The sequence below is a fragment of the Actinopolymorpha alba DSM 45243 genome, assembly GCF_000373925.1.
Taxonomy (GTDB): Bacteria; Actinomycetota; Actinomycetes; order Propionibacteriales; family Actinopolymorphaceae; genus Actinopolymorpha; species Actinopolymorpha alba.
On the sequence record NZ_KB892812.1, the window covers coordinates 56,766 to 161,543 of the forward strand.

General features: G+C 66.2%; 72 protein-coding genes and 3 pseudogenes (1 of these 75 cut by a window edge). 43 read left to right on the top strand and 32 right to left on the bottom strand.

All coding sequences use genetic code 11. The features are described 5' to 3' along the window. The 4 genes from B141_RS0135150 to B141_RS44510 form a co-directional block, all read right to left on the bottom strand. On the bottom strand, positions 1–118 hold the beginning of the coding sequence (locus B141_RS0135150) for an SMI1/KNR4 family protein (RefSeq protein WP_020579867.1). 527 nt of this gene lie to the left of the window's left edge; 118 of the gene's 645 nt are visible here — the first part of the coding sequence; its start codon is at positions 116–118; its stop codon lies off the left edge, out of view. A 570-nt stretch (positions 119–688) separates the two neighbouring features. Beyond that, positions 689–1,162: a hypothetical protein gene (locus B141_RS0135155; protein WP_020579868.1), complete on the bottom strand. Its 474-nt coding sequence runs from the start codon at positions 1,160–1,162 to the stop codon at positions 689–691. An 866-nt stretch (positions 1,163–2,028) separates the two neighbouring features. Beyond that, a complete protein-coding gene (locus B141_RS44505) occupies positions 2,029–2,538 on the bottom strand; it encodes a GNAT family N-acetyltransferase (protein WP_020579870.1) in 510 nt (169 codons plus the stop codon). Positions 2,539–2,583: 45 nt separating this feature from the next. Continuing rightward, complete coding sequence (locus tag B141_RS44510; RefSeq protein ID WP_051114277.1) at positions 2,584–3,093, bottom strand: GntR family transcriptional regulator; 510 nt, start codon at positions 3,091–3,093, stop codon at positions 2,584–2,586. On the opposite strand from B141_RS44510, the gene B141_RS53135 reads away from it, so the two are divergent. Beyond that, complete coding sequence (locus B141_RS53135) at positions 3,020–3,235, top strand: HAD hydrolase-like protein (RefSeq protein WP_202806031.1); 216 nt, start codon at positions 3,020–3,022, stop codon at positions 3,233–3,235. The two genes, B141_RS44510 and B141_RS53135, sit on opposite strands and share 74 nt — an antisense overlap. A 198-nt stretch (positions 3,236–3,433) precedes the next feature. On the opposite strand, the gene B141_RS0135175 is transcribed toward B141_RS53135, so the two are convergent. The 3 genes from B141_RS0135175 to B141_RS0135185 form a co-directional block, all read right to left on the bottom strand. Next, entirely contained in the window at positions 3,434–4,168 is a 735-nt protein-coding gene (locus B141_RS0135175; RefSeq protein ID WP_020579872.1) for a Stf0 family sulfotransferase, read from the bottom strand. A 156-nt stretch (positions 4,169–4,324) separates the two neighbouring features. After that, entirely contained in the window at positions 4,325–4,882 is a 558-nt protein-coding gene (locus tag B141_RS0135180) for a dihydrofolate reductase family protein (protein ID WP_020579873.1), read from the bottom strand. Positions 4,883–5,014: 132 nt separating this feature from the next. Further along, on the bottom strand, positions 5,015–5,845 hold the full coding sequence (locus tag B141_RS0135185; RefSeq protein WP_026257868.1) for an LLM class flavin-dependent oxidoreductase: 831 nt from the start codon (positions 5,843–5,845) through the stop codon (positions 5,015–5,017). Positions 5,846–6,232: 387 nt separating this feature from the next. On the opposite strand from B141_RS0135185, the gene B141_RS0135190 reads away from it, so the two are divergent. The 4 genes from B141_RS0135190 to B141_RS0135205 all read left to right on the top strand — a co-directional run bounded on the left by B141_RS0135190 (position 6,233) and on the right by B141_RS0135205 (position 9,416). Then, positions 6,233–6,475 carry a DUF6199 family natural product biosynthesis protein gene (locus tag B141_RS0135190; RefSeq protein ID WP_020579875.1) on the top strand — a complete coding sequence of 81 codons (243 nt, stop codon included), beginning with the start codon at positions 6,233–6,235 and terminating at the stop codon, positions 6,473–6,475. 163 nt (positions 6,476–6,638) lie between these two features. Beyond that, positions 6,639–7,385, top strand: coding sequence for an AAC(3) family N-acetyltransferase (locus B141_RS0135195; protein WP_157181544.1), 747 nt, complete (start codon positions 6,639–6,641; stop codon positions 7,383–7,385). 264 nt (positions 7,386–7,649) lie between these two features. Continuing rightward, positions 7,650–8,309 carry a Type 1 glutamine amidotransferase-like domain-containing protein gene (locus B141_RS0135200; RefSeq protein ID WP_020579877.1) on the top strand — a complete coding sequence of 220 codons (660 nt, stop codon included), beginning with the start codon at positions 7,650–7,652 and terminating at the stop codon, positions 8,307–8,309. 282 nt (positions 8,310–8,591) lie between these two features. Then, positions 8,592–9,416, top strand: a complete 825-nt coding sequence (locus B141_RS0135205) for a phosphotransferase enzyme family protein (RefSeq protein ID WP_157181528.1) — start codon at positions 8,592–8,594, stop codon at positions 9,414–9,416. A 111-nt stretch (positions 9,417–9,527) separates the two neighbouring features. Here B141_RS0135205 and B141_RS0135210 read toward each other — a convergent pair whose 3' ends face one another. The 5 genes from B141_RS0135210 to B141_RS0135230 form a co-directional block, all read right to left on the bottom strand. Next, positions 9,528–9,869, bottom strand: a complete 342-nt coding sequence (locus B141_RS0135210; RefSeq protein ID WP_157181529.1) for an NsdA family TPR-like regulatory protein — start codon at positions 9,867–9,869, stop codon at positions 9,528–9,530. A gap of 526 nt (positions 9,870–10,395) precedes the next feature. Continuing rightward, a complete protein-coding gene (locus B141_RS0135215; RefSeq protein ID WP_020579880.1) occupies positions 10,396–10,893 on the bottom strand; it encodes a pyridoxamine 5'-phosphate oxidase family protein in 498 nt (165 codons plus the stop codon). Positions 10,894–10,951: 58 nt separating this feature from the next. Further along, entirely contained in the window at positions 10,952–11,563 is a 612-nt protein-coding gene (locus B141_RS0135220; protein ID WP_026257870.1) for a dihydrofolate reductase family protein, read from the bottom strand. 73 nt (positions 11,564–11,636) lie between these two features. Beyond that, positions 11,637–12,479: a helix-turn-helix domain-containing protein gene (locus tag B141_RS0135225; protein WP_020579882.1), complete on the bottom strand. Its 843-nt coding sequence runs from the start codon at positions 12,477–12,479 to the stop codon at positions 11,637–11,639. 238 nt (positions 12,480–12,717) lie between these two features. Beyond that, positions 12,718–13,653 carry an HNH endonuclease gene (locus B141_RS0135230; protein WP_026257871.1) on the bottom strand — a complete coding sequence of 312 codons (936 nt, stop codon included), beginning with the start codon at positions 13,651–13,653 and terminating at the stop codon, positions 12,718–12,720. Positions 13,654–13,829: 176 nt separating this feature from the next. On the opposite strand from B141_RS0135230, the gene B141_RS0135235 reads away from it, so the two are divergent. Then, positions 13,830–14,090, top strand: a complete 261-nt coding sequence (locus B141_RS0135235; protein WP_337587618.1) for an aminoglycoside phosphotransferase/kinase family protein — start codon at positions 13,830–13,832, stop codon at positions 14,088–14,090. A gap of 110 nt (positions 14,091–14,200) precedes the next feature. On the opposite strand, the gene B141_RS50055 is transcribed toward B141_RS0135235, so the two are convergent. Next, positions 14,201–14,446 (bottom strand): hypothetical protein, encoded by a 246-nt coding sequence (locus B141_RS50055; protein ID WP_157181531.1) that lies wholly within the window; start codon positions 14,444–14,446, stop codon positions 14,201–14,203. A gap of 472 nt (positions 14,447–14,918) precedes the next feature. Here B141_RS50055 and B141_RS46580 point away from each other — a divergent pair, with 472 nt between their 5' ends. Both B141_RS46580 and B141_RS0135250 read left to right on the top strand, forming a co-directional pair. Next, the gene (locus tag B141_RS46580) at positions 14,919–15,632 is read left to right on the top strand and encodes a DUF4328 domain-containing protein (RefSeq protein ID WP_157181532.1); all 714 of its coding nucleotides are present in this window, start codon (positions 14,919–14,921) and stop codon (positions 15,630–15,632) included. Between the two features lie 8 nt (positions 15,633–15,640). Then, complete coding sequence (locus tag B141_RS0135250) at positions 15,641–16,213, top strand: hypothetical protein (RefSeq protein WP_020579886.1); 573 nt, start codon at positions 15,641–15,643, stop codon at positions 16,211–16,213. A 53-nt stretch (positions 16,214–16,266) separates the two neighbouring features. On the opposite strand, the gene B141_RS46585 is transcribed toward B141_RS0135250, so the two are convergent. The 4 genes and pseudogenes from B141_RS46585 to B141_RS44530 all read right to left on the bottom strand — a co-directional run. Further along, the gene (locus B141_RS46585) at positions 16,267–16,899 is read right to left on the bottom strand and encodes a hypothetical protein (RefSeq protein ID WP_020579887.1); all 633 of its coding nucleotides are present in this window, start codon (positions 16,897–16,899) and stop codon (positions 16,267–16,269) included. A gap of 98 nt (positions 16,900–16,997) precedes the next feature. Next, positions 16,998–17,528 carry an RNA-guided endonuclease TnpB family protein gene (locus tag B141_RS51065; RefSeq protein ID WP_202806038.1) on the bottom strand — a complete coding sequence of 177 codons (531 nt, stop codon included), beginning with the start codon at positions 17,526–17,528 and terminating at the stop codon, positions 16,998–17,000. Then, on the bottom strand, positions 17,525–18,460 hold the full coding sequence (locus B141_RS51070) for a helix-turn-helix domain-containing protein (protein ID WP_202806032.1): 936 nt from the start codon (positions 18,458–18,460) through the stop codon (positions 17,525–17,527). The genes B141_RS51065 and B141_RS51070 overlap by 4 nt, the downstream gene beginning before the upstream one ends. A 2-nt stretch (positions 18,461–18,462) precedes the next feature. Then, positions 18,463–18,794 (bottom strand): annotated as a pseudogene (locus B141_RS44530) (IS607 family transposase); the annotation flags it as partial. Between the two features lie 285 nt (positions 18,795–19,079). Here B141_RS44530 and B141_RS0135275 point away from each other — a divergent pair. Together B141_RS0135275 and B141_RS0135280 are read left to right on the top strand one after the other, a co-directional pair. Next, positions 19,080–19,991 carry a class I SAM-dependent methyltransferase gene (locus B141_RS0135275; protein ID WP_020579889.1) on the top strand — a complete coding sequence of 304 codons (912 nt, stop codon included), beginning with the start codon at positions 19,080–19,082 and terminating at the stop codon, positions 19,989–19,991. 117 nt (positions 19,992–20,108) lie between these two features. Next, positions 20,109–22,175, top strand: a complete 2,067-nt coding sequence (locus tag B141_RS0135280) for a PQQ-binding-like beta-propeller repeat protein (protein ID WP_157181533.1) — start codon at positions 20,109–20,111, stop codon at positions 22,173–22,175. Here the strand turns inward: B141_RS0135280 and B141_RS0135285 are convergent. Next, entirely contained in the window at positions 22,127–24,808 is a 2,682-nt protein-coding gene (locus B141_RS0135285) for an AMP-binding protein (RefSeq protein WP_020579891.1), read from the bottom strand. The two genes, B141_RS0135280 and B141_RS0135285, sit on opposite strands and share 49 nt — an antisense overlap. A 200-nt stretch (positions 24,809–25,008) precedes the next feature. Here B141_RS0135285 and B141_RS0135290 point away from each other — a divergent pair, with 200 nt between their 5' ends. The 3 genes from B141_RS0135290 to B141_RS44535 are packed head-to-tail and all read left to right on the top strand — an operon-like array spanning position 25,009 to position 28,750. Further along, positions 25,009–26,037 carry an extracellular solute-binding protein gene (locus B141_RS0135290; protein WP_020579892.1) on the top strand — a complete coding sequence of 343 codons (1,029 nt, stop codon included), beginning with the start codon at positions 25,009–25,011 and terminating at the stop codon, positions 26,035–26,037. A 17-nt stretch (positions 26,038–26,054) separates the two neighbouring features. After that, entirely contained in the window at positions 26,055–27,665 is a 1,611-nt protein-coding gene (locus B141_RS0135295) for an ABC transporter permease (RefSeq protein WP_020579893.1), read from the top strand. Next, on the top strand, positions 27,662–28,750 hold the full coding sequence (locus tag B141_RS44535) for an ABC transporter ATP-binding protein (RefSeq protein WP_020579894.1): 1,089 nt from the start codon (positions 27,662–27,664) through the stop codon (positions 28,748–28,750). The genes B141_RS0135295 and B141_RS44535 overlap by 4 nt, the downstream gene beginning before the upstream one ends. A gap of 56 nt (positions 28,751–28,806) precedes the next feature. Here B141_RS44535 and B141_RS0135305 read toward each other — a convergent pair whose 3' ends face one another. After that, complete coding sequence (locus tag B141_RS0135305; RefSeq protein ID WP_020579895.1) at positions 28,807–32,973, bottom strand: GH92 family glycosyl hydrolase; 4,167 nt, start codon at positions 32,971–32,973, stop codon at positions 28,807–28,809. Between the two features lie 399 nt (positions 32,974–33,372). Here B141_RS0135305 and B141_RS0135310 point away from each other — a divergent pair, with 399 nt between their 5' ends. Both B141_RS0135310 and B141_RS0135315 read left to right on the top strand, forming a co-directional pair. Further along, positions 33,373–34,365: a LacI family DNA-binding transcriptional regulator gene (locus B141_RS0135310; protein WP_020579896.1), complete on the top strand. Its 993-nt coding sequence runs from the start codon at positions 33,373–33,375 to the stop codon at positions 34,363–34,365. A 635-nt stretch (positions 34,366–35,000) separates the two neighbouring features. Further along, on the top strand, positions 35,001–35,819 hold the full coding sequence (locus B141_RS0135315) for a hypothetical protein (RefSeq protein ID WP_237742890.1): 819 nt from the start codon (positions 35,001–35,003) through the stop codon (positions 35,817–35,819). A 68-nt stretch (positions 35,820–35,887) separates the two neighbouring features. Here B141_RS0135315 and B141_RS48330 read toward each other — a convergent pair whose 3' ends face one another. Continuing rightward, positions 35,888–36,988: a DNA cytosine methyltransferase gene (locus B141_RS48330; protein WP_026257873.1), complete on the bottom strand. Its 1,101-nt coding sequence runs from the start codon at positions 36,986–36,988 to the stop codon at positions 35,888–35,890. A gap of 458 nt (positions 36,989–37,446) precedes the next feature. Between B141_RS48330 and B141_RS0135325 the strand changes: the two genes are divergently transcribed. The 3 genes from B141_RS0135325 (at position 37,447) to B141_RS0135335 (ending at position 43,673) form a co-directional block, all read left to right on the top strand. Beyond that, on the top strand, positions 37,447–38,853 hold the full coding sequence (locus B141_RS0135325) for a sigma-70 family RNA polymerase sigma factor (RefSeq protein WP_202806033.1): 1,407 nt from the start codon (positions 37,447–37,449) through the stop codon (positions 38,851–38,853). Further along, the gene (locus B141_RS0135330) at positions 38,850–41,915 is read left to right on the top strand and encodes a helicase-related protein (RefSeq protein ID WP_020579900.1); all 3,066 of its coding nucleotides are present in this window, start codon (positions 38,850–38,852) and stop codon (positions 41,913–41,915) included. The genes B141_RS0135325 and B141_RS0135330 overlap by 4 nt, the downstream gene beginning before the upstream one ends. 210 nt (positions 41,916–42,125) lie before the next feature. After that, on the top strand, positions 42,126–43,673 hold the full coding sequence (locus B141_RS0135335; protein WP_202806034.1) for a hypothetical protein: 1,548 nt from the start codon (positions 42,126–42,128) through the stop codon (positions 43,671–43,673). On the opposite strand, the gene B141_RS0135340 is transcribed toward B141_RS0135335, so the two are convergent. Further along, positions 43,660–44,094: a very short patch repair endonuclease gene (locus B141_RS0135340; RefSeq protein WP_020579902.1), complete on the bottom strand. Its 435-nt coding sequence runs from the start codon at positions 44,092–44,094 to the stop codon at positions 43,660–43,662. The two genes, B141_RS0135335 and B141_RS0135340, sit on opposite strands and share 14 nt — an antisense overlap. A gap of 119 nt (positions 44,095–44,213) precedes the next feature. Between B141_RS0135340 and B141_RS52620 the strand changes: the two genes are divergently transcribed. The 4 genes and pseudogenes from B141_RS52620 (at position 44,214) to B141_RS0135360 (ending at position 60,276) form a co-directional block, all read left to right on the top strand. Further along, positions 44,214–47,099, top strand: coding sequence for an SNF2-related protein (locus B141_RS52620; protein WP_020579903.1), 2,886 nt, complete (start codon positions 44,214–44,216; stop codon positions 47,097–47,099). Continuing rightward, a pseudogene (locus B141_RS44540) lies at positions 47,096–51,812 on the top strand (class I SAM-dependent DNA methyltransferase). Before B141_RS52620 ends, B141_RS44540 begins: the two are co-directional and overlap by 4 nt. Continuing rightward, the gene (locus B141_RS0135355; RefSeq protein ID WP_020579904.1) at positions 51,809–58,150 is read left to right on the top strand and encodes a DEAD/DEAH box helicase; all 6,342 of its coding nucleotides are present in this window, start codon (positions 51,809–51,811) and stop codon (positions 58,148–58,150) included. Before B141_RS44540 ends, B141_RS0135355 begins: the two are co-directional and overlap by 4 nt. Further along, complete coding sequence (locus tag B141_RS0135360; RefSeq protein ID WP_020579905.1) at positions 58,150–60,276, top strand: UvrD-helicase domain-containing protein; 2,127 nt, start codon at positions 58,150–58,152, stop codon at positions 60,274–60,276. Before B141_RS0135355 ends, B141_RS0135360 begins: the two co-directional genes overlap by 1 nt. Positions 60,277–60,446: 170 nt before the next feature. Here the strand turns inward: B141_RS0135360 and B141_RS0135365 are convergent, their stop codons facing one another. Continuing rightward, positions 60,447–60,800, bottom strand: a complete 354-nt coding sequence (locus B141_RS0135365) for a hypothetical protein (protein WP_020579906.1) — start codon at positions 60,798–60,800, stop codon at positions 60,447–60,449. A 147-nt stretch (positions 60,801–60,947) separates the two neighbouring features. Between B141_RS0135365 and B141_RS53270 the strand changes: the two genes are divergently transcribed. Then, positions 60,948–61,379 (top strand): ImmA/IrrE family metallo-endopeptidase, encoded by a 432-nt coding sequence (locus tag B141_RS53270; RefSeq protein WP_474775237.1) that lies wholly within the window; start codon positions 60,948–60,950, stop codon positions 61,377–61,379. 302 nt (positions 61,380–61,681) lie between these two features. On the opposite strand, the gene B141_RS0135370 is transcribed toward B141_RS53270, so the two are convergent. Genes B141_RS0135370 through B141_RS0135380 form a run of 3 tightly spaced genes read right to left on the bottom strand, consistent with a single transcriptional unit; the run spans position 61,682 to position 65,446 of the window. After that, positions 61,682–63,004: a restriction endonuclease gene (locus B141_RS0135370; protein WP_020579907.1), complete on the bottom strand. Its 1,323-nt coding sequence runs from the start codon at positions 63,002–63,004 to the stop codon at positions 61,682–61,684. Positions 63,005–63,053: 49 nt separating this feature from the next. Then, positions 63,054–64,013, bottom strand: coding sequence for an FAD-dependent oxidoreductase (locus B141_RS0135375; protein ID WP_020579908.1), 960 nt, complete (start codon positions 64,011–64,013; stop codon positions 63,054–63,056). Further along, positions 64,010–65,446: an NsdA family TPR-like regulatory protein gene (locus B141_RS0135380; protein WP_020579909.1), complete on the bottom strand. Its 1,437-nt coding sequence runs from the start codon at positions 65,444–65,446 to the stop codon at positions 64,010–64,012. The genes B141_RS0135375 and B141_RS0135380 overlap by 4 nt, the downstream gene beginning before the upstream one ends. A 208-nt stretch (positions 65,447–65,654) precedes the next feature. Here B141_RS0135380 and B141_RS0135390 point away from each other — a divergent pair, with 208 nt between their 5' ends. The 10 genes from B141_RS0135390 (at position 65,655) to B141_RS0135440 (ending at position 81,111) form a co-directional block, all read left to right on the top strand. Beyond that, positions 65,655–65,954, top strand: coding sequence for a zinc finger domain-containing protein (locus B141_RS0135390; RefSeq protein WP_237742892.1), 300 nt, complete (start codon positions 65,655–65,657; stop codon positions 65,952–65,954). 60 nt (positions 65,955–66,014) lie between these two features. After that, positions 66,015–66,269 (top strand): putative ATP-grasp-modified RiPP, encoded by a 255-nt coding sequence (gene tgmA, locus B141_RS48335; RefSeq protein WP_084678725.1) that lies wholly within the window; start codon positions 66,015–66,017, stop codon positions 66,267–66,269. Between the two features lie 11 nt (positions 66,270–66,280). Beyond that, the gene (gene tgmB / locus B141_RS0135400) at positions 66,281–67,234 is read left to right on the top strand and encodes an ATP-grasp ribosomal peptide maturase (RefSeq protein WP_020579912.1); all 954 of its coding nucleotides are present in this window, start codon (positions 66,281–66,283) and stop codon (positions 67,232–67,234) included. After that, on the top strand, positions 67,231–68,442 hold the full coding sequence (gene tgmC, locus B141_RS0135405) for an ATP-grasp peptide maturase system methyltransferase (protein ID WP_020579913.1): 1,212 nt from the start codon (positions 67,231–67,233) through the stop codon (positions 68,440–68,442). The genes tgmB and tgmC overlap by 4 nt, the downstream gene beginning before the upstream one ends. A 467-nt stretch (positions 68,443–68,909) precedes the next feature. Next, positions 68,910–70,496, top strand: a complete 1,587-nt coding sequence (locus B141_RS0135415) for a TIGR02677 family protein (protein WP_020579915.1) — start codon at positions 68,910–68,912, stop codon at positions 70,494–70,496. After that, a complete protein-coding gene (locus B141_RS0135420) occupies positions 70,493–71,875 on the top strand; it encodes a TIGR02678 family protein (RefSeq protein WP_020579916.1) in 1,383 nt (460 codons plus the stop codon). Before B141_RS0135415 ends, B141_RS0135420 begins: the two co-directional genes overlap by 4 nt. Further along, on the top strand, positions 71,862–75,974 hold the full coding sequence (locus B141_RS0135425; RefSeq protein WP_202806035.1) for a TIGR02680 family protein: 4,113 nt from the start codon (positions 71,862–71,864) through the stop codon (positions 75,972–75,974). Before B141_RS0135420 ends, B141_RS0135425 begins: the two co-directional genes overlap by 14 nt. After that, a complete protein-coding gene (locus B141_RS0135430; RefSeq protein WP_202806036.1) occupies positions 75,937–77,211 on the top strand; it encodes a TIGR02679 family protein in 1,275 nt (424 codons plus the stop codon). The genes B141_RS0135425 and B141_RS0135430 overlap by 38 nt, the downstream gene beginning before the upstream one ends. 317 nt (positions 77,212–77,528) lie before the next feature. After that, complete coding sequence (locus B141_RS44545) at positions 77,529–79,301, top strand: ABC transporter ATP-binding protein (RefSeq protein WP_020579919.1); 1,773 nt, start codon at positions 77,529–77,531, stop codon at positions 79,299–79,301. A gap of 13 nt (positions 79,302–79,314) precedes the next feature. Beyond that, positions 79,315–81,111 carry an ABC transporter ATP-binding protein gene (locus B141_RS0135440; RefSeq protein ID WP_051114279.1) on the top strand — a complete coding sequence of 599 codons (1,797 nt, stop codon included), beginning with the start codon at positions 79,315–79,317 and terminating at the stop codon, positions 81,109–81,111. Here the strand turns inward: B141_RS0135440 and B141_RS0135445 are convergent. Beyond that, the gene (locus tag B141_RS0135445) at positions 81,102–81,809 is read right to left on the bottom strand and encodes a hypothetical protein (protein WP_157181537.1); all 708 of its coding nucleotides are present in this window, start codon (positions 81,807–81,809) and stop codon (positions 81,102–81,104) included. The genes B141_RS0135440 and B141_RS0135445 overlap by 10 nt on opposite strands. A 174-nt stretch (positions 81,810–81,983) precedes the next feature. Between B141_RS0135445 and B141_RS0135450 the strand changes: the two genes are divergently transcribed. After that, complete coding sequence (locus B141_RS0135450; protein ID WP_157181538.1) at positions 81,984–82,286, top strand: hypothetical protein; 303 nt, start codon at positions 81,984–81,986, stop codon at positions 82,284–82,286. Further along, complete coding sequence (locus B141_RS0135455) at positions 82,283–83,197, top strand: hypothetical protein (RefSeq protein ID WP_157181539.1); 915 nt, start codon at positions 82,283–82,285, stop codon at positions 83,195–83,197. The genes B141_RS0135450 and B141_RS0135455 overlap by 4 nt, the downstream gene beginning before the upstream one ends. Before the next feature lie 13 nt (positions 83,198–83,210). Here the strand turns inward: B141_RS0135455 and B141_RS0135460 are convergent, their stop codons facing one another. Continuing rightward, the gene (locus B141_RS0135460) at positions 83,211–83,450 is read right to left on the bottom strand and encodes a DUF7683 domain-containing protein (RefSeq protein WP_020579924.1); all 240 of its coding nucleotides are present in this window, start codon (positions 83,448–83,450) and stop codon (positions 83,211–83,213) included. A gap of 364 nt (positions 83,451–83,814) precedes the next feature. Between B141_RS0135460 and B141_RS0135465 the strand changes: the two genes are divergently transcribed. The 3 genes and pseudogenes from B141_RS0135465 (at position 83,815) to B141_RS0135475 (ending at position 88,357) form a co-directional block, all read left to right on the top strand. Beyond that, positions 83,815–85,404, top strand: coding sequence for an ABC-F family ATP-binding cassette domain-containing protein (locus B141_RS0135465; protein WP_020579925.1), 1,590 nt, complete (start codon positions 83,815–83,817; stop codon positions 85,402–85,404). Between the two features lie 321 nt (positions 85,405–85,725). After that, positions 85,726–86,925, top strand: a pseudogene (gene rho, locus B141_RS44550) (transcription termination factor Rho); the annotation flags it as partial. Between the two features lie 181 nt (positions 86,926–87,106). Then, positions 87,107–88,357 (top strand): NHL repeat-containing protein, encoded by a 1,251-nt coding sequence (locus B141_RS0135475; protein WP_084678727.1) that lies wholly within the window; start codon positions 87,107–87,109, stop codon positions 88,355–88,357. A 56-nt stretch (positions 88,358–88,413) separates the two neighbouring features. Here the strand turns inward: B141_RS0135475 and B141_RS0135480 are convergent, their stop codons facing one another. Then, the gene (locus B141_RS0135480; RefSeq protein WP_020579928.1) at positions 88,414–89,040 is read right to left on the bottom strand and encodes a maleylpyruvate isomerase N-terminal domain-containing protein; all 627 of its coding nucleotides are present in this window, start codon (positions 89,038–89,040) and stop codon (positions 88,414–88,416) included. A gap of 352 nt (positions 89,041–89,392) precedes the next feature. Between B141_RS0135480 and B141_RS44555 the strand changes: the two genes are divergently transcribed. Continuing rightward, positions 89,393–90,688, top strand: a complete 1,296-nt coding sequence (locus B141_RS44555; protein ID WP_020579929.1) for an HNH endonuclease signature motif containing protein — start codon at positions 89,393–89,395, stop codon at positions 90,686–90,688. 599 nt (positions 90,689–91,287) lie between these two features. Here the strand turns inward: B141_RS44555 and B141_RS0135490 are convergent. Continuing rightward, positions 91,288–92,256, bottom strand: a complete 969-nt coding sequence (locus tag B141_RS0135490) for a phosphotransferase family protein (protein WP_020579930.1) — start codon at positions 92,254–92,256, stop codon at positions 91,288–91,290. A 311-nt stretch (positions 92,257–92,567) separates the two neighbouring features. On the opposite strand from B141_RS0135490, the gene B141_RS0135495 reads away from it, so the two are divergent. Further along, complete coding sequence (locus B141_RS0135495; protein WP_020579931.1) at positions 92,568–94,700, top strand: ABC transporter substrate-binding protein; 2,133 nt, start codon at positions 92,568–92,570, stop codon at positions 94,698–94,700. A gap of 53 nt (positions 94,701–94,753) precedes the next feature. Here B141_RS0135495 and B141_RS0135500 read toward each other — a convergent pair whose 3' ends face one another. The 3 genes from B141_RS0135500 to B141_RS0135510 are packed head-to-tail and all read right to left on the bottom strand — an operon-like array spanning position 94,754 to position 99,994. Next, a complete protein-coding gene (locus B141_RS0135500) occupies positions 94,754–95,659 on the bottom strand; it encodes a TIGR03619 family F420-dependent LLM class oxidoreductase (protein ID WP_020579932.1) in 906 nt (301 codons plus the stop codon). 5 nt (positions 95,660–95,664) lie between these two features. Next, positions 95,665–96,150, bottom strand: a complete 486-nt coding sequence (locus B141_RS44560) for a nucleoside deaminase (protein ID WP_020579933.1) — start codon at positions 96,148–96,150, stop codon at positions 95,665–95,667. 58 nt (positions 96,151–96,208) lie between these two features. Further along, the gene (locus tag B141_RS0135510) at positions 96,209–99,994 is read right to left on the bottom strand and encodes an ABC transporter ATP-binding protein (protein WP_157181540.1); all 3,786 of its coding nucleotides are present in this window, start codon (positions 99,992–99,994) and stop codon (positions 96,209–96,211) included. Between the two features lie 55 nt (positions 99,995–100,049). On the opposite strand from B141_RS0135510, the gene B141_RS0135515 reads away from it, so the two are divergent. The 3 genes from B141_RS0135515 (at position 100,050) to B141_RS0135525 (ending at position 104,517) form a co-directional block, all read left to right on the top strand. Beyond that, positions 100,050–100,727, top strand: coding sequence for a hypothetical protein (locus B141_RS0135515; RefSeq protein WP_157181541.1), 678 nt, complete (start codon positions 100,050–100,052; stop codon positions 100,725–100,727). Positions 100,728–100,904: 177 nt separating this feature from the next. Beyond that, the gene (locus B141_RS44565) at positions 100,905–102,746 is read left to right on the top strand and encodes an ABC transporter ATP-binding protein (RefSeq protein WP_020579936.1); all 1,842 of its coding nucleotides are present in this window, start codon (positions 100,905–100,907) and stop codon (positions 102,744–102,746) included. Further along, on the top strand, positions 102,739–104,517 hold the full coding sequence (locus B141_RS0135525) for an ABC transporter ATP-binding protein (RefSeq protein ID WP_020579937.1): 1,779 nt from the start codon (positions 102,739–102,741) through the stop codon (positions 104,515–104,517). Before B141_RS44565 ends, B141_RS0135525 begins: the two co-directional genes overlap by 8 nt. The last annotated feature ends 261 nt before the right edge of the window (positions 104,518–104,778 follow it).

A 104,778-nucleotide genomic window follows, 5' to 3' on the forward strand; every position in this document is an offset into this window, starting at 1 on the left:
CGCTAGGAAGCGGCTGGCCGATCTCGGCCTCCAGCGCCACGAGCTCGCCAGCCTCGACGGGAGCGAAGGGTCCGAAGATCGCTCGCCCCCTGTAGTGGCGTACCAAGTCGTCAGCCATACCGGGATGGTCTCATCCGCTGGCCCGATGCTGGCGGACAGATCAGTCCATGCAGGCCGCGCACTGACCGGGGGCAGGGTTGGAGCCCGTCGGACGCTCGGAGGGTCGGCGGGTTTGGTCGGTGGCCTGGCTTGGTCCGGGAGGCCGGGGGCCCGTAGCCTGTCCCGGCTCGGCGGGCAGCTTGCTGCCTGCCCGCAATCACCCGCCGTGGGCCCCCGGTCTTCGGGACCCGGACCAAGCGAGGTGGCTAAAGCCGCCGGCCCGCCCTAGCCGCGTGACCGCCTGGTGCTCGACGGTGCCGACGCTGTGAGGGTCGTCAGTCTTGTGGCGGCCCTCCTTTTCGCGCCCAGCCGCGCCGGCCGACCGGGCGCCGAAGGCGCGGAGGGAGGGGCGGCGCCATCGGGCGGGCGCGGCGGCCCGTTCGGGGCCGCCCTTGAAGACGTAGAGAAAGTTCTCACCGTCCGGTACTAGGCACCGGTACTAGGCAGAACCCGGCCCTGGTGGGGCCAAGGCCGGAAGATGAGGGACAGGACTCCAGACTGGAGAACGCGGGTTTGGACTGTTCGCCGTTTACGGTTCATCGATCTCGCGGAGGCTGGCCGAAAGTGAAGGGCTGATGTCTTCCAGATCGGCCAACTCCCGACCAGTTGGCTTCAGCACCATGTGGGCGCGTGCAACGTCGGCGAGTAGGAACAGCGACGAATCTGAGTGAAGGACGTGTGGCTGTGTAGGCATGGCCGGGTTCACCCAGCGCCATGGAGAGCTACGGACCGACAAGGCGTCCTGCGCCAGCCGGTCGGTGACGACATAATGGTGCAGGTAGTAACGCTTCCATTTAGGCGTCATCCCCGGGGCCTCACGAACCCAGGCGACCGACAGAAGCTCCGGCTCACACCGAATAAGAAACTCCATGCACTCCTTGCTCATCTGGGTCAGCGGATCGAATACAAAGCCGAGATGCAGTTTCTTTTCTGCCGCATACAACAACACTGCCCGCCACAGGCCGTCCGCGGACCAGCGATCAACAAGGGTGTACGCCGTCATGCGCCGTCCTCCTCGCCAGGCACTTGAACCAATCGCGAACGCAAACCCGGTGACATCTTCTCCAATTCTGCCAACTCGTCGATCCTCGCCTGTATCCACATTACCTCGTGGTAAGTCTCATAACCGAGGAACAGGGAGCCATCACTCCGGAGCAGAAACGGGTCGATAGGCATGCTGCCCCTGTCATCCCAATTCCACGGTAGTCCGAGGTCCTTCCGGACCTCCCCTGCCAACGTCTCAGTGAGGTGGTACATATGCAGGTAGTAACGACCCCCGCCAGATACCATCCCTGGCGTACTCGCCACCCATTGCACGGATATAGCTGCGGGCTCCCACCGGATCAACAGCCTCATGGCATCATGACTAATAGCCGATTCAGGATTCACAACCATGCCAAGCCGCATTTCGTGGGAACTGCCATACCTGAGACAGGATTCCCAGAGATCAGTAGCGGCCTGTCGGTCTGCCGGTTCGTATATCATCATCGTCAATCAACATAGGGGAATATGGCGTACACCGCCGATACAATAATGGGGGAGTGATTATTTGCGCCCGAGTTTTGTGTGCGGTCCATGGTTATACATAAGACTGTGCTACTCGACTGCGCGGAAGAGATATTCTTCGGTTGGATTCCTCCCGACCTTTTCTTTTGCGATAGGGGCGATCAGGCGCTGTATTTCGTTGTGCCGACAGTATGGAGGAGTACTGTGGCGTCGTCGACAAGGATGTGGAAGTTGTGCATGTCGGCGACAGCGGGATTGTAGGCCAGTGCGTGGCTGGCGCAAGAGGCGAACGTCACTTGTCCACAGCTACGCCTCGGTCAGAATCTGATCAGGGTTTGCGGTGAAGTGGATAAAGCCTCGCCGTCAGTCGGGCAGGCTTTGAGTCGGTTCGGCCAGTGGCGCGCTTCTCTTAGGCGCGGCGAGTTTCGTAGGTCGCTGGAACAGGGCGCCGGAGGGGTAGTCGGAGTGGAGGGTGCGGACGTGTTGGAAGCCGTTGCGTTGGTAGTAGTCGTGTAGGGGCGTGTTGTCGGTCCGCACGTCGATGCGGATCCAGTCGTTACCCTGCCTGGCTGCCTTGGCTGATGCCCAGTTGAGGATGCGGGTGCCGAGTCCTGCCCAGCCGCGGCGCACGATGAGCCGGTGGACGTACATCGCGGGTTCGGCACGTTCGCGTGTCGTCCAGAGTTGAGGGTCCGCGTAGGTGTCGAGAGTGACCGTGGCCGCGGTCGCTCCCTCGTCGTCTCGCACCATCCAGGTCTCGCCGGCGCGGATGCTCGCTGCGCAGCGTTCCGCCATCGCCTCGTGCGTCGGCCATGGCTGGCGCCACTGATCGATCCCGATCTCGGCGAGCCATTCGCTGGCCTCGGTCCGCATCGCGAGCCACCACAGGGAGATCGGTGATGCTCGCCGTTTCGGTGATCACGAGGCGCTGTCCCCTCGGCGGTAGGCCTCGAGGTCGCCCAGCTCGTACATGATGCGGTTGCGGTCGCCGGCAAAGATCGTGAGCGTGAGCCGCAGCGGACGCTCCTTGGTGTAGGTCGTTCGGATGTACACGAGGACCGGTGCACCGGTGCCAAGGGCGAGCTTGCGTGCCTCGTCGGGTGAGGGCATCCGTGTGGTGATCTCGTCGACGTAGCCGACCTCGACGTAGCCGTGGCTGGCCATCGCGCGGATGGTGCCCTGCGGAATGTCTCGCGGGTTCAGCAGCCCGCACTCCTCCGCCACGTCCATGGCGTAGTAGCTGTCCTGGAGGCTGGTGGGTTCACCGTCAACGGCCCGAAGGATTGACCGCACGACTAGTGGACTTTCCTCGTCCACCTCCAGGCGCTCAGCCAGGTCGGGGGTGGCCGGAACGATGCGCATCTCGAAGTTCCGGTACTCCGGTTCGCCGGAACCATACCTGACCGGCTTAAAGCGTCTTGGAGCCACCGAAGAAGAGACACTGGTTGTAGAGGATTCATCCAGAGGGCTGAACTCGGCCGTGGCGGCCGGTATTGACTGTGTCATTGTCTATAACGACTTACAAAAACACAGGACTTTTCACAGGCTAGCTATCGAATCAAAACTCTGATTGAATTGAAGGATATCATCCTTAATGTAACCTGAAGGACTACGCGATGTGGTACGCAGCCGTCGAGCAATCCCGGGATGCCTGAGGCTGAGATGATCTCAGGTGGCGGCTTGGACACTGTCCTTGAGGATCCGGATCCAGCTTGGAACAAGAATCGACGCCGTATCTTCAGTAAACGGGACGCTTGGGTGTGATGGTTCAGTGAGCCCTGAATCTTGCAGCCCAGTCGGCGTTGATTTGATCGGCCTGTCGATGGTGCCCGATCACCAGTTGCCGGTCCGGCGGAACTTGAAGGCCGAGATAGTCGAGCACTTTGTGTGCCGCGGGTAGCGGGTCTGCCGCCAACTCCTCATAGACAACCTGACAGGGCACGATGCTCTGGGCGGCGAACCAGAGGGTCCAGTCCGCCTCGAACTTATTGATTGCGGCGACAAGCCGGGCAATTAGTTCTTCGTCATAGATAGGAGGTTGACCTCCGGGTTCGACGGCCTCACCCGGGTGCCAATAGCGGGTTTGCAACGCCTTCGCCCACGACACTGCCTGGGCCACGACGTCACGTCGTCGCAGGTGAACGAACCTGAGCCGACCCAACTGGGCGCTCAACAGCTCCACATCGGTCACCGCTGATCCAGGATCGGCGGCGGCAAGGTCACCGATCAGTTCCGGCAGCGTCTCGGCCATGATCCTTCCGCCGAAGACACCATTCGATGTCTTGCCGGCAGCCAGCGCCGCTCGAACGTACACTTCGTCGATCCGTCCGTCACGAGGTCGAGCTATCCGCCAGTTGTCGGCGTAGTCATGCAGACCCCGACGGTTGAAGTAGGAGGCTGGGCGGCCAGCGACTCCGGACGACCCCAGCAGACCGCACAGCAGGGTACTTCCAGAGCGTGGCGTCGCGCAGATCAGGTACGAGTCGAAGCCGGGATGGGTCACAGCGGGCGACGGTACCAAGCGCCAAGCCGCGCCCCAACTGAATTTCCGCAGGACGATCCCGACCGGGCACATGACCGGTGGGCTTGGCCCGCTGTGTCGCCAACCCCGGGTGGGCGGCGGCCGGGGGGCCGTTGACGATCATTCTGACTGCGGCATTCAGGAGGCGGTTGTGTCTGGACGCGTGTAGGTCAGAGCGAGGTTGCCTCTCGGGAATGACTTGACATCGATCAGCTTCAACTTGGTGAACTCGGTGAACAGCGGGCTTCCGCCGCCGTGGGCGACGGGGTTGATCAACAGGTGGTACTCGTCGACGAGGTCGGCGCGCACGAGCGCCTGCGCAAAACGTACGCCGCCGTGCGCAAGGATCGGGTCGCCGTTTTGCGCTTTCAACCCGGCAACTTCGGTGGCGAGGTCTCCGGAGCAGACCGTCGTCGTCGCCCACGGTGTGTCGATCGGCTTACGGGAGAAGACGACCTTGGGGATCCTGTTCATCGCGTCGGCCTCGGGGCCCTCTTGGTAGGGCCAGTGCCCGGCCATGTCCCGGTACGTCCGGGCACCCATCGCGTGCACGCCCGCAGAGCCGAGAACGGCGGGTGTGTGAGCGACGAACTCCTCGTCCTCGTCGTACTCCAGGAAGAAGTCTTCGGGCACGCCCGCCGGGGGTGCAGCGTAACCGTCGAGGGACAGGCTGTGTCGGAGAATGAGAGAGCGCATGAAGACTCCATGAAGACTCCAAGGGTTAGAGAGGACGATTGCTGTACGGGCTGGAATGCCAGGTGTGTACGTGACGTCGCACCGAGGTCGACTCCTTCGCCCGTGGCGTCGGGTTTGCCGGTCAGTGTCCGGTCAACGTCCGGTCAGCTCGGCGACGACGGGAGCGAGCGCATCGGCGGCGTTCGCGCCTACGACGATGTATGAGAAGCCACCCTCCTCACGGCGTCGCAGGATTTCCTCGGTGGCTGCCGCCGGGTCACGCGGAAGCACCGCCAGCGAGTCCGCGGCGCGCAACGCGGCAGGGTCGGTGTCGGGAGGTGCCATGAACGGGGAGACGACGTCGCCGACCACCGCCACGTGGTGTGATAGTTCGACGTCTCGGAGCGCGCGAACCTCTGCCGCCGATCGCATGATCTCGGCACGAGAGTCGCCTGGCATCATCGCGATTGTGACCGTATCCGCGAGGTCGGCCGCCAGCGCTCGGGCCTTCGGGCCACGCACAGCCATCACCACCGGCGTACGGAGGTCGGGGCCGTCGAGTTCTCTGAGCGACGTGACAGTGTCGCGTACCTGAGACAACCGCTCGCCCGGTGTCACCACCGGAAGGCCCAACTCACGCAGTTCGTCCTCGATTCCGGGCCGGCCGGTGCCGATGCCCATCTCGAAGCGACCTTCGGTCAGCACCGACAGCGAGTGCGCTTCCCAGGCCATGCTCCAGGACGGGCGCAGCGGAGCGGCATACACCCAGGTACCGACCCGCAGGTCGGCCAGAGTCGCCGCGACCGCCAGCGTGGGACCGGGCGCCGGCTGCCACCGGGGGACGTCGGGCATCAGGAGTGTGGAGAATCCACTGTCGGCGATACGGCGCACTTGGTCTCGCCACGCCGGCAGATCCGTTCTGAGCGGGGCAACAGCACCGAATCGAAACCTTCTTGCCCCGCCGGTCGCCTCATTGTCGGTCATCGTCGTCGTCCTCTCGATCCATTTCGCCCTCGCCCTGTCCAGGTTTCTAACATCACAACGAACGGGCTCGGACAGATCCGACGACCACACGTCGGCAATCTTGCGGTTCCCGACCGAGCGGCTGGGCGAGTTGGTGAGAGCGCGCCGATACCGGTAGCTGATCCGGGCACCATCGCCTTCGGCTATCCGCCACGCCCTGACCGGGGCCACACGCCGGAACAGCGATTGCCCCTCCTCGGTCGGGGTCCCACATGAACCTGAGTTGCGGGGTGTCATCGGCTGACGCGTGCCCGGTCATCGATCCTGTCCGGTGACTGCGGCTCTCGGAACGCCCGTCTCTTCTTCGACCGTGATCTACACTCCGAGCACTTAAGTCCAGGAGGGCTCATGCTGGTTCTGCTGCGGGTGTTCCTCGTCATCTTCATCGGAATGGCCACTTGGGCCGTCGTGGCCCCACGCTCGCAGTGGCGGCTGCTCTCGAGTTGGCAGTATCGCGACCCTAAAGCCAACGAGCCGAGCGACGCCTCCTACCTGGTCGCGCGCGTCATGGGCGTGGGCGGGATCATCTTCGGCATCTTCATGTGGCACTTACTCGGGCAGATGACCGAAGCCGTCGACGTCTATCCGTAGGTAGCGGCACTATGGCCACGACTGCTCGCGTCCGGTTAGAAGGCTTACTCACCTCAGAATCGGGAGGGGTGCTGTCGTGGGTGAGGAGTCTGTGGGCCTAACGACTGCGACGACCCTTACGCGGGATCTGGCAGCGCTGGGCAGCCTGACCGGAGCTACCGTCATGGTGCACACGTCGTTATCGACTCTTGGCTGTGTCATAGGTGGCGAACAAGCAGTCCTCGAAGCCCTGCGGAACGCGGTAGGGCCATCGGGCACACTCGTGATGCCCACCCAGTCCTGGCAGCTTTGCGACCCCGCCTACCTCAACGACCCAGCCATCCCACCCGCTCGCTGGCCGCTCATCAGACAGCACCTACCTGCCTACGATCGCCACGCCACCCCGACCAGGACCATGGGGGCCGTGGCCGAGCTGTTCCGAACCCAGCCCGGGGTCCTCCGAAGCTCCCACCCCCACCGATCATTCGGGGCTGAGGGCCCACACGCACGGACGATCATCTCCGTCCACGACCTGGACTCACCGGTCGGCGAACGATCGCCCCTGCGTTCGCTCTACGAACTCGACGCTCTGGTGCTCTTACTCGGCGTCGGCCCAGACAAGATCACCGCTCTGCACCTAGCCGAGCACCGAGGCGATTACCCCGGCAAGCACCAGGTGCGCAACGGGGCACCGCTGATCGTTGATGGCCGTCGCCAGTGGGTTGAGTGGGACGAACTTTGGGTTGCAGACAACGACTTTCATGCCGTAACCCACGCATTCGCCGCCGCCACTGGCCTACAACGCATCCACACTGTCGGATACGCCACGGCCTACCTGCTACCCGTACGCCAGCTCGTCGATTACGCGGCCAGCTGGTTCCCGTTGCATCGCACCGCCGCGGAGTATGCAACTGACACCACGGGCTGGTGAGGTCCTAGCAGGTGGAGAGTTCGAACCCGCGTAGGCTGGGATGGCGGCTTCTGAGGGATCGCGCCCATGTCCACTCTGGCGCGGGTGATGAACTCGGACTCAGCCTTGCAGGCCTCAGCAGACTCTGGGTCCTCCCGCAGCACTTCAGCCTTGAGAGGTCGCAACGGCGATGAGTTTTGGTGTGGTGTCCAGTCTGTCTTCTCGTGCACCCGATCTCTCGACTCTCGAGGAGAGTGTCATGACCGCTACGTACAGGAGGCAAGGGTGAGGCTTCTTCTCACGTCCGCGGGCGTTAAGAATCCGAGCATCCGCGATGCGCTGGTCGACCTGCTGGGCAAGCCGATCGCCGACTCCAGTGCCCTCTGCATCCCTACGGCGCAGTACGCCCACCCCATGTGCGGGCCAGCCTCGGCCTGGCGCTTCATCACCGGCCAGATGCCGCTACCCATGTGCGATCTGGGCTGGAGGTCGCTGGGCGTCCTCGAGCTGACAGCGCTGCCCAGCATCGGCGAGGAGCGGTGGGTCCCCTGGGTCCGGGAGGCTGACGTCCTGCTGGTGGCCGGCGGCGACGCGACGTACCTGTGCCACTGGATGCGGCAGTCCGGGCTGGCGGACCTCCTGCCGTCGCTGCAGGACACCGTCTGGGTGGGGTTGAGTGCCGGGAGCATGGTGCTGACCCCCCGGATCGGCGCCGACTTCGTCGAGTGGCCGTCCGCGCCGGACGACCGCACGCTGGGGGTCGTCGACTTCTCGATCTTCCCGCACCTGGATGAGGTTCCGGAGAACAGCCTGGCTGAGGCGGAGAGATGGGCGGCCGAAGTCGGGGGTCCGGCGTACGCGATCGACGACCAGACGGCCATCAAGGTGATCGACGGCACCGTCGAGGTCGTCTCCGAGGGGCACTGGAAGCTGTTCCCCGCATAGCCGCGGCCGACAGCGATTGGCGTGGCGAAGCGCCCGCTCATGCCGCATTCCGCGCGGTTCGTGAGGTGCGGTCGCTCACGCTGCGAGCGCGCCCGCGAGCCCGTTCGCGTGACAGGTGGCGCAACGTAGTCGCGATGCGGGCGGGAGCAGCTCCAAAGAGCGATTGCGCCGCGCCGGGTACTGTGTCGGGCGGGAGGCTTGCTTGTGACTGTGCGGGGTTCGGTTTCGCTGGACGAGCACGTTGCTCGGCGTCTTCTAGTTTCGATCTGCCGCCTAGTTGGGTTGGACGCCGAGAAGGCGCAGCTGCTTGGTCCCGTTGCGGACAATGCCGTCTTCCGTGTGTCCAGTGGCGTGGTGGTTCGACTCGCGTCAGCGGGGGCAGTGGATCGGTTGGCTCGAGAAATTGCCGTTGCTCGTTGGCTGGCTGCCAACGACGTGCTGGCGGTGCGTCCCGTGGAATGGATCGAGCAGCCTTTGGCCGCCGAGGCTGTGGTAGCGACGTTCTGGCACGAGATCCGAGATGGCGTGATGGCCTCGCCCGTCGAGCTGGGCCAGGCCCTCCGTCGTCTGCATGCCTTGGACTCGCCAACTGATGTCAGATTGAGCTTGCTGGATCCGTTCGTGGGGATGGAGGATCATCTCGCAAAAATAGGCGACCTTCCTGACGAAGACGTACTGTTCCTGCGGCGGCATATCGCAGCTTTGCGGGCGGAGTTCGCGCAGTTGGAGTTCGTTCTACCGCGCGGCGTTGTGCACGGAGATGCCCACCGCAAGAACGCATTGCGTACTCCTAACGGACGGGTCGCACTCCTGGACCTGGAGCGGTTTGGCATCGGCCCTCGCGAGTGGGACCTGATCGTGTCGGCGGTCTACCGACGGCTGGGCTGGTATAGCGAATCCGAGTACGCCGGCTTCGTCACGGCCTACGGGTTCGATATCCGAGACTGGGCGGGTTTCGACACGCTGGCAGCTGTCCGCGAACTGCGGATGACGCTGTGGCTGGCCGGACGCACCGGCCGGGAGCCGCGCCTGATCCCCGAGGCCAGACGCCGCGTGGCGTCACTGCGTGACCCCCGAGCTCCGCGCTCGTGGACGCCGGGAACATAGCCGGCCATGCCCGTCACGACACGGCTGCGTCCAGCACCGCGCTGGCCTTCTCCCGGAATTCCAGGACCGCACTCACGTTCTCGAAGGAGTCCAGCTGCCGATTGAAGGTCTTCAGGTACGTGCGGACTTGAGCCGGTCAGCGACCTGCACCGCTTCGGCTGCGACCGTGCAGGCTTGTTCCACGTCCTTGCGCACCAGGTAGGCGGTGGCGAGTGAGAGCCGGCAGAACGTTCGGCTGCGCGGGTAGGCATCGCCGGAGTGGGTGAGCGCGATCCGGGTGTGGTGCTCGGCGTCAGCTACCTGCCGCAGAGCAGTGAAGCAGTGTCCGAACTCATCGTGGAGTTCAGCAGCATCGAAGTAGCCGATCCAGTCAGGGTCATCAGCTTCATCCCGACGCGAGAACGCGTTCTCGGCTTCGCGCATCGCACGTAGGCAGGCACGTTTATCACCCATGCTCGCCAGCGCACGCGCCTCCATCGCGCAGTACATTGCGTGCACGGTCGGCGTCGCACATCCAACCGCGCCCAGTTTGGCGGTTCTTTGTCTCGACGGATGTCCGCCGAAAACGTCATCGTTGAATTACTGTAAGGGCGCGGGATGAGTCTTCCGGAAGGCGCGTAGGCCGAACTGCAACGTGAGGCTCGATCAACGGAGCGCCCGGCGATGCTCAAGGCAAGACGGCTGGCCTCACTGCCACGGCTCACGGCACTGCAGTGACACGTGCCGAAAAGGTGCCCGGTGCCCACGTCGAGAGCCCGTTCGACAGTGATCGCAGCACCGGCGCAGCCGTTGACGCGGCGAGTTACGCCAGGCTAAGCGACCTCGTGTCACAGGTTCGGTCCATCGGCTGACGAGCTGCGGCCCAAACCCCAGATGTTGTCGCCCGGGGTCCATCGGTAGAGGCGGGCCACCCCGCGCGAGTCGAAGCAATGATGCATATAGCTGTCTTGGCCTTAGCGGAGAACACCGCCTGGCTCGGTCATGCCGCCGGCACACGGGTCCTGTGGTCCCTGGTGAGGCCGTGGAGCGAGCACGGCTGCCTGGGTTCCCCGGGACACAGGACCCACAGGTCCGACGCCGTCGCCTGGTAGAGCCGGTACGGGGCCGGCGCGGTCACCTCATCTGGTGCGAAAGGTGTGACACCTCCACCGTCGGGCCGGGGATAGGCCTCCAGCGCGCGGTCGACGTCGCTGCCCGATAGCTCGCGTGCCTCCCCGATCGCGTACACCGCGGTGCCGTGGTACGGCGCGACGGTGGAGTCGAAGATGATGACGATGCTCACCTGCGGGCGCTCGGCGATGTGGCGGGAGTGTTGGGCGTCGGTGGCGGAGAGCCAGTAGAACTCCCGGTCGCCTGCCGGGGCGAAGTAGACCGGGGAGGTCCACGGGCGGCCATCCGAGTCGGCCGTGCCCAGGATCAGGTAGAGATTGGCGTCGATGATGGCCCGCGCGTGGGCCGCGAGGTCGTCGTGTGTCATGGCAGGAAAATCCTTCGTTACTTGACGATCCGATACCTACCGACACCCCCATCGGGGTCTAGCGGCGTACCTTGAACCTCAGGTGCAGTACGCGGTTGCCGTGGATGACCACGTGGGGGTCCTCGAGCAGGTGCTGCCCATCGATGCTGCCGAAGTAGCGTTTGCCCGACCCGAACACCACCGGCACCACGTCCATCGCCACCTCGTCCACGAGGCCGGCCGCGAGGATCTGGCTGCCCACTTCGCCGGCGTTCACAGCGACGGTTCGCTCCCTGGCGAGCTTCTGGGCCCTGTCGATCGCAGCTGTCACGCTATCGACGAAATGGTATGACGCCTCGGGGTGCCAGCCCTCGGGCTTGGGGCGGTGGGACACCACGACCACGTGCTCGCCGGCGGGCGGGTGACCCTCCCAGCCGTTCACCAGGTCGAACAGGTTGCGGCCCATCACGGTCGCGCCGATCGCCTCCCACATCGGCCGGACGTACTCTGCCGACGCTTTTGAGACCTTGAAGGCGCTTCCAGTTCCGGAATGGTCGTACTGCTGGTCGCCGCCTTCGGTGATCGGGGTGTCCCCGCTGAAGTACCACTCGTGGAGTGGCCCGATGTCGTCGTTCTCGTCGGCGATGAAGCCGTCCACCGACACCACGTTGTGCATGATTACCGTGCCCACAGGTTCTCCTCGGGTCTCCTTGCGAATCCGCCCCGATCTTGGCCGTCCCCGGGGAGTCTGGGCTTGTAAAAAATCAATCGGCGGGCATCGGACCGCTGTCCGGCGGAAACCCCTGCTCGGCGGGGAATCGGCGCCGCAGGGCCAGGTATTCCGTCGGGGTGTGACCCGTGAAGTCCTTGAACTCCCTGATGAGGTGGGCCTGGTCGAAGTAGCCCGCCGTTTGAGCGAGCTCCGACCAGTCGACCGGACGCAGGGCGTCCACGGACAGGATCAGCCGCGCAAAGCGGTAGATCCGCGCCACCCGCTTCGGGGTGACCCCGACATGAGACTTGAACTGCGTGGCCAGATGGTTACCACTGACCCCGGCGGCATCGGTCAGCGCACCGACCGGGACCGCGCCCCAGGAGGCCTCCAGGCGCCCGGCCGTGTGCTGGACCAGGTCGAGACCGCGCGACGGCACCTCGGCAAGTCGCGATCGCAGCTCCTCCTCCAGCACCCGCAGTGTCTCGGTGGCCGATGCGATGTCGCCGACCTGGTTGCGAATCCGGTCCAAAGACCGTTGCCAGACGGCGTCGACCGGCACCCATCGGTCCCGCAGCTCGGTCGCCGGCATGTCGACGAACGGCGAAATCCCCCAAGGCTTGAAGTGCACCCCGACCAGCCGCACCCGGGTGGGGTACTCGTAGAGGAAACGCCTGGTCCACACACCCATGAACCACCCATCGGTGAACACTGCCGGCGGCACCGAAGGGTCGGAATCCCACAGGCGGGCGGGTCCGCCCAGGTTGATGAAAAGGTGTGCCGACGGCATCGGCGGGACGTTCATCCGTCGGTGGCGCGGCACCCCGGTCAGGCAGTAGACGTCGTCAATGAACCGGTCGAGCGGCGGGGCGGGCACCCGGCCGACGTATTCCATGGACTCAGTGTGGCCGACGAGGGGTCAGTTCGCGAGGGAGGTCGCCGGCCCTGCCATCGACCGTCTCCATCTCCGGACGTGGGGCTCGTACGCACAGCCTTGGCCAGTGACCAAGGGCCCCCTCTCGGTCACGGGCTCGAATCCCATGCCCTCGCGTATGCCTTAAGCGGTTCCAGCGCATCGACGAAGCGAAACGTCCGCGTCCGCGTCTAGCTTCGTGCGACCAGCGGATAGCAATTCATGACGCCTTGAAGACCGTGTCCAGGTGCCACTCCAGGAAGTCGCGGTTGGGGCGGCTTGCTCGCCCGTCTGGCACGGTGATCGGTGCGCCGATCCTTGCGTAGAACTCCTCGCCGTTGCCGAACTCTTCGCGGAGACGCGGGCTCACCAAGAGTCGATGCTTCAGGTCAACGCCGAGGTAGCCGCGGTCATACAGGGTATGAACGTCGGAACGTAACAGGAGACCGTTGTCGACCCGGTGCTCGCCACCCGCTGAGAGTGGACGGATGTGGGCAGCCTGCAGGACTGGTCGTATCCGGTCGCCGGTGACGGCACAACGCCTGTTGTAGGTGTCCAGGATGACAGCTTGAAAGGCCTGCTGACCCAGGCGCTGCGGTGCCAGTCGGGGATCACCATAGACGGCTCCAGGTCGGTGCCAGGGATTGCTGAGGTCAATCTCGACGCCTGTGCCGAGCATAAGGTTCATCAGATCGCGAAAGTAGCCACGAGCATGGTGAACGGCAAGGTCGTAGCCCTTGCCCTGGACGATGTTGGGCGCGAAGTCAGGCGGCGGGGCGAATGCATCTGTGTGCGGGAAGAAGATGACATCACGCAGGAGGATGCAGCCGATGAACGGATCTTCGCGGTCAGGTATGGGCGTTCGGCGGTATCGGCCGACGCGAACGCGCATCTGGGCCAGACTTGCCACACCGTTCGCTTCTCCGTAGAACTCCCACGCCTCTGAGAGACGCAGCGCCGCGAAGCCACTGTAGAAGCCGCCACCCACGACCCGGTTGTGCGGATGGTGAGTCTTGAAGAAGAAGGGCTCGCCAGGAGTGAGGGCGCGGAACGGGCGAGGACCACTGGGACGCCAAAAGTTGACCTCAGTGAGTTCAGGTCGGGCGGCAAGAAACCCGTACCAATTGCCGTCGGTTACCCCCATGTAGGCCTTCACGTACCTGATCATGCACGTCTGATCCCGTCGGCGCGATACAAACTGCCCTACTGAGGTCGGACAGCCTGCCTCGACCTGCGGTCAGCGTCGGCTCTCCCGTCTTAAGGCAGCGCGTTAGACAGACTTGCCTGCGATGAGGAGGTACTTGCCAGTAGCCGGGGACCGATCGGGTTGCGCTGCGCCAGTCCCCACCCTTCCGCCGCCTGCCCGAGGTCGCCTACGAGTGCGACCTCCTGGTGACCCTCGCCGGGGTGGGCGCGCCAGTGGCGGCCGTCATCGCGGGACCGACGCTGGTGAACGGCTCGGTCTGGGTGGCGTTCGCCTGGGTTGACGGCGCACACCCGGCGGTCCCGGTCGAGGACCCGACCAGCTACGGCCGTCTGCTCGCCGTGCGCGCTGGCCGCGTGGCTCGTCGAAACGGCGAGGGGAATCCGTAACACGGTGGACTGGAAATCTGGGGCGACCCCGGAACCAACCCGAAACCACGGGATACCCCGAAACGGTATCCCGTGCGGAAGGCGACTAAGACAAGGCGCTCTGCGGCGAATCATCCTGGCCTCAGGGCATGATTCAGTGCAGCGTCATGCAACAGCTGCAGCTCGACTTCGTCCAGCTCAAGCCATGCTTCCTCCTCCTGCGCGACTGACCCGAGAACTGTCGAGCCGTCGACCCGGAGAAAATGGAGATCCTCTGGAAGATCTGGATTAACCCACTTGAAGAGATCATCGGTGGCGGTCAAGAGTTCCTCAAGCGATTCAGGCGCGCCCGGAAGAGATGGCGTTGCGAGACCCATCCGCCGAATAGCTGCGTCCCGGGCCAGAGGTGACGTCGTCCACGCTTACTCGGTACGGCGCGAGCGAGTCTAGTAGTGCGCGGGACGTCCGGGACAACCGAACGTCGGGCGATCTCCAGATGACGTCGCAGGATCTTGGGGGAATTTACTCGAATCGTCACTATTCGGGCTAGCTCAGTTTGCGTAAAGTTTCTCGATGCCAACTTGCCGAAGGAATCCTCCGTCGTGTAGAAATGCTGGGTTTCCCGGGGGGAGTGAGCTGTTGACGAAGACCGGTCTTCCTGGGTCTTCTGGTTCATCGTGACGTTGGCTACGTGTTTCACGCGTCGCGCCGCCCGATATTTTGACCTGGCTGGCCGCCTGCATTGTCGAGACGGCCCCTGGACTTCGAGGAGTTCACGTGAGGTGCACCAACTGCTCCGCGCCGATACCTCCGGATACGGTTGTCTGCCCTGCCTGCGGGATATCGTCAGTGGTCGAGCCCGCAAAAGTAGTGGCGTTGAAGCCGGTGCGAAGCCTGGGTAATGCGCTGCGCGTACTGCTCGGTGTGTCCATCGCGGTCGGAGTCGTGGGAGGTGTCACATCGGGGCTGGTAGCGATGTCGTTGTCCGACTACGACTCAACTGCCCCGTACGGATCGATACCGCTCACGACCACGGAGTCGGTCCAGGCTGTCGCGGGCATCGCGTGGTACCTGCCGTTCCTGGGCTGCGCGATCACCTTCATCGTCTGGCTCTTCCGTACGCGGCACAACGCCGAGGTGCTGTGCGCCGCGCAGCATCGGCGGGCCCGTGGTTGGCTGATCGCCGGCTGGATCGTCCCGGTGGTCAACCTGTGGTTTCCCAAGCAGGTGGTTGATGACATCTGGAGCGCCAGTGACCCACGTACTCCTGCTGTCCGGAGGACGTTCGATGGCCTTGCTCGGTCCGGCCTGGTTACTGCGTGGTGGATGAGCTGGATTGTCTGGCTGTTCCTAAACAATATCGTCTCGCGGATGGCGTTGCGTGGCGAGACGGTGAGTGACCAACAACTCGCGTCGGTCGTCGCCTCCGCGTCAGTTGTACCGCTCCTGCTCGCCGGCGTTCTCGCGATGGTGGTGGTCGGGCGTATCACGCAGTTCCAGGAGTCGCGCGGCAGCGAAACCGGCGCGCCTAGCACCGTGGCAAGTCCGGCCGTCCAACAGTAGGGGTGCTCATGCGTCAGTTCGCCACCGTCACAGCCGCGGCACTTCTTGCCCTCGCGGGATGTGCACCCGCCACTGGCGATGCGGCCATGACAGAGCCCGCCGCCGAGTCGGCGACTCCGAGCGTCACCGCCAAACCGTCGACATCGACTCCGGCGGCCACGCCGTCCCCGACGGCAAAGCCCAGTGCTACCCCGCTGTCGAAGGAGCAGGCAAGAGAGCGGTACCTGCAGATCGTGGCCCCCTACAACCGTTCGCTGGAACGCTTGGAGCAGGCGTTCAATACAGGCAAGCCGGTGAGCAAGCTGCGGGTCCTCGCGGCGAGCGTGGAGGAGTCGAACGCCACGCAGATTCGCGCCCTGCGCTCAACGCGGTGGCCGGCGAACCTGCGGGCACCGATCGGGGACCTGATCGCTGAATCCAACGCGGCGCAGAAATACTGGCGGCGGGCAGCAGCAGCCCGTACGCGTCAGGAACTCGGGCAGGCGGCGGTTGCCGCCAGCCGGCACGACGGCTCCGTACCCGCTGGCAAGGTCCGCAAGCTCCTCGGACTCGATGACTATGACGAGAACGACTACAGCTGAGCCACGGCGCTGAGCCGGGGCGGCGAGGGTTCCACTAACGCGCTGCCAGGTGGCTAGCGCAGTTGCGCGTCATTGCCGCGGTAAGCGGGCAGCGCTCGGGTCTGATCAGCCGACACCCACGCGGCATCCCGGCCGGAGTCGGTGGGTCGCATGTACACCCATTCACCGTCCGCGCGACGCTGCCGCTGCTCGACCCGGCCGACGATCCAGCGTTCCCTGCCGCTGGAGTCGATGCCGGCGAAGTACTCCACGGTGTCGGCTCGGTAGGGGCGGTGGTGGGAAGCCGCTGCCTGGTAGGGGGCGGCCGCGGCACCTCGGGACGGGGCGAACTGCTCACGCCGCGGTCGCCTCGGGCGATTCATCGACCAGGTCACCAGCGTGGCGGTTACCGCGATCGCCCCGGCCAGCATCAGGATGGCACCCATGGCGGTGTCGGCGATGTAGGGCACGTCGATGTCGACCGCCCACGCGAGAATCGCGCCGGTGGCCATGAGCACGATGCCCGTCCCCAACCCGGCCTCTGGCCGGTTCGTCTTCATGATGACCGCGATGACCACGATCGCGATCCCGACGAGCACGAGGATCAACCCGAGCGCATCGTCGTCGATGTAGGGGAGGTCAATGTCCACCGCCCAGGACAGGATGGCCCCGGCCGCAATCAAGAAGATTCCCGTTCCGACGCCCATGAACCTTTCCTTCGGCCGACCGTGGCGGACCTTGGAGACCCTACCGAGGCTGTCAACTGTTGTCTTCTGGTGAGCAAACGTGAGCGTGCTCTGTTCCATCAGGCAGCCTCGCCTTGCGGTGAGGCGGTCCCCGTCTGATCGACACCGGCGGTGTCGTGCGGGGTTGACGCTTCGCGGCCTGCTGCGTCGCCCGCTGGCGCGGGTTCGGTCTCCTGCGTGGCTCCACGTCCTGCCACCGGGCCACTCCCGGCGGGACTCGATTCACCCAGATGGTGGGTTTCGCTGAGTCGGGCGAGGTTAGTCGCTGCGTTCAGGTCCCGGTCCAGGACCTGGCCGCAGTGTTCGCACACGTAGGTGCGCTCCGACAGGGCGAGCTTTGGTTTTCGGCTGCCACATCCCGAGCACGTTTTCGAGGACGGGTACCACCGGTCGGCCTCGACCAAGGTGGACCCGTACCAGGTCGTCTTGTAGGCCAGCATCCGCCGCACCTGCGCGAGTGCGGCGTCCGCCAACGCGCGGTTGAGGCCTTTCTTGCGGGCACCACCAGCGGCCCGCATTCCTGAGGCGTTCAGCCTCTCCACGGCGATGATCTGGTGCTGCTGGGCGAGTCGGGTGGTGGCCTTGTTCAGTACGTCCCGCCGGGCTTCGCGGCACGGGCGTGGGTTCTACCGATCCGGGTCTGGGTGCGTTGCCACCGGTTCGATGGCTGCTGCTTCCGCTTCGCCGTGGTGTCGTAGGGGCCTTGCTGGCGGGCGGCCTTGCGCTGCAACACCCGCAACCGGGCCTGCGCGGCGGTGAGACTCTTGGGTGCGGGCACTCGCTCGACTTCTGTGCCTTCGGGGGTGGCGACCACGAGCAGGCTGTCGGCCTTCACACCAACATCGACACCCACGACCGGATGCCGCACCGGCGCGTGTGCAGGTCGGACGACGCTGCGCTTCACCAGCGTCTGGAAGGCCACATGCCACCGCCCGCCGCTGTCGCGGGTGACGGTGGCGGACAGGATACGGGCGGTCCCGGCCTCGACACGTCGGGCGAGTTTCCGGGTGGACTCGTGGACCCGGACGGTGCCGAGCCTGGGCAGGGTCACGTGGTGCCGGTCGTTCTCGACCCGGATGGTGCCGGTGGTGAACCGCACCGAGGCCCGGTCACGGCGGGAGTGGAACCTGGGGAACCCGACCACCTGCCCGGCCCGCTGGCCGTTACGGGACTTCGACCACGCCTCCAAAGACCGGGCCAACGAGTCCAGGCCGGTGTTGTACGCCTCCTTGGAGTTCTCCGCCCACCACGGTGCCACCGTCGCCTTGCGGGCGTTCCACGCCCGACGCAGGGCTGGGAGCGACCATCCCAACGCCGGGGTCAGGTCCGCCTCGGTGATGCCGTAGGTGCGTTCGGCGGCCCGCTGGGCCAGGACCGCTTTCACCAGGCCGAGCATGTGGTTATGCGCGAACCGGGCCGCACCAGCATGCGACCACAAGGCGCGTTCCTGCGCCGGGGTCGGGTCCAGGGCGAAACGGTACGCCTGCGCTGTCCACCCGTCAGGGATCTCGAACCTCGCCATGTTCAGGCCACAACTTCCGGCTCGGCCTTGGTGGCGGTGACCGCATGCATGGCCCGGTCCCGCGCACCCCGGCGGCCCTGCGCGCCGAGACCGGCTTCGAGGTGTTCGACCCTGAACCGGGCCAGACGGTCACGATGCTCCACGACCACCACTGTCGCAGAAGGGTCCGACAAAACCCTCCCAACCTCGGCCGCTTCCGGTTCAGCCCGGACCCCACCTCGCGCACGACCTCGCCGACCTCGTACCCGTTCGTGGTGGCCCACGAGGTGAGCCGCGCGACCTGCCTGTCCAGGTCCGAGCGTTGATCATGCGACGACACCCGCGCGTACACCACACCCGGCCAACCTCACACACTCATAAAAAGGCACACGTTCGATCGCGCTTGCTCACGCAACGCCGAGCAGTTCAAACCCCTGCCGAGGGACTGACACAGAGTCACGATGGGCGCCGTGTTTCTCCTTCAGACGAGGGGAGTACGGACCAGTCAGTCGGCACATCCCAACCAGGGAAGCGCGCTTCGACTGGGCAGGAGCGGATGTTGGCGACCGAGAGATCCCGACCTGAGGCCCCCATCCGAAATACTTTGACGCTGGTATTCGGCCTTCCCTACCGTGCCGGGGTGATTTATCAGCACCCGCTTGCGTTCTTGTTGGGTCTTGAGGGCATAGCCCTGCTCCGCGCCTTCGCTGGAGATCACGGCCGGGAGTTCGTCGATGCCCGTCTGGCGGAGGTTCGGGCGCTGCTGGAGGCCGGGTCGGAACTCGGTGACGGAGCCACGGTGGGCCCGATCACCACGGTGGACGGATACCGGGAATGGGCGCAGCTCTACGACCAGCAAGCCAACCAGCTCATCGACCTGGAACAACCGGCCGTACGGGAGATCCTCGATGGCCTGACGCCTGGCACGGCCCTGGACGCGGCATGTGGGACCGGCCGGCATGCTTCGTACCTTGCCTCGCTGGGTCACGACGTGATCGGGGTCGACACTTCGGCGCAGATGCTGGCCAAGGCTGCGGCCAAGGTCCGTGAAGGTCGGTTCGTCCTGGCCGACCTTCACGACCTGCCACTTCCTGACGACCACGTGGACCTGGTGGTCTGTGCCTTGGCGCTCACCCACGTCCCCGACCTCGAGCCTGTGCTGGCGGAGTTCGTGCGCGTGCTGCGCCCCGGAGGCCATCTGGTGATCTCCGACTCCCGCGGCCTGCTCGCCGATCTTGGCCTGCCGTTGGTTCAGACTGTCGACGGCGACTTCGGTTACATGCCCACGTGGAGCCGCCACACCAGCGACTATCTCCAGGCCGCACTTCCGCTCGGCCTGGTGGTCCGTCGGTGCGAGGAGCCTCGGCGCCCGTATCCGCTGGTCGACGACAACGACGAACGCTCCGTCGACGCTGACCCGCCGCTCGCGCACGTACCAGGCTCACCACCGAACATCTGGGCCTTGCACCGCTGGTGTACCGACGCCGCCAATGCCGCCTACCGCGGCGTGCCGGCGGCCATCATCTGGCACTTCCAACTCGCCGCGTCCTGATCTGCCGCCACTTTAGGCCTTGACCGCAACTCTGGCGGGTTCGCATAATCACCGGAAGTCGCACGGCAGGAGCACTGCGGACCGCGCCCTGGTCGTGGGCGCCGAGAGGGGCAGAGCGTGAACGCCGAGCCAGCGGAAATCCGGGTAGAGACGACACCGACGAGACGTGCCTTCCTTCGCGGCGCTGGGATGGCTGGGGTGGCCGGCGCCGGGCTCCTCGGGACGGGCGTCCTGGCCGGCTCGGGCACAGCCCGCGCGGCCGGGCCGACTCCACCCGGCACCATCACCGACTTCGGCATCCTGTCCACCGCACTCACCCTTCATGAGGGGTGCTTCGGGACTGACGGCGACGGGACGCCGGTCGTCTACGGCCTCCAGATGGGGACCCCCGGTGTGGTCTCCGTCATCGATCCGATCAACCGCCAGCTCCGCCGCACGATCCGCCTCGAAGGGTCGTCGGGCGGGTGGGGCATCACCCAGGCCAGTGACGGGCTCGTCTACGCCGGCACCTACTACGACGGGCACCTCTATCAGTACGACCCGCGCGCCGATCAGGTCGTCGACCTCGGCCCGCCGGCGCCCGGCCAGACCTACGTCTACGGCCTCCGGCCCGGCACCGACGGCCGGATCTACGGTGGCACCTACCCGGGCGCGCGCGCCTTCTCGTACTCACCGACCGAGGGATTCCGCGACTACGGTCCGATGTACGACGGCCAGTTCTACGCCGTCGACACCGCGATCGACCCGGAGCGGAACGTGCTCTGGGCGGCGATCGGGTCGGCCGGCCACCTCATCCGGCTCGACCTCGCCACGGGGGAGAAGCGCGACATCCTACCGGCGGAGCTGCGGGGCCAGCCGAGCTACCCGTACGACATCAACCTCACCGGCGGGAAGCTCTTCGTCAAGCTCAGCCAGGGCGGCACGGCGTTCGTCCTCGACCCCGACACTGGTGCGGTGATCAGGGATGGCTTCACGATGACCTCGCGGGGCACCGCGCCGCTCGCCCCCGACGGCCGGTCGGTCTACTTCACGTCCTCCGGACAGCTGTGGAGGTACGACCTGAGCACGGATCAGCCGGCCGCGGTCCTCAGCGCGGCCGGGACGCCGATCTCCACCGGTGCCGGCGTCGGGTGGGGTTTCATCGACGGGACGTTGTACGCCGCGATCGGCAACTACGCCGGGCAGGCCCTGCGCTACGACCCGAGCGCGGGGACGTCCGAGGCCTTCACGCTGCCGTTCCCACCGCAGGCGATCGACCTCTCCAACCTCACGCCCGGGCCTGACGGCCGGGTCTACTCGAACCTCTTCATCAACGGCAACTTCGCGGTCTTCGACCCGGCCACAGAAGCCGTCACCACGCTGGGGCGGCTCGGCCAGGCGGACGGGTTCGGCTGGCATGACGGGCTGCTGTACGCCGGGGTCTATCCGTACGGCGGGGTCCTCGCGTACGACCCGAGCAGGCCGTACGTGCTCGGCACCAATCCGCGCGAGCTCTTCCGGCTGCAGACGAGCCACGGCCAGAACCGCCCGGTCGCGATCGTCGGGGCCGAGGGCACCCTCTATGTCGGAAGCACGCCCGACTATGGGCAGTGGGGCGGCGCGCTCACGGCGTACGACCTCACGACCGGCGACTACACCGTCCGGCGAAACATCGTGCCCGACCAGGCCGTCGTCTCCCTCGCCGTCCTCGGCGACACACTCTGGGGCGGTACGTCGATCGCGGGCGGCGGTGGAACGACACCGAAGGCGACCGAGGCGAAGCTCTTCGCGGTTGACCTGGCGACCGGCGAGAAGAGGGCGGAGTACACACCGGTCCCCGGAGCCGACTCGATCGACTCCCTGGTCAGAGGACCGGACGGGCGGCTCTGGGGGCTGGCCGCCGGCACCCTCTTCAGCTTCGACCCGGCACGGCGGGTCGTCACCCGGCGCAAGGACCTGCCCGGTGGCTCCTCCACCTGGCAGGACGAAATCCGGGTCAACCCCGACGGCTACGTCTACGTGTCGAGCGGTGGCCAGCTGCTGCGGATCGACCCGCGGTCGTGGAAGGTCGTGGTCATCCGGCAGACCGGTACCCGCCGGCTCGACCAGGACAGCGCCGGCAACCTGTGGTTCTGCGACGGCCCGCGGCTGCTGCGCTACGCGCCGCGGTCCGGCTCCACTACGGAGGTGGCGCGCCCTGGGTGAGCGACGGTAGCCGCGGCCACTTCCAATGCCCTGCTCGCGACTGAAGCGCGCGGTGAGCTGAGCCGGTGCCGTGAACCGCTCCGACGGATGCGCTGCGAGATGCCGCCCCAGGCCGCCGTGACTGGGCGCGTCCAGACCCACCAGTAGGCGAGCCCCAGTGCCAGGGACCCGACGAACGCCGCGACGGGTTGACCCCACAGCAGTTCGAGTGCCTGCCAGTGGATGACGTAGATGTACAGCGACGCCGCCGCGAGCACCTGGACGATCGGCACGAGAACGGCTGGCACGCGGGTCACCGGTCGCCAGAGCATGAGCAGGACGAACGCGATGGTGAGACCGTCGCGCGTCGGGTTGAACGAAAAGGTGCCGACCATCGCGACGACAAGCACCGTCATGAGGCGCTTCTGGGCGGGCGTCGCCACCCGCGCGAGGGTCCAGCCGAGGAGGAAGAGGTACAGCACGACCAGTGCCGACCCGTGCATGCGGGGGACCGGCAGCGGCAGGATCGGCAGCCGGAACAGCACGAACGTGCCGATGGTCAGCGCGAGGGGCAGGCCGAAGGGGTGGCGCCGGTCGAGGGCCGCGACCCAGCGCGAGGCGTTGAGGGCGGCGACGAGGACGAGCGCGACGACGATCGCCTCGATGAACCAGAACCGCCACGGCGGACCGAGGATCTCCTGCCCGAACACCCAGTTGGCGAGGAAGAGGTTGCGCGTCTCGTAGTAGCCACCGAGCACGTGCGCGCCGACGATGACGACGAGGCTGGGCACGGCGATCCGCACCGCGGCACCGAGGACGCGGCGGGCCCGGCGCCGACGCTCGGGGTCGGCCAGCTGGAAGCGCGCGAGCTGGTAGCCGGCGATGACGAGCAGGGCGTTGGCGGTGCCCTGGAGCGAGAAGAGGTCGGCGTGGGTGCCGACGATGAGGACGATGGCGAGCGCGCGCAGCCAGACGCTCGTCTCCATCGTGCGCCACGTCGTGCGCGCGGCGATGGCCGCGATGAGGCCGCGCCGCCGGCTCTTCCGCGACGCCGCCGTCGGACGCAGGAGCTCCAGGTCGCGCACCGGCGTCACGTGCCAGCTCGGCGGGAGCTGTCCGAGCAATTCCTCGAGCCGGATCGACACCTCGACGTACGACAGCGAGTCGCCGCCGAGGGAGACGAAGGTCGCCTCGTCATCGACGTCGCGCTGGAGCAGCCGGCCGTAGAGCGTGGCGACCGCACGCCCGTCCGTCCCTCCGGCGAGCGCGGAGGCCTCCCCGACGGGGCGGTCCGCGCCGGCCAGTGAGAGGAGGGCGGAGTAGTCGGGCTTGCCCGACGCGAGCAGCGGTTGGTCCGCAACGGAGACGACGCGCAGGGCCTCGCGCGGGACGCCGCACGCACGGATCGCCTTGCGCCGCAGCGTCTCCTGGGCGGGCGCGGAGGTGGCACCGCACGCGGCGACGACGACGAGGCCGTCGCGTCCGGCACACCGCACGTCGTGGCCCTCCGAGCGGAGGCGGCCCTCGAGGGCGTCGAGGTCGACGCGGTGCCCGAGCACCTTGACGAAGCGCGCGCGCCGGCCGACGACGCGTACGAGCCCCTCGCGCGTCACCTCGCCGAGGTCGCCGGTGCGCAGCGCGTCGATGGTGCGGCCGAGCGCGAGGTCGGCGGGCTCATGGGCGTAGCCGAGCATGACGTTGGGCCCGCGGAAGACGATCTCGCCGTCCTCCACGTCGATCATCGCGCCGGGTACGGGGACACCGACGGTGTCGGAATGCTCGGCGGCAAGGTCTGGCGGCAGGTAGGCCATCCGCGCCGTCGCCTCGGACTGGCCGTACATGACGACGAGGTCCCAGCCGCGCTCGCGCCCGAGTCCGGCGAAGCGCCGGACGCGCTCGGGCTCCATGCGGCCACCCGCCTGGGTGACGTACCTCAGCCGCGGCAGGTCCCGCTCGGCGAAGCCGCTGCGCTCGAGGAGCTCGAAGGTGTGCGGAACGCCGGGGAAGGTCGTGGCGCCGGCCGCACGGAAGAGCTGCCAGAAGCAGTCGTCGACGACGGACAGGTCGGTGAGCAGCAGGCTCGCACCCGCGGCCAGGTGCGTGTGCAGCACCGAGAGGCCGTAGCAATACGTGATCGGGAGGGTGAGCGCCGCGCAGTCGTCGGAGCGGACGCCGAGGGCGGCGGTGATCTGCGCGGCGTTGGCGGCGAGGTTGTCGGCAGATAGGCGCACGAGCTTGGCCGAACCCGTCGAGCCGCTCGTGCTGAGCAGGAGCGCGAGGTCGGGGTGTAGCTCGTGGGCGGACGCTTCCCGGACGACCTCGACTCCGCCAGAGGGGGCCAGCACGATGTCGGGGCGGTAGGCCGCGCGCAGCCGGGCGGCCGGCTCGCCGGGCGCGACGAGCAGGACGACGTGACCGGCGGTCTGGGCCGCGAGGTAGCCGACGACGGTGTCGACCGTGGAGCGTCCCTCGACCTGCACGAGGCGACGCGGGCCCGCGAGGCGCGCGGCGAGACCGTCAACGCGTCGGGCGAGGTCGGCGTACGTGACGGTGCCCTCGGCGGTCCACAGTGCGGGGCGGGTGCCGTGGGCCCCGAGTCGGGACACCCACGGCAGGGTGAGTGCCGGTGCGAGGGGTACGGCGGTCGCGGTCACGCGAGGTAGTTAAAAAGGTTAGGCATACCTAAGTCAAATGGTGGACCCGCTTTCGGCCAACCTCGATGGGCTCGGCTAACCTGCGTTCAGGTCAGGCTAGCCTTTCCTAGGTTTGAGATCGCAGTAGTCGAGCCCACCCGTGACCCGGCCGTCGCCGCCAGGCTGCGCCGCCCAACGTTCGAGCAACCAGGAGTTCCCTCGTGACGCGCCGCCAGATGATGATCCTCGCCGCCGCGGCGGTGACCACCCTCGGACTGTCGGCGTGCAGCAGCAGCCTCGAGGCCACCGGCGAGCTCGACGCGTCGAAGCTGACGATCTACAGCGCCCAGCACAAGAACCTCACTGAGGAGTGGGCGCGCGAGTTCCAGGACAAGTCCGGCGTCAAGGTCCAGATCCGCTACGGCAACGACTCGTCGATGGGCACTCAGATCGTTCAGGAGGGCGCCAGCTCGCCGGCCGACGTCTTCCTCACCGAGAACTCCCCGGCCATGACGACCGTCCAGAACGCCGGCCTGCTCGCGCCGGTCGACGCCGCCACCGTTGCCCAGGTCGGCGCGGAGTACGTCCCGTCCTCGAAGAACTGGGTCGGCATCGCGGCCCGCTCGACCGTGCTCGTCTACAACCCGAGCAAGATCTCCGAGGCGCAGCTGCCGAAGTCCCTCATGGACCTCGCCAAGCCGGAGTTCGCCGGCAAGTGGGGCGCGGCCGCCGGAGGTGCCGACTTCCAGGCGATCGCCTCGGCGGTGCTCGCCACCCAGGGCGAGGCCAAGACCTCCGAGTGGCTCGCCGCCCTCAAGTCGGGCGCGAAGATCTACCAGAACAACATCGCGACGATGAAGGCCGTGAACGCCGGCCAGTCGCCGATGGGCGTCATCTACCACTACTACTGGTACCGCGACCAGGCCCTCGACAAGGAAAGCAGCGGCAACACCAAGCTGCACTACTTCAAGAACGAGGACCCGGGCGCGTTCGTCAGCCTCTCCGGCGGCGCCGTCCTCAAGAGCAGCAAGCACGCGGCTGACGCGCAGAAGTTCCTCGCGTTCATCACGAGCAAGGACGGCCAGCAGGTCCTCGCCTCGACCGAGGCCAAGGAGTACGCCGTCGGCAAGGGCGTCGCGTCCGACCCGGCGCTCCCGCCGCTCGACTCGCTCCAGGCGCCGAAGATCGACCCGTTCACGCTTACCGGGCCCAGGGTCATCGAGCTCATGACGAAGGCGGGGATCCTCTAGTGGAATTGGTCATCTAGGTGACGACCGCGCCGACGAGCACGGCGCCGACCCCGAGCGGTCCGGCCCCGACTCCGGGCTCGACTCCGCCCCCGGTCCGATCCGGGCGTCGGGGCGTCGGCGCACCCCTGCCGCTGCGAGCGGCCGCGTTCCTCGTCGCGCTCGTGTGCGCGCTGCCCCTCGTTGTCGTCGCGCTCAAGGCGTTCGAGGCCGGCGCCGGCGACGCGTTCGCGCTCGTGTGGCGCCCCCGCGTCGGCGAGCTCCTCGGCAACACCGTGTCGCTCGTCGTACTGACGTGCGTCATCTCGACCGTGCTCGGCGTCGGCGCCGCGTGGCTGGTCGAGCGCACCTCGCTGCCGGGCGCGAGCTTCTGGCGGATCGCGCTCGTCGCGCCGCTCGCCGTGCCAGCCTTCGTCAACAGCTTCGCGTGGTCGGCGCTGGTGCCGGGGCTCGAGGGCCTCGCCGGCGCCGTCATCGTGACGTCCCTGTCGTACTTCCCGTTCGTGTTCCTGCCCGTCGCGGCGCTCCTCCGCTCGCTCGACCAGGGTCTCGAGGACGCCGCGCGGGCCCTCGGCCTCGGTCCATGGCGCACCTTCGCGCGCGTCGGGCTCGCGCAGGTCCGCCCCGCGCTGCTCGGCGGTGTCCTGCTCGTGGCGCTGCACCTGCTCGCGGAGTACGGCGCCCTCGAGATGCTCCGCTTCCCGACGTTCACGACGGCGATCCTCGACCAGTTCGAGGTGGCCTTCGACAGCCGCTCGGGCAGCGTCCTTGCGGTCGTCCTCATGGGGATCGCGGTCACCGTCCTCACCCTCGAGCTGCTCGCCCGAGGTCGTGCGCGGCACGCACGCGTCGGCTCGGGGACGGTCCGGCGGGCGACGCGGACCCGGCTCGGCCGCGCCACGTCGCTGGCCCTCCTCGGGCTGACGACGCTCACCGCGCTCGCCATCGGCGTACCGGCCTGGAGCATCGGCAAGTGGCTCTCGCGGGCCGACCAGGCGATGGAGCCGGCCAACCTCGGTCCGACGCTGTGGTCGACCCTGGCCCTCGGCCTCGTCGCCGCGGTCGTCACGACGGTGGCGACGTTCCCGGCCGCGTGGCTCATCGCCCGGAGCCGGTCGTGGTTCGCCGTGGCCGTCGAGCGGGTCACCTACCTCGCGGCGTCGCTTCCCGGCGTCGTCGTGGCGCTCGCGCTGATCACGCTGACGATCGGTCTCGTGCGCCCGCTGTACCAGACCGCCACGGTCCTTGTCGTCGCGTACGTCATCCTCTTCATCCCGCGCGCCATGGTCGCCACGCGCGCCGCCATCGCAGCGGTGCCGCCCGAGCTCGGCGACGCCGCCCGCACGCTCGGCGACCGCCCGGTCAGGGCGTTCCTGCGCGTCCAGTTGCCGCTCATGCTCCGCGGCACGATGGCGGGGTTCGCGCTCGTGTTCATCGCCGTCACCACCGAGCTGACGGCCACGCTCCTGCTCGCCCCCACCGGCACCCAGACGCTCGCCACGGCGTTCTGGGACGCGAGCGCCTCGCTCGACTACGCCGCCGCCGCGCCGTACGCCGCGGCGCTCGTCGTGCTCTCGGCCCCGCTGACCTACTTGTTGCTCCACGGCAAGAACGAGGAGCCCCTGACGTGAAGACCCTCCAGCTCTCGGGAATCACAGCGTCGCACTCGGGTACGCCCGTGCTGCACGGCATCGACCTCGTGGTCCCCGCCGGCAGCACCACGGCGGTGCTCGGTCCGTCCGGCTGCGGCAAGACGACCCTGCTGCGCGTCGTCGCCGGCTTCCTGCGCCCCGACGCCGGCCACGTCCGTGTCGGGGACGACGTCGTGGCCGGCCCCGGCACGTGGGTCGCGCCGGAGAAACGCGGCCTCGGCTACGTCGCGCAGGAGGGCAACCTCTTCCCGCACCTCGATGTCGCCGCCAACATCTCCTACGGGCTGCCGCGCCGGGAGCGCCGCGCCAGGGCCCGGGTCGATGAGCTACTCGAACTCGTCGGCCTGTCCGGCGACCTCGCGCGCCGGCGCCCTGACCAGCTCTCCGGGGGCCAGCAGCAGCGCGTCGCACTGGCCCGGGCCCTCGCGCGCCGGCCGCGGATCGTCCTGCTCGACGAGCCGTTCTCGGCCCTCGACCCCGAGCTGCGCGTGGCGACGCGTGAGGCCGTCGCCGCGGCGCTCGCGCACGAGCAGGCCACCGTCGTGCTCGTGACGCACGACCAGGCCGAGGCGCTGTCGTTCGCCGACCAGGTGGCGATCATGCACGAGGGTCGGCTGACCCAGGTCGGCGCGCCGGTCGACGTCTACCGTGCGCCGTCCGACCGGCGTTCGGCCGTGTCGCTCGGCGAGGCCTGCTTCCTGTCCGGCCAACTGCGCGACGGCGTCGTCACGTGCGCCCTCGGAGCGTTGCCAGCACCTCTCGCGTCGGGCTCGGGTGCCTGCGAGGTGATCATCCGGCCCGAGCAGCTACGCCTCGGCGACCCGGCCGCGTCTCCCTGCGTCGCCGAGGTGACGCGCACCGCGTTCTACGGCCACGACGCCCTCGTCGAACTGCGCCTCGACGATCACGCGGGGGACCGCGCCAACGTCTGCGCTCGCACCCTGGGTAGCGAGACCCCGCCGATCGGGTCGCGGGTCTCCGTGAGGGTCATCGGCGAGCCGCACGTCATCGCCATCCACGAGGCCCCCTCCTTGGCGACCGCGGAGACGGAGCCGCAGAACTAGCGCGCGGTCCGGCCCCACTGATGCGGGGGCCGGACCGCGCCGTCACCTCCGTTCCGTCAGATGCCGTCCATGGCGAGGCGGGTCCTGGCGAGCCAGGCGCCCCAGCCGTCGGCCGGATGGCTGTCGCCGACCCGCACATAGAGCGTGCCGCTGTCGCCGCGTAGTTCGTTGAGGTCGAGCGTTCGCTCGGCCCGGTTGGACAGATCGCGTACGTTCTCCTTCTCTTCGAGTACGGTCCGCCAGGTCTTACCGTCCGTTGAGACCTGGACGAGGAACTGCTGAGCGATGTCCAGGGTCAGGGAGCCGCCGGTGACACCCTGCGGAATGTCGAAGCGGTAGACGAAGTAGCGGTCGTTGTCGGCGAAGCGGGCGTGGCCGTCGTAGACCGGGCTCCAGGTGGCGATCTGGGACAGCCCATTCTCGTGGAGCCAGAACTGCTCGGCCGCGGTGTCGGGGGTGAACGCGATCACGTTGCCGAACACGTGGAGGCTGGTGGAGCCGGTCGCGTCGCCCCGGTTGGACGTCACCGACACCTCGACCGGGTGGGTCTTCGGCTCGGTGTCCTTCGGCACGCTGATATCCAGCTTCACCACCTTGGTCGCCCCGCCGGCGAGGTCGAACGTCGCGTTTTCCGGCTGCACACTCCACCCGGCTGGGACGTTTGCCTTGATGACCCCACTGGCCGTGGAGTTACCGGTGTTCTTGACGGTGACATCCAGCGTGGTCGACTTGCCGACCCAGCCGATCGCAGGCGTCAGGTCCACCGAGATCGGAGTCGCCGCCACCTTGTCGGAGGTCAGGAACTCCACCTCGGCGAGGCTGGTCGACGTACCACTACCAGTGAACGCGATGCGGAAGTGGGAGAAGTTCGCCGGCTTGGCCAGCTTGAACGGTCTGGTCTGCTGCCGCCAACGGAACGTCTCGTTGTCCCGCTTGTCGACCACGGTCCACGTCTTGCCGTCGTTCGACCCCTGCAAGGTCCAGTTGCGCGGGTCGGCGCCGCTGTCACCCTTGCCGGAGGTGAGGGTGTAGAAGCTGATCTGCTGCTTCGTACCGTTGCGGAACTCGTACTGCGCCCAGCGCTGGTTACCGGAGAGCGTCGCCTCGGTCCCAGAGTTGTTGTCGAACAACGCGGCCGGCGTGGCCGTGCCCCGGTTGGGCCCGGTCGCGTCCTGCAGCGGTTGGGGAACGTCGGCGTTGTCGGTGATCGTCGGAGGCATGGCGTCGTTGCTCGAGCCCCAACTCGACGGACGCGGGCCCATATCGAATTCCAACACCGCACCCTTGGCGAGCAGGTCGTGCGGGAGGTAGGACTTTTGGTACGTCTGGCCGTTGACCTTCAACCCCTGCACGTAGACGTTGCGCTGGCTGGTCTTCGGCGCCTTGATGACGAGGTCTTTCCCGTCACCGAGGTGGATCGTCGCTTTGGTGAACAGCGGCGAGCCGATCGCCCAGTTGGAGCTGCCGACCTGCAGCGGATAGAGGCCGAGAGCGCTCAGGATGTACCACGACGACGATGCGCCGTTGTCGTCATCACCCGGGTAGCCCTGCCCGATCTCCGAGCCGGTGAAGAGTCGGCGTACCGCTTCACGGGTGAGCTTCTGGGTCTTCCACGGCTCGCCAGCGTGGAGATACATCCACGGGATGTGGTACGACATCTGGTTGCTGATGCCCCACTGGCCCATCCGTACGTCGCGGGCCTCGATCATCTCGTGGATGACGCCGCCGTACGAACCCGGGAATTTCGCGGTCTCTGGGGTGCCGAAGAACGTGTCGAGCTTGGCGCCCAGCTCCTTCCTACCGCCGTACAGGTTGGCCAGTCCACGACCGTCGTGCGGGACGTGAAAGGCGAAACCCCACCCATTCGTCTCGGTGTAGTCGTGGTTGTTGCCCCACACCCTCGGGTCGTACTGCTCCGGCGTCGTCTTCCATTTGCCCGTCGAGTCACGGCCCTGGAAGAACTCGATCGCGGGGTCGAACATGTTGACGTAGTTGCGGGCGCGGTCCTGGAAATACTCCTGCTCCTCGCGCAACCGCTGCCGTTCCGCATCGGAGAGCGTGGGGTCCTTGGCCATCGTCGCCGCCATGTTGGCGATTCCGTAGTCGTTGATGTAACCCTCGAGCGCCCACGACGGACTCTCCGACACCCGCGTGGGTGTGTAGCCGAGGAAGATCGACTCGACGAGACCCTTGCGGCCAAGGCCATGGGTGTCGTTGTAGGGATCGGCGACGGGCGGGACCACGGTCGCGTTCTTGACGGCCGCGTCATAGGTGTCCCGCGCGTCGATGCCGGGGACGCCCTTGACGAAGAGGTCGGCGAACGCGACGTCGGAGCTCGTGCCCGTCATGCCGCCGCCATAGCCCGGAGCCGACCAGCGTGGAGTCCACCCGCCGTCACGGTAGTGCTGAACGAACCCGTCGACGAGTTCACCAGCGGTCTTGGGGGTGAGCAGCGCGTACGCCGGCCACGCGGTCCGGTAGGTGTCCCAGAAACCGTTGTTGACAAGGAGTTTGCCGTCGATGATTTTGGCGCCGGTCTCGGTCTCGGTGGTGCCCGCCGGGATCTCCCGCGACGAGGTCGACTGGAGGACGTGCTTGTAGACCGGCTTGCTCGTCGTACCAACGTTCTCGTGCCCCGAGTTGGGGTAGAGGAACAGCCTGTAGAGGTTGGAGTAGAGCGTTGTGAGCTGGTCTTCGGTCGCGCCCTCGACCTCGATCACACCGAGCTTGGCGTCCCAGAGCTTCTGCGCGCGCTCCTTCACCGCTTCGAACGTGTCGGCCGGGGCGATCTCGAGCTCGAGGTTCTTCTTCGCCTGTTCGAGGCTGATCAGCGACGTGGCGATCCGCATCGTCACGGTGCGGTCGTTGTCGGCCGCGAACTTCGCATAGCCGGTCTGCTTCGGGCCGGTCTCGCTCGCGACGATCGGCTTGTCGAAGGTCGCGTAGATGAACATCCGCCCCGCACCGACCTCGACCCGGAAGTCCGACCACCCAGTGAGGACACCGGTGTTGGAGTCAATCTTGATGGCGGCGCGATCATCGATGTGGTCGAAGACGAGGTTGGCGTTGTTGTCAGGGAAGACGAACCGGAACATCGCCGCGTGGTCGGTGGGGGCGATCTCGCTCACGATGCCGTTGTCGAACGCCACCCGATAGTGGTGCGGCTTCGTGATCTCGTTGTCGTGCTGGAAGGGCAGTGCACGCTTCTGCTTGTCGGTGATCGGCGTACCCGAAGCTCCCGACGGCATCACCTGGAGCGTCTGCCGGTCACCTACCCACGGGCTTGCTGAATGGCTGAGCGCGAGCGCCTCGAGCTTGGGCCGGTTGTCCGCGTTGTTGTCGCGGTGGTATTCGTACAACCAGCGCTCGGTGCGCGCATTGGTCACCGGGGTCCAGAAATTGAAGCCGTGCGGCACCGCGGTCGCCGGAATGTTGTTGCCACGCGAGAATTCACGGCTGGAACTGGTGCCACGGGCCGTCTCGACCCAGTCCGTCAGGCGCGCGTGATCCCGCGCGGTGCTGCCACCGATCCGGAGGTCATCGATGAAGCCACCGAAGTCGCCCGACCCCAGCGGGTTGTCGTACGCGATCAGCACCCGGTCGATCGTCTTGCCAGCGGCAACCTTGCCGATGACCGAGCGCTTGACGTTCCACTGGTCGGCGTACAGCGTCTTTGACTCGCCTTGGCCCTGCGGGCTCAGGGTCGCGCCGTGCTGGTCCTGCGCACCGAGGTCGCTGAGGTAGGTGCCGTCGGTGAACGCGAGGTCGACGGCGGCGAAGGTGCTCGGGTAGGTGAGGTCGTCGGTGATGAAACGTGGATAGATGAGGTACGACAACTCGGTGGTCGCCGTGACTGGCACGTTGACGTCGAAGACCTTGTTGTAGGAATAGCCGTGACCCTTGGCGGTGTGGGATCCGCCGTACTGGAACGACTTCAGTCCGGTGAAGCCGACGCCCGACTTCGCGTTGTAGGGCGCCGACGGGCCGCCGGCGAGCGCGCTGGTCATGGCCGGCGGTGTGGCGTTGCCGGCCAGCGGCTTGACACCTGAAGCCCGCTTGGCACCTGACAGGTCGAGCTCGACCGTGTCCGTCCACGTCGGTTGGGGGTCTCCTGGCTCGAAGGAGGAGAAGAACCGTTCTGTGTCAGCGGCTGCGTGGTTGAGGCCCATCGGTGCGCCGCTGAGCGCGCCCGCGGCGGGCAGGGCCAGGGCAAGGGCGAGCACTCGCGCCACCTGGCGTGTTCGCCTGCCTGGCCGTCTTCTGGTCGGGTGCATACAAGCCCCTTCCCCATCGAGAGGTTGACCTCCGTCGCGGTGGACTGCCGTGAGCCGTGACCGCAGGGAGGGTGCCGCTGGATGTTCTGGGAACGTAACCAGACGGATCTAGGCGGTCAAGATCCACCACCTGGCCGCCTTGGACACCGCTACGCACTCCGGCTGCGCCGCTCGGCGATGATTCGTTCCAGCCGACATAGGTAGCCTGTCTTCGTTGTGGATCTTGGCGGCCTGCTTGGTCTGCCGGCAACCCGAGCACACACGCGGACGCTAGATAGGCGGGGATTGGTGTCAGCAGGCGAACCAGACGGCGCAGGCCACCACGGTGCGCGCTCGCGAGAGGCGACCATGGGCGACGTCGCTCGGCTCGCCGGTGTCAGCCACAGCACGGTGTCGAGGGTCGTCAACAACGATCGGTACGTCGGCGAGCGCTCCCGGCAGCGCGTCGAGGACGCCATTGCTGCGCTGGGCTTTCGGCCCAACCCGATGGCGCAACGGCTTCGTCCGGGCCGCTCGACCGACACCATCGGCCTGGTGATCGAGGACGTCAGCAACCCGTTCTATTCACGCATCGCCGAGGGCGTCGACTCGGTGGCGCAGCACCACCGCAAGCTGGTCATCCTCGGCGCCACCCGGCGCAGCGCCGATCGGGAGCGAGACATCCTCGACGAGTTGCTGCGCCGGCGGGTCGACGGGCTGCTCGTCGTTCCGACCAAGGAGGAGCGCCCGGAGCTGTACGAACGGCTCAGGCGATGGGCTCCGACCGTGTTCATCGACCGTCGCCCACGGGGAACGACCGCCGACACGGTCGTACTCGACAACCAAGGTGGCGCCCTGCGGGCGGTCACCCAACTCATCGAAGCTGGTCACGACCGCATCGCCTACATTGGTGGCGCGTCGGCGGTCTACACCGGACGGCGCCGGCTCGCCGGCTACCGCAAGGCATTGCGGTCGGCCGGCATCGAACCCGATCCCGACCTCGTCCGGCTCAACAATCACGATACGCAGGCCGCCCGAACCACCGCGCTGGACCTGCTCACCGCCGCCTCGCCGCCTTCGGCGATCTTCGCCGACAACAACCGCATGACGGTCGGCGTGCTCGCCGCCGTCCACCAGGCGGGCCACCGCGCAGCCGTCGCCGGCTTCGACGATGTGGAACTCGCAGACCTTCTCGGAGTGCCGGTCACCCTCGTCAGCTATGACGCGGCCGACCTCGGGCGACACGCGGCAGAGCTGCTCTTCGCCCGCATCGCCGGCCATGCTGGGCGGGCCAGCCACATCACGGTGCCGACCGACCTGATCACCCACAAAGCGTGGACCCCACGCTGGGGTCACCGCTGACCCCCGACCGGCGGCGCCCACTTCATGCACGGCGCTGGTCAGCGGAAGCGGTTGCGGCACGGCGGCTACGCCGGCCTGGGGAGAAGTCAACCGATGGTGGTTCGACACGCGGCGAAGTCTGCCTCCCCTCGACGAACCTGAGGCGGTATGCGGGAGACTGCAGGCGGTCGTAGCCACTGGACGGTAGCGAACCCGGGGCGTGGTCAGCGTAACTCCATCGTCGGACCGCTCCACTGCGCGGGCAATTCCAACGAATGAGGCGGAGCCGAACGATGTGTCCGGTTGACGATCTGGGCAGTGTGCCGGGCTGTGAACGGCCCGGCAAACCAGCGCTTCCGAGAACCGTTCGGGGACCGGCGCCTCCGTGGGGTCAGCGTGTACTTGTCGAAGCAGCCGGCTAGCGCAGATGATCCGCTCGCGCCCAGAGGCTAGTCTCACTCAGAAAGGCTGTTCGGCGTGGCGATCGATCACAGGAACAGCCGATAGGTGGTCGGCACAGTGGGGGCTAAGTCGGATGGGGGGAACGAGTGTTTGATCGGGAGCAGTTCTCTGCCGTAGCTGGTGACTCACGGCCTTCCTGGACCACAGATCTCGTAATCCACCGAGGCGGGAGCGAGGCTGACGAGGTTGTGTTGTTGAAGGTCGCAGAACCGGATCACATCGGCTGGCTGGTACGGCTGGCGGCAGCTTGGGCATCAACGGGAGCGGACCAGGACAGGCCATGGATAGCCTTTGCCATGTCCGATGTAGCTCATGAGGGTGTCCTTCAGTACTTCACGTACTCGCCTGGTGAGAACGAGGAGCACGATGAGAGCTCAAGATGGGGTCTGGCCTTGTTGCCACTCGACCAGTGCTCACTGACTGTCATCGAACTCACGGACGAGGACCAAAGAACCCTCGTCGAACTCACGACACATCCGCCCGCGTATGGATCGTTGCTGACCGTGTGTGCGACACGGTTCCGAGACCATGGATTCAGTTGCAATGAGCCTGTCCTCGACGACAGTTGCCTCTACTCGCCCGTCGATTACGCGACAGGCGAAACGGGCTTCGAGCAGGTGCTCGGGTGGGACGACCTCTACTCAGACGAGCAATGGCGATTCCTGGGGGCGTCGGGCACGGTCTTCATCCGCCTGCGATCAGACCTGAGTCAGCTCGGGCCTGACCGACTCACAGTGCTGGCCAGCATCGTTCGCGCCACGCGGCGCGAGTTCGCGACGTACGGCCGGGAAGGTCACGACGCAGAATACGAGGACTCTGTAGACGAGGAGGCAGAGGGAAAGAGTCCACCTGGGTGCGGGTCCGCAGGGCGCCGATGCCCTTCGAGTAGCGAGAATGTCGGGCGCGTGATCGAGATCCCGGGCATGGATGAGTGGAAGATCGAATGCCCCACGTGCGGAGCCATGTGGGCGGGGGGTAGCACGGTGCTCATCGAACACGAACGTGTCCGCTAGATGTCTCAGGTTCATCTATTGCCCAGCATCCAGTGCGGCTGCTGACCAGTTCATTTGATGCCTGCATCTCACCGCAATGCAGGTGTGATCCTACGTCGCGGGACCTTACGCACGGATCCCTTTGCGGCTTTCACGTGTTCAACGATTGCCGCGCCCACTGCTGCTGCGAGCTTAGGCGGTACAGCGTTTCCGATTAGCCTGCCGAGCGGCGCGAACTGAACTGGCTCTTCCGGAGTTACGAACTCGTAGTCCGACGGGAAGCTCTGCAGCATCGCGGCTTCGCGGAGAGTGATTGCGCGATTCTGTTCGGGGTGCCCGAATCGGCCCGCGCCAAAGTTGTAGGCCAAGGTTGTAATCGTCGGGGACGGCTCGTCCCAGGTCATGCGGGCGTAAACGTTCCGGAATGTGGCGCCGGATGCCTTGCGGTGGCACGGCGCTCGAAGGTCCTCGGGCCACTCCTCCCAGGTACCTCCGGGAGTGGACCGTTTTATACGTTCGAGGTTGAGCATGGTCAGTGTTCGGCTCTTGTGGAGACGATCGCCCGGATGTGTCTCTCCATGGCGCACTGGGCCGAGCTCGCCGATGACTTGGCGAACCGTGAGATAGTCAGCGGGTGGCGTCGCGCCTTTCGGGACGGCGATTTCGCCAAGCAGTGAAGCGACCAGAACCATTCGTCGACGGTGCTGCGGGACCCCGTATGCCGGGCAGTAACACGACTCGTAATCCACGTGATAGCCCAGCTTCCGCAGGCGAGCAACGAAGTCTGTAAAGACCTTGGTTCTACCGATACGAGGAACGTTCTCCATCGTAACGATCTCGGGCAATGTTCCGTCGACTAGTCGGCGGACCTCGTTGATGAGTGGCCATTGGGCCTCGTGGGACGTGTCCACCCCGCGTCGATACGACGAGAACGGTTGGCACGGCGCACACCCTGCGAGAACACGGACGGCCCCGGCCGGCCACATGTCACCCAGCTCGTTGACAGTCAGCTCACGAACGTCACGCTTGTCGAAGGCCGCTCGTACGTTAGCGCGGTACGGATAGTGGCAAGCATCGTCGATGTCGACGCCCGCAGCGATGTGGATGCCTGCATCTTGCAATCCGTAGGAGAGCCCGCCGACGCCGCAGAAGAGGTCAACTGCCGATATCCTGACAGCTCGGGGTGCCATGTTGGCTGACTGTAGTAGATTGCTCGGCGCCGCCGATGTCCGACTCCTCGGACACAGCTACTCCGGACCGGCTGGAGGCTTCAGAGCCCTGGCAGCAGCTGACTCTTGTGGCTGCTCCACGTCCATGCTGGTCGCAATGCCCAAGCGCTTGGTCGGCCAGGAATGCCGGCGAGGTCGAAGCGGGGAAACGATCAAACGTCTGCACTCCGCCAGGCTAGTTCCCTACCATAGTCCTCACAGATATGGGGGGAGTCGTGGCGAACTCGATTCGATTGGCTGCACAGCGTCCCAAGGGTGGGACGAAGCGTGATACCCGCGCCCTGGTGGGCGAGCTGCGCACGATTCTTTCCCGCCATGGCGGAGGGGAAGCCCAGTCCCTTGTGGCGGACTTCACCATCCGGCACAGCCTGACCCACCGCGACATTGACGCGTTGCTGATCGCTCTGGTGCAGGACGGCGTGACTGACGTCGACACGGATTCGGTGAATGAGCCGACCGCTGTCGGGTCCGGTCCCGTCTCCACTGCCGTCGCTCCAGTCAACGCGGCGGGGGCGAACGTTGTGCCGTTCCGCGAGTCAATTGGCGCCGAGACCCACACGGTTGTCGATGACCTAGCGTGGATGTTCGGGGAAGAGCCGGAGTTTCCGATGTCACGGCCCGCCGATGACATCGTGGGCCAGGCGCTCGACGATCTCCTAGGGGACTGGTCCCGCACAGGCGGGCACCTAACCCGAGCCGAGGTAGCAGTGCTGGCCACTAAGCGGAGTCTCTCCTCCACCCAGTTTGGTGAGCTGCTGGTCCTTTTGGAAGGAGCCGGAGTCGACCTACCCGACTCCACCGACCCTCGACCGAGGCGATCCGCCCCGAAGGGCTACGAGCTCCAGGAGGACTCGGTCGGCCAGTATCTGCACACGATCGGCCGGTATCCGCTTATCGACGGGCCACGGGAGGTCGAACTGTGGTCTCTGATCTCGCAGGGCCACGCTGCCCAAGAGGAACTCGAAGCTGCAGGCGAGCGCGGGCTTACGCCGAGCATCCGGCGCAGTCTGCAGACTCGGGTCGAAGACGGGCGGCATGCCCACGCCGAACTCGTTTGCGCCAACCAACGACTAGTGGTCTCGATCGCTAAGTTGCGGCAGTACGAAGGGAACGGTGTCGAGTTCGCTGACCGGATCCAGGACGGCAACCTGGGCCTGATGCGTGCAGCCGACAAGTTTGACGGGTCGAAAGGCTTCAAGTTCTCTACGTATGCGACCTGGTGGATCAGGCAATCGATCGACCGTGGAATCGCCGATCGGGGAAGGTCGATCAGGATTCCCGTTCACTTCCACGTGCAGGTGCAGAAGGTTAGGAAGGCGGTTCGGAGACTCGCCGTTGGGCTAGACCGGGAGCCCTCCGTGCACGAGATTGCCGATGCGGCGGACATGGATCCGGGTGCGGTGCAGGCCGTGCTGGACCTTGATCGTATGTGTCTGAGCCTTGATCAGGGGTACGGCGATGATGGCGACCTGACACTGTCGGATGTCCTTGCTGCCGAGGAGGAGCGAGATGGGCGCACCGATCCCGTCGCGATCGTCGCTCACACGATGCTCCGATGTGATTTACAGCGGACGCTCATGATGCTCTTGCCGGAGCGAGCAGTCCGCGTCATCGAACGCAGGTTCGGCCTCGGTACGGGCGACGAAGAGACGTTGGAGGCCATCGCCGCCGACTACGGCGTCACCCGTGAGCGCATCCGGCAGATCCAGGTCAAGGCGATGAAGACCCTGCGGGAGAGCAGAGACGTAGCGGTGTTGCGGTCGTACTTGGCGGACGATTCGACGGCCGGCTGGACCACCGATTGGATGGGAGGAAGGGCGTCATGACCGGCACAGTGAACCAGTCGGAGGAGCAGGCGTGCGAAGCCTTCGTGTCCTGGCTCGACCGTCGGGTCGTGGCGGCTGGCCGCGGCGACGGACTGGACCGTCTGGAGGTAGCGCCATCGGGGACCTTCTGGCTGGGCCGGCTCGCCTGCGAAGAGGAGGTCCGCAAGGGCGCCGCCGATGAGCGGTCGGAGCGGTTGGATCCGTGTGCGATCGGTGTCCGGCTGCGGCCCGCGGCAACGCCGCCGTGGTCGCTGTCGGTGACGGTACGAGCGCGGGCGTGGGTGCGGGACCCGAAGGACGGGCTGAATCCGAAACGACGCTGGTGGCGCAGCGACCTCGTGGAGGAGGTCGTGCCGGTGGTGGTCGAAGCGAAGGGCGGGTCGTTCGGCCGCAAGCAGCTCGAGAACGCGTTCGCGGCGGTGGGTGCGCCGGGTCTGTCGGCTGAGGTCCGAGTCGAAGTCGAAGATTGGCACAGAGATACCGAGCTGGTCGTGCAGTTGGTCAACACCAGTCCCGAGAAGGCGCCTGGCCTGACCGACTCGCACCTGTACGAGACGCAGCTCGAGGTTTCGGGACTTCCGACAGCGCCGTTCCAACTGGAAGCGCTTCCAGATACCTTTCGCTATAACCGTGAAGTGCCAGCGTACGGAGTAAATGTCGGCGTCGAGGTGCTGCCATCCGGAGCGTTTCGCACGTCGGACACGGTAACAGTGCAGACCTACCGGCCGCAGTATTGGAACCCTGCATACGAGTCACCGGACTTGTCGTTCCTGACGCTCGCGGACAAGCCGCTCCCTCAGCTCGCTGCCCTGGTGGATGCCCTCGCCGCATATGACGACGCACACTGGTCATCGGCAGCGTTGGATGCGCGGCAAGCAGCCTACCTCTGGACAGCAGCGATGCGCCGCGAGGCCGACGAGTCGGCGGCGAAGGTGTTTGCGGAGCTGGAACGCCTACGTGCTGGACTCGAGCTGCTGCGTAGCCGCAGCGAGATACTGCGTGCCTTCCAGCTGATGAACAAGGCGATCGCCCGCAGCGCTGAGGGGCGCGGATATACAGAGTGGCGGCCGTTCCAGGTCGGCTTTCTTCTCTCGGCCATCCGGTTCCTGGCGGAGCCTGCCGACGAGGCGCGCTATGTCGACACCGTGTGGTTCGCCACCGGTGGCGGAAAGACTGAAACGTATCTGGGCCTGCTGCTGACAGCGGCGTTCTTTGACCGACTCACGGGCAAGACGATGGGCGTGACGGCGTGGTCGCGGTTCCCGCTGCGGCTTCTGAGCCTCCAGCAGACCCAGCGGTTCGCCGACGCCCTGGCCGGCGCCGAAGTGGTTCGCAATGAGGAGGAGGTCGGGGGAACCCCTTTCAGCCTGGGCTTCCTGGTGGGCAAGGCCGGTACGCCCAACAAGATCGTGCCCAAGCCAGGTGAGGACGATGACATCACCCCGGACAGTCCTGGAATGCCAGATAAGTACCGCGTGCTGCTGCATTGCCCATTCTGCCGTGACGAGAACGTCAAGATGCGGTTCGTTCGCGAGCGCTGGAAGCTCGAGCACTACTGCACCAACGCGGAGTGCTCCACGAAGGGGCGAGCGCTGCCGATGTACATCGTCGACCAAGAGGTGTTCAGATTCCTGCCGACGGTAGTAGTCGGCACGCTGGACAAAGCGGCCTCGATTGGCCTGCAGCAGGCAATGCGCGGTCTCGTCGGTCCACCACAGAAGCTCTGCCCGGTGCCCTGGCATGGCTTCACCTACGCCGAGCGGTCGAAATCGCCCAACGGCTGTCTCGTGCCGAACTGTCAAGGTGGGCAGGTCCTCAAGCCACTGCCGATGGATGAAGAGAGGTTTGCTCCGTCCCTGCGCCTTCAGGACGAGCTACACCTGTTGCGGGACAGCCTCGGCGCGGTCGACTCGCACTATGAAAGTCTGCTCGACCACCTGCAGAGCGAGCTGTGCGGCACGCGGGCGAAGATCGTGGCAAGCAGCGCAACGCTGGAGGGCTACGACCGTCAGATCGACGTGCTCTACCAAAGATATGGACGGGTCTTCCCGGAGCCAGGTCCACAGGCAGGTGAGTCGTTCTGGACGACGTCGACGGGGCACCCGTTGCGCCGATTCGTGGCTGTCGCGCCGCGCGGTGTGACATTGGAGCACGTCAGTGACCGCACTCTCGATTCCCTGCAGCGCTGCATCCGGGAACTGCTCGATGATCCAACGAAGGTCTGCGCAGAAGCAGACGTCGACCCCAAACACGCCGCCATGCTTGTCAGCCTCTACGGCACCAACGTCGTCTACGGCATGACGCTCTATGACGTTGAGGCAGCCGGGCGCAGCCTTGGCAGCAACAACACTGTGGGGGGGATCAACCTCGAGCAGCTCACCGGCCAGACCGAATTCGACGATGTGCGCGCAGTTCTCGAGCGGCTCGAGGATCCAGAGGACGACTTCGGCGAACGCGTACACGTGGTCGCTGCCAGCTCCATGCTCTCTCATGGCGTCGACGTCGACCGGCTCAACACGATGGTCATGTTGGGCATGCCTCTGACGACGGCAGAGTTCATCCAGACCACCGCCCGGGTGGGACGTAGGTTTCCCGGCCTGGTGTACGTGTTGCACAAGATCGGCCGCGAGCGGGACGCGCAGACGTTCCGGACCTTCGAGCAGTACGTACGTCAGGGTGACCGATTCGTCGATCCGATCCCGATCACACGGCGGAGCCGCAGAGTCCTGGACCTCACGATCCCTGGACTCGTCAACGCGCGGACGTTGATGCTTCGCGAGCCAGCGAGCCGACAGCGGTTGAGTACGCCGGCGAAGCTGCGCGACTACGTTCGCGCCTCCGGGATGACGCCGGCGGCGGAGTCAAAGGCTGTGGCGGAGGTCCTCGGGCTCGAAGGGTCCGAAGACTCGGTGCACTGCGAGCAGATCGCTGACTGGCTCCAGGACTGGTTCGCCGAGCTCGAGGATCCCACTAGCAAGGCCAAGTACGTCGGCGACATCGGTCCCCGGTCCCCTATGATCAGCCTCCGCGACGTCGAGGCAACCGCTCCCATCCACGACTGACTAGGCGGCGACATGACGGTCCTCGGACGACGCAGCGGCAGCCAGATCCTGCGCACGTTCCTGCCTGACCAGACGGTCGACCTGCGCGGCGACATCTACCGTGTCGCTGAATGGTCGGCGCCGATCCCCATCGAGGTCGACACCGACCTGGTGCGTCGGCACCTTCGACAGGAGGTTGCGGCATGGGCGGCCTATGACACCGACGGCGGCATGGGCGACGATCTGCTCCGCAACGCTCCCGTCGAAGTCGTCGAACTCGACGAGCGACGTGGGGTCATGGTCGAGCGGTATCCACAGGTATGGCTATGTCGGGACTGCAAGCGCATTGGGAAGTCCCTCGATCGGCCGTGCCGGTGTGGAAAGCGCAAGTGGGGGCAGCTGCACTTCGTCGGCATCCACGCGTGCGGCGCGATCACCGAACCGTGGATCCGGCGGTGCATTGAGCATGACGACGTGAAGGTGGTCATCCCCAAGAGCACCACGGCCGGGGACATCACGTTCGTCTGCCCCGTCTGCAACACGCAGACGATGCAGGGCCTCGGCTTCAACCGGAAGTGCGTGTGCGGCGACGGCCCCGTGCGGTGGAACGTGCACAAGGCTCGCACGGTATACACGCCGCGCGGCACTGTGCTGATCAACCCACCTCGGCCGGAGCATCGCGAGGGCCTCAAGCTCGCTGGCGGCGCCCGCAAAGCATTGGTTTGGGTCGTCGAGGGTCTCACCGCGGCGCGGCCGGCGGACGTGACGGCAAAGCAGACGAAGGAAGAGTTCCTCGCAAAGTTGATCGCCGACGGCATGGATCCGGCGTTTGCAGAGATGATGGCGGACATGGCCGAGAAGGGCGACCAGCTTGCCAATCCCGGCGACCACCCAATCGACCAGCTGTCCGTTGAACGGCGAGAAGGCGCCGAACGGGAAGCGGTCGACATCGCGATGGCGCTCGCAGAGAGTCGAAACCCTACGACGGCGCTGTGCGGGGCTACGCCAGGCGACGCTCTCGATATGCGCTACCGGGACACCTATCCAGCGGCGCTCAGGCGAGCGGGAATCGATGGCCTAGACCTCGTCGACCGATTCCCGGTGCTGAACGCCATGTATGGCTACACCCGCGGGGACGACGACCCTACGAAGTGCCGGTTGGTGCCGTTCCGACGAAAGCGAGGCGGCTACCGGTTGTACGGCAATCTGGCCGAGACCGAGGCGTTCCTGGTGCGCTTGGATCCGGTGCGAGTCGCGACGTGGATATCGACGCGGGGGCACCAGCTACAGGGCTGGAGGTCCGGCGACGGTGATCCGGTCGCGGCACGGGTCGCAATCCTGCAGGCGGCGGTGGTGCCCTCCAAGCGCGACAACCCATCGGTCACTTCGGCAGGCACCGACGTGTTGAAGCTGGTTCACACCTACGCGCACAGATTCATCCGTCAAACTGCCGTGTTCTCGGGTATCGAGCGGGATGCGCTGGGCGAATACTTGGTACCAGGACACCTTGGTTTCTTCGTTTACGCCGCTGCGCGTGGCGACTTCGTTCTCGGCGGTATGCAGGCGGTATTCGAGTCCAACCTTGACGACCTGCTCGGATCGTTCGTCGACGCGGAACACCGCTGTCCGCTGGACCCGGGATGCAGCCGGGGCAGCGGGGCGTGCAGCGCATGCGTGCATCTGGGCGAGCCATCGTGCCGGTTTTTCAATCGGTTCCTCGACCGTGGCGTGCTGTTCGGGACGGACGGCTACCTACGTACGCCCGTTACCGCGCTGTGATATGCACCCGATGGCGCACTTCCAATTCGACGTGGTCGGCCGCGGTCTCCGGCATCTCGTGTTCCCACACGTGCAGGACTGTCCAGCCCAGGTCGGCGAGCGCAGCGTCCTTGGCCCGGTCGCGGGCGACATTGCGGTCGAGCTTGGCCAGCCACCATTCACGGTTGTTGCGGGGAAGGGTGCCGTGCGTGGGGCAGCGGTGCCAGAAGCAGCCGTCGACGAAGACTGCAACCTTCACCCGAGTGAACGCCACGTCGGGGCGGCCGGGCAGCCCGGGATGGTTGACCCGGAAGCGGAGTCCTCGGCGATGGAGCTCACGGCGGAGTGCCACCTCAGGCTTCGTGGAGGCCCGTGGCTGCCGCTGGAGGCGAGCCGACGTCGCGGAGTCGAGTGGTACGGGCAGACCCGGCTTTCGGTCCATGTCGGCAAACCTATCCGGAAGTCGCCGGAGTTCCGTGACGGTTAGGCTCCGGCCGGGTAGTAGGACTGACTTGTAGTAAACGTCTGCTTCGCGACCTTTCGAAGATGGAGAACGCATCTGTGACGGCAACGAAGCCCGATCTCGGCGTGGCACTCGCGCCGGGATCGGTTGTGGTGGTCCGCGACGAGGAATGGCTCGTGGTGAAGACCGAGGAGACCGCTGATGGCACCCTGGTGCAGGTCCAGGGCCTCAGCGAGTTGGTCCGCGACACGAGCGCGTCCTTCTACACGGAGCTGGACGACGTGTCGCCGTTGGAACCGGCGAGGGCCCAGGTGGTCGCCGACGGCAGCCCGCGCTACCGGACCGCGCGCCTGTGGCTGGAGTCGACGGTCCGCAAGACCGCAGTGCCGCTTGGGGAGCGTTCGTTGTCGGTGGCGAGTCGAGGGCTGGCCGACACGCTCAGCTATCAAGAAACAGCTGTTCGTAAGGCGCTTGATCCCGAACACCTTCGACCGCGGATTCTGCTCGCTGATTCGGTCGGGCTCGGCAAGACGATCGAGATCGGCATGATCCTCTCTGAGCTGGTACGCCGGGGGCGTGGCGAACGGATCCTCGTGGTGACGCCGCGGCACGTACTCGAACAGATGCAGCACGAGTTGTGGACTCGGTTTGCCCTACCGTTCGTACGACTCGACTCCGCGGGCATCCAACGGGTGCGTCAGAAGCTGCCTGCGACTCGCAACCCGTTCACGTACTACAAGCGGGCGATCATCTCGATCGACACGCTCAAGTCCGACCGGTACGTCGCCAGCCTCCGCAAGCAGCGCTGGGACGCTGTCGTCATCGACGAGTCACACAACCTCGCCAACGTCACTACGCTGAACAACCGGTTGGCGCGGCTGTTGGCGCGCAACACAGAGGCTCTGATCCTTGCCTCAGCGACGCCGCACAACGGTCGGGCCGAGTCGTTCGCAGAGCTGCTACGGCTGCTGGACCCGTCCTCGGTCCCCGCCGACGGAGACCTCGATCCTGACGAGGTACGGCGGCTCGTCGTCCGGCGGCATCGGCACAGCCCCGAGGTCGCGCAGGTCGTCGGCACCGACTGGGCGGAGCGGCAGGAACCGAACAACGTCCTGGTCCCCGCGACCCCCGCAGAGGACGCGGTAGCCAGCGAGCTTGAGCGGACGTGGCTGTGGCCCGGCCAGGGCGGTAGCCCGTGCTCAGGGCAGAACGCCTCGCTGTTCCCTTGGACGCTTGCCAAGGCCTTCCTGTCCTCCCCTGCAGCTCTGAAGGAAACGATCGAGGGGCGGTTAGGCCGCCTCGGGCGCGACGACCGGGCCGACGTCGAGCGACAGGCCCTCGAACGCTTGGCCGCACTCAACGAGGAGACGCTTCGGCAGCCCCCGGCGAAGTACGCCGGGCTCTTGGGACACCTGAAGGAGATCGGAGTCGGCCGGAACTCGCCCGTACGGGCGGTGGTCTTCGCGGAGCGGTTGGAGACTCTGCGTTGGCTGCAACGAAGCTTGCCAAAGGACCTCGGCCTGCCCGCTCAAGCCGTGGAGATCATGCACGGAGGGCTGGCTGACGACGAGCAGCAGCGCATCGTCGAGGCGTTCAAACAGGAGCAGACCCCGGTGCGGGTTCTGGTCACCGGCGACGTCGCCTCGGAAGGCGTCAACTTGCACGCGCAGTGCCACGAGCTCGTCCACTTCGACATTCCGTGGAGCCTGATCCGGATCGAACAGCGCAACGGCCGCATCGACCGGTACGGGCAGAAGCACCCGCCCCGTATCACGGCACTGCTGCTCGACCCGTCGAGCGAACGGTTCGCCGGTGACGTCCGGATCCTTGCGAGGCTGATGGAGAAGGAAGACGAGGCACACACCGCCCTCGGGGACGTCGCCTCGTTGATGGGACGCTACGACGTCAAGGCCGAGGAGGACGCCATCCGTGACGTCCTTGCCGGACGCAAGTCCCTCGACGACGTGGTCCGTCCCGTTAGCGACGTGACAGCAGGCAACGATCTCGCGGCCCTATTCGCCCAGCTCTTCGAGACACCCGCCGCGGCAGTTCCCGCCGAGCCGGTTGCAACTCCACCAGAAATCGGAACTGATCTTGGGTCGATTCTCTACGAGGACGATGTTTCCTACCTCGAGGACGCGCTCCTGGAGGCGTTCATCGACCCGACCGCGCCGATGACGCGTGGCGGGGTCGGGTGGCGGCGTGACGCGGCCTTCGGCACCGTCGAGCTGACACCGCCACCTGACCTCGTACAACGCCTCGAGGTGTTGCCCCAGGCCTACCTAGCCGACCGCAAGGTCACCGAGCGACTGGTACTCGCCACCACCCGGGCACGCGGCAAGGACCGGCTCGCGTCCGCGCTGCGGGACGACAGCGACTCGACCTGGCCGGACGCCCATTATCTGAGCCCACAGCATCCCGTCCTGGACTGGGCCGCCGACCGAGCGCTGGCTTCCCTTGGCCGCAACGAGGTGTTCGCGGTTCGCGGCGCAGCGGACGCCACGACAGTGCTGCTCCTCGGCACGCTGACCAACCGGCGCGGGCAAGTCGTGTCGGTCGCGTGGTTGACGGCAGAGTTCCCGGCGCTCGACAAGCCGTCCTTCGTGCTGGTCACTCCACACGACTCGGCGCGAGGAGCGCTGCGCGCCGTTGGGTGGGACACGGTGCGTGACAACCTGGGGCCGATCGCAGACGTCGGCCCGCTGCAACAGCTCGTGGATCCGGCGGTCCACGAAGGGGAGAAGCACCTGCGCACGGTGTTCGAGGCGTCCGTGCAGGACGCAACGCGGCGGGTGGAGAAGTGGGCGCGCCGGCTTGACCGCTGGGACAAGAACGCCGAGGCGCTCAGCCAGCGCAGCGACCTGAAGCAGCGCCGCACAATCGTAAGAGACGAACGAGAGCTGGTTGAGACCATGGCGCCCGACCGGCAGCTCGTGCGACCGCTGCTGGTGGTCGTGCCGGACATGGAAGGCAGCAAGTCGTGAGTGGTTCGGACGCGATCATCGTTGGTGAAGGTTTCGTCTCGGAGCATTACTTCACCGCCGAGGCCAAGGGAGAGTCGTTCCGCGCAAGAGTGCTGGAGCGCCGCACTTTCTGGGATGCCGAGGCGAAGGAGGGGCGTGCGACACCGCGGTCGCGGTTCACTGAGGCTCGGCAGGAGCTGGAGACTCAGCTCGCGACGCTGGCCGAACTCCTCGACCCGGAGGCCGACGACCAGCTGGCTGGCGGACGCACACCCGATGACGTGGCATCGCTTGTTCACGAACGCATGCTCGAGGTCCTCGAGCTGACTGGACACGGGCTCGTCCTCGATCGTCAGGATCCACTGCTGCGGGTGTCGTCCCCTGGCATCACCGAGCAAGCGCCATTGGTCGTCGTGTCCGCATGGCCGGTCGCCACGGTCGAGGACCTGCTGACCCGTGACGCCGTCACCCTGCGGGAGCCGGTCCAGCTCAGCGACGACACCGAGGAGGTGAAGTCCGCGGCCCGGCTGGTGTCGGCATTGTTCATCACCGACGACGCCCCAGACTTCGTCCTCGTGCTCGCCGGACGCTGGGCGATGCTTGCCGAGCGGGAACGCTGGGCCGAGGGGCGCTACCTCGCCGTCGACGTGCAAGCCATCTGCGAACGGAACGACACGAAGAGAGGCGGGGAGATCGACCGGGCCTTGACCTGCCTCGCCGCCCAGTCGATCGCCCCTGACGCGGACGGTAAGCTCTGGTGGCACGGGGTCCTCGAGGCCTCCGTCAAGCACACTGTCGGGGTCTCCAAGGACCTACGCGACGGGGTCCGCCTGTCCATCGAGATCATCGCCAACGAGGTCGTCACCCGCCGCCGAGACCAAGGCCTCGATCCGCTACCGGCTGGGGAAGCTCAGCCGCTGGCGAAACAGTCGCTACGGTTCCTTTACCGCATCCTGTTCCTCTTGTACGCCGAGGCGTCACCCGAGCTTGGCGTGCTGCCGGCTGGTGCCCCCGAGTACGACCAGGGGTACAGCCTCGACCGGTTACGTGAATTGATACAGGTCGAGCTGGCGACGCGGCATGCCCGTAACGGCACGCACCTGTATGAATCGCTCGGTGTGCTCTTCCGGCTTGTCGACTCCGGCCATTCACCGGCTCCCGCAGGCGACGGCGCCGACGAGGGGGCGGCGGGCGCGGAGGGGCTGACATTCAACGCACTCCGCGCCGACCTGTTTCGCCCCGAAGCAACCGCGCACATCGACGCGGTGGGCCCGGGTAACGCCGCGCTTCAGCAGGTTCTCACCCATCTGCTGCTAAGCAAGGAGTCGCGAGGCAAGGACCGAGGCTTCATCTCCTACGCCGAGCTGGGCATCAACCAGCTCGGCGCCGTCTACGAGGGCCTCATGTCCTACAGCGGCTTCTTCGCCGAGACTGATCTGTACGAAGTCGCCAAGAACGGCGACGCATCGAAGGGCTCGTGGGTCGTTCCGGTCGAGCGGGCTGACGGAATCTCACCGGACGACTTCGTAAAGACCACGGACCCGGTAACCGGTGAGCCAAGGCCGGTGCTGCACCGGCGGGGGTCCTTCGTGTTCCGTCTCGCGGGCCGAGAGCGCCAGCAGTCGGCCTCGTACTACACCCCGGAGGTGCTCACCCGGTTCACAGTGGGGCAGGCTCTCGAGGAACTGCTCGACCAAGATGGCCACACCACGACGGCAGCGGAGATTCTCAAGCTGACCGTCTGCGAGCCAGCGCTCGGCTCGGGTGCGTTCGCCATCGAGGCGGTGCGACAGCTCGCCGACCAGTATCTCAAGCGCCGCCAGACCGAGCTGGGCGTCCGCATCGACCCTGACGAGTACCCACGCCGGCTGCAGGAGGTCAAGGCCTACCTAGCGCTGCACAACGTGTACGGCGTCGACCTCAACGCCACCGCCGTCGAGCTGGCCGAGATCTCGCTGTGGCTCGACACGATGGTCGAGGGCCTGGCCGCGCCGTGGTTCGGCCTGCACCTCCGGCGCGGCAACTCCCTGGTCGGCGCCCGGCGGGCGGTGTATCGCCGCAGCCAGGTCAGCGACAAGTCGTGGCTCGGCGCGGTGCCACGCGACGTGTCGCTGACGTCCCTAAAGGACGACATGGACGCGGGACGCGTCGCCGCGGACGGTATCCACCACTTCCTGCTGCCTGCCGACGGGTGGGGCGCCGCGGCGGATGCCAACGAGGCGGCGATACTCGCGCCTGACGCAGCCAAGCGTCTCAAGAAGTGGCGCAGCAGTATGAAGGCGAAGCCCACCAGGCAGCAGGTCGACGCACTCGTCGAGTTGGCGTATCGGGTCGAGGTGCTGTGGCAGATCACGTACCGGCGGCTACGAATCTCCGAGGAACAGGTCCGCCGCGCAATCCCTGTGTGGGAGGCCGGCAGCCTGGCTTCCGGTGGTGCGGTGCAGCGCGAGCAGATCGAAAAGGCCCTCGCAGACGATGACGGCGCTTACCGTCGGCTGCGCCGAGTCATGGACGCCTGGACCGCCCTGTGGTATTGGCCGCTGACCGACAAGACCACCACGGTTGACGGGAAGCGCGTAGAGCCGCCGACCATGGCGCAGTGGGTCGCCGCCTTGCAGGGACTGCTAGGCCGTAGTCCCGAGGCGCGCAACAAGCGTCTCCCACGCGAGACGCTAGCCATGGTGGGAGACTGGGAGGAGTTGAACGAGGCCGAGAGGATCGAGCTTGCCTTCGCGAGCGCGCGCCCAGTAGCCGAGGTGCTTACAGATCACCCGTGGCTCCTCGTGTGCGACCGGGTCGCTGATCAACAAGGCTTCTTCCACTGGAACCTGGACTTCACTACCGTCTTCACCATGGGTGGCTTCGACCTCCAGGTCGGTAACCCCCCGTGGGTGCGGCCACGCTCCGATGTGGCCGCCCTTCTGGCTGAGGGAGACCCGTGGTGGCAGCTCGAAGTCAAGCCCACCCAGGCCCAGGTCAAGCCACGACGCGACGCGACGCTCGCCCTACCCGGTATGCGCGACCAAGTCATCAGTGGCACGACTGACGTCGCCTGCCTGGCTGAGTTCGTAGGATCGGTGGCGCAATACCCTCACCTTCAAGGTCTCCAGCCTGATCTCTACCGGTGTTTCATGGAACACATGTGGCGGCACATGTCCTCCGTCGGCGTCATCGGTATGATCCACTACGAGACGCACTTCAGTGACGAGAATGCAGGCCCGCTACGGGCAGAGCTGTATCGACGCTTGCGTCGCCATTGGCACTTTCAAAACAAATTAATGCTCTTTGAAATCAAGGACGAAAAGCAGTTCGGAATAACAATCCACGGCTCGCGTAAGCAAGAGCCCGACTTTATTCAAGCCTGCTGGCTATATCATCCAGAGACGGCGTTGCGATCATTGACCCATGACGGCAGTGGATCCGAGCCCGGCATGAAGAATCAGTCCGGAAACTGGGATCTGCGTCCTCATCTGGGGCGTTTAACGAGCGTCACCAAAACCGCACTGGCTACCTGGCACACAATCCTCGAGCCGACCGAAGTGCCTGTAGACCAGACCCGGATGGTGTACGGAGTAAATCACTCAACCATGTCGGTTCTCGAAAAGCTGTCACATGCCAGGCGTGTCGACGAACTAAAACTCCACTTCTCGCGCGGGTGGCAATGAGAGTATCGATCGCGCGAAAGGTTACTTCGAGTCTGAATGGGGGGTGCCGAAGTCTTGGAAAGACGTGATCATCCAGGGACCACACCTCTTCGTTGCAACGCCGTTGTACAAAACCCCAAACAAGACCATGCTACATAACCAAGACTGGTCCACGACTGACTTCGAGGCCCTTCCACTCGATGCAATACCAGCCACGGCCTATAAGCCAGCATGCGACGAGCACCAGTACGCCCGCGACTACACGCATTGGGACGTTGACGAGTCGCGCTCAGCTCTCGACTTCTATCGCCTTGCCTGGCGTCGCATGGCCGCCAACACCGGCGAACGCACATTGATCACGGCAATCGTGCCCCCCGGAACCGCTCACGTGCATCCGGTTCACGCCATGGCCACCCACGACGCCGACTCGACAACGCTTATGATCATAAGCGGTTTCACTTCATCTCTAGTCCTTGACTTTTTCGTGCGGAGTGCGTCGAAGTCGGAGATTCTCTACGGGACTATTCGCAGACTTCCGATCGAAATGAATCATCCACTCGTCAGGTCGCTCGTACTTCGCGCTTTGCGGTTGAACTGCGTCACCGACGCGTACGCGCAACTTTGGCGTGACTGTTGGTTGCCCACGTTCCGGGATGAAACCTGGGCGGGTGGTTTCGAGCATGCCCTACGTCGGCCCCTCGGCGAGGTCAGTCGTCCCTGGAATGCAGGGATCCCGCTTCGTGTCGCCGCCGACCGGCGGCAGGCGCTCGTGGAGATCGATGCTCTCGTCGCGCTCACGCTAGGGCTAGCCGCTGACGAACTGTGCACGATCTATCGCACACAGTTCGCCGTCCTCTACGGGTACGACCAGAACGTGTACTACTACGACGTCAACGGACGCCTTGTACCCAACTCCGTCCTGAGCGTGTGGCGGAAGAAGGGTGCTCGGATCACTGAGGAGGAACGCACCGCGACCAACCAAGCGGGCAACACCTACACGTACGAACTGCCCTTTGTTACGTTGAACCGGGAAGCGGACATGCGGGAGGCGTACGCTCACTTTGAGCGCCTACTCAAGGAACGGTCGTGAGTGAGCTGCTTCCCACTCACCAGGCGGGCAGCATCCGGCAGAGCCTGGTCGACTACCTGACGACGACGTTCGGGCTGACCGACGGAGATGCCCGCGATGGGCTGGATAGATTCCTGTCGGATCCCGCGTCCGGCATGTTCAAGGGCCCCTACGTGCGGCTCCGGTTGCCCTACCGCCCTGCCGACGAGGGGTGGCGAGACACACTCGGTTGGTACGAGGGATTCCAGCCGTACGGTCACCAGGCGGCGGCGTTCACGCGCCTCGCATCGGTGTTGGACGGCCAGCCGCGTCGGCCGCTGCCAACACTGGTCACAACGGGCACCGGTTCAGGGAAGACCGAGGCGTTCCTGTACCCGATCCTGGACCACGTGCTGCGGGCTCGCCGCGAAGGCGTGACGGGCACCAAGGCGCTGATCCTCTACCCGATGAACGCCCTGGCCAACGACCAGGCCACGCGGCTGACGAAGCTCCTCACGACGCACGCTGCCCTGGCCGGCGTGACGGCAGCTCTTTACATCGGACAAGCTGGGCCGACCCGCACGGCCGTGACCACCGAAAGCCTCATAACTGACCGGGCGATCATTCGGGACACGGCACCGGACATCCTGCTCACGAACTACAAGATGCTCGATCAGCTCCTGCTCCGCGCGGACGACCAGGAGCTGTGGCGGCAGTCCGCGATGAGCCTGCGCTACCTGGTGCTCGACGAGTTCCACACCTACGACGGCGCGCAGGGCACCGACGTGGCCATGCTGCTACGTCGTCTCGGGCTGGTCCTTAAGAATCACTGGCCTGACCACGACCCGGCCATCGACGACGCGGCCCGAGCCCGGCCACTGGGGCTCGCCACACCGGTGGCGACGTCGGCAACGCTCGGCGACAAGGGCGACCCGACGGTGATGCTGGACTTCGCCCACACGGTTTTCGGGGAGAAATTCGACGCTGACGCCATCGTAACGGAGACCCGCCTGAGCCTCGACGAGTGGGCCGACGGCGCCGCAGAGTCGGCCGCCGCGGCCGGGTTCACGTCGGTCGAGATCAACGAGCTAGATCTGACGGCGGTGGTCGAGGCCGTCGCGGCGCTCGGACACAGTCCGACGGGGGAAGAGGTCGCCCACACGGTCCTCGGACTGCTGTACAAGGTTGCAGCCGACGGTGTCGGCGACGCGGATCCTCAGTTGCTGTCGGCACTTTGCGGTGCTCATCCGCTCGTTCAACGACTTGCGCAGGAGGCACAGCACGCAGTCGCGCTCGACACGCTAGCCGCGCGCGTGTTCGACGTCACAAGCGCTAGCACCTCCCGAAGCGAGACCGTACTGTCACACGTGCTCGCGATGCTCGGTCATGTCCGGGCGATTGTCGGGCGGTGTGCGTTGTCAGTCGACGTACACATGTGGATCCGCGAGCTCACTCGGATCGACCGCACTGCCGCCGCGACCGCACGCTTCTGGTGGAGCGACGACGGGCCGCCGGTCGCCAGTGGGGACGCTGAGGAGGCTCGGCCGTCGTTCCCGGCCATCTACTGCCGCCACTGCGGCCGCTCTGGCTGGGGCATCGGACTAGCGCCAGTCGGCACAAGTCTCGCCGTGGACGACGAGGGGATTCGCCGACAGCACGCGGCCAAGGAGGGCAGATTCCGGCCGCTGCTGTACGCGCCCGTGGAGGCCGCTGCCCGCCTTGACCAAGACGAGCGAGTCGATGGACTCAGCTGGTTCTCGGTCCGTAACCGAGAGCTGCTCACCGATGTGGCCGAAGACGATCCGGACCTGCGGGATGGCTGGATCCTCCCAGTGCTCAGCCACTCCGGCCCCGACGCCGACGAGCAGTCCCGCAAGGATGCTTGTCCCTCGTGCAGGCAGGAGGACGGGATCCGGTTCCTCGGCAGCGCAATCGCGACCCTCCTCTCGGTTTCGTTGTCGACCCTGTTCGGATCGCCCAGCCTCGACGCCCGTGAGAAGAAGGCGTTGGTGTTCACCGACTCCGTGCAGGACGCGGCTCACAGGGCGGGCTTCGTCCAGGCTAGGTCGCACACGCTCACCCTGCGGTCTGCCCTCCGCGACGCCGTCGTGGACGGCACCCTCACGCTCGACGCGCTCGTCGACGAAGTGATAAGGCAGGCTGGCGACGACTCGTTCGCGAGGTACCGCATCCTCGCCCCCGACTGCGCCGACCGGGAGTCCTTCGCAGAGTTCTGGAGGTCGGCGACACTTCGGTCCGTGCGCGCCCCGGTGCGGTCGCGGGTTCGCAAGCGGGTCGCGCTCGACGCGGCTCTGGAATTCGGGCTCAACTCCCGCATCGGCCGCACGCTCGAACTCACCGGCTCCGTCGCCGTCGAGGTCGAGGCTGGCCTGCCCGAACGGATGACCGGCGTGGCACGCGCCGCCATACAGGGCACCTCCTGGCAGGGCACGCTCGACACTGAGGGGCCGGACGATCCGACTCTCGTGCAGTGGGTACGTGGTGTGCTGGACCGGATGCGAGTCCAGGGCGCGATCGACCATCCATGGTTCGACCGCTATCGCCTCGAGGATGGTCATGACTGGTCCATCTGGGGAGGGCGACCCCGCAGTGAAGGCATGCCTGCCTTCCCGCGGAATCGACCCGCTCCTGCGTATCCGAAGATCGGCGGTTCCACCGCTTCGACCCGCGGCCTGGACTCGGTCACGTCGCCACAGTCCTGGTATGCCCAATGGACCTCACGTGCGCTGGACATCTCTCCGTTCGATGCTGGACGCCTCGCGCGGGTGTTGCTGGACCGGCTGGCCCGGGACGGCGTCCTCACGACGGCCACCAGCCAGTCCGGGGCAACCGTGTACGCGATCCCCGCCTCCGGAATCGTCATCGCACCCACCGAAGCAGCCGACCTCGCTGCTGGCCGCCACCTGCTCGTCTGCGACACCTGCCGGGCCACCGCTCCGGGCACGACCGCGGTTGTGGAGCAGCTCAGCGGAGCGCCGTGCCTTCAGATCCGTTGCCGAGGACACCTCCGGACCGAGGCGTTGGCTGACAACTTCTATCGACACCTGTACGCGTCCCCGGACATGCGACGTGTCGTGGCTCGAGAGCACACAAGCTTGCTCGACGACGAGACTCGCCGGGCATACGAGGAGGGGTTCCGCGACGCTGCCACTACCCCGCAGGCACCCAACGTTCTCGTGGCCACGCCCACCCTGGAGATGGGCATCGACATCGGTGATCTTTCGGCAGTGTTCCTCTCGTCGCTGCCACGTACAGTCGCCTCCTATCTTCAACGTGTAGGTCGTGCAGGCCGCCTCACCGGCAACGCTCTCAACCTGGCCTTCGTCACTGGGCGGGGCGAGCACCTGCCCAAGCTCGGTGACCCGTTGTCGATGGTCAACGGGGAGGTCCGTCCGCCGGCGACTTACCTGGCCGCCGAGGAGATCCTGAGCCGCCAGTACACGGCCTACCTTGTGGACGGTTTTGCGCGCGATCCCAGTCGCCGTCAGCCGAGGACTGCGGTGGGAGCCATCGGGTCCAGAGCGCCGGGTACGTTCCTCGGTGACCTCGTGCTCCATGCCGAGCAGAGCATTGACGAGCATCTACCTCGGTTCGTCGACACTTTCGACAACTTGCCCGGCGAAGTCGTGGATGGCTTACGCGACTGGCTGCGCCCAAAGGCCGGGCCGAGGAGCAGCGGATTCGCGAACCACGTGGACGCCGCAAGCAGCCGCTGGCAGGACACTGTAGAGACCTTGAAACAGCGGCAAGCAAGAATTGTCGATCTCCTCCCCGAGCTCGAGGCGCGCGTCAACTCGCCAGCAGCGACCGACGACGACAAGCAGGCACTCCGCTCGGCGGAGGCCACCCGCAAACTCACCGCCAATCAACTCGCACACCTGCGCAGCACCTACTGGATCAGTGTCCTAGAGGAGTACGGGCTGCTCCCCAACTACACGCTCCTTGACGACACTGTCACGCTCGACGTCGGCCTGTCCTGGACCGATCCGGACACCGGCGCATATGAGTACGGCAGCGCGCAATTCCAGCGCGGCTCCGCGCAGGCGTTGCACGAGTTCGCCCCCGGCGCGACGTTCTACGCCCGCGGCTGGGAGATCGCCATCGACGCGGTCGACCTCGGCCACGACGGCGCATCGATCCGCACCTGGGCGTTCTGTCCTGCATGCGGCTACGCCTTCGACGTGGCGGAATCTGGTCGTGATCTCCCGGTGGCGTCGTGCTTGCGCTGCGGAAGCACGGGCATCGGGGACACCGGCCAGCGTCTCGACGTCGTCGAGCTGACGCGAGTCTCCGCCGAGGTACGCCGGGACGAGGTCGCCATCTCCGACCGGAAGGACGAGCGTGGCCATGCTGGTTTCCAGGTCGTCGCAGCGGCCGATGTCGATGCTGCCCATGTCGCACGGCGATGGTTCGTCGAGGGAACCGGGCTCGGGTGCACGTACCTTCGCGTGGTCGACCTACGGTGGATCAACATCGGTCCGCCTGGGCACGGCCTGACACGCGCCATCGCCGGCGGCGAACGTCAGGGAACGTTGTTTCGCGTCTGCTCCGGTTGCGGCAAGAAGGATACCGACACTGGACGCAACCGGCCCCACGAGCATCGCCCTTGGTGTCCATACAGGACGTCTGTCACCGAGGTGACGAGCACCGTCGCGCTGTCGCGGACCCTGCGGACCCAGGGTCTGTTGATTCGACTCCCGCGAGCGGTGAGCCTCGGAGACGACTTCGCTGTCCCCAGCCTTTCCGCGGCACTGCTGCTCGGCTTGCGGGAGAAGATGGGTGGCCACCCGGACCATATCCGCGTCGAGCACGTCGTCGATCCGACGCTGTCCGACGGCACCGACAACCACGATGCGATCCTGCTGCACGACGCCGTACCTGGCGGCACGGGCTACCTCGCCGAGACAGCCACCCCGGAGCATTTGCGCGAGTTGCTCGTTCTGGCGTGGGACCAGGTCCGCGAATGCGACTGCCGTCACGAGGAACGCCTTGCCTGCCACCGATGCTTGCTGCCCTTCACCCCTCCTGGATCTGTCCGTCGGGTCTCGCGAGCGTCAGCGGAACGACACTTGCGCACCCTGCTCGGACTGACGGACGATGCTGAGACAGCCGAAGGGACGACTTGGACCGTGACCGAGGTGCCGCCACACGAGGAGCCCGAGTCACACCTGGAGCGCGCCTTCCACCGGCTGTTCGTCGGCCGCCTGCGGCGAAACGGGGCCGCCGTCACGGAGGTACCTGGTCCCACCGGCAACGCCGTGCGCCTCACCCTGCCGGGAACCCATCGGCAGTGGACGCTCAGCCCTCAGGTCAACGTCGGGGACTCGAAGCCGGATTACCTCCTCGAAACCAACGACATGAACGTTCCCACTGTCGCGATCTTCACCGATGGCCGGGCGTACCACGCCAGCCACGCTGCCAACAGGCTCGCCGACGACGCGGCGAAGCGTGCAAATTTGCGCGACGCTGGCCTGGTCGTCCTCGCTGTCACGATGGACGATGTCAACGCCGACGTGAATGGCACCGGGTCATCGCCGACCTGGTACAGCCCAGATGTGGCCGGCAACTTGATGAACGTCCCGCAGTTCCAGGCCCCGCCTGAGTCGTACAAGGCACTTGGTCGCGGACCCCTCGACTGGCTCATCGAGTGGGTGACGGCGCCCGACCCTCAGGCCGTACGCAACGTAGCTCGCGCCGTGCTGATGTTCTTGTCGGTCGGGGCTCAGCCGCTTCAGGTCCCAGAGACGGTGGGCCTCGAGGAGGTCGCTCGCGCAGTCCTGCTGGACGAGCACCTGCCGACGGGCACGCGTCGAGTCCACGTGCATCGCATGGGCTCTCTCGCTGTCGTCGTCGAGATGCTTCCCGCCATGGTGGTACAAACTGCCGCCGTCCTCGACGATCGCGACCAGGTTCTTGGCGACGATGCCCATGCCGAGGCTTGGGGCGCCTGGCTGCGTCTGTCCAACGCATTCGCTCTGCGCGACTGGCCGACGGTCGTGACGACCGCCAGCCTCGTCAAGCCCGCCACCTCGGCTTCCAACGACACCGACCTCGGCCGGCCTGTCGGCGCGTGGGCTGACATCTATGACGCCGCTGCACCCGGCGACGAGCAGAACCTGGTCGCCGCTCTCGCAGCTCATGGGAATCTCGTGCCGCCGGTCGTCGGCGCCGAAGGTCCGGAGGGCATCCCACTCGACCTGTCTTGGCCGGAGCAGAGGGTGGTCGTCGCCTTCATGCACATGCCGCCCCAGGATCGCACCGACCTTTCCGCCGCGGGGTGGCAGGTCGTCGAGCCAACACCCGACGTTGTTGCTGCAGCCCTCGCCGACGCCAATCCTCACATCCACGGAGAACGTTGATGCCAACGATCATCATGGGGAAACTCGCCAGCAAGATCGACGGCTCGATACGCGGCAAGGCGATGACGTTTCTGCAGAAGCTCAGCACGGACGACACGGCGCTCGGCTTGCACGTAGAGCCCATCCACAATTCCGTCGATCCACGGGTACGAACTGGCCGGGTCGACGATTTCTGGCGAGCGGTGATGTTCCGCCTCGACGGCGACGGCGAGACGCACTACGTCATCCATGGCATCTGGCCACACGACGACGCGATCACCATTGCTCGACGCGTACGGCTGAAGGTCAACCCTGTCAATGGACTGCCGCAGATCGACGAGGTCTCCTCGACGCCGGTCTCCGAGGCACCCACGGCGCTGCCGTCGGTTGCACCATTGCTCACCCGCCTGGGACACGACCGGGCGGACCTAATCGAAACACTCGGTCTGCCCGATGTTGTCGTTGACCGGGCCATGGTTGCAGCCGACGAGGACGCCGTGCTCGAACTTGCCCAGCACCATGAGGGTTGGGTCGGCACCATCCTCGTCGACCTCGCCGCAGGCGACAGCGTCGATGCGATCGTCGCACGTATGCAGCTCGAGAAGACCGATCCATCCAGCGATGCCGACGCCGACGTGCTGCAATCTCTCAAGCGGCCAGCCGCGGCGCTGCAGTACGCATTTATTGACGGCCAGGAGGAGCTTCGCCGAGTCATCGAGGACGGGGACTTCGGGGCGTGGCGGATCTTCGTCCACCCTGAGCAGCGCCGCTACGTCGATCGAACATATAAGGGCCCGTTCCGTCTGTCTGGTGGAGCGGGCACCGGTAAGACCGTCGTACTCGTCCATCGTGCTCGAGCGTTGGCTCAGCGTGACTCAGAGGCGCGGATCCTCCTGACCACGTTCACCACGAACCTTGCCGAAGCACTCGGCGACAGCCTCACTCAGCTCGACCCGCGGGTGCCGCAGGCGAGGGGGTTAGGTCAGGCGGGCGTGTACGTGAGCGGCGTCGATGCGCTGGCTGCAGCCGTGCTTCGGTCAGCTGGCGGCAGTCTCGTTGCCGCGATGCGCGACGTCCTAGGCGAGGAGCGCTCTGCACCTCTGGTCCGTACGTCCTCCACCCGGTGGCGCGAGACGATCGAATCGACTGGGACGACCTTGAATCAGGAGCTTGCCAACGAGACGTTTCTCGCCACCGAGTACGCCCACGTCGTACTGCCCAACAAGATCTACGACGAGACTGCCTACTTGCGGGTTCGGCGCCCCGGACGTGGCGTCGCACTCGACCGCGCGAGACGCTCTGCCGTCTGGGCGCTGATCGCTGCATACCGTGCACAGAGCCGTATCGACGGCAGTCTCGACTTCACCGAGGCAGCAGCTGTCGCGGCCGCGTCACTCGGCATGCAGTCCAAACGGCCCGTCGATCATGTGCTTGTTGACGAAGGGCAGGACCTTTCCCCCGCCCACTGGCAGCTCCTACGCGCCCTCGTCGATGAGCACCCCGACGATCTCTTCATCGCCGAGGATTCACATCAGCGCATCTACGGCTCACGGGTCGTCCTCGGCCGATACGGCGTGGCCATCGTTGGCCGTTCGCAGCGACTTACCCTCAACTACCGCACCACGGCGCAGAACCTGCAGTACGCCATGTCCATCCTTGATGGTGGTGGGTACGTCGACTTGGAGGAAGAATCTGAGGTCACCGGTTACCGTTCCGCCCGGACTGGCCCCGTACCAATCGTGAAGGCCATTGACTCCCTTGCTAACGAACTGCAGCTCATCGTTAAGCACATTCGTGCGTGGCTTGAGGCGGGGGGAAGCCCCGAAACTATCGCAGTCCTCGTTCAGGATAGGTTCCACCGTGATCGCGTTGTGACCGCCCTCACCGAACATGGCATCGACGCCCGCGCCGTCGACCGCGACCGGCCTCCCGTCGGACGGGTACCCGTTCTGACCATGCACCGTGCCAAGGGCACGGAGTTCTCGAAGGTCGTACTCGCTGTAGGCAAACCATCGGCTGCTGAACTTGCACGACTGGAGTCCTTGGATGCGTCTGAACGGGCTGACGCGGAACTGAGGGCTCGGTCGTTGAGGTACGTGGCGGCGACCCGCGCGCGGGACGAGCTGGTGGTACTGAGCCGAGGCTGATGTGCCAGATGGACCATCGCCAGCGTGGCGTCAAGGACGCTCTGTACGTCTCGCGTGATAGCGGTACGAGGCATCTAACCTGCTGAGCGGAACGACGATCTTTTGACACATGGCATGCGGTGGGTTCGTCCTTCCGGCATACTCGGTCTGTGACTTTCGATGTATTTCCTTCAGATGAAGATGCACCTCGGGACGGCTTTCGACATGGGCCCGTAAATGCTCAGGAAGCTCGCCAGTCTATCGACGATCTGGTTAGCGAGGCCCTTCGCTACCAGTCGAGCCAGGCCTACCGGGAGCTTCTCCGGTTCGTAGGAGGCTTTCGTCGATACGCCCCATTCAATGCACTCCTGATCCACACCCAACGAAGTGGTGCCCGGTACGTCGCGCCAGCGCACCGCTGGCGAGATAAATACCGTCGTCGGGTCAAACCGGGAGAGCAACCCCTCGTTGCGCTGCAGCCCTTCGGGCCGGTGATGTTCGTTTATGACGTCTCGCAGACAGAGCCCGAGCCTGGAGCCGAACACTTGCCGATCCGAGTGATCAATCCATTCGCGATGCCGCCAATGGTCAATGTGGAGCCTGCCCTAACGCGGACAATCGGAAACGCAAAAGCGGACGGAGTTCGTGTCACCGCGGTGCCGGCAGGCTCCCAGTCGGCCGGTTGCATTCGCATGGCAACGCCCGGCTTGAGTCAAGAGGTAGTAGTGAGGCGGCGGCCCCTAGAAGCGACCCAGCTTCCCATCCGTTACGAAGTGGAAATCAATCGAGACCTAAATCCTACGGAGCGATTCGCGACACTCGCCCATGAATTAGGACACTTGTACTGCGGTCACATGGGGACACCCAATCCAAAGTGGTGGCCAGACCGGCATAAGATCAGCCACGTGGTCATGGAATTTGAGGCAGAGTCAGTGGCGTACCTGGCGTACCTGGCGTGCCAGAGAATTGATGAGGGGGCGAGGATGCCAGTACACCTCGCCCAATATCTAGATGCTGAACCTCGTGTCCCTGAAGACATCAGTCTTGAGCGTATTATGATTGCGGCAGGGCGTGTGGTTGAGATGGGAATCCGATTCCTTGGTCTGCGCAAGGCTGAGCGTTGATCAGTGGCGCCGCGGCTGCTCTCCGATAGTACTGGTAGCTGAATTTCCGTTTTAATTTCTGCATTTAGTTATTGGCGACGAGTTTCGCATAGTCGCGGTCGAGGATGGCGGCTCTTTCTAGGATCTGCGACGGTGGCCGTCCATTCGAACGGCTCGGTGTCTTCGTTCCATTGGGTCGATGTAGTCCTTGATGCGTTGAATCAGTTCCGCGAGGGAGTCGAGAGAACCTAGTGGATGGACTGCCGAGTGATGATGCCGAATCTTCCGGACACCCGTCGGAGAACAAAAGCGTACAACCTGGATTAGCCGAGCAGTACTTCTTCGGGCCGTCGGTGGGTTACGGCTGCGGGATATCCTTCAAGAACGTCAGCTAGCAGGGCGTCGAGGTCGGCGCCGTAGTCCGCGGCGGCCAGGCGTAGTACCTGTTCAACAAGAATGCGGCCCGGTACGAGGACCAGCGGGTATTGGTCGTCGATGACCTCGATTTGAGCCTGCTTGGAGAAGGTGCCGGTGGTGACGAAAACTCCGAGCCAGCCTCTGCGAAGTCGGGCCACTACCCGGGCAACCTGGTCCGGGCTCACGGAAGACTCAGGGGCTATGCATTTGGCCTGCCCCAAGACAACAAGTGGTGTGGTGCTGCCCGGGGAACCGACGTCGAGGCGGCCTACGAAATCCATGCCCCCGTCGCCACCGACGCGGGTGAGCCAGCCGTCACGGTAGGTCGCTCCTGAGCGGCTTAGGAGCTGGGCTGTCACACGTGAGGCGAGGTGTTCGAAGGCATGCTTGCGGCCGTCAAAGAAGCGATAGAGCGTGCGTAAGACGTCAGCGTCGGCGGAGCCTTTCGTGGGTAGTTGGTCTTCGTGGGACTTCACCCGTGAGGAGACAACCCGTCGCCGGATGCGTGGGATGGCGGCGCTGCCTTCTCTGATCCAGCGCTTCCAAGCCTGCGGTGCATGCCTGTTTGCCTGGATCGCGGTGAGGCTGGCGTCACGCCGATCGTCGACCCACCGCAGGTCGAGTGTGTCGCCGCTTTCGGACATGTCCACGACGGCAAGGTCCAGAAGGATGTTGGGGAAGCTGCGCCCGGTGACTGGGTCACGTTGAACGACGTGCTCCAGGCGTTCAATGAGCGCAGCGCCGCAGAACTCGACGTGACCCTTGACGATGCTCCGGCCACCCCAGTGAACCGTGCTCGAGCGGAACAAGAGAAGCGGAGGGGCCAGGACGCGTTCATCTGAGTTGGTTCCGGCGTGGAATCGCCAGGCATCCAGGAGGGCTCTGTTGCCAGCGGTGACGCCAGGCAGGCCGTCAGTGCTGGGCTTATGGTCGCCGTAGTAGCGCACATGCCCGTGGTCGAGGTCGAACTCGTCATGCCAGGGATTCGTGGCATGTCCGGCCTTCCACGGGCTGGATCGGATCGCGATCACAGGTCGCCGGGAGCCGTCCGGGCCAGCAACACAGGCGGTGGCGTTGATCCCCCGCTCCAACATGATCTTCGGCTGGCTACTGCCTGGTGAGGCCATGAGGAAGTAGTAGTTCGGATAGCCATCCAGCATGACCTCTATCGGGCTCGCGCCGCGCGCGTACCGAAGGATGTCGTAGACAGCAACCCGACGAGGCTTCATGGTCACATCATGCCTGCTCGGCGTTCCATGAGATTCACCGTTCGGTCTGTCAGTCGATGAGGATGCTCACGATATCGGCGACGGTACGGGCGCAGCCCCACGACAGACTCACCCCTGCCCCTCCATGGCCGTAGTTGTGGATGATCCATCCGACGGGGAGTTCCTCTGCTTCTAGCTGGATGTCCTGGCGAGTCGGGCGTAACCCAACGCGATGGCCAATGACCTGGGCATCGGCTAGACGCGGATCTATTGACCGGCACCTGGCGAGGATTCGATGAGCGATACCGGGGTCGGGATCCCGTTCCCACACGTCCTTCTCTGCCGTACCACCGAGGAGTACGTGGTCGCGGTGAGGGTAGATCGCGATGAATTCCGAATCGTCGCCGGTGTCAGCTTCGATGAAGTTCGTGAGTCCGGGATTGGTGACGGCGACGTGGTACCCCCGGACGGGGTAGAGGTCGGGATCGGGGACTAACTCACGGGCGCCGATGCCAGTGCAGTTCACGATGACCTGGGCGTTGTCAGCGGCGCGAAGCGATGTGATGCGTGCGATGTCGAGGCGACCGCCGGCGCGCTTCAACCTCGTCGTGAGGTACGACAGGTACTCCGGCATGTCGAGCAGGGGAGCCGAGTAGAAGGTCCCGTAGCAGTAGCCAGGCGGGAGCTCGTCGGGCCGACACGCTCGCCGATCCGACAGGAGCCGTGCCCATTCCGGCGGCTCATGGTAGGTCGTCGAAACCTCGATGCCTGAAGCGATCCGTACGCCGGTGCTCGCTTCCTCCGCCAGGTCGGTGAGGATATCGAGGGTCTGCTTTGCCCAGGGCAACACTCGGTCCCGCGGATCGACCATCCACGGCCCCCACAGCGCGCCTGCCACTGCGGATGTGGAGTGCTCGGGTGGTTCAGCGGTCTTCACAACGACCGGAAAGCCGGACTCGGCCAGGACGACAGCGGTGGTCAGGCCGATGACCCCGCCTCCCACAACCAGGATCGGATCCGCGTGAGTCATCGTGACGGGACTACCTGCCGAGCGAGTGCACGTTCGAGGATGGGTAAGAAGTCTCGTACGTACTCGTTACGGCTGGCGCGCCGGAGCCGGCTCGCCAGCCGCTGGAGGACATCGACACTCCGCGCGGAACGAACGGTCTTCATGCGTTCGGTCGCGGTCATTCCGATAGCGCAGGCATCCTCGAACTTCCCCGATGCGGCGGCTGCCGTGGCAAGCCAGGCGCCCTCAAACAGAGATCGTCGTTGCTGTGGGTCGTCAAGCGGCCGTTGATATGCGCCTGTACGAAGGAGCGCTTCGCCGCGGCGGAGCAGTTTCCGACCGGTCGTACGGTCGCCGGCATCGATCGCGAGAGTGCCGGCATGAGCGAGGGCGTAACCTGCTTGGACGTCGAGATGGTTCGGCGTAAGGAAGTACATCCAGTCGGGCTGCTCGGCGCCTTGATCGTCACTCACCATGTCAAGCGCCGACTGGTATGCCTGTTCGAAGCTCGGGACGTCGCCACTGATCGCGTACCCATACGAGAGACGGGTCTGGACGGATGCGCGCACGTTGACTGGCGTTCCGACCGCGATCTTGGCGGCCGTCTCGCCGAGACTGACCGCATCCTCTGGTTGTTCCAAAGTCGCTGCCTGGAACGCCAGGTCGGCCACGATGTGAGCGGCCATCGGCCGGTAGTTCGATTCGCGGGCGGCCCGTAACGCGGTGAAGAAGTAGCGCTGTGCGAGTCCATGCTTCCCGGCGTCGAATGCCATCCACCCAGCGAGTTGGCCAATGGTGGCGAGCGCGGCGATGAGGCGATTCTCAACCTTGGCGGCGTGGCCGCCCTGTCGGATGAGGAGGGCAACAGTCCGGAAGTGGGCCCCAACATAGTCCAGATGCATGCCTCCACCGCCAGCGTCGTCGAGCTTCTGCAGGAGCGGAATGGAATGCTCCAGTTGCTCGAGTAGCGGTCCTCCATCGCCGGGTGCGAGCGGCTCCTGGTGGACGGAGATCGGCGCCGACAGGTATCCGGTGGCCTGCGCGGTGAGGCTGGCGCCGGAGATAGCGAGGAATTGTCGCCGATCGAGCAAGCCGCTCACCACCCAGTCATCGATTACCTTGAGTGTGCCACGGCGGCCCCATGGCAGGTCCAGCCCTGTGTCAGCGGTGACGACGTAGGGCGACTCGGTGGCCATGCCTTGCCAGAGTTCTGCCACCGTCACCGGTCTGCCCAGTTCCGCTGAAAGCAGCGAGGCGACCAAGGTAGGAACTGGCGGTCTCGGAATCCGGCCTGTGTCACGCCAGTGGTACGGCGCCGTCTCGGCGATCGTACCGGCGCCGAAGGCGCGGTTGACGCGCTGAGCGAGCGTACGCGGCGACCAGCCCAGCTCATCCAGAAGCCGGTGCAGGACAGCGTTCGGCTGCCTCTTCCCCCTCTCCGCAGGTGTGTCCATAACCAGTCCCGTCTCGCAGTCGCCACCCCGCTGCCCAGCCCTACCGACCACGTACAGCTGGGGACCAAGTTGACAGTTTTGACACATTCAACGCCTCCCCGCAAGCACGGGTAGCGGCTGAAATTGCGCGTGTCGTTAGCGCTGCGGGGCGAGAGAGGCCGCCGCATCTGTAGAGATCGGGGAAGGAGCCAGTCGTGAGGTCTTCAATGTGGAAGGCCGCGAACTTCATGGTGTTCGTCGTGCTCGGGTTTTTCTACGTGATGGTCGTGTCGCGATGAGCGCGGACGGCCTGGACAGCGGCAAGGTGGATTGGATCTGGGACGGCCGTCTTGCCCAAATGGGCTACACCCAGAGCGACCTCAGCACGCTTGCCCGCGTGCTGTTGCGGACCTGCCCGCACTGCGGCGCTGAGCCAGGAGCGTACTGCGTCAACACCTCGTCCGGTGTGCTGCTCGAAGGGCTCGATACTCAGCACGTGTCACGCAGGACGATGCCGGATCACGCCTAGCGTCGAGCTGGCCGTCCATAGCGTCGAAAGATCCGTGAGAACACAGGAGGTGGAACGGTTATGGATGCTGCTATGAACGTCGTACGCCCGTGGGGATTGACCAGGATGGGATCATTCGCCTCGCCTGCATGTGTGGCGCCGGCGCGGATGGAGGTAGATCCAGCCACCCAGCTTGGGGTGTACTACGACGCTGAAGGTCAGGCTATTCAGGCCGGCAAGCACGGGACGATCCGCAACACGCAGAAGCCGCGGATGACCAACCAGGATGGGAAGCAGGTCGCCGACGCGCCCGATCCGGATGCGCAGAAGGACTGAGAGGACCTGCGGTGGATACCGGAGCGGTGCTCGTGATCACGGGAGAGGACACCACGGCCGATGCGGTCATCGAGCACCTGAATGCTCGTGGTGTACGCGTGGCAAGGCTCGACCTGGCGGACTTCCCGGAAACCGTCTCCGTAGCTGCCCACCTTGGCGGCGGCGAGGGCGTGCGCGGCGCGTTGCGTACGCCCTCGCGAAGCGTGGATCTGGCAGCCGTAAGAAGCCTGTATTACCGGCGGCCATCTCTGCCGACGTTTCCACAATTGAGCGACCAGGACGCGCGGTTCGCGCTGGCGCAGGTTCGCTACGGATTTGCTGGTGTATTGGACGCTCTACCGGGCTGCCTTTACGTGAATCACCCTCGCCGCGCTGGTGTTGCGGAGTACAAGCCGGCGCAGCTGGCGGTTGCCGCTTCGCTCGGTTTCGAGGTGCCGGCGACCTTGATCACCAATCGGGCCGAGGAGGCGGTGGCATTCGCGAAGGCGTGTGGGCCGATCGTCTACAAACCGCTCGCCTCTCCGACGTACCAGGTGAAGGGCGAATTCCGCACGGTGTGGGTACGCGAGGTCGATCCCGCTGACCTGGACGACACGGTGGCCGGCACGGCGCACCTCTTCCAGGCGAAGGTGGACAAGGTTGCCGATCTTCGGGTGACGGTGGTGGGTGAGCAGGTGTTCTGCGTGCAGATCACCTCGTCACTGGTGGATTGGCGGGAGCGGTACGACCTGATCGAGCGCTACACCGTCATCGACCCTCCGGCCGGCTTGCCAACTCGACTGCGCCGCTACCTGGATCGGTTCGGACTGGCGTACGGCTGCTTCGACTTCGGCCTTGGTCGAGATGGAACGTGGTGGTGGTACGAGTGCAACCCGGCCGGCGAGTGGGGCTGGCTGGAGGCTGAAACTAACCTGCCGGTCGCAGCGGCATTCGCTGACCTGCTGGAACGGGGACTCCTGACATGACGACGAACATTTCCGATGTCGAGGCGCAGGGCGCCCAGCTGCGCCTGGCGCTGGCGGACCGACTGGCAAGGTCCGGAGACCTGCGTAGTCCCGCCTGGCGGGCGGCGGTCGAAGCGGTGCCTCGGCACCTGTTCGTTCCGGCGTTCTTCCGGTACCGCGACGACGGAAGCTATCTGTGGGAGCCGGTGACGGCCGAAAGGTGCGGAGCCGCTGCGTGGCTGGACGCGGCGTACTCCGATGACTCGCTCGTCACCCAACTCGACGGCAAGGTTGCCCCCACCGACGTGGACGAACCCGTCCAGGGGACGCCGACCTCTTCGGCGACGATGCCGAGCCTGGTCGTACGCATGTGGGAGCGGCTGCAGGTCGAGGACGGCATGCGGGTCGCCGAGATCGGGACGGGGACCGGCTACTCCACCGCCCTCGGCTGCGCCCGGCTCGGCTCGGAGTACGTCACCTCGATCGAGGTCGACGCTGAGGTGTCGGCCCGCGCGCGTACGGCGCTGCGTACCGCTGGGTTCGAGCCCCGGCTCGTCGTGGGCGACGCCTTGGACAGCTTGGACAGCTTGGGCAGTCTGGAGTCCGGCGGCCGGCGATATGACCGGGTGATCGCGACCTGCTCGGTACGTACGCTGCCGTATGCCTGGGTGGCGGCGGCCCGGCCCGGCGCGTTGATTCTGGCGACGCTGTCGGGCTGGCTCGACGCGTACGGAATGGTGCGCTTGCGGGTCGGTGATGACGGCACGGCGAGTGGGTCGTTCGTGGAGCCCACCTCGTTTATGCTGGCGCGCCGCCACGAGCGGCCGGGCGTTCCCACCTTCAGTACTGATCTCGATCTTCAGGCCCGAGCTGCTGTCGTGAACGCGCGCATCCTTGACGAGCCGATCAGTCGGTTCGTGGCTCAGCTGGCCGCACCGAACGCGCAGTACGCCAGGGCGGTCGCCGCTGACGACAGCCCTGGGGCGGACTACTTCATCGATGTGAGCAGCGGTTCCTACGCGGTCCTCGATGAAGCGCCCGACGGGACGACGAGAGTTCGCCAGGGTGGACCGGTTCGGTTGTGGGACGCCGTTGAGGAGGCTGTTGCTGGGTGGCGGCGTGCGGGCTCGCCGGGCATTGACGCGTTCAGCCTTCACGTCACTCCAGACGGACAGACTGTCAGCCTCGCGACTGCGGACGGGTCGGTCACGTGGCAGCCTCCGACCTGACGGCTCGCCCAGGTGTCGCCGCTCCTGCGATGTGCACGGTCACGCATCTGAACCGACTGTCGACGGAGTGTGGCGCTTCGTGTGAGGATGCGCCCTATTGCAGGTGACTCTGATGCTTCTGACCCTGCCCAGGATCCGGGCGATGAGGAGGGCGGCCGTCGCGGATCCATGGAGCAGGCCGACTTTGCCGCGGGGAGCCGCGGCCCGGCCTCGCGGCTCTCGTCGAAGCGATGGGGCTGGTAACGACAGAGCCGCTAGACAAGCTCATCGTCGGACGGACCTGAGCGGATGGACGAGGACCCGCCGGCCCGGGATCTTGCTCGCCGCACCGCCGAGTACCACGCGTTCTACGGCTGGCTGCGGCGACGCACCGACCGGGCTGCGGCATCTGTCGGCGCCGGACATTAGCGTTGTCCTTCGATGCCACCGCGCCGCCACGACGCCAACGGCCAGCCGAAGGGGAGGGAATGTCAGCGTACAGACGGCTTCCCCGCAACATCTTCGCCTTCACGACGACCGACCTGGCGGAGCTGCACACCGCGACCCTGCAGGCGTTCGGCGACGCGCACGAGCGGCTCGAGACCGCGCTCACGTTCGACGACGTGCGGAGCCACCTGCGGGCGATGGGCTGGTATGCGCACCTCAGTGACGCCGAGCTGTCCTCCACGCTCCGGTCGTTGACGCAGTGGGGCCTGCTCGACGTCGTTCAGAACCACGCCGCCCACTACGCGAGCGCGGAGGAGTACGAACGCAAGAACCTGCAGTACTCCCTCACCAAGGCCGGCGAGGCAGCCTTCGAAGGCGTCCAGCGCGCCCTCACCGTACTCGCGTCCACCGGCGCCCTGCAGACGGCCGTCCTGGAGGCGATCTCCGACCGGCTCGACGAGTTGCACGGCTACCAGCTTGACGAACGCTCGTCTGACCGCCGCATCTTCACCGCGCTGACGGAGCTGGAGGGCCACCTCGACGCCCTGCGGTCCAACACCAAGCAGTTCAACTCCGAGCTGCAACGTCTGATCCGGGACGACGCGACCGACCTCGCGATGTTCCACGAGGTCAAGCGCGCGACGATCGCCTACCTCGAGGAGTTTGTCACCCACCTCGACGTACGCAAGCACGCTATCCAGGAAGCCCTCCGCCGCGTCGACGACCATGGCGCGACCGCACTCCACCGACGGGCGCTAAGGGGCGCCGACCTGCCGGCGTTCGGTGGCGACGATCCGGGTCCGGCCTGGCTGGCGCACCGCGCGAACCGGTGGGATGGGCTGCGGGCGTGGTTCCTTCCGGACGACGAGGGCGCGCCACGGATCGAAGAGCTGCGCGACATCGCGCGCCGGGCGATTATCTCGCTGATGCGGGTGCTCGAGCGGATCAGCGAGTCCCGCCGGCGTTCGTCGAGCACGGTGTCCGACTTCCGCGCGCTCGCCCGCTGGTTCGCCAGCGTCCCCTCCGAGGACGACGCGCACAAACTGTGGGACGCCGCGTTCGGGCTCGGGTCCGCGCGGCACGCCCACCTCGCGCCCGACGACGTGGAGGCCGTGCCGTCCTCGACGCCGTGGTCCGAGGTCGAACCCGTCCCGGTCTCGCCCCTGCTGCGCACCCGCGGCCGCAACGAGCAGGTCGGCCGTACCGCCAAGGTTCGCGACATCCGCGCCCTCCGTGAACGCCGCCGCACCGCCGCCCGCCTGGAGCGTGCCGAGCTCGAGGCGGCCTGGAACGCCCTTGCCACCAACGGAGTTGTACGCCTGTCCAGCCTCGGCCGACTCGACCATTCAGCGTTCGAGCACCTGCTGGACCTCGTCGGCCGGGCGCTGGCCGGAGCCGCCGACTCGTCAGGCGTACGCCGCGGCACCAGCGCCGACGGTCGCGTCGAGATCACCCTGGTCGCGCCATCCGACGGACGGACCGCGACGCTGCGCACCCCGCGCGGCCGGTTCGGTGGGCCCGACTATCACCTGCGGATCCAGCTGACCGAGGAAACGGGGCAGGAGGCGCGGCGCGAGGCGGCGCGAAGTGAGGCGGGCCGGGAGAGTCGACGGGAGGCGCGGCGGTGACCGCCCTCGGCAACCAGCTCGTACGCCAGGAGGCCGAGGAGATCTCCCGCGGCATCCGCCTCCTGCTCGCCACTCCGTTGCTCGTCGCCGACCATGATCGGGAAAGCTTCGACGTGGTACGCCGGCGGCGCGGGCCACTCCAGAAATGGTTCGACTACTACTGCGGTTGGCGGCTGGTCGTCGAGCCGCGGCTGGGGTACGCCCGGCTGGTGAAGGTCCGTAACCGCCCCAACTCCGAGAGACCAGCTCGGCGGCAGCGGTCGGGGCGGGCGCCGTTCGACCGGCGACGCTACACGTTGTTCTGCGTCCTCGCGGCCGAGCTGCTGTCCGGTCCGGTAACGACGATCGGCCTGCTTGCGGACCGGGTGGTGCAGGCGACCGCGAACGACGCCGAGGTCCCGACGCTCGACACCGCCCGTCGCGACGAGCGGTCGGCGTTCGTTGACGCTCTCAAGCTGCTCGAACGCTTCGGCGCGGCCGTCGCCGCCGACGGTGTCACCGAGGCGTACCTCGAACACGAGGATGCCAAGGTTCTCTACCGGGTCGACCACACCCGGCTGCTCCGGCTGCTCGCGGCACCCGTACCCCCCTCTCGGGTGGCGGAGGAGGAGACGGCCGGCGAAGCGGGCGAGGCGACGAACGAGAGCGCAGGCGAGTCGGAGGATGCAGCGGCGGCCGATAAGCCAGGAGGCGAGGCAGAGAGCGAGGTGGACGCGAGGGTCGTCGATCCGGACGAGCGGCTGAAGCGTCTGCTCGTCGAGGCGCGCTACGGAGACGCCGCCGACCCGGCGGGCGACGCCGACGACGTACGCCGCAACCTGTGGGCGCGGCACTCCCTGATGCGCCGGCTGTTCGAGGAGCCGGTGACGTACCGCGCCGACCTCAGCCAAGCAGAGCGAGCGTACGCCGAGTCGTTGACCGGCCGGCGGCTGATCCGGCAGGCCGCTGAGCAGGCCGGCCTTATCCTCGAGGAACGCGCGGAGGGGTTCCTGCTCGTCGACGCCGACGCCCTCGCGACCGACGACAAGTTCCCCGACGATCGGAACAACGCCAAGGTGGCCGCCTTACTGCTGCTCGACGAACTCGTCGCCGCGGGCGCTCCACTCGACCGTGCCGACCTCGTGAAGAGAGCCGAAGCGCTCCTCGCCACCGAGCCCAGCTGGGCCCGCGCGTACCAGTCCGAGGGTGGAGCGGCCCGGTTGGCAGATGACGGGGTCCGCGTGTTGTGCGGCTTCGGTCTCGCTCGCCGCGACGAAGGGGCCGTCCGAGCACTGCCGGCGGCGGCCCGCTACACAGTCGTACGCCCAGACAGCACGCCCGACGAGCGAGGGCCCGATCATGGGCAGCAACGGAGCCGGAGCCAGGATGCCGCCCAATGATGTGGTGACCGAGATGCCCGCCGCGCACGCTCTTCCGGTCGCGGACGAGGCAAATGCGGGCGCCCCCGAGACCCCCGCCGACGACTCCGAGCGCTGGCGGCCCGTCCGCGCCGGGATCATCAACGTCTGGCGCTACTACGACGAGACGTTCCACTTCCACGGCGGCCGGATGCTGCTGCGCGGCCCCAACGGCACCGGCAAGTCGAAGGCGCTCGAACTCCTGCTGCCCTACCTGTACGACGCCAACCTGCAGCCCCGCCGGCTGTCGACGTTCGGCGGCACCGAACGCACCATGCACTGGAACCTCATGGGCGACGGCTACGACGGCACCAACCGCGTGGGGTACGTCTGGCTCGAGTTCGGCCGGCTGGAGGGCGAGCGGGAGGAGTGGTTCACCTGCGGAGCGCGGCTCCAGGCGAGCACCAACACTCGGTCGGTGGGTTCCACCTACTTCACCAGCACCCAGCGGATCGGCGTGCCCGGCGGGCTGGCCCTGGTCAACGACGCGGGCCGACCACTGACGAGGCAGGACCTCGGGACCGCGCTCGGCGACGCCGGCCAGCTCCACGACTCCGGTGGTGACTACCGCCGGACCGTCCGGCAGACCCTCTTCCCGGGCTTCACGGAGCAGAAGTACGACGCGCTCGTCATGGCGCTCCTCCAACTCCGTACCCCCAAGCTGTCCGAGCACCTCGATCCGGGTGTGCTGTCCACCTTGCTGTCCCGCGCGCTGCCGCCGCTGGACCACGGAGACATCGCCGAGATCGCGGAAGGGTTCGAACGCCTCGACCGGCAGCAGAAAGATCTCGAACGCCTCGACACCGAGGTCGAGGCCGCCGACGCGCTGGCCAAAGCTCAGCTCACCTACGCCCGTCGGGTCCTGCGCGCCGCCGCGGCCCGGCTCATCTCCGCGACCTCCACCATGGACGGCCTGACCCGCAAGGCGCGGGAGAGCCAGGAGGCGTACGAACGAACGAACGCCGAAATCGAGACGCTCGCGACCCGTCAAGACGACCTTGACGCCGAGTCACGCCAGGCGCGGGCCAGGATCGAGACACTCACCAACCTCGACGCCTACCGCGAGGGTAGGGAACTCGACCAACTCCGCGACCAGCGACGCGAGGCGGTCCGGCGCGCGGAAGGTGAGCGGGCGCGTGCCGACCAACTCGCCGAGAGCGCTCGCGACGCCGAGGAGCGGGCTCAGGCCGCGGGGCTGAAAGCCGAGCAGGCCGGTCAGCATGCCGACCGGTGCCGGCTGGATGCGGAGCACGCGGCCCGTCGACCCGGCATGCTCGCGGTCTTCGACGAACTCGCCGCGGTGCCCGACGTGAGCACGGCCAAACACCTGCTCCGCGGGGCGGTGGAGAGCCGGCGGACGCAGGTCGGTCAGGTCCGTAAGAACCTCCGGGAGCACGAGCGCGCGATCGAGCGGCGCAAGGAAGCCGAACGCCTCCTCGAGGACGCGCGGAACGCCCTCGCCACGGTGGAGGCCCGGGCCGACCAGGCCCGCCAGCGCCACGATGCGGCCCTCGCCACGCTCACCGACGACCTCGCGGCCTGGGCGGACGGCTGCCCGGAACTCCCGCTCGACGTCGACGCCCTCACCGCCGCGGCGGCGAGCGAGACCGCCGTTCTCACGATCGTCAACGCCGCGACAGAGCAGGTGACCACCGCGATCACCCGCGCCGAAGAGGCCGAACGGTCCCGCCGGAAGGCGTTGGCGGCGGAGCGCGACGCCAAGTCGGCGGAGCGGGCCAAGCTCGAGCGGGCGCCTGACGTGCCGCCGCCTCCCTACACCCGTGGCCTCGATCGTTCGACGTTGCCGGGTGCGCCGTTGTGGCGTCTGGTGTCGTTCAAGCCCGACGTCGATCCGTCGACGCAGGCGGGCGTCGAGGCGGCGCTGGAGGCGTCTGGGCTGTTGGACGCGTGGGTGTTCCCTGACGGGCGGCTTGACGCGCCGGGCAACGACGCTTTCGCCGAGCCGGCGTTCGGCACCACGGTCGACGGCCCGACCCTGGCTGACGTGCTGGTGGGCGAGTCTGACGCGCCGGTCCCCGCTGAGCGGGTGGCCCGGCTTCTGAACGCGGTGGCCTACGCCGGCAGCGCCCCCGACCACGTGGTCGCGGTGGGCGGCGATGGTAGCTGGCGACTGGCCGCCGCGTACGGCCGCTGGCACAAGCCCGAACCCAGCTACATCGGGGCCACCGCACGCGAGCGTGCCCGCCAGCGCCGGATCGCCGAGCTGGACGCCGAGATCGCCGCGATCGACGACCAGCTCGCCGCGGTGGACGAGGCGCTGCGGCAGCTTGCCGCACGGCGGGACCGGCTCGCCGACGAGGTACGCCGGCGCCCTGACCATGGCCCGCTGGCTGCCGCGATCGAGGCTCTGCGTACCACCGAAGCGGAGTTGGGCCCACGCCGCGACGCCGTGAGTCGGCACCGGGAGTCGGTCACGGAGTGGGAGGAACGCGTCGCGACCGCCGTCAAGGCACTGACGACGACCGCCGCGCAGCACGGGTTGCCGACCCGGGACGACGCACTCGACCAGGTGGTGGAGGCGCTCGACGCCTTCCGCTCGCAGGGCGAGGACTGGCTCGCCGCCCGCCAGGAGGAGACGACCGCTCGGGAACACGCGAGCACCCTCGTCGGCCTCGCGGCGGAGGCGCACTCCTCGGCTCGCGCCGCCGTGGCTGCCGCTGCCGACCGTGAGGCCGAGGCGGGCGAGCTCGCCGAACGCCTGGCCGCGGTGGAGAGTTCGGTCGGCGCGGAGTACCGCGAGCTGGTCGAGCAGATCGGTCAGCTGCGGGCCCGGCTCGCCGCCATCGAGCCGGAACGCAAGGAACTCGGCAGCCAGGCACAAACGCTGGGGGTCCGGCTCGGCCGGTTGGACAGCGACCGCCGCACCGCCGAGGCGGGTCGCGACGAGGCGGTGGTCGAACGCGACACCGCCGCAGCGCGATTCCGCCATCTGTGTGCGGGACACCTGCCGGCAGATGCCCGGATGGACGTCGACCCGGCCGCCCAGGAGACGACGAGAGCCGTTCTTGACACCGCCCGGCGGGTCGCTGACGCGTGGGGATCAGTGCCGTACGAGCCGGCTGACCTGCGCCGCGCGGAGGGTCGCGTCTCTGACCAGATGCATGCCGCCGAGGAGATCCTCGCCGGGCGGGCCGACCTGTCGTTCGAGATCGACGACGGCGACCGCGTGCTGACGGCGAACGTCGACGGACTCCGGACCGGCGTCTCCCAGCTCGCGCAGGTGCTGCGGACCGAGCGCGACCAGGCGCGGACCCATCTCACCGATGCCGAGCGGGACCTCTTCGATCGGACGCTCACCGGTGACACCCGCCGCCAGCTGGCCGCGCGTATCCGGCAGGCGCACGACCTGGTGGACACGATGAACCACCACCTCGCGCAGGTTCGTACGGCGTCAAAGGTCCGCGTCCGGCTGGACTGGCGGGTGGACCCGCAACTTCCGACGGGTACGCGGGAGGCCCGGGATCTCCTCCTACGCGACCCGGCCCGGCTGGGCACGGCGGAGCGGGACGCCCTGCACACGTTCTTCCGGGCGCGGATCGACGAAGCCCGCGCCCTCGATACCTCAGCGAACTGGGACGAGCAGCTGCTCGAGGTGCTCGACTACACCAGGTGGCATCAGTTCACCGTCGACCTCGACCGCGACGACGGGGAGGGCTGGCGCCGGGTGACGAAGCGGCTGCACGGCGCGTTGTCGGGTGGGGAGAAGGCGATCGTCCTGCACCTGCCGTTGTTCGCCGCGGCGTCCGCCCACTACCGCTCCACGCCGATCGCGCCCCGGCTCATCCTGCTGGACGAGGTCTTTGTCGGCGTCGACTCGGTGAACCGCGGGCAGTTGCTGCAGCTGTTGTCGGCGTTCGATCTGGATCTCATGCTCACCTCCGACCACGAGTGGTGTACGTACGCCGAACTCGATGGCATCGCCATCCACCAGCTGATCACCGACTCTGACGACAATGCCGTGACGACCGCGCGGTTCACTTGGGATGGCCGGCGACTCAGGGCGGCGAGCGACGATCCTGACGATGACGGGCTCTTCCCGGTGGACGGCGATGCCAGCTGACCTGACCGTCGCGGCGCGGGCGTCGCTGGACCGTCCCGAACTCGCGCCGTTGTGGTCGGCGCTGCGGGAACGCTTCGAGTCCGGGCAGCCGGTCACGCGCGTCCGGGTCGGCCCGCTGGACGTCGACCAGCAGACCGCGCTGGCGGACCTGCTCGGGCTGCTGCGCCTGCCGGGTGAGTTCGCGCGGGTGTCGCTCGAGCAACTCGACCGGGTGCTCGTCGACATGACGGCTCTCGAATCTCGTTCTGTCGTTGAGATTCTCACCGGTCCACTGGTCGACCGCGCCGCGGCTCGGCTGGCCGACCGCGAGGCGCGCGACGCACTGTGGAACTGGTTGGACAATCACCCGGTCGTCCGGTCAGAGCCGGCACTGCGCGACTGGGTGGCGCGGGTCCGTCGGGCCGGCGTCGTGGAGGGCTCGGTGCCGCAGACCAGGCGGCTGCTCGAACGCGCGCTCGCCGTCCTCGGCGCTCTGCCGGCCGACGGCCTACCGTTGCCGGCGTTCGCGGAATCCACCTGCGGCGACGAGCATGGCCTGGACGACGGGCGCCGGCTGTCGACGCTGGTCCTCCACGCTCTGGCGACGTTGTACGACGAACCCGAACCCGCGAACGCTGAGCATCGCCGCCAGCTCTGGGAGCGGGCCGGCGTCGCCTGTGACACCTTGTCGACGACGGTCCTGGTTGCTGGTCTGCGTCCTGGCGGCGACAGCGCGTTGGCGAAGGTCCTGCGGATCTGGGCTGATGCCGGGCAGGCCGGGGTTGTCACGCTGGACCAGGTACGCGTGGCCGGCGCTCTTGACGCCTGTGCCTCGACAGTGTGGGTGGTCGAAAATCCTTCGGTGCTGGCGATGGCGGTGGCGCGCTTCACGACCGCCTGCCCGCCGATGGTCTGCACGTCCGGCTGGCCCAACAGCGCGACCATCCTGCTCCTCCGTCGCCTTCGCGAGGCCGGGGCCGAGATTCGCTACCACGGCGACTTCGACGGTGACGGCCTCCGAATCGCGGCGTACGTCTGTAGCAAGGTCGGCGCGGTGCCGTGGCGCATGACCAGCCGCGACTACCTCGCCGCCGCAACGCCCGGAGGCAGAAGCCCGGGGCGAGTCACCGATGTGCCGTGGGATGCCGAACTCGGGCCGCACGTTCGATCCTTGGGGGTCGCCGTGCCGGAGGAACGCGTCGCAACGGAACTCCTCGACGAGCTCGCTGCGCAATTGATCCGCACCGGGCCAGGATGAGGAAGAGTTTTCGTCGCTATCTGACTGAAATCCTTCCCGATCCTCGCGCCGCCAGGCTGATTGGCCTGCCGTCTCAGGATCTGGATGGTCGGGGTGTACGCAACGTGAGACAGCGTTGACCTCGCGCTTCAATTCCCCACCATGCAAGGTGAATCGGGCGCGTGCGAAATTCCCTGACCTGATTGACGTACGCGGGGAGGTCTGCCAGGCTCCTGCAGTGCGGGAAGGGTAGAAGTCGAGACGAGCGGAGCCGGAGACATATCCGGTGGACCGCGATTGTTCTGCTGACACGGGCGTTCCCTGGCCGATTCGGGTTGATGGCCGGCATCGCCCTCGCCAATGGTGCGCTCCCGATGGTGTTCGCCTTCCTGGTGGCGTCGTTGGTTGACGCGTTACCGGCTCTCGTTCGCGGTGACCCGGGAGCGGACCAGGCTGTTGTCGGCGTACTGATTGCAGTAATCCTCGTGCTGGTCGCCCAGGAGTTGGTACGCGCCAGCTATCAGGTCGTCCGCTGGGATCTCTATCGCCGATACGAGGAATACCTTGTCGCACGGGTGCTTCGAGCGACCCTGGCGTCACCACAGTTGGCGTTGTTCGAGGATCCCGCCCTTGCGGGTAAGGCGGATCGCGCCGTACGCATCGCCGGGCTCGAGCCAGGTGATCTGGTTGATGGCCTGAGTACGAAGTGGGGCCAGCAGGCGAAGGGGTTGGCGGCCGCCGCCCTCGTCGCGACGGTGTGGCCGGTAGCCGCGGGTGTCCTCGCCGTGCTGTGGCTGCTGATCGGCCAACGGATGCAGGCGGACATGCGTCGTGCCGACCTGTCGACCTGGGGCGGCGCCGTGCGGCGGGCGGACTACCTCAACCAGATTGGCGTACGACCGGAGTGGGCTAAAGAGGTTCGCATCTTCGGACTCGGCGACTGGCTGGCTGATCGGTTCGGCCGGGAGTGGGCCGTAGTAATGGCGGAGCTGCGAAAGGCTCGTCGCTTCGACCAACGGGCCATCGTCGTCCTGCTCGTCGCGGCGATCGTTGCCAACGCGGTAGTCCTCGGGTTGGCGGCCCGCGCAACACTGGACGGAACGCTTAACGATGGTGAACTAATCGTCCTGGTGCAGGGCCTGCTCGGTATGGCGTTCCTGGCCGATCAGTCGGGCGACAACCTGATCGAGTACGGCGCGAGCCGCATCCCGACCTTGCTCGAACTCGAGCAGGCCGTGGCCAGCCTCGTGCCGCGAGCTACGCCCGGCGGCCAGCGGGCGGCGCGACGACCCACCCAAGAGATCAGGTTCGACGGGGTGTGCTTCACCTATCCGGGCCGCGACCGACCGGTGCTCGACGGACTCGACCTGTCGATCGAGGCGGGCCAGTCGTTGGGTGTCGTCGGACTGAACGGCGCCGGCAAAACCACCCTGATCAAGCTGCTCACCGGCCTGGCGACACCACAACGCGGGCGGATCACCATCGACGGCGTTGACCTCACGGACCTGGACCCGACATCCTGGCGCCGACTCGTCGCGGCGATCTTCCAGGACTTCGTACGCTACGAGCTTCCCGCCCGGGACAACCTCGGCTTCGGTGCGGTCGAGGACCTGCGCGCGAATGACGTCGACACAGGGCTCGTCGAAGCCGCGCGCTGGGCGGGCGCCGATACCGTCGTGGCCGGCCTTCCGCAGGGTCTGGACACGACGCTGTCCCGTCGGTTCTCAGGTGGTGTCGATCTGTCCGGCGGCCAGTGGCAGAAGATCGCGTTGGCCCGGGCGAGCGCCGCCGTACAAGCCGGCGCGCGGGTGCTGATCCTCGACGAGCCGACCGCGCACCTCGATGTGCGGGCCGAGGCCGACATCTACGACCGCTTCCTCGAACTCACTCGCGGTCTCACGACGATCGTGATCAGCCATCGGTTTTCGACCGTACGCCGAGCGGACCGGATCGTGGTCCTCGACGGCGGCCGGATCACCGAAAGCGGTACCCACGCTGAGCTGACCGCTGCCGGTGGCACCTATGCGCGGCTGTTCGCACGTCAGGCGATGCGGTACGCCGACCTGGCGGAGTCGGCGCCGCCCAAGGCTGTGGGAGGCGATGATGCCTGAGCACATCCCGCCTGTGAGCCGCATTCGCGCGCTCCTCCTCGTCCTCGGGTTCGCCTGGAACGCCGATCCCTGGCGGTCGATCCTTGCGTTCGCGGTATTCGGCGTACAGGCACTTGCCCAGTCGTTGTTCGCGTGGTGGCTGAAGCTGATCGTCGACGGCGTCCACGCGGGCGACGCCTACGCCGTCGCCACAGGCACTGGCGGGATCGTCGTCTCCGTCGCCGGCAGCGCGATGTTGTCGTACGCCGGAAACCGGATCCAGGCGGTGCTACGGGACCGCACCACTCACCTGGTGCACCGTCGTACGCTCACGTTAGTCGCCCGCACACCGACCCTGGAAATCCACGAAACACCGGGCCATCTCGCACAACTCGACGCGTTGCGGCGGGAGAGTTATGTCTTCAGCCAGGTCATTCCGTCATTGATCGAAACGTTCGCACTCGGCATTCGAATCATCGCTACCACTCTGCTGCTGGCGAGCATCCATCCACTGCTGCTTCTTCTGCCAGTCTTCGGGCTGCCGGCGTTGGTGGTCAGTCCGAAGACCGGTGGGTTGTTTCGGGTGGGGAACGAACGTGCCGCCGAACCGGCCCGGCGCGCCAACCACCTGGTCGAACTCACCGCGACCACAGGAGGAGCCAAGGAGGTACGACTGTTCCGCCTCGGCGAGGAACTCCTGGCCCGTTTCCACGCCAGTCACCGGGAGATTCGCACTATCCACCACAGGATCCAGCTTCGCGCCGCGTACATCGGGCTTGCCGCTCAGCTGGGGTTCCTCGTCGGTTACGCGGGCGCGCTGTGGTTCGTCGTCGACCTGGCCGCCGATGGCCGGGCATCGCTCGGTGAAGCTGCATTGACCGCGGTGCTGGCCGGTCAGGTCCTCGGCCTGGTCACGGGCTCTGCTGAGCTGTTGCAGTACAGCTGGCAGAACCTCGTCACCGCGAGCAGATACATCCATCTGCAGGACGTCGCGACTGAGGTACGGCGGCGGGTAAACCAGGCTGCCGTTGTTCCCCATCAGCTCGTTGACGGAATCCGTTTCGAGAACGTCTCTTACCGCTATCCGCTCGGCGCCGGCGAGGCGCTGGTCGATGTCAACCTGTCCTTGCCGGCGGGAAGCACCGTCGCCGTGGTCGGCGACAACGGAGCGGGTAAGACCACCTTGGTCAAGTTGCTGGCCGGTCTCTATGTCCCGAGTGGCGGGCGCATCGTTGTCGATGGTGTTGACCTTGCCCAGCTCGATCCGGAGCGCTGGCGACAGCGGGTCTCGGCGGGATTCCAGGACCATGCGAGATTCGAGTTCGCGGTCCGCGAAACCGTTGGCCTCGGTGACCTCGCGACCCTCGACAACGGTGCCGGCGTGGACGAGACCGTACGATCGGCGTTGAGCCGGGCCGTCGCCACCGACGTGCTCAACGCACTTCCGGCCGGGCTCGACACCCAGCTCGGACCGAGCTGGCCAGGTGGTGTCGACCTGTCCGGAGGTCAGTGGCAGAAACTCGCGCTCGCGCGGGCGATGATGCGTACCCGGCCGTTGCTGCTTCTCCTCGACGAACCCACCGCGGCACTGGACGCCGACACCGAACACCAGCTCTTCGAACGCTGGACCGCCAAGGCCCGCGAACTCCGCACCTCAACCGGCGCGATCACCCTTCTCGTCTCCCACCGATTTTCGACCGTCCGCATGGCCGATCTCATCATCGTCCTCGACAGTGGACGGATCGTCGAAACCGGTAGCCACACCGAACTCCTCGCCCGGCAAGGGACGTACGCCCAGCTCTTCGAACTCCAGGCGCGTTCTTACCGTTGATCCGACGGGAGGGATCGGCCGAGTACGAATCGGACCAGCTGTAGCACCAGAATGATGGCGAGCGCGACGGGGATACCGATCCACGGACCCCGGATCACCATGCCGATGATCGCGACGGCACCCAAACCCGAGAAGAGGTGGAGCCAACTCCGCGCCGTTTTGATCCGCTGGCGGCGCCGGAATTCCTCCGAGCCCAGCGAGAGGCTCGCGTTGGTCAGCGACGGCGTGGTGGGGTTGCGGCCAGGCGGTTGGTCAGGCGCGACGTACGGCACGCCAAGGAGGTCGGCGAAGGCCCGGTGCCGGTCCTGTGGGGGACGCCTCGTGTCGGTGGCAGCGGCGGCGAGCGCCGTCGTGTCCTTGCCGTCCTCGCTGGAGACGAGGAGGTGGCTTTCGTTGAATGCCTTCGTGAGCTCGTCGACCTGATCACGGCGATCGGCCGACTCGAGCACGTCACCCGTCGTACGGTACAGCGCTGCGCGGAACTGCTCGGAGTCGACGGTCCAGACCAGCACGCCACGCCCGAGTAGCTGCACGAGCAGGGGCGCGAACCGCTCGGCGGCCTGCCGATCCACCGGCACGGTGGTCCAGCCCTGCGCATGCTCCATGCCGGTCCGGTCGGACCAGCCCGGCGCGAGCGTGGTCAGGGCGTCGAGCACGCTGTCGGTGTCCGCGGCGACCTGCAGAATCGTGTAGTCCACGACGTTCACAGTAATCCAGCGACCGCCGGTGAGTAGGTGACGGCGCGGCTCCTCGCGGTGGCGGTGGCGGGTGGTGGGTGGCGCCGCGGGGACGGCACCGTCGTTCGGCAGTTATCCACAGGCGGGTCGGCCGTCGTTCCGCAGGCGGTCACTTTCACCGTAGGCTTCGTTGGCATGGGACCAAAGGTCGTCGACTGGGAGTACGTCAGCGAGCTGGGCAAGCGGATCGAACGCTCCGCCAACGAGACCATGCCGCAGGCGAGCCGGCTCGCCGCCGAGGCGCAGGAAGCCATGATGGGTGCGGGCCAGGGGGGCGGGATGTTCGTCGTCGCGTCCTTCTTCTTCGGCTCCGAGTATGTCGAGCAGTCCTTCCAGATCAAGCAGGAGATTTCCGCTGAGCTGAACGACGCCGCCCAGGCGACGTCGAGGAACTGGGAAGCGACCGAAGAACGCAACACCTTCAGGGAAGGCGAATGAGTAATCCTTATGACTCCATGGCCGGTGCGGTGGGTCCCGGCAAGGAATTCGGCAACATCGCGTTCTACTCGTCGTTGGCCGCCTGCGCGGCGTTCCCTGAGCTCCTGCTGCCCGTCTCGGCCGCCAAGAGCGGCATTCTCCTGAAGCAGGTCCTGCAGCGGATCTCCACCCAGGTTTCGAATCGGACGAGCAGGACGACCCGGGTGATCCGGTTCGGCAAGTCCGAGAGCATCGTCACGCAGTTCATCCCGACCGACGCCCTGACCAGTGTGCCGATGCGGTTGTTCCTCATCCGTACCGACACCGCCAAGATGATGGAGGCATGCTCCAAGATCCATGAGGCGGCCAAGCTGGGCAGCCAGCTCTACGACGAGCTGCGCAGGCACGGCGACAGCATCACTGATCAGAACTGGAAGGCAGCTGACCAGGAAGAATTCAGCACCCTTCTCACCGTGCACGGAGCCGGCATCCTCGCCACGGCCCAGCTCGGCTACGTCACGGCGACAATGACCGCGCTGACGGCGATGCTGCGGTTCGTCCAGCTCCTCATCGCGATGGTGATCATGGTGATCCTCGCCGCCATGGCGGTGGCATTCTGGATCGCGATGGCCATCCCCGGTGGCCAGGGCGTCGCCATGTCCATCCGCAACTTCGGCCGGCCGCTGATCAAGACCGTCCAGACCATCATCCGGGTCATGGACGAGATCATGATCAAGGTCGGCTGGGCGCACGCGGGGCTGGTCGGCATCATGGGAGTGAACGCCGCCGCCGTGGACGGCTACAAGATCGGCGACATCGAGGGCGGCGGCTGGCAGAACCTCGGCGACTCCGCTGTAGACATCGTGGACAACATGCTCGAGAAGTGGAAGCGCGCCGGTCTCAAGGGGATCAACGGGCTCAGCGGCTTCTGATCCGCGCAGTGACCTACGCTGACTCGGATGCCTCGATGTAGTAGGCGAGGCCCGGCCGGAGTTCGATCCCGAGAATGGCGGCCACCCGGTCGCGGCTGTCGTCAGTGACTTCATAGGACCCGGCGTACAACTGCTCATCGTCGCCGTACTGAAACAACGGCCGCAGCTCATCGATCTTCTCCTCAGGGAATTCCTGAGAGAAGACGAGTGCGTCCTCCTGATCGAATCCGACAATCTCGCGTACGACCGACATGCCGTACCTCCTCTTCCGACGGTCTCGATAATCACTCGCGAGGCCGCGCGGACAGTCAGGCAGGCCGCGCAAGATGGCTCCTTGCGCGTCCTTGCGTTCGATCGACGAAGCAGAAAGGGGTGTCCAGGTACCGTCCGAAAATAGACTCGCACAGGGCGGAGGCCGTCGCTAGGCTCTTGAGCACAACCTGGCCTGGTCCCGGGCAGCTTACGTCGTGAGTGCACCCGGGGTCAGGAGATCTCACCGGACCATCGCGGCCCGGTTGGTCTCCTGACCCCGGGTGCTTTCGTTTCAGGGCAATGCGGAGGCGTGGACCAGGACCAGGAGACCAGGCTTCAGTCGTTCGTTCGAAGGAGTCGAAGACGTGAGTTGGATTCGCCTCGTCGACATCAGCAAGAGGTTCGACGGTCACCAGATCCTGCGCAACGTCCACTTCCGGGTGGGTGAGGGCGACAAGGTTGGTCTGATCGGGCCGAACGGCGCCGGTAAGACCACGGTGCTCAACCTGATCCTGGTGCGGGAAAGCCCGGATTCCGGCACGGTTGACATCACCGAAGGCATCAGTATCGGCTATTTCTCGCAGTTCTCTGAGCTCAGCGGGGACGCGAGCGTCCTTGAGGTTCTGGACGCGCTCTTCGCCGACGTGCACGCCGTCGAGAAGGAGTTGGCCGACATCGAGACCGCTCTGGGCAATGTGGCCGACGACTCCACGATGAGCCATCTCCTCGCCCGTCAGGCCGCACTGTTTGAGCAGATGGAAGCGTTGGGCGGTTGGACGTACGAGAATCAGATCGACACGGTGCTGAGCAGGCTCGGCTTCAGCGCAGAGCTCCGCCGCCTCCCGATCAGCCAGCTTTCCGGTGGTTGGCGTAACCGGGCCGCGTTGGCGCGGATCCTCCTACAGGCGCCTGACGTACTGCTCATGGACGAGCCGACGAACTACCTCGACGTCGATGGCCTGCGGTGGTTGGAAGGATGGTTCCAGAAGTTCCGCGGCGCGCTGGTCGCGGTCTCCCATGACCGCCATTTCCTCAACGTCGTTGCCAATCGCATCGCGGAGGTGGAGAACTACCGCCTCCAGGAGTACGAAGGCAACTACGGCGACTACGTACGCAAGAAGCAGTTCCGCCTCAAGACGCTGGAGCGGGAGTTCGTCCACGAGGAAGAGCTGTTGGTGTACGAGCAGGAGGCGCTGGCCGATCGGCGCGAGGCCGCCAAGAATCCGGGCAGGAGACTTCAACGGCGCCTGGCTGACATCAAGAAAGATGTCACACCCCGCCCGGTCGACCGTATTGTCACCGACATCTACAACAACCTCTACGTCGCCAACGACCTTTGTCGCGTGGAGAACGTCGCGAGATCCTACGACGGTAGGCCGATCTTCGAGGACGTGTCGCTCGAGATCCATCGCGGGGATCGCCTGGCGATCGTGGGGCCGAACGGCTCCGGTAAGAGCACTCTCCTCGATCTCCTGGCAGGAATCGCCAGCCCTGACTCAGGGCGCGTTGTCTGGAGTAAAGGAGTCGGGTTCGCCTACTACAACCGCCTTCTGGCGAACCTCGACCCGCAGGACACCGTGAGCCATGCCGTCAACGCGTTACCGGACAGCCTGGCGTTCCACTCGCCGCGCAAGAAGGTCAACCGCTTCCTGTCGCTCTTCAGGTTCTCCGAGCTGGACCTCAACCAGAAGATCGGCACGCTTTCGGGCGGGCAGCAGGCCAGGGTCGCGCTCGCGCAGTGCCTGCTTTCGGGCGCGGCCGTGGTCATCCTCGACGAGCCCACCAATCATCTGGACATCACGAGTACGCAGGTCATGGAACGCGCACTCGTGCACTTCCCGGGCGCCGTCGTCGTGGTCAGCCACGACCGCTACTTCATCGACAAGGTCTGCGATCGGACGCTGGCGTTCGAGAGCGGCGGGAGGGTCCGGGAGGTGGCTGGGGCCTGGAGCTGACGTCCAGCGTTTCAGGTCTGGTAGGCGGGTGTGCCCTTGTCCGCCTACCAGATGGCTGTTACAGTTCAGACTGTCTCACCTTGTGGATGCAAGCGACTCGGATTCGCTCCCGCGAGGTTCCTGGGACTCTAAGGTTCGCGATCTCTCGATCATTCTGCGGTGGCGCGGAGCACCGCACCGTTCATCCGCAAGCACACGCGCTGGGTACGCGGTCTCCGCGGCCGGCCGATCGTGGGCTCCATTCGGCGAACCACCAATCACACCTTCATTTCTGACTCGCACGTCGTAAGGAGACTGTGCATGAGCAATACCAGCCTGCTAGACAGGCAGGACATCAGCAGAGCGCCAGACGCTCACGTCGAAGCCCGTACTCCGGTCCATGGCATCGTGGATCTGCGGAGCGGCGGGGGTGGGCCGCAACGAAGTTCGGGGCCGGATCCGACACAGCATCATGGTTTCGTACGCGCCAACGGCTATCTGCCCGCGCCCGACGACGCTTACGTCTCGATGGCGTTCATCCGCAAGTACGCCTTGCGTACCGGCGATCTGATCAGCGGGATGGCCGGCCAACCCCGTGAGTCGCCCCGTCAACGCCAGAAGTCCCCTCCGCTCGTACGCATCGACACGATCAACGGCGCGGAGCCCGAATACACCCGCGGGCGGCCCAGGTTCGCCGAACTGGTTCCGCTGTATCCAGACGAGAGACTGCGGCTGGAGACCGATCCGCACAATCTGACCGCTCGGACCATCGACCTGATCATGCCTGTCGGGAAGGGGCAACGGGCGCTGATCGTCGCGCCGCCCAAGGCCGGCAAAACCGTTGTGCTGCGGGATATCGCCCGCGCGATCGGCAAGAATCATCCGGAGTGTCACCTGATGGTCGTCCTGATTGGCGAACGCCCCGAAGAGGTGACCGACCTGGAACGCTCGGTGCCGGGCGAGGTGATCGGCTCGACGTTCGACCGACCCGCCGTCGACCATATTTCCCTTGCCGAGTTGTCGATCGAACGCGCCAAACGCCTGGTCGAGCTGGGCAACGACGTGGTCGTACTCCTCGATTCGCTCACCCGGCTTGGCCGTGCGTACAATCTGGCGGCCCCGACATCCGGTCGTACCCTTACCGGCGGTGTCGACTCGACGGCGTTGTCGTCGCCGAAGAGGCTGCTCGGCGCCGCCCGCAATATCGAGAACGGCGGTTCGCTGACCATCTTCGCCACCGCGCTCGTCGAAACTGGTTCGGCCGGCGACACCCTGATCTACGAGGAATACAAGGGGACCGGCAATGCCGAGCTGAAGCTCGACCGCACGCTCGCGAACAGAAGGATCTATCCGGCGGTCGACATCGAGGCATCCGGCACCCGCAAGGAAGAACTCCTGCTGTCGCCGGATGAGTTGGTCGTAACCCACCGGCTGCGCCGAGCCTTGCAGGCCAGGGACGGCCGACAGGCCACCGACTATCTGCTCGAATACCTACGTAAAACTCGTACGAACGCCGAGTTCCTCAGCCACCTACCCGGCTAGGGTCGGTCCCTCTGCCAGCCCCTTGCCGAGCGCCGCTGGACCCGGCAGACTCGGCCCGCTTGGGAGGGGATCCTGCCGGCGAATGTGGCGCGACCTCACTTCGCGCCGGGGAGGGATGAATGTGATGGTCAGGCGTAGGTGGTCGGTAGGTATAGCCGCTTCGGTCGCAGCGCTCTCAATGATGTTTGTGGGCGCTGACTCGGCGCTGGCGGCCTACAGCACCGAGCGGTCGGTGTCGTCAGCAGACTGGAACGCGAGCTGGCCGACCGTCGGCGTGGACCGAGAGGGTGACGCGCTGATGGTGTGGTGTGAGGTCAGCACGTCCTATCCGTACACGACCCGTCTCCGAGCAAGAACCATGTCTCGGTCCGGCGAGTTGGGCTCTGTGATACAGCTTTCGCCGAGCGGTCAGCCGCCAAGTAGCCCGCAGGTCGCGCTTGACGACGACGGGGACGCTGTTGTGGTGTGGCATGGCTCCACGGCCGACACGGATCGCATCTATGCGCGGCGGGTATCTCGCACTGGCGTGGTCGGTCCGGTTCAAGCCATCTCGGCGAGTACCTCCGAGGCCCTCTTCGCGAACGTTGCGATCGACCCGGATGGCGACGCTGTGGTCACGTGGAGCGAACGGCCTGCCCCAGACGGCTTGAGGCATCCGATGGTTCGCCGCATTGCCCGCGACAACAGGCTTGGACCGATCGTCCAGCTGTCAGCTCGCCCTCGGCAGCCGGTGGAGACCCCGAGCGTGGCCGTCGACAGGCAAGGAGACGCCCTCATCGCCTGGGCCGAGCAGGACGCGGTTTACTCCCGGGTGATGAACGCTGCGGGAACGCTTAGTCCGGTGAGGACCGTCTCGCCAAGGATCAGCCCCCTCGATGGGCACTCTGGAGCCGCCGTGGCCGTGGATCGCTATGGAAATGGTGTTGTCGTATGGCGACGGTGGGACGATGCGGCACTCACCCAGGCGGCCTGGTCGCGCCAAGTGAAGCCTACGGGGGAGCTTGGCACGTTGCGTCGGCTCTCATCATTGACCTATGGGGTAAGCAACCTCAAGGTCGCCAGTGACTTGGAAGGCGACATCGTGGTGGCCTGGGACCGAGGGGATCTAGGCAGCATCTACGCTCGGCGGATTTCGCGTACCGACACACTCGGACCGACCGTCACAATCGGAACCGGTCGTCTCACCGATATCGAACTTGATGATGACGGTGACGGCGTGGCGGTCTGGGAAGGGCCGCCAGATGTCTACGCCTCCTACGGCACCATTCGTTCCACCAGAATCGGGCGAAGTGGAACGTTCGGCAGCGCCACCGTCATTAGCCGAGTCGGCGAGTTTCCTCAGGTGGATGTCAGCGCCTCCGGCCGGGCCGTCGTCGCGTGGGTGCGACCCTTCACCAGCATTCGCCGGATCCAGGTCTCGACAGGTCCGTGAGCCGCGCGCTGGAGCGCTTCGCTGCCGCACGGCAGGCGGCGGTACCGTGATCGGAGTCAGAGTGCGGAGATGGTCGCGGGGGCGCGTTCGGCTCTCGACAGTGCGCGGATCACGGCCGTCGCACCGTGTCGGCTTACCGCCAGGTCGGTGAGGAGGCTGACCACTCGGGAGACCGCCGACTCAGGCAGGGATGGAGTCAGAACCCCCACGCTCACGGCGAGATCGTCGGAATGAACGACGAGTTCCATCAGCCGGGTTGTCAGGAAGTCGTCGAACGTAAGATCCCAGCCCGACCACCTCGGGCGCACGATGAGATCCTCGGACGCGTCGGCGATGCGTGCCCGCGCCTGGGTCAGGGAGTCCTCAGCCCGCTTGACCAGCGCTGCGGCGCCCTCTGTCGCGATTTCCTCGCCTCCCCGGCGGACCATAACGTTCACCTCATGGGACAGGTCCTGCCCGACCCAGGACGACCGGGCATAGTTTTCTGGGAGCGAGATCGCTGGCCCCGCGGATGGCGCCGCTTGTGGGACGACGAAGATCTGGTTGGCGAGATGGGCGGCGAGGCCTCCAACCTGGAAGTCCTCGAGCGCGCTCGGCTCGTCCCACTTCGCCGCGACAGCGGGGTCCTTCAGCAACGCCAACGCCGAACCAGCGACCGTCAGGTAGTCGTCGCGTACTCCCATCGGGGCCTCCCTCCACACGTCACCAACCGGCCGGTGACCAGCTACCCGCATCATGCCACCGCCAGAATTTCTGCCCGAAGTCGCGTAATGAACTCCCGACTGCCCGCGATGACGTACGGGGTCGCGGGCGGTTTCCTGGCGACCTCTTTCCGTGATCACGACCGTGATCACGACCGTGATCGTGAAGGGTTTCGGGAGATATAGCCCTTTCTGGCTTCATGATCACGGGACGCTGGCCTTGTAGTAACCCCGCGGACGGTAGAGACGGAGGCCGGCCAGAGTCGCAGGACACCCTTGTTTCGTTGAGTTTTCGGGGCCGGGTCTTGTCGGTGGTCGCCGCTAGTGTTTGGGCATGGATTCGACCTCGGCGAACGCGGGCCGGCACCCGTTCTCGGTGCTGGTCGAGCGGATACGTGTCCGCCTCGCCGAGGAGTCAGGTGCGCCGTTGTGGTCGACTCCCGGTGACGAGATCATCGACCTTCTGGTCGGCCTGGAAGCTCTCAAGGCCCAGCTCGATGCGGTCCAGCTTCAGGTGATCCGCGAGGCCCATCGGCAGGACCTCGGCCGCACGGCTGGTGCGACCAGTACCGCTGCCTTGTTGTCGTCGCTGCTGCGGATGCGTCCCGAACACGCCCGATCTGCGGTCGGGTTGGCGAACGACCTGGACACGGCTTTGCCGCTTGTGCAGTTGGCGTTGAACGCGGGTGAGATCAGCGTCGACCATGCGAGGGTGATCGCGAAGGCGATCCGTGATCTGCCGAAGGAAGCCGGGCAGGAGACCCGGGCCGAGGCCGAGCAGGTGCTGGTCGAGCATGCCCGCGTGTTCGACCCCAAAGACCTTGCTGGTCTGGGTCGGGCGGTGTTGAACGCCGTGGACCCCGATCTGGCCGACAAGGTGCTCGCCAAGAATCTCGCCGAGGAAGAAGCGAAAGCCGCCCGGGCGCGAGAACTCACCCTGCATGATGACCCGAACGGCTCGGGCACCCATATTCGCGGGAAGCTTGATCCCACGACGGCGGACCTGTTCCGCACGCTGTTGGAGCCGCTGTCCAAACCGCTACCGACGACAGCGGAGGGCTTGGACCCGCGCACTCCGGCCCAGCGTAGGGGCGACGGGTTCGCCGAACTCCTCCGCCGCTACGGCGACTCCGGCGCCTCACCCACCCAAGGTGGAGAGAAACCGCACATCGTTGTCACCATCACCGACGAAGACCTGGTCAACGGCACCGGGTTGGGACGGCTGCTGCGTACCGGCACCTACGTCTCCGCGCGCACCGTCCAAGAGTGGGCCTGCGACGCCAAGGTCAGCTGGTTCGGCATCCGCGACGGCGAAGTAGCCCTCTCCGAGGGGACCCGGTTCTTCACTGGCAGACTCCGCAAACTCCTCGAGCTACGAGACCGAGGCTGCGCGTTCCCCGGCTGCGATCGGCCGCCGGCGTGGTGCCACGGCCACCACATCAGGTCGTGGCTCAACGGCGGGCCGACGATCCTCGCCAACGGGGCACTGCTTTGCGGTCACCACCACCGCCTCATCCACGAAGGCGCCTGGCAAGTCCGCATGGCACCGGACGGGGTGCCCGAATTCATTCCCCCCGAATGGGTCGACCAGCAACGCAACCCCGTCCGCAACAACCGACTCCGAACCTGACGGGGCAGGAGCAGCAGAGCGTCACCCGGTGCACGGCAGAACCACCCCGCCAACCGATGGGGGTGTCGCGTACCCCGTCAACCCGACCTTGCCTCCCAATTCGGGGATTCAACGCATACCCGGGTCGACCGTACGCAGCCAACGAGTTGGCTCTCCATGCCGATTCGCACGGCCCGGCGAGTCCAGGCAGCGGAGCGCGACCTCGGTGAAGGACATCTCCTCCGGTCGGCGCGGAGGCAGGCGGTCTGGCACCGGTCCAGGCGGGCGTACGAAGGCGCAACTGTACGCCGACGCCAGGCGGCAGGGCATCAGCGGCCGTTCGAAGATGAGCAAGGCCGAACTCGAGAGGGCCGTTAGCCGCTGATCGCGTGGCAACGCCCGAGCGATCCTGATCACGTTGCGGGGTGCGCCGTTGACCGCACGCCGCTGGTCGAGATGCCGGCCCCTGGACGTATCCCGACTCTCGCTACTACTACGACTGTGAGCGGCCGGCGACGACGCGTGGGACACCCGTGGTGTCGTCGACGTCAGCAACCAGCTCGTCGTACGCCAGGGATCCGGAACACCGTAAGGCCGCGGGCGGGCTGGGTCGGACTCGATCAGCAGATCTTCGCCAACCAACTCGTCCGGTCCGCATGAGCACGAAGGTGGAGCAGGGGTGCCCAGGTCTGGAGGTCGTCGGCATCGACGCCCCGGCCATTCACCTCACTGTCAAGCTGGGCTTTACGCAACCAGAGCCGCAGCGCCCACAGGTCTCTGAGGACCGCGTAGCCCCGTAACCTGGCGTGGGCCCCAGGTTTGGTGAGCAGCTCGCCAACACGATCCCGCAGGTACGGAGAGGCGTCCCATCCGGGCTGCCAGGACAGGGTACGGAAGAGGTTTTCGAGTTCAAGGTCGGCGGGGGCGACACAGGCGAACTCGAAGTCGATAGGTACAGCCTGCGTCGCCGTCCAAACTGTGTTGTTGGGCCCCGCGTCAGTATGGGTCAGGACGACCGGAACCCTGCTCAGCTCGCCAAACATCTGGTCGAGAATGTCGCGCAGGCGCCTACGCAGAGCCGGGTCGACAACCTGTTGCTCGGTGAGGGAGTCCAGCAGGTTCCGCGCGTTCTTCTTCTCAAGTGCGTAGAACGGAGTCGACGTGCAGCCGATGCGGCGTGCGGCGTCGACATCGGTGCGGTGGGCCGCGTGGAGTCTCGACCACAGATCATGAACTGCGTCGATGCGCGCCGAGGAATCGAGATCTCGCCAGGCCCGTTCGAGGTTGATCCCCGGTAGCCGCTCGGTGACCATCCACTCCACGCCACCATCTGTTCCGCACCCGAGAACGGCCGGGTAGCCGACCTCAAGCGGCAGGATCGCCGCGAGTGCCGCCTCGCGTTCCAATGATCCGTCGGGGCTGCGGCTGACGCGGAGTACGACCTGATCGGCAAGCCAGACCTCGTTGGAGGCACCGTTCTCTGGCCGCTCGGCACACTCGATATCGGCCCCGAACCGGGACAGCAAGCGGCGCGCGTCCTCATACAAGGAGCTGGGCTCGGGTCCCACGTCGTTCCTCAGCGTCGTCATTCTCGCCGACGATACGCGCAGTGCGCATGCCGTTATCGGCGTGGCCGGAGCCGGCAGCGCGATGGTTGCCGCTGCCCTTCCTCTATACGCTGAAGCGAAGTCAACCCGAATTGAGCTATTCCACTCCGTGTGCTCCGATGCGCTGGACGGAAGACTGGACCGCCGTCGATCGTGACGACGGGTTGCCGGTCGTCAGGCGTCCCTTCGTTCTGGCCTCGGCGCGCGGCGTCCGCTTCATGCTCAGAGATGTAGTGCGATCGCGTTATCCAAGAGATGCATGCCGGCGGCAGGGTTCTTGGAAGGAGCTCGCGATGACACCAAGCGAAGGATGGCGGGCGCCGGAGACCGCGCGGATAGCTCGGCGCCAGGTCTTGTACGGCTCCGCCCTCGCGGCGATGACCTTGACGGTGGCGGCGTGTACCTCTGGCGAGAATGGCCAGCAAGCCAAACAGAGCCCCAGCGGTCCGGGCGACACGAAGGCGGAGACCAAAGGGTCGGCGAAGAAGCCCCTCGAGCCGCCACAGGGTTTCGCTGAGGCGCCGGCGCTCGCCGAGCAGGTGAAGGCGGGAAAGCTCCCTCCGGTTAAGGAACGCCTGCCCGCGCGGCCGTACGTCATACCCCACCACTGGTGTGAGATCGGCAACTACGGCGGCACTCTGCTCGGACTGGTCAGCGCGTCCGACAGCCCGATCATCAACGAGTACATGTACGGCCGCTCACTGCTTCGCTGGCTCAACGACGGCCTCGACATCGGGCCCGGAGTGGTGGAGTCCTGGGAGTCCAACGCCGACGCTTCAGAGTGGACGTTGCACCTTCGCCAGGGCCTGAAGTGGTCCGACGGCCAACCCGTCACGAGCGCGGATGCGTTGTACTGGTGGGAGGATCTGGTCATCGACGACGTGCACCCGGCCCTCCCGCCGGACTCGGCCCGGTCCGGATCCGGAACGCCGATGAAGCTGGCGGCGGTTGACGACACGACGTTGGTCCTCAAGTTCGACAGCGCTACGCCGTTGACGCCCGCGCTCCTGGCGAACGGGGTCGACACGAGCGGCTGGTTCCTCCCGAAGCACTACCTGCAGCAGTGGCATCCGAAGTACAACAAGAAGGTCACCAAGAAGAACTGGTACGAGGATCACGACCTGCACACCAACTGGGTGATGGACCCGAGATGCCCGACGCTGGCTGGTTGGATGACGACCTCGTTCCAAGAGGGCCGCAGGATCGTCCTCGAGCGCAACCCCTACTACTGGTGCGTCGACAAGAAAGGCAACCAACTCCCGTACGTCGACAAGCTGGTGTTCAGCGTCGTACAAGAGTCTGAGGTGATGAAGCTCCAGATCCAGGAAGGCAAGATCGACTACGTTCATGGTGCCTTCATCCCGATTGGCTTGGGCGACATCTCCGGCATGAAGCAGTCCCAGAGTCGGCACGGGATGGAGCTGCTGCTCTGGGACAGCGGCTCCGGCACCGGCTCGGTGTTCTTCTTCAACTACGACTACCCCGAGGCGAAGCTGCGGGAGCTGATCCGTAATCCGAAGTTTCGGCAGGCGCTGTCTCATGGATTCAACCGCTCAGAGGCCCAGAAGGCCATCTACTTCAATACGGGCGAGAAGACCACGGGCACGTACAGCCCGAAAGCGGTCGAATATCAAGCGGATTCGCAGGGCAAGCAGATCTACAAGCAGTGGCGGGACGCCTACGTCGCCTACGATCCAGAGAAGGCGAAGCGAATGCTCGACGAGATCGGCGTCAGCGTTGGGGATGATGGCAAACGTACGTTGCCCGGTGGTGGCGAGCTGGTCATCAGGATCGACGTTCCCGCCAATCTGAGCAACGAGCACGAGGCAAAAAACAACCTCCTGAAGCGCGACTGGGAAGCCCTCGGCCTCACGGTGAAGATCAACCCGATCGCGCCGGAAGGCTTCGGTGACAGGTGGCAGAACGGCCAGCTGATGGCCCAGAGTTCGTGGGAGGTCGGTGACGGCCCCGACCACATCACCGGACCATGGTGGTTCGTGCCGATCGAGCCCGGGCGCTGGGCACCCCTGCACGGACGGATGTGGACTCTGCGTGGAACGTCAGAGGAGAAGAAGGAACTCGACGTCGACCCGTGGAAGCGCACCCCACCCCGGATCAACGCCGAGCCCGGGAGCCCCATCGCACGCCTCTGGGACCTCTACGCGCAGGCGAAGTCAGAGGTCGACGGCTTGAAGCGACGCAGGATCGTCTTGGAAATGATCAAAATTCACATCGAGGACGGGCCGTTCTTCATGGGAACGGTGGCCAACTATCCGCAGGTAACCATGCACAAGAAGGATCTGCGGAACGTGCCGACCCGTGCACAGCTGGCCCTCGGTGGCATGGTCAACACCTGGGCGCATCCGACACCCGCCGTCTACGATCCGGAGGCGTACTTCTGGACCAACCCGAGCGCCCACGCCTGACACCGGTCACACCCACCCCAGCGCTCACCTCGGCTCCCAGCCGCTCCACCCGGTTAGGACGTGAGCTCAGCTTTCCGGGAGGCGATGGTCTCGAGCATTGCCCAGTCCTCATTGGTCGGCCGCCGGTCTGACGGGTGATCGGGATTGGTGTCGAGAACGACGTACTCAGCACCGAGGTCGGCGAGTTCTTCCAGATCTCCCAGCACCTGCGCGACGCTTCCTTCGCCGACTCGGCGTTCGTCGGTGTCGAGGGACGTCGAGGACAGGTGCAGGCGGATCCGTGGACTGAGCGTGGGTTCGGGACGTCCCGCTGCCTCGGCGATGGCGCGCAACGTCGGCAAGCCCTTGTTTCGTAGCCAGTCGAGCGGCGCGTTGACAGGATGCCACGCATCGCCGAAGGCGACGGCTCTTCTGAGTGCGGCCGGGCTGGCGCCTCCGATCCAGATCGGCGGATGCGGCGTTTGGGCCGGTCGAGGAGCTGTGTGGACGTCACGGAACGACACGAACTCCCCTTCGTGGGAGGCGATGTCGTTCGTCCACAACGTGGTGATCGCGGCCAGGAACTCGTCGGTGACGGCACCTCGCCGCTTGAACGGAACGTGGAGCGAGGCGAACTCCTGCTCAGACCAGCCAACGCCGACACCGAGGATGAACCGCCCGGCGCTGAACTGGTCGATGTTCGCCGCGATCCGCGCTGTCAAGAGTGGGTTGCGGTACGGCAGGATCGCTACCGTGGTGCCAAGCTTGATGTGCTCGGTGATCCCCGCCAACCACGCGAGTGTGGTGAAGGGTTCGTAGAACGGCGGCGGATAGATGGCGGCCACATCAGGCGTGACCGCCACATGATCGGACATCATCGCCAGGTCGAACCCGGCGTCAGCGGCGAAGCGCACCCAGCCAGCAAGGGAATCCGGGTCGGTGCCCGGCCCGAAGTTGGGGATGTTGAGTCCGAGTTTCATGCGGGCTAACCAATCGTTTCGACGAAGCGGGTGAAGGGTTCGTCGGCGCCGGGCGTGGCGATGTGCTGGATGGAGTCGCCGGCGAGGCCACGCAGCACGGCCTGCATCTCCACGAGGTCGGGCCGCGGCGTGCCGCCGAGGTCGGGCACGAACTCCTTGGGTGCGGCGTAGATGATGCGGGTGATCCCCGCGACCGCGCACACCGTGTGGCACATGGCGCACGGTTCGCAACTGGAGACGACGATCGCCCCCGAGAGATCCAGCGTGTTGAGCTCCCGGCACGCCGCCCTGACGGCTTCGATCTCGGCATGAGCGGTCGGGTCGCTCACCTGCTCGGCGGTGTTGACGCCGGTGGCGATCACCTGCCCGTCGCGGACGACGAGGGCCCCGAACGGCGGGTGACCGGCCGCGGCATTGTCCAGAGCCAGCCGGATAGCCTCCCGGAGAAGCTCGCCGTCGCTCGGCTGGTTCTGGTCGTTCGTGTTCGTCATGACGGTGACGGTAAACCGTCACATTAGCGTCAGGGTCAAGTACGAAATCCTGGACGGTTCAGGACGGCGTACTCAGCTGGGTGGGTGTGCCCGACTGCTCGTCGTCAGAGAAGGTGCGCCATAGTTCGGCATAGCGCCCACCGGCCAGGACCAGTTGGTCGTGCGTACCCGACTCGGCGATCTCGCCGTCGTGGATCAGCACGATCCGGTCAGCCGCCCGCGCGGTGGTGAGCCGGTGCGCGATGACCAGGGTGGTACGCCGCTCGGCGAGCCGGCTGGTGGCGGCCGCTACCGCCGCCTCGGTTGCGAGATCGAGGGAGGCGGTGGCCTCGTCCAGAAGCAGGATGTCGGGATTGATCAGTTCGGCGCGGGCGAGGGCGAGGAGCTGTCGCTGGCCGGCAGACAGGCTGTGGCCGCGTTCGCCGACCGGGTGCAGGTAGCCGTGCTTGAGACTCGCGATCATCTGGTGTGCGCCGACGGTGCGGGCGGCGCGTTCGACGTCTGCCTCGCTGGCATTGGGTCGGCCGTATGCGATCACATCGCGCACCGACCCGTTGAAGAGGTACGCCTCCTGCGGCACGACGCCGAGCCGCTGGCGGTACGCCCGGGAGTCGAACACGCGCAGGTCCTGCCCGTCGGCACGCACCACACCCGAGGTCGGGTCGTAGAACCGCGCGGCCAGCTTGACCAGGGTCGACTTCCCGGCGCCGGTCTCGCCGACGATCGCGACCGTCTCGCGGGGTTCGATCCGTAGGTTGATCCCCTTCAGTGCTTCCTCGCCGGAGCTGCCGGGCGTTCCGGCGTCCTTTCGAACAGCGGCGGCATAGCCGAACCGCACCTGGTCGAACTCGATCAGGCCGGTCAGTCTGCCGGCGATGACTGGTTCGGCGGGCGATTCCGTAGAACTCGGCGTACGCAGGAGATCCTGGATCCGGCGCAAGCCCACCTTGGCACGCTGATAGGCGTCCACCACCTGCGAGAACATCTGGATCGGCGAGAACAGCATGGTGAGGTACAACGTGAACGCGATGATGCCGCCGGCCGTGAGTTCGCGGCCGGCGACCAGCCCGGCACCGACTCCGAGCACGATCGTCATCGCCACCTGGTGGGTGAGTTCGGTGAACGAGACGAACAACGCCAGTTTGCGAAGGGCGCGCATGCGAAGCGAGCGATAAGTCGCCGCGAGATCGTGGAAGATCTCGACGTTCCGGCGCTGACGACCGTAGGCCTGGGCGACGCGGATCCCTGCGATGTTCTCCTGAAAGTTCGCGTTGACAGCACTCAGCTGGTCCCGGGTCGCTTCGTACGCCCGGGTGGAGGTGCGCCGGTAGACCATGATGGCGACGGCGAACGCCGGCAGCAGGCTGAGGGTTGCCAAGGTGAGCTTGACGTTGATGAGGAGAAGCGCGAGGACCACGCCGAGGAAGGTCAGAGCTGCCACCACGAGTTCCCCGACCCAGCGTTGAACGAATTCCCGGACGGAGTCGATATCGGTGGTCAACCTGGTCATCACGTGGCCGGCACGCTCGCGTTCGTAGTAGTCCAGCCCGAGCCGTTGCAGGTGGGCGAACATCTTGACCCGCAACCAGTAATGGAGACGTTCGCCGTTGCGCGTGACGACCCGGATGTTCAGGCTGGTCACCACCCAGCCCAACACCACAACGGCAAGCGCCAGGCCACACATCGCGAAGAGGACGCCAGGGGCGTTGCGAGTGACGCCCTGGTCGATCCCTGAACGGGTCAACCAGGGGATGGCCAGCTGCGCCACCGCCTCGACGGTGACCAACGCCGTGCTGACGAGAATGCCCGTTCGGAAAGGCGGCCACAGGCGCCGGAGCCCAAACGCCGGCTCGGGTTGCCGGGCGGCTTCGACGTCGAGATCAGGGGAGTCAATAGCCGGCGAAAGGGCCGCAACCTTCGCCTGCTGGTCCGGCGGTAGTCCTTCCCCGCCGAGCGCGCCGCTGGCTACAGGGTCGTCCTCGGGCGGGTTGGACCACAGGCTCGGCGTGAACCCGGTCGTGCTCGTGTCCGGTTCCGCCTGGGCGAGGTCGTCGGCGACGTCATCGCTGTCGATGCCGTCGGTCTCGGCGTCGTGCCCGGTAAGCAGTAGGCGATACCGCGGGCATCGCGCGAGCAGTTCCTCATGCGTACCCACATCGGCCACACGTCCGTGATGCAGGACGGCGATCCGATCTGCGAGCTGGAGGGTGCTGCGGCGATGGGCGATAAGGATCGTCGTACGACCGCGCATCACCTTGTGCAGCGTGGTATGGATCTCCGCCTCGACTCCCGCGTCCACGGCTGAGGTGGCATCGTCGAGCACGAGGACGTACGGATGGGCGAGGATCGCCCGGGCCAGCGCGATCCGCTGCCGCTGGCCGCCAGACAGAGTGAGTCCGCGTTCACCCACGACCGTGTCGTAGCCGTTGGACAGGGTACGGATGAACGCGTCCGCCTCCGCGGCCCGCGCCGCCGTTACGACATCCTCGTCGGTGGCATCGGGTCGGCCGAACGCGATGTTGGCGCGAATCGTGTCAGAGAACAGAAAGCTGTCCTCGAACACCATGCCCATCCGCTGCCGTAAAGATGCCATTGACAGCTCGCGCAGGTCCTGACTGCCGAGGTGGATCGACCCCTGCCAGGGGTCGTAGAACCTCGCGAGCAGCAGCGCCACTGTTGACTTTCCCGAACCCGTTCCACCCACCAGGGCGAGCGTCTCGCCTGGCTCCAACCGTAGGCTCACATCCCGCAACACCGGATTGACAGGCTCGTAACCGAAGGTCACGTTCCGCAGCTCGATCGGCACCGCACCGGTGGGTGCCTCGCGGGCATCGCTGGCGTCGCGGAGCGTGGGCTCGGCGTCGATGATCTCGAAGATCCGGACCGCGGCGGCCTTGGTGGCCTGTGCCTGCGTGAGCTGGTTGGCGAACAGCATCATCGGGCCGATCATCGAGCCGAGATAGGTCGCGAACGCCAGGAACGTGCCCAGCGTGATCGATCCGTTCAACGTCAGATAGCCGCCGAACGCCAGGATGCCAACCTGGCCGACTGCCGGGATGTTGCGGAACAGCGGTAGGTAGCGCACCGTCAGCCGAGCCACGCGCATCGAGGAGCCGAACAGCACGGCGGCGGCGCGCTCCAGCTTCAGTTGCTCGCGGTGCTCCTGGCCGAATCCTTTCACCACGCGGACGCCGGTCACGGCAGCCTCAATTACGGCGGCCACCTCGCCCTGGCGCTGCGACGCATCCCAGGTCGCGGGAAAGAATGACCTCGAACTCCGCCTCGCGACGACGAACAACAGCGACGTCACCGCCAGCGCCACCATCGTCAACGTGGGCGACAGCACGGCCATGATCAGCAGCGAGACGGCGAACTGCAGCAGGTTCGCGGCAAGGAGCGGGGCGACCACGATCAGCCGCTCCACCATCGACACGTCAGAGGTCGCCCGGCTCACCAGCTGTCCGGTGCGCAGCCGGTCCTGCTGGGCGCCGTCCAGGAACTGCAGGGACTCGAACAGATTGGTACGCAAGGTGTACTCGACGTCGAAGCCCACCCGGCCGGAGTACCACCGATCGGCGAGGGAGAACGCGAGGGTCCCCACGCCGGCGAGAACGAGAAGGAACAGCCAGGGCGCGAGCGACTGGCGCCCGGCCAGGATGACCTCGTCGACGATCTGCCGGACCAGCAGCGGGGTCAGAGCGGCGATTCCGGCCGCCCCCAGGGAAGCCGAGATTGCCAGCAGGACGGAACGGCGGGACCGCCAGCAGTAGGCGAGCAACCGCCGGATCCACCCCGAGTTTCGGCCAGCATCCGAAGTGACACCACGTCCGTGATCAGGAGACACCCATGCTCCTCTTATTGTGTGGGACTTCCTGGGCGGGTGTCCTATCCTGCACCAGATGTCCGATCCAGATCTCGCCGTTTACGACGATGTGCCGTGGCCGGCAATCAACCACCACGGGGCCCGCACGCGGCTGGAAGCGCTCGGTTGGACGAAGTGTGGCGAGGGTGACTGGGCCATCGCGCTCCGATCGCCCGGTGGCAGGCTGGCCGCGCGGGTCAGTGCGTTCGAGCCGTCATATCCGTGGTTTGTCGAGCTGTGCCGACGTGCCAACGGCAATGCGTACTTCCCGCGGATCGATTTCGTCTCCGAACTCGAAGGCGGTGGCCACCTGGCCGTCCTCGAATTCCTGACGCAGGTCAGCGCCGACGAGGAAGCCGCTTTCCTCGAACGCTGGAAGGACAAGGCCGATCCCGACCCGGACTTCCGGGCCGCTCGCGCTGCGGTGCGTGCGCTCGACGAGGAGTGCCGCGAGAACGTGCGTTTCTGGATGGGCATCGACCTTGAAGATCACGTGATGCGGGCCGCGGACGGCCACCTCAAGCTGATCGATCTGGTCGGTGTGGCAGGTGGCCTGATTCAGGAGCAGATTCACGCCGACCTAGCGGAGTTCTTCCGCGTTATTCCAAGGGACCGCTGCAGGTACTTCCTGGAGATCCCGCATTTCTCTCGCGACTACGCGGCCGACGACCGCCGTCGAATCGAGGCCGCCTTCGCGGCGTACGACCAGAGGTAACCAGCCCGGGCAGTCGCCTGCGCAGGCGGATTGGCCGCGCGCGGCAAACGAGTAGTGAAGTCTGTTCGCCCCAAGACCAGCTGCACTACTGTCACTTCGGCGGTGCCGGCGGATCGCTGTGCTGTCCTTCTGCTGGTAAGCCGTGGACGCGGGTGGTTCGTACGGGGAGGGGTTGCGTTGAGGCGTCGGCTGCGACGATGGCGAGCTCTCTGCGTTCTTCTGTGGCGGGCCGGTAGATGGCGGGCGGTCGTCGTCGGCATTCTCGCCATCACTCAGGGTCTGCTCCCCACCGCCCTGATTCTCGCGACCGGCGCGTTGGTGGCCGCGGTGCCCGACGCGGTACGCCAGGGCTTCGACTCACCAGAAGGCGATCGTGCATTAGTCGCGCTCGGCCTCCTTGGTGCGGCGTTCGTGGGGGGCGCGGTCCTTCAGACCGCAACCTCCCACTGGGTCAGGGTGCTCGACAACGCGTACGCACAGGCTGTCCACGACACGGTGGCGAAGGCCGCCCTCGGACCTCCTGGTATCGCACGTCTGGAGGACCCTGACGTCGCGAACGAGCTCGCGGCGCTCGAGGAAGTCGAACGTACCGACAACTTCCTCAGCACCGTTTCCAACCTTCGCTCGGTGGTGCAGGAGCGCGCGACGGGCATCGGTGCGTTCATCATCCTGCTGTCGTTCGCCTGGTGGGCGCCGTTCGTGCTGCTCGCTGGTTGGCGGGTGGTGGTCATCATGATAGGCCGGCTGGTCGAGCACGGCATCGAACTCGGCTTCAGCGCTGGCGCGGCGAGTGAGATGCGACGCTCCCGCTATCTGCGCGGACTCGCCGTTGAGGCGCCGGCCGCCAAGGAGATCCGCGTGTTCGGGCTGGCCTCCTGGGTCACTGTGCGGTACGCCGAGAACTGGCTGGCGTCGATGCGCCGGATCTGGCGGAATCGTTTCACCGAAGGGATACGCACCGTCGGTGCAGTGGCGGCCGTTGGCGTGGCACACACGGTGGTGCTGGCGGTGCTCGGATGGGAGGCGAGCAAGGGCACGATCTCGGTGGCCCAGGTGGTGGTCTTCGTTCAGGCGATCCTCGCGACCGAGTCGCTGGGGTGGGTGGGCGACCCGCAGTGGGCGACCAGCCGTGCGTTGGTGGTGGCCGGACAGGTGCTCGATCTCGAACGCCGGCTGGCGGGTGATCGCTCGCTGGTCAAGACGCCCGCGACAGCAGCCGAAACCGCCACGGGCCCGGTCGGCGTACGTCTGGAAAACGTCTGGTTCACCTACCGCGGACGGCATGAGCCAACGCTGCGCGGTCTGGACCTCACGATCCCGCCCGGCCAGTCGCTCGCCATCGTGGGCGAGAACGGCGCCGGTAAGACGACGCTGATCAAGCTGTTGTGCGGGTTGTACGAGCCCGGCGATGGAACGATCCGGGTGGCCGGCCAGACACCGCAGTATGCCCGCGATCGGATCGGCGTGATCTTCCAGGAATTCCTACGCTACGAGCTTCCGCTGCGTGCCAACGTTGGCTTCGGCAACCTCGCCTTGACGAACGACGACGACGCGCTTCGGCAGGCACTGACAGACGCGGGCGGCGCTGACCTACTGGAGAGCATGCCGGCTGGCTGGGACACCGTCCTTGCCCGTGGTTACGAAGGCAGCCGAGACCTGTCGGGTGGCCAGTGGCAGAAAGTCGCGCTCGCTCGCGCCCTGACCGCGATTCGCGGTGGGGCCGGCCTGCTGATCCTCGACGAGCCGACCGCCAATCTCGACGTACGTGCCGAGACCGAGTTGTTCGACCGCTTCCTCGAACTCACCAGCCAGACCACGACCATCCTCGTGTCGCACCGGCTGGCCAGCGTCCGGCACGCGGATCGGATCGTGGTGATCGCGGACGGCCGGATGGTCGAGGACGGTACGCACGACGAGCTTCGCGCGCTCGGCGGTCGCTACGACCGGATGTTCACCTTGCAGGCGCAGCGGTTCGCGGCGGAGTCGGCCACGACCGGGACGGGAGACGGGGATGCGTGAACAATGGCGCGGACTGCGGATCCTGGTCGCGACCGCGGTACGAACCGACCCGTGGCGTTCGCTCGGACTCGTGCTCGAACCCATCGGCCGGCTCAGCTGGCCCCTGAACGGTCTGTGGCTGGCGTTTGTCACTGACGGCGTACTCCAGCAACGCACCGGGCTGATCACGGCAGGGGTGATCGGCCTACTCGCCGGGGTGCTGGCGACCTGGGGCATTGGTCTCAGCGGAAACATGATACGGATCACCTTGTCGGAGAAGGTGGGTTTCGCGTTCGACCAGGAGATCACCAGGCTGACGGCCGCACTGCCGGGTCTGGACCACCACGAGCGTGCGGACTACCAGGATCGGCTCGAACTGCTTCGGCAGGGCCAGGGTGCGCTCGGCGGCGCGATGAACAGCCTGATCAACTCCGTCACCAACGTGGTCGGCGGACTCGGTGTGATTGTCATGCTGGTGGTCGTCCATCCGCTACTGCTGGTCCTGGTGCTCTTCGCATTGACCGCGATTCCGGTGGCCGGCTGGGAGCAGAAGTGGAACAAGCTCGCCGAGGAGGAGTCAGCCACGCCGAGCCGGCAGGCCCGTCACCTTCGCCGATTGGCGTACGACCGTGGTGCTGGCATGGAGATCCGGGTCTTCGCGTTGCAGGATGAGCTGCGGGCGCGGGCCGCAGATACCTGGCAGGCTGCCCGACGTCCGGGCATGCGCGCCGGACTGCGGATCGACCTCGCACATGGCGTTCAGGAGCTCATCTACGCGGCGGCGTACGTCGGTGCCATCGGCTTCGTCCTTTGGCAGGCGAGCCGCGGCCGGTCGACTCCGGGGGACGTGGTGCTCGCCGTCTTCACCTGCCAACGCGTCCAGCAGGTGGTATGGGCGATTCACGGTGTGGCGCGCCTCGGTGAGTCCTTGCGAGCGGCTGGGCGGCTGCTCTGGCTGCGCGACTATTCGACCTCGACCGCTGCGCGCCGATCTGGTGACCGGTCAGCGCCGGAGCGGCTGGGCGAGGGGATCGTGTTCGAGAACGTCTCGTTCCGCTATCCGGGTACGCAACGATGGGTGCTCCGCAACCTCTCCTTGCGGGTGCCCGCGGGTGCGGTGCTCGCGCTGGTTGGTGAGAACGGCGCCGGCAAAACCACTTTGGTGAAACTGCTGACCCGGATGTACGAACCAACTGAGGGGCGCATCCTCGTCGACGGTGTCGACCTCGCCGAGATCGACGTCGAAGCGTGGCGGCAACGGCTGTCGGCGGCCTTCCAGGACTTCGCCAAACTCGAACTCTCCGCCCAGTACACAGTCGGCGTCGGTGACCTACCGCGGCTGGACGACGAGCCCGCCGTGGTGGGTGCGCTGGACCGGGCCGGCGCGGGCGACGTCGTACCCAAGCTTCCGCATGGCATCGACACCCAGCTGGGCTCGAGTTGGGAGGACGGCGTTGACCTGTCCACCGGGCAGTGGCAGAAACTCGCGCTGGGACGCGCGTTGATGCGGGACAACCCGTTGATGGTCTTCTTCGACGAACCCACCGCCTCGCTGGACGCACCCACCGAGCACGCGTTGTTCGAGCGGTACGCCGAGGCGGCGCGGACCGGCTCGTCGCAGGGGATGGTCACCGTATTGGTGTCGCACCGGTTCTCCACGGTCCGCGCGGCGGATCTCATCCTGGTCATCGACGACGGGCGGGTTGTCGAGGTTGGCGGTCACGAGGACCTCATGGAGCGGAACGGCCTGTACGCCGAGCTCTACACCCTCCAGGCAAGGTCGTACGTCTGACGCCCTGTCCGACTCTTCCGTTGCCGCATTCCCGGCCCCGCGCTCCAGGTCCCGTGATCATGTTCGTGATCGTGAAGGGTTTCGGGACGTATGGCCCTTTCTGGCTTCATGATCACGGAATGCGGACCTAGTGGTGGGCGGTGAGGCCCTACCGGATGCTGGAGGCCCTTGTTTTGTTGGGGTTTCGGGGCCGGGTCTTGTCGGTGGTCGCCGCTAGTGTTCGGGTATGGATTCGACCTCGGCGGATGCGGGCCGGCACCC

Coding starts and splice junctions, on each gene's coding strand:
- B141_RS0135340 (WP_020579902.1), bottom strand. CDS start 44,094: ATGGACCGAAAGCCGGGTCTGCCCGTACCACTCGACTCCGCGACGTCG.
- B141_RS0135500 (WP_020579932.1), bottom strand. CDS start 95,659: ATGAAACTCGGACTCAACATCCCCAACTTCGGGCCGGGCACCGACCCG.
- B141_RS0135225 (WP_020579882.1), bottom strand. CDS start 12,479: ATGGAATACGTCGGCCGGGTGCCCGCCCCGCCGCTCGACCGGTTCATT.
- B141_RS0135515 (WP_157181541.1), top strand. CDS start 100,050: ATGTCCGATCCAGATCTCGCCGTTTACGACGATGTGCCGTGGCCGGCA.
- B141_RS0135375 (WP_020579908.1), bottom strand. CDS start 64,013: ATGACTCACGCGGATCCGATCCTGGTTGTGGGAGGCGGGGTCATCGGC.
- B141_RS0135475 (WP_084678727.1), top strand. CDS start 87,107: ATGTTTGTGGGCGCTGACTCGGCGCTGGCGGCCTACAGCACCGAGCGG.
- B141_RS0135215 (WP_020579880.1), bottom strand. CDS start 10,893: ATGACACACGACGACCTCGCGGCCCACGCGCGGGCCATCATCGACGCC.
- B141_RS0135455 (WP_157181539.1), top strand. CDS start 82,283: ATGAGTAATCCTTATGACTCCATGGCCGGTGCGGTGGGTCCCGGCAAG.
- B141_RS0135195 (WP_157181544.1), top strand. CDS start 6,639: ATGGTGCACACGTCGTTATCGACTCTTGGCTGTGTCATAGGTGGCGAA.
- B141_RS0135185 (WP_026257868.1), bottom strand. CDS start 5,845: ATGACCGACAATGAGGCGACCGGCGGGGCAAGAAGGTTTCGATTCGGT.
- B141_RS0135210 (WP_157181529.1), bottom strand. CDS start 9,869: ATGGGTGATAAACGTGCCTGCCTACGTGCGATGCGCGAAGCCGAGAAC.
- B141_RS44505 (WP_020579870.1), bottom strand. CDS start 2,538: ATGCGGACCGAGGCCAGCGAATGGCTCGCCGAGATCGGGATCGATCAG.
- B141_RS0135525 (WP_020579937.1), top strand. CDS start 102,739: ATGCGTGAACAATGGCGCGGACTGCGGATCCTGGTCGCGACCGCGGTA.
- B141_RS0135310 (WP_020579896.1), top strand. CDS start 33,373: ATGGGCGACGTCGCTCGGCTCGCCGGTGTCAGCCACAGCACGGTGTCG.
- B141_RS0135450 (WP_157181538.1), top strand. CDS start 81,984: ATGGGACCAAAGGTCGTCGACTGGGAGTACGTCAGCGAGCTGGGCAAG.
- B141_RS44545 (WP_020579919.1), top strand. CDS start 77,529: ATGGCCGGCATCGCCCTCGCCAATGGTGCGCTCCCGATGGTGTTCGCC.
- B141_RS0135480 (WP_020579928.1), bottom strand. CDS start 89,040: ATGGGAGTACGCGACGACTACCTGACGGTCGCTGGTTCGGCGTTGGCG.
- B141_RS0135430 (WP_202806036.1), top strand. CDS start 75,937: ATGACGGGCTCTTCCCGGTGGACGGCGATGCCAGCTGACCTGACCGTC.
- B141_RS46585 (WP_020579887.1), bottom strand. CDS start 16,899: ATGGGCGTCGGAACGGGAATCTTCTTGATTGCGGCCGGGGCCATCCTG.
- B141_RS0135460 (WP_020579924.1), bottom strand. CDS start 83,450: ATGTCGGTCGTACGCGAGATTGTCGGATTCGATCAGGAGGACGCACTC.
- B141_RS0135370 (WP_020579907.1), bottom strand. CDS start 63,004: ATGAAGCCTCGTCGGGTTGCTGTCTACGACATCCTTCGGTACGCGCGC.
- B141_RS0135425 (WP_202806035.1), top strand. CDS start 71,862: ATGCCGCCCAATGATGTGGTGACCGAGATGCCCGCCGCGCACGCTCTT.
- B141_RS53270 (WP_474775237.1), top strand. CDS start 60,948: ATGGCAACGCCCGGCTTGAGTCAAGAGGTAGTAGTGAGGCGGCGGCCC.
- B141_RS0135415 (WP_020579915.1), top strand. CDS start 68,910: ATGTCAGCGTACAGACGGCTTCCCCGCAACATCTTCGCCTTCACGACG.
- B141_RS0135330 (WP_020579900.1), top strand. CDS start 38,850: ATGACCGGCACAGTGAACCAGTCGGAGGAGCAGGCGTGCGAAGCCTTC.
- B141_RS0135190 (WP_020579875.1), top strand. CDS start 6,233: ATGCTGGTTCTGCTGCGGGTGTTCCTCGTCATCTTCATCGGAATGGCC.
- tgmA (WP_084678725.1), top strand. CDS start 66,015: ATGGATGCTGCTATGAACGTCGTACGCCCGTGGGGATTGACCAGGATG.
- B141_RS48330 (WP_026257873.1), bottom strand. CDS start 36,988: ATGGCACCCCGAGCTGTCAGGATATCGGCAGTTGACCTCTTCTGCGGC.
- B141_RS0135495 (WP_020579931.1), top strand. CDS start 92,568: ATGACACCAAGCGAAGGATGGCGGGCGCCGGAGACCGCGCGGATAGCT.
- tgmC (WP_020579913.1), top strand. CDS start 67,231: ATGACGACGAACATTTCCGATGTCGAGGCGCAGGGCGCCCAGCTGCGC.
- B141_RS0135380 (WP_020579909.1), bottom strand. CDS start 65,446: ATGGACACACCTGCGGAGAGGGGGAAGAGGCAGCCGAACGCTGTCCTG.
- B141_RS0135180 (WP_020579873.1), bottom strand. CDS start 4,882: ATGCGCTCTCTCATTCTCCGACACAGCCTGTCCCTCGACGGTTACGCT.
- B141_RS50055 (WP_157181531.1), bottom strand. CDS start 14,446: ATGGGTCTCGCAACGCCATCTCTTCCGGGCGCGCCTGAATCGCTTGAG.
- B141_RS0135250 (WP_020579886.1), top strand. CDS start 15,641: ATGCGTCAGTTCGCCACCGTCACAGCCGCGGCACTTCTTGCCCTCGCG.
- B141_RS53135 (WP_202806031.1), top strand. CDS start 3,020: ATGCGCATCTCGAAGTTCCGGTACTCCGGTTCGCCGGAACCATACCTG.
- B141_RS0135335 (WP_202806034.1), top strand. CDS start 42,126: ATGGGCGACGATCTGCTCCGCAACGCTCCCGTCGAAGTCGTCGAACTC.
- B141_RS44560 (WP_020579933.1), bottom strand. CDS start 96,150: ATGACGAACACGAACGACCAGAACCAGCCGAGCGACGGCGAGCTTCTC.
- B141_RS0135155 (WP_020579868.1), bottom strand. CDS start 1,162: ATGACGGCGTACACCCTTGTTGATCGCTGGTCCGCGGACGGCCTGTGG.
- B141_RS51070 (WP_202806032.1), bottom strand. CDS start 18,460: ATGGCGAGGTTCGAGATCCCTGACGGGTGGACAGCGCAGGCGTACCGT.
- B141_RS44555 (WP_020579929.1), top strand. CDS start 89,393: ATGGATTCGACCTCGGCGAACGCGGGCCGGCACCCGTTCTCGGTGCTG.
- B141_RS0135490 (WP_020579930.1), bottom strand. CDS start 92,256: ATGACGACGCTGAGGAACGACGTGGGACCCGAGCCCAGCTCCTTGTAT.
- B141_RS0135360 (WP_020579905.1), top strand. CDS start 58,150: ATGCCAACGATCATCATGGGGAAACTCGCCAGCAAGATCGACGGCTCG.